109 protein-coding genes and 7 pseudogenes (2 of these 116 only partly in view) are annotated in these 112,691 nt (G+C 63.0%); 73 read left to right on the top strand and 43 right to left on the bottom strand.

The annotated features are described in order from the left end of the window. Positions 1-10 precede the first annotated feature (10 nt). On the bottom strand, positions 11-649 hold the full coding sequence (locus V5F68_RS25730; protein WP_394016350.1) for a Ros/MucR family transcriptional regulator: 639 nt from the start codon (positions 647-649) through the stop codon (positions 11-13). Between the two features lie 174 nt (positions 650-823). Between V5F68_RS25730 and V5F68_RS25725 the strand changes: the two genes are divergently transcribed. After that, positions 824-1,687, top strand: a complete 864-nt coding sequence (locus tag V5F68_RS25725) for a hypothetical protein (protein WP_394016351.1) — start codon at positions 824-826, stop codon at positions 1,685-1,687. A 76-nt stretch (positions 1,688-1,763) separates the two neighbouring features. Here the strand turns inward: V5F68_RS25725 and V5F68_RS25720 are convergent, their stop codons facing one another. Together V5F68_RS25720 and V5F68_RS25715 are read right to left on the bottom strand one after the other, a co-directional pair. Next, the gene (locus V5F68_RS25720) at positions 1,764-2,465 is read right to left on the bottom strand and encodes an RES family NAD+ phosphorylase (protein ID WP_394016352.1); all 702 of its coding nucleotides are present in this window, start codon (positions 2,463-2,465) and stop codon (positions 1,764-1,766) included. Then, the gene (locus V5F68_RS25715; protein WP_394016353.1) at positions 2,458-3,171 is read right to left on the bottom strand and encodes a hypothetical protein; all 714 of its coding nucleotides are present in this window, start codon (positions 3,169-3,171) and stop codon (positions 2,458-2,460) included. The genes V5F68_RS25720 and V5F68_RS25715 overlap by 8 nt, the downstream gene beginning before the upstream one ends. A gap of 139 nt (positions 3,172-3,310) precedes the next feature. Between V5F68_RS25715 and V5F68_RS25710 the strand changes: the two genes are divergently transcribed. The 6 genes from V5F68_RS25710 to V5F68_RS25685 all read left to right on the top strand — a co-directional run bounded on the left by V5F68_RS25710 (position 3,311) and on the right by V5F68_RS25685 (position 7,953). Continuing rightward, positions 3,311-3,682: an ArsR/SmtB family transcription factor gene (locus V5F68_RS25710; protein WP_394016354.1), complete on the top strand. Its 372-nt coding sequence runs from the start codon at positions 3,311-3,313 to the stop codon at positions 3,680-3,682. Continuing rightward, entirely contained in the window at positions 3,675-4,202 is a 528-nt protein-coding gene (locus V5F68_RS25705) for an arsenate reductase ArsC (protein ID WP_213369873.1), read from the top strand. Before V5F68_RS25710 ends, V5F68_RS25705 begins: the two co-directional genes overlap by 8 nt. 8 nt (positions 4,203-4,210) lie before the next feature. Beyond that, complete coding sequence (arsC, locus tag V5F68_RS25700) at positions 4,211-4,636, top strand: arsenate reductase (glutaredoxin) (RefSeq protein ID WP_213369871.1); 426 nt, start codon at positions 4,211-4,213, stop codon at positions 4,634-4,636. A gap of 9 nt (positions 4,637-4,645) precedes the next feature. After that, a complete protein-coding gene (gene arsB, locus V5F68_RS25695; protein ID WP_394016355.1) occupies positions 4,646-5,701 on the top strand; it encodes an ACR3 family arsenite efflux transporter in 1,056 nt (351 codons plus the stop codon). Further along, entirely contained in the window at positions 5,701-6,393 is a 693-nt protein-coding gene (arsH, locus tag V5F68_RS25690) for an arsenical resistance protein ArsH (RefSeq protein WP_394016356.1), read from the top strand. Before arsB ends, arsH begins: the two co-directional genes overlap by 1 nt. Before the next feature lie 1,239 nt (positions 6,394-7,632). Next, positions 7,633-7,953, top strand: a complete 321-nt coding sequence (locus tag V5F68_RS25685) for a DUF736 domain-containing protein (protein WP_394016449.1) — start codon at positions 7,633-7,635, stop codon at positions 7,951-7,953. A gap of 75 nt (positions 7,954-8,028) precedes the next feature. On the opposite strand, the gene V5F68_RS25680 is transcribed toward V5F68_RS25685, so the two are convergent. Together V5F68_RS25680 and V5F68_RS25675 are read right to left on the bottom strand one after the other, a co-directional pair. Then, positions 8,029-8,463: an XRE family transcriptional regulator gene (locus V5F68_RS25680; protein WP_394015542.1), complete on the bottom strand. Its 435-nt coding sequence runs from the start codon at positions 8,461-8,463 to the stop codon at positions 8,029-8,031. Between the two features lie 30 nt (positions 8,464-8,493). After that, on the bottom strand, positions 8,494-8,817 hold the full coding sequence (locus tag V5F68_RS25675; protein WP_394015543.1) for a helix-turn-helix domain-containing protein: 324 nt from the start codon (positions 8,815-8,817) through the stop codon (positions 8,494-8,496). Between the two features lie 327 nt (positions 8,818-9,144). Here V5F68_RS25675 and repC point away from each other — a divergent pair, with 327 nt between their 5' ends. From repC to V5F68_RS25650, 5 genes and pseudogenes are all read left to right on the top strand, one after another. Further along, positions 9,145-10,344, top strand: a complete 1,200-nt coding sequence (gene repC / locus V5F68_RS25670; RefSeq protein WP_394015649.1) for a plasmid replication protein RepC — start codon at positions 9,145-9,147, stop codon at positions 10,342-10,344. Between the two features lie 430 nt (positions 10,345-10,774). Then, positions 10,775-10,954 (top strand): annotated as a pseudogene (locus V5F68_RS25665) (hypothetical protein); the annotation flags it as partial. A gap of 59 nt (positions 10,955-11,013) precedes the next feature. Next, positions 11,014-11,319 carry a type II toxin-antitoxin system RelB/DinJ family antitoxin gene (locus V5F68_RS25660; protein WP_394015544.1) on the top strand — a complete coding sequence of 102 codons (306 nt, stop codon included), beginning with the start codon at positions 11,014-11,016 and terminating at the stop codon, positions 11,317-11,319. Further along, positions 11,319-11,612: a type II toxin-antitoxin system RelE/ParE family toxin gene (locus V5F68_RS25655; RefSeq protein ID WP_298310031.1), complete on the top strand. Its 294-nt coding sequence runs from the start codon at positions 11,319-11,321 to the stop codon at positions 11,610-11,612. The genes V5F68_RS25660 and V5F68_RS25655 overlap by 1 nt, the downstream gene beginning before the upstream one ends. Before the next feature lie 267 nt (positions 11,613-11,879). Then, on the top strand, positions 11,880-12,038 hold the full coding sequence (locus V5F68_RS25650) for a hypothetical protein (protein ID WP_298310033.1): 159 nt from the start codon (positions 11,880-11,882) through the stop codon (positions 12,036-12,038). Positions 12,039-12,143: 105 nt separating this feature from the next. Here the strand turns inward: V5F68_RS25650 and V5F68_RS25645 are convergent, their stop codons facing one another. Continuing rightward, positions 12,144-12,578 carry a hypothetical protein gene (locus tag V5F68_RS25645; protein ID WP_298310035.1) on the bottom strand — a complete coding sequence of 145 codons (435 nt, stop codon included), beginning with the start codon at positions 12,576-12,578 and terminating at the stop codon, positions 12,144-12,146. Continuing rightward, positions 12,575-13,276 carry a ParA family protein gene (locus V5F68_RS25640; RefSeq protein WP_126280900.1) on the bottom strand — a complete coding sequence of 234 codons (702 nt, stop codon included), beginning with the start codon at positions 13,274-13,276 and terminating at the stop codon, positions 12,575-12,577. The genes V5F68_RS25645 and V5F68_RS25640 overlap by 4 nt, the downstream gene beginning before the upstream one ends. Before the next feature lie 586 nt (positions 13,277-13,862). On the opposite strand from V5F68_RS25640, the gene V5F68_RS25635 reads away from it, so the two are divergent. Then, positions 13,863-14,279: a hypothetical protein gene (locus V5F68_RS25635; protein ID WP_394015545.1), complete on the top strand. Its 417-nt coding sequence runs from the start codon at positions 13,863-13,865 to the stop codon at positions 14,277-14,279. Beyond that, positions 14,276-16,612, top strand: a complete 2,337-nt coding sequence (locus V5F68_RS25630; protein ID WP_394015546.1) for a relaxase/mobilization nuclease domain-containing protein — start codon at positions 14,276-14,278, stop codon at positions 16,610-16,612. The genes V5F68_RS25635 and V5F68_RS25630 overlap by 4 nt, the downstream gene beginning before the upstream one ends. A gap of 22 nt (positions 16,613-16,634) precedes the next feature. On the opposite strand, the gene V5F68_RS25625 is transcribed toward V5F68_RS25630, so the two are convergent. From V5F68_RS25625 to V5F68_RS25585, 9 genes are all read right to left on the bottom strand, one after another. Further along, entirely contained in the window at positions 16,635-17,363 is a 729-nt protein-coding gene (locus V5F68_RS25625) for a helix-turn-helix transcriptional regulator (protein ID WP_394015547.1), read from the bottom strand. Between the two features lie 639 nt (positions 17,364-18,002). Next, complete coding sequence (locus V5F68_RS25620; protein WP_394015548.1) at positions 18,003-18,611, bottom strand: acetone carboxylase subunit gamma; 609 nt, start codon at positions 18,609-18,611, stop codon at positions 18,003-18,005. Positions 18,612-18,700: 89 nt separating this feature from the next. Further along, positions 18,701-19,171, bottom strand: a complete 471-nt coding sequence (locus V5F68_RS25615) for a hypothetical protein (RefSeq protein WP_298310047.1) — start codon at positions 19,169-19,171, stop codon at positions 18,701-18,703. 87 nt (positions 19,172-19,258) lie between these two features. After that, entirely contained in the window at positions 19,259-19,666 is a 408-nt protein-coding gene (locus V5F68_RS25610; protein ID WP_298310049.1) for a hypothetical protein, read from the bottom strand. 14 nt (positions 19,667-19,680) lie between these two features. Beyond that, a complete protein-coding gene (locus tag V5F68_RS25605) occupies positions 19,681-21,174 on the bottom strand; it encodes a multicopper oxidase family protein (protein ID WP_394015549.1) in 1,494 nt (497 codons plus the stop codon). Between the two features lie 633 nt (positions 21,175-21,807). Further along, positions 21,808-24,981 carry an efflux RND transporter permease subunit gene (locus V5F68_RS25600; RefSeq protein WP_394015550.1) on the bottom strand — a complete coding sequence of 1,058 codons (3,174 nt, stop codon included), beginning with the start codon at positions 24,979-24,981 and terminating at the stop codon, positions 21,808-21,810. Continuing rightward, positions 24,978-26,390, bottom strand: a complete 1,413-nt coding sequence (locus V5F68_RS25595) for an efflux RND transporter periplasmic adaptor subunit (RefSeq protein WP_298317529.1) — start codon at positions 26,388-26,390, stop codon at positions 24,978-24,980. The genes V5F68_RS25600 and V5F68_RS25595 overlap by 4 nt, the downstream gene beginning before the upstream one ends. Further along, complete coding sequence (locus V5F68_RS25590) at positions 26,387-26,791, bottom strand: FixH family protein (RefSeq protein ID WP_298317531.1); 405 nt, start codon at positions 26,789-26,791, stop codon at positions 26,387-26,389. Before V5F68_RS25590 ends, V5F68_RS25595 begins: the two co-directional genes overlap by 4 nt. 140 nt (positions 26,792-26,931) lie before the next feature. Continuing rightward, complete coding sequence (locus V5F68_RS25585; RefSeq protein ID WP_298317534.1) at positions 26,932-27,327, bottom strand: hypothetical protein; 396 nt, start codon at positions 27,325-27,327, stop codon at positions 26,932-26,934. A gap of 226 nt (positions 27,328-27,553) precedes the next feature. Between V5F68_RS25585 and V5F68_RS25580 the strand changes: the two genes are divergently transcribed. From V5F68_RS25580 to V5F68_RS25535, 10 genes are all read left to right on the top strand, one after another. Beyond that, positions 27,554-28,024 (top strand): hypothetical protein, encoded by a 471-nt coding sequence (locus V5F68_RS25580; protein ID WP_394015551.1) that lies wholly within the window; start codon positions 27,554-27,556, stop codon positions 28,022-28,024. A gap of 178 nt (positions 28,025-28,202) precedes the next feature. Next, a complete protein-coding gene (locus tag V5F68_RS25575) occupies positions 28,203-28,421 on the top strand; it encodes a hypothetical protein (RefSeq protein ID WP_213375423.1) in 219 nt (72 codons plus the stop codon). Then, entirely contained in the window at positions 28,421-29,887 is a 1,467-nt protein-coding gene (locus V5F68_RS25570) for a TolC family protein (protein ID WP_213375421.1), read from the top strand. Before V5F68_RS25575 ends, V5F68_RS25570 begins: the two co-directional genes overlap by 1 nt. Positions 29,888-29,906: 19 nt before the next feature. After that, on the top strand, positions 29,907-31,304 hold the full coding sequence (locus tag V5F68_RS25565; protein WP_394015552.1) for a multicopper oxidase family protein: 1,398 nt from the start codon (positions 29,907-29,909) through the stop codon (positions 31,302-31,304). After that, a complete protein-coding gene (locus V5F68_RS25560; RefSeq protein ID WP_394015553.1) occupies positions 31,291-31,788 on the top strand; it encodes a cupredoxin domain-containing protein in 498 nt (165 codons plus the stop codon). Before V5F68_RS25565 ends, V5F68_RS25560 begins: the two co-directional genes overlap by 14 nt. Positions 31,789-31,813: 25 nt before the next feature. After that, positions 31,814-32,098, top strand: coding sequence for a copper-binding protein (locus V5F68_RS25555; protein WP_213375418.1), 285 nt, complete (start codon positions 31,814-31,816; stop codon positions 32,096-32,098). A gap of 56 nt (positions 32,099-32,154) precedes the next feature. Then, the gene (locus tag V5F68_RS25550) at positions 32,155-32,628 is read left to right on the top strand and encodes a DUF411 domain-containing protein (RefSeq protein WP_394015554.1); all 474 of its coding nucleotides are present in this window, start codon (positions 32,155-32,157) and stop codon (positions 32,626-32,628) included. 10 nt (positions 32,629-32,638) lie between these two features. Beyond that, positions 32,639-33,202: a cytochrome b gene (locus tag V5F68_RS25545; RefSeq protein ID WP_394015555.1), complete on the top strand. Its 564-nt coding sequence runs from the start codon at positions 32,639-32,641 to the stop codon at positions 33,200-33,202. An 85-nt stretch (positions 33,203-33,287) separates the two neighbouring features. After that, on the top strand, positions 33,288-33,785 hold the full coding sequence (locus tag V5F68_RS25540) for a hypothetical protein (protein WP_394015556.1): 498 nt from the start codon (positions 33,288-33,290) through the stop codon (positions 33,783-33,785). A gap of 107 nt (positions 33,786-33,892) precedes the next feature. Continuing rightward, on the top strand, positions 33,893-34,141 hold the full coding sequence (locus V5F68_RS25535) for a hypothetical protein (protein ID WP_394015557.1): 249 nt from the start codon (positions 33,893-33,895) through the stop codon (positions 34,139-34,141). Positions 34,142-34,209: 68 nt separating this feature from the next. Here the strand turns inward: V5F68_RS25535 and V5F68_RS25530 are convergent, their stop codons facing one another. Beyond that, the gene (locus tag V5F68_RS25530; RefSeq protein WP_298314269.1) at positions 34,210-34,887 is read right to left on the bottom strand and encodes a Crp/Fnr family transcriptional regulator; all 678 of its coding nucleotides are present in this window, start codon (positions 34,885-34,887) and stop codon (positions 34,210-34,212) included. Positions 34,888-35,999: 1,112 nt separating this feature from the next. Between V5F68_RS25530 and V5F68_RS25525 the strand changes: the two genes are divergently transcribed. Then, complete coding sequence (locus V5F68_RS25525; protein WP_298314267.1) at positions 36,000-36,245, top strand: hypothetical protein; 246 nt, start codon at positions 36,000-36,002, stop codon at positions 36,243-36,245. A gap of 141 nt (positions 36,246-36,386) precedes the next feature. On the opposite strand, the gene V5F68_RS25520 is transcribed toward V5F68_RS25525, so the two are convergent. Next, positions 36,387-38,027 (bottom strand): Na+/H+ antiporter, encoded by a 1,641-nt coding sequence (locus V5F68_RS25520; RefSeq protein WP_298314265.1) that lies wholly within the window; start codon positions 38,025-38,027, stop codon positions 36,387-36,389. Positions 38,028-38,652: 625 nt separating this feature from the next. Between V5F68_RS25520 and V5F68_RS25515 the strand changes: the two genes are divergently transcribed. The 6 genes and pseudogenes from V5F68_RS25515 to V5F68_RS25490 all read left to right on the top strand — a co-directional run bounded on the left by V5F68_RS25515 (position 38,653) and on the right by V5F68_RS25490 (position 48,499). Then, positions 38,653-40,752 carry a heavy metal translocating P-type ATPase gene (locus V5F68_RS25515; RefSeq protein ID WP_298314263.1) on the top strand — a complete coding sequence of 700 codons (2,100 nt, stop codon included), beginning with the start codon at positions 38,653-38,655 and terminating at the stop codon, positions 40,750-40,752. Positions 40,753-40,764: 12 nt separating this feature from the next. Next, positions 40,765-41,811, top strand: a complete 1,047-nt coding sequence (locus tag V5F68_RS25510; RefSeq protein WP_298314261.1) for a ribose-phosphate pyrophosphokinase — start codon at positions 40,765-40,767, stop codon at positions 41,809-41,811. After that, complete coding sequence (locus V5F68_RS25505) at positions 41,808-44,177, top strand: phosphoketolase family protein (RefSeq protein ID WP_298314259.1); 2,370 nt, start codon at positions 41,808-41,810, stop codon at positions 44,175-44,177. The genes V5F68_RS25510 and V5F68_RS25505 overlap by 4 nt, the downstream gene beginning before the upstream one ends. An 8-nt stretch (positions 44,178-44,185) precedes the next feature. Then, positions 44,186-45,543: pseudogene (locus tag V5F68_RS25500) on the top strand (MBL fold metallo-hydrolase RNA specificity domain-containing protein). Continuing rightward, complete coding sequence (locus tag V5F68_RS25495; RefSeq protein ID WP_298314256.1) at positions 45,540-47,072, top strand: thymidine phosphorylase family protein; 1,533 nt, start codon at positions 45,540-45,542, stop codon at positions 47,070-47,072. The pseudogene V5F68_RS25500 and the gene V5F68_RS25495 overlap by 4 nt, the downstream one beginning before the upstream one ends. 140 nt (positions 47,073-47,212) lie before the next feature. After that, positions 47,213-48,499 (top strand): MgtC/SapB family protein, encoded by a 1,287-nt coding sequence (locus V5F68_RS25490; RefSeq protein ID WP_213375403.1) that lies wholly within the window; start codon positions 47,213-47,215, stop codon positions 48,497-48,499. On the opposite strand, the gene V5F68_RS25485 is transcribed toward V5F68_RS25490, so the two are convergent. Further along, entirely contained in the window at positions 48,479-48,685 is a 207-nt protein-coding gene (locus tag V5F68_RS25485; RefSeq protein WP_213375401.1) for a hypothetical protein, read from the bottom strand. The genes V5F68_RS25490 and V5F68_RS25485 overlap by 21 nt on opposite strands. Before the next feature lie 120 nt (positions 48,686-48,805). After that, positions 48,806-49,009 carry a heavy-metal-associated domain-containing protein gene (locus V5F68_RS25480; RefSeq protein WP_213375400.1) on the bottom strand — a complete coding sequence of 68 codons (204 nt, stop codon included), beginning with the start codon at positions 49,007-49,009 and terminating at the stop codon, positions 48,806-48,808. A 162-nt stretch (positions 49,010-49,171) separates the two neighbouring features. Between V5F68_RS25480 and V5F68_RS25475 the strand changes: the two genes are divergently transcribed. Both V5F68_RS25475 and cueR read left to right on the top strand, forming a co-directional pair. Further along, a complete protein-coding gene (locus tag V5F68_RS25475) occupies positions 49,172-51,709 on the top strand; it encodes a heavy metal translocating P-type ATPase (RefSeq protein WP_394015558.1) in 2,538 nt (845 codons plus the stop codon). 33 nt (positions 51,710-51,742) lie between these two features. After that, on the top strand, positions 51,743-52,234 hold the full coding sequence (gene cueR, locus V5F68_RS25470) for a Cu(I)-responsive transcriptional regulator (RefSeq protein WP_298314249.1): 492 nt from the start codon (positions 51,743-51,745) through the stop codon (positions 52,232-52,234). Positions 52,235-52,411: 177 nt separating this feature from the next. On the opposite strand, the gene V5F68_RS25465 is transcribed toward cueR, so the two are convergent. The 8 genes and pseudogenes from V5F68_RS25465 to V5F68_RS25430 all read right to left on the bottom strand — a co-directional run bounded on the left by V5F68_RS25465 (position 52,412) and on the right by V5F68_RS25430 (position 59,268). Beyond that, positions 52,412-53,023: an IS5 family transposase gene (locus V5F68_RS25465; protein ID WP_394015559.1), complete on the bottom strand. Its 612-nt coding sequence runs from the start codon at positions 53,021-53,023 to the stop codon at positions 52,412-52,414. Continuing rightward, a pseudogene (locus V5F68_RS25460) lies at positions 53,023-53,181 on the bottom strand (transposase); the annotation flags it as partial. The gene V5F68_RS25465 and the pseudogene V5F68_RS25460, both read right to left, overlap by 1 nt. Positions 53,182-53,331: 150 nt before the next feature. Further along, positions 53,332-54,009 (bottom strand): DUF6629 family protein, encoded by a 678-nt coding sequence (locus V5F68_RS25455; protein WP_298314247.1) that lies wholly within the window; start codon positions 54,007-54,009, stop codon positions 53,332-53,334. Between the two features lie 6 nt (positions 54,010-54,015). Further along, positions 54,016-54,690 (bottom strand): CBS domain-containing protein, encoded by a 675-nt coding sequence (locus tag V5F68_RS25450; RefSeq protein WP_394015560.1) that lies wholly within the window; start codon positions 54,688-54,690, stop codon positions 54,016-54,018. Positions 54,691-54,830: 140 nt separating this feature from the next. Beyond that, positions 54,831-56,522, bottom strand: coding sequence for an alpha-glucan family phosphorylase (gene glgP / locus V5F68_RS25445; protein ID WP_394015561.1), 1,692 nt, complete (start codon positions 56,520-56,522; stop codon positions 54,831-54,833). A 175-nt stretch (positions 56,523-56,697) separates the two neighbouring features. Further along, positions 56,698-56,901 (bottom strand): DUF2934 domain-containing protein, encoded by a 204-nt coding sequence (locus tag V5F68_RS25440; RefSeq protein ID WP_298307270.1) that lies wholly within the window; start codon positions 56,899-56,901, stop codon positions 56,698-56,700. Positions 56,902-57,200: 299 nt separating this feature from the next. Continuing rightward, a pseudogene (locus tag V5F68_RS25435) lies at positions 57,201-57,407 on the bottom strand (chromate transporter); the annotation flags it as partial. Next, positions 57,394-59,268 (bottom strand): heavy metal translocating P-type ATPase, encoded by a 1,875-nt coding sequence (locus V5F68_RS25430; protein WP_394015562.1) that lies wholly within the window; start codon positions 59,266-59,268, stop codon positions 57,394-57,396. The gene V5F68_RS25430 and the pseudogene V5F68_RS25435, both read right to left, overlap by 14 nt. A 287-nt stretch (positions 59,269-59,555) precedes the next feature. Between V5F68_RS25430 and V5F68_RS25425 the strand changes: the two genes are divergently transcribed. From V5F68_RS25425 to V5F68_RS25410, 4 genes are all read left to right on the top strand, one after another. Beyond that, a complete protein-coding gene (locus V5F68_RS25425; RefSeq protein ID WP_509210865.1) occupies positions 59,556-61,118 on the top strand; it encodes a DASS family sodium-coupled anion symporter in 1,563 nt (520 codons plus the stop codon). 84 nt (positions 61,119-61,202) lie between these two features. After that, on the top strand, positions 61,203-62,993 hold the full coding sequence (locus V5F68_RS25420; RefSeq protein WP_298307267.1) for an FAD-dependent oxidoreductase: 1,791 nt from the start codon (positions 61,203-61,205) through the stop codon (positions 62,991-62,993). Continuing rightward, positions 62,972-64,816, top strand: a complete 1,845-nt coding sequence (locus V5F68_RS25415; protein ID WP_298307265.1) for a 2-oxoacid:acceptor oxidoreductase subunit alpha — start codon at positions 62,972-62,974, stop codon at positions 64,814-64,816. The genes V5F68_RS25420 and V5F68_RS25415 overlap by 22 nt, the downstream gene beginning before the upstream one ends. Further along, positions 64,813-65,868, top strand: coding sequence for a 2-oxoacid:ferredoxin oxidoreductase subunit beta (locus tag V5F68_RS25410; RefSeq protein ID WP_298307262.1), 1,056 nt, complete (start codon positions 64,813-64,815; stop codon positions 65,866-65,868). Before V5F68_RS25415 ends, V5F68_RS25410 begins: the two co-directional genes overlap by 4 nt. Positions 65,869-66,047: 179 nt before the next feature. Here the strand turns inward: V5F68_RS25410 and V5F68_RS25405 are convergent, their stop codons facing one another. The 3 genes from V5F68_RS25405 to V5F68_RS25395 are packed head-to-tail and all read right to left on the bottom strand — an operon-like array spanning position 66,048 to position 70,952. Beyond that, positions 66,048-67,175 carry an ABC transporter permease gene (locus V5F68_RS25405; protein ID WP_213375327.1) on the bottom strand — a complete coding sequence of 376 codons (1,128 nt, stop codon included), beginning with the start codon at positions 67,173-67,175 and terminating at the stop codon, positions 66,048-66,050. A gap of 2 nt (positions 67,176-67,177) precedes the next feature. Next, entirely contained in the window at positions 67,178-69,964 is a 2,787-nt protein-coding gene (gene rbbA, locus V5F68_RS25400; protein ID WP_394015563.1) for a ribosome-associated ATPase/putative transporter RbbA, read from the bottom strand. Further along, positions 69,954-70,952, bottom strand: a complete 999-nt coding sequence (locus V5F68_RS25395) for an HlyD family secretion protein (protein ID WP_394015564.1) — start codon at positions 70,950-70,952, stop codon at positions 69,954-69,956. The genes rbbA and V5F68_RS25395 overlap by 11 nt, the downstream gene beginning before the upstream one ends. Before the next feature lie 335 nt (positions 70,953-71,287). Between V5F68_RS25395 and V5F68_RS25390 the strand changes: the two genes are divergently transcribed. The 5 genes from V5F68_RS25390 to V5F68_RS25370 all read left to right on the top strand — a co-directional run bounded on the left by V5F68_RS25390 (position 71,288) and on the right by V5F68_RS25370 (position 76,671). After that, positions 71,288-71,530, top strand: coding sequence for a hypothetical protein (locus V5F68_RS25390; RefSeq protein WP_394015565.1), 243 nt, complete (start codon positions 71,288-71,290; stop codon positions 71,528-71,530). Between the two features lie 72 nt (positions 71,531-71,602). After that, positions 71,603-74,011: a heavy metal translocating P-type ATPase gene (locus tag V5F68_RS25385; protein WP_394015566.1), complete on the top strand. Its 2,409-nt coding sequence runs from the start codon at positions 71,603-71,605 to the stop codon at positions 74,009-74,011. Beyond that, positions 74,008-75,270 carry an MFS transporter gene (locus V5F68_RS25380; RefSeq protein WP_394015567.1) on the top strand — a complete coding sequence of 421 codons (1,263 nt, stop codon included), beginning with the start codon at positions 74,008-74,010 and terminating at the stop codon, positions 75,268-75,270. Before V5F68_RS25385 ends, V5F68_RS25380 begins: the two co-directional genes overlap by 4 nt. Before the next feature lie 195 nt (positions 75,271-75,465). Beyond that, positions 75,466-76,236, top strand: coding sequence for a polyphosphate kinase 2 (gene ppk2, locus V5F68_RS25375; protein WP_394015568.1), 771 nt, complete (start codon positions 75,466-75,468; stop codon positions 76,234-76,236). Between the two features lie 210 nt (positions 76,237-76,446). Then, positions 76,447-76,671, top strand: a complete 225-nt coding sequence (locus V5F68_RS25370; RefSeq protein ID WP_213375315.1) for a hypothetical protein — start codon at positions 76,447-76,449, stop codon at positions 76,669-76,671. Positions 76,672-77,161: 490 nt separating this feature from the next. Here the strand turns inward: V5F68_RS25370 and V5F68_RS25365 are convergent, their stop codons facing one another. Further along, a complete protein-coding gene (locus V5F68_RS25365) occupies positions 77,162-78,235 on the bottom strand; it encodes an NAD(P)-dependent alcohol dehydrogenase (protein ID WP_394015569.1) in 1,074 nt (357 codons plus the stop codon). 272 nt (positions 78,236-78,507) lie between these two features. Between V5F68_RS25365 and V5F68_RS25360 the strand changes: the two genes are divergently transcribed. Then, positions 78,508-79,131 (top strand): DUF7884 domain-containing protein, encoded by a 624-nt coding sequence (locus V5F68_RS25360; RefSeq protein WP_394015657.1) that lies wholly within the window; start codon positions 78,508-78,510, stop codon positions 79,129-79,131. Here the strand turns inward: V5F68_RS25360 and V5F68_RS25355 are convergent. The 4 genes from V5F68_RS25355 to V5F68_RS25340 form a co-directional block, all read right to left on the bottom strand. Next, positions 79,071-79,295 (bottom strand): helix-turn-helix domain-containing protein, encoded by a 225-nt coding sequence (locus V5F68_RS25355; protein WP_394015570.1) that lies wholly within the window; start codon positions 79,293-79,295, stop codon positions 79,071-79,073. The two genes, V5F68_RS25360 and V5F68_RS25355, sit on opposite strands and share 61 nt — an antisense overlap. A gap of 334 nt (positions 79,296-79,629) precedes the next feature. Then, positions 79,630-80,595: an arsenic resistance protein gene (locus V5F68_RS25350; RefSeq protein WP_394015571.1), complete on the bottom strand. Its 966-nt coding sequence runs from the start codon at positions 80,593-80,595 to the stop codon at positions 79,630-79,632. Between the two features lie 175 nt (positions 80,596-80,770). Continuing rightward, positions 80,771-82,051, bottom strand: a complete 1,281-nt coding sequence (locus tag V5F68_RS25345) for an MFS transporter (protein WP_394015572.1) — start codon at positions 82,049-82,051, stop codon at positions 80,771-80,773. Positions 82,052-82,054: 3 nt separating this feature from the next. Next, positions 82,055-82,795, bottom strand: coding sequence for an MBL fold metallo-hydrolase (locus V5F68_RS25340; protein WP_394015573.1), 741 nt, complete (start codon positions 82,793-82,795; stop codon positions 82,055-82,057). A gap of 70 nt (positions 82,796-82,865) precedes the next feature. Here V5F68_RS25340 and V5F68_RS25335 point away from each other — a divergent pair, with 70 nt between their 5' ends. The 14 genes and pseudogenes from V5F68_RS25335 to V5F68_RS25270 all read left to right on the top strand — a co-directional run bounded on the left by V5F68_RS25335 (position 82,866) and on the right by V5F68_RS25270 (position 92,916). Next, on the top strand, positions 82,866-83,534 hold the full coding sequence (locus V5F68_RS25335) for an ArsR/SmtB family transcription factor (RefSeq protein WP_394015574.1): 669 nt from the start codon (positions 82,866-82,868) through the stop codon (positions 83,532-83,534). 230 nt (positions 83,535-83,764) lie between these two features. Further along, positions 83,765-85,060, top strand: a complete 1,296-nt coding sequence (gene blh / locus V5F68_RS25330; protein ID WP_394015575.1) for a bifunctional sulfur transferase/dioxygenase Blh — start codon at positions 83,765-83,767, stop codon at positions 85,058-85,060. A gap of 4 nt (positions 85,061-85,064) precedes the next feature. Then, positions 85,065-85,409, top strand: a complete 345-nt coding sequence (bigR, locus tag V5F68_RS25325; RefSeq protein WP_394015576.1) for a sulfite-sensing transcriptional repressor BigR — start codon at positions 85,065-85,067, stop codon at positions 85,407-85,409. Continuing rightward, on the top strand, positions 85,406-85,819 hold the full coding sequence (locus V5F68_RS25320; protein WP_394015577.1) for a YeeE/YedE family protein: 414 nt from the start codon (positions 85,406-85,408) through the stop codon (positions 85,817-85,819). Before bigR ends, V5F68_RS25320 begins: the two co-directional genes overlap by 4 nt. Next, entirely contained in the window at positions 85,816-86,232 is a 417-nt protein-coding gene (locus V5F68_RS25315; protein ID WP_394015578.1) for a YeeE/YedE family protein, read from the top strand. The genes V5F68_RS25320 and V5F68_RS25315 overlap by 4 nt, the downstream gene beginning before the upstream one ends. Continuing rightward, complete coding sequence (locus V5F68_RS25310) at positions 86,229-87,005, top strand: sulfite exporter TauE/SafE family protein (protein WP_394015579.1); 777 nt, start codon at positions 86,229-86,231, stop codon at positions 87,003-87,005. Before V5F68_RS25315 ends, V5F68_RS25310 begins: the two co-directional genes overlap by 4 nt. A gap of 232 nt (positions 87,006-87,237) precedes the next feature. After that, entirely contained in the window at positions 87,238-87,597 is a 360-nt protein-coding gene (locus V5F68_RS25305; RefSeq protein ID WP_394015580.1) for a hypothetical protein, read from the top strand. A 270-nt stretch (positions 87,598-87,867) separates the two neighbouring features. Beyond that, entirely contained in the window at positions 87,868-89,181 is a 1,314-nt protein-coding gene (locus V5F68_RS25300; protein WP_394015651.1) for a multicopper oxidase family protein, read from the top strand. 28 nt (positions 89,182-89,209) lie between these two features. Then, on the top strand, positions 89,210-89,653 hold the full coding sequence (locus V5F68_RS25295; protein ID WP_394015581.1) for a DUF411 domain-containing protein: 444 nt from the start codon (positions 89,210-89,212) through the stop codon (positions 89,651-89,653). 16 nt (positions 89,654-89,669) lie between these two features. Then, entirely contained in the window at positions 89,670-90,287 is a 618-nt protein-coding gene (locus tag V5F68_RS25290) for a DsbE family thiol:disulfide interchange protein (RefSeq protein ID WP_394015582.1), read from the top strand. After that, positions 90,284-90,847, top strand: coding sequence for a TlpA family protein disulfide reductase (locus tag V5F68_RS25285; protein ID WP_394015583.1), 564 nt, complete (start codon positions 90,284-90,286; stop codon positions 90,845-90,847). The genes V5F68_RS25290 and V5F68_RS25285 overlap by 4 nt, the downstream gene beginning before the upstream one ends. A 341-nt stretch (positions 90,848-91,188) precedes the next feature. Then, positions 91,189-91,878 carry an SCO family protein gene (locus V5F68_RS25280; protein WP_394015584.1) on the top strand — a complete coding sequence of 230 codons (690 nt, stop codon included), beginning with the start codon at positions 91,189-91,191 and terminating at the stop codon, positions 91,876-91,878. Between the two features lie 95 nt (positions 91,879-91,973). Continuing rightward, positions 91,974-92,138, top strand: a pseudogene (locus V5F68_RS25275) (SAM-dependent methyltransferase); the annotation flags it as partial. Between the two features lie 97 nt (positions 92,139-92,235). Then, positions 92,236-92,916: a class I SAM-dependent methyltransferase gene (locus V5F68_RS25270; RefSeq protein WP_394015585.1), complete on the top strand. Its 681-nt coding sequence runs from the start codon at positions 92,236-92,238 to the stop codon at positions 92,914-92,916. A gap of 396 nt (positions 92,917-93,312) precedes the next feature. Here V5F68_RS25270 and V5F68_RS25265 read toward each other — a convergent pair whose 3' ends face one another. Further along, entirely contained in the window at positions 93,313-93,741 is a 429-nt protein-coding gene (locus tag V5F68_RS25265; RefSeq protein WP_394015586.1) for a MerR family transcriptional regulator, read from the bottom strand. A gap of 75 nt (positions 93,742-93,816) precedes the next feature. Here V5F68_RS25265 and V5F68_RS25260 point away from each other — a divergent pair, with 75 nt between their 5' ends. Next, positions 93,817-95,190, top strand: coding sequence for a phenylacetate--CoA ligase family protein (locus tag V5F68_RS25260; RefSeq protein WP_394015587.1), 1,374 nt, complete (start codon positions 93,817-93,819; stop codon positions 95,188-95,190). 85 nt (positions 95,191-95,275) lie between these two features. On the opposite strand, the pseudogene V5F68_RS25255 reads toward V5F68_RS25260, so the two are convergent. Then, a pseudogene (locus V5F68_RS25255) lies at positions 95,276-95,566 on the bottom strand (hypothetical protein); the annotation flags it as partial. A gap of 144 nt (positions 95,567-95,710) precedes the next feature. Here V5F68_RS25255 and V5F68_RS25250 point away from each other — a divergent pair. From V5F68_RS25250 to V5F68_RS25185, 14 genes are all read left to right on the top strand, one after another. After that, entirely contained in the window at positions 95,711-96,604 is an 894-nt protein-coding gene (locus V5F68_RS25250; RefSeq protein WP_394015652.1) for an MBL fold metallo-hydrolase, read from the top strand. 11 nt (positions 96,605-96,615) lie between these two features. Then, positions 96,616-97,005: a rhodanese-like domain-containing protein gene (locus tag V5F68_RS25245; RefSeq protein ID WP_394015588.1), complete on the top strand. Its 390-nt coding sequence runs from the start codon at positions 96,616-96,618 to the stop codon at positions 97,003-97,005. Then, positions 97,002-97,124, top strand: a complete 123-nt coding sequence (locus V5F68_RS25240) for a hypothetical protein (RefSeq protein ID WP_394015589.1) — start codon at positions 97,002-97,004, stop codon at positions 97,122-97,124. Before V5F68_RS25245 ends, V5F68_RS25240 begins: the two co-directional genes overlap by 4 nt. A gap of 216 nt (positions 97,125-97,340) precedes the next feature. Next, on the top strand, positions 97,341-100,406 hold the full coding sequence (locus V5F68_RS25235) for a heavy metal translocating P-type ATPase (RefSeq protein WP_394015590.1): 3,066 nt from the start codon (positions 97,341-97,343) through the stop codon (positions 100,404-100,406). An 86-nt stretch (positions 100,407-100,492) separates the two neighbouring features. Continuing rightward, positions 100,493-101,017, top strand: coding sequence for a signal peptidase II (lspA, locus tag V5F68_RS25230; protein ID WP_394015653.1), 525 nt, complete (start codon positions 100,493-100,495; stop codon positions 101,015-101,017). Between the two features lies 1 nt (position 101,018). Then, positions 101,019-101,756 (top strand): cytochrome c biogenesis CcdA family protein, encoded by a 738-nt coding sequence (locus tag V5F68_RS25225; RefSeq protein WP_394015591.1) that lies wholly within the window; start codon positions 101,019-101,021, stop codon positions 101,754-101,756. A 36-nt stretch (positions 101,757-101,792) separates the two neighbouring features. After that, entirely contained in the window at positions 101,793-102,815 is a 1,023-nt protein-coding gene (locus V5F68_RS25220; protein WP_394015592.1) for a lipid kinase, read from the top strand. Positions 102,816-102,825: 10 nt separating this feature from the next. Next, positions 102,826-103,698, top strand: a complete 873-nt coding sequence (uppP, locus tag V5F68_RS25215) for an undecaprenyl-diphosphatase UppP (protein ID WP_394015654.1) — start codon at positions 102,826-102,828, stop codon at positions 103,696-103,698. Between the two features lie 22 nt (positions 103,699-103,720). After that, a complete protein-coding gene (locus V5F68_RS25210) occupies positions 103,721-104,359 on the top strand; it encodes a cation efflux transmembrane domain-containing protein (protein ID WP_394015593.1) in 639 nt (212 codons plus the stop codon). 345 nt (positions 104,360-104,704) lie between these two features. Then, positions 104,705-105,517: a LysR family transcriptional regulator gene (locus V5F68_RS25205; RefSeq protein ID WP_394092415.1), complete on the top strand. Its 813-nt coding sequence runs from the start codon at positions 104,705-104,707 to the stop codon at positions 105,515-105,517. Next, positions 105,514-106,515: a tyrosine-type recombinase/integrase gene (locus V5F68_RS25200; RefSeq protein ID WP_394015594.1), complete on the top strand. Its 1,002-nt coding sequence runs from the start codon at positions 105,514-105,516 to the stop codon at positions 106,513-106,515. The genes V5F68_RS25205 and V5F68_RS25200 overlap by 4 nt, the downstream gene beginning before the upstream one ends. Beyond that, positions 106,509-107,429, top strand: a complete 921-nt coding sequence (locus V5F68_RS25195; RefSeq protein WP_164714608.1) for a tyrosine-type recombinase/integrase — start codon at positions 106,509-106,511, stop codon at positions 107,427-107,429. The genes V5F68_RS25200 and V5F68_RS25195 overlap by 7 nt, the downstream gene beginning before the upstream one ends. Then, positions 107,426-108,433, top strand: coding sequence for a tyrosine-type recombinase/integrase (locus V5F68_RS25190; protein ID WP_126281369.1), 1,008 nt, complete (start codon positions 107,426-107,428; stop codon positions 108,431-108,433). Before V5F68_RS25195 ends, V5F68_RS25190 begins: the two co-directional genes overlap by 4 nt. Positions 108,434-108,770: 337 nt before the next feature. Next, positions 108,771-109,073: a DUF736 domain-containing protein gene (locus V5F68_RS25185; protein ID WP_394015595.1), complete on the top strand. Its 303-nt coding sequence runs from the start codon at positions 108,771-108,773 to the stop codon at positions 109,071-109,073. A gap of 136 nt (positions 109,074-109,209) precedes the next feature. On the opposite strand, the pseudogene V5F68_RS25180 reads toward V5F68_RS25185, so the two are convergent. From V5F68_RS25180 to V5F68_RS25170, 3 genes and pseudogenes are all read right to left on the bottom strand, one after another. Beyond that, positions 109,210-109,368 (bottom strand): annotated as a pseudogene (locus tag V5F68_RS25180) (DUF736 family protein); the annotation flags it as partial. Between the two features lie 589 nt (positions 109,369-109,957). Next, a complete protein-coding gene (locus tag V5F68_RS25175) occupies positions 109,958-110,398 on the bottom strand; it encodes a hypothetical protein (RefSeq protein WP_394015596.1) in 441 nt (146 codons plus the stop codon). 141 nt (positions 110,399-110,539) lie between these two features. Next, a complete protein-coding gene (locus V5F68_RS25170) occupies positions 110,540-110,704 on the bottom strand; it encodes a hypothetical protein (protein WP_394015597.1) in 165 nt (54 codons plus the stop codon). A gap of 302 nt (positions 110,705-111,006) precedes the next feature. Between V5F68_RS25170 and V5F68_RS25165 the strand changes: the two genes are divergently transcribed. After that, the gene (locus V5F68_RS25165; RefSeq protein WP_394015598.1) at positions 111,007-111,762 is read left to right on the top strand and encodes a hypothetical protein; all 756 of its coding nucleotides are present in this window, start codon (positions 111,007-111,009) and stop codon (positions 111,760-111,762) included. 6 nt (positions 111,763-111,768) lie between these two features. Here V5F68_RS25165 and V5F68_RS25160 read toward each other — a convergent pair whose 3' ends face one another. After that, positions 111,769-112,691: the 3' portion of a DUF2493 domain-containing protein gene (locus V5F68_RS25160; protein ID WP_394015599.1), read on the bottom strand. It continues 13 nt past the right edge of the window; 923 of the gene's 936 nt are visible here — the last part of the coding sequence; its start codon lies beyond the right edge, outside the window — the gene reads right to left on this strand; its stop codon occupies positions 111,769-111,771. After that, positions 112,604-112,691 carry the end of a histidine kinase dimerization/phospho-acceptor domain-containing protein gene (locus V5F68_RS25155; RefSeq protein ID WP_394015600.1) on the bottom strand. It continues 977 nt past the right edge of the window, so 88 of the gene's 1,065 nt are visible here — the last part of the coding sequence; the start codon falls outside the window, past its right edge; its stop codon occupies positions 112,604-112,606. Before V5F68_RS25155 ends, V5F68_RS25160 begins: the two co-directional genes overlap by 101 nt.

Here is a 112,691-nt window from a genome sequence, read left to right as displayed (position 1 = left end):
CCGCGTGTCGTCATGAGTCGGTGGTTGCGGCTGCCTTGCGCGTCCTCTTGGGTCTTGCGGCCGGTTCCACCACCGGCTCGGCAACGGCTTTCGCCTTGCGTGGCGCGCGCTTCGACGGGGCGGTCTCCGGAGCAGCCACAACCGCGATGGGTGCGCTTGCCTTTATCCGCGAGGCATGTTTCGGCTTCTCCGCGACCGCAGGTGCGGCCTCGACAATTGGGTCAGGCGCAGGCGCGGCGGCCTTGCGCAATTGGCCAAGGCCGGACACCTTCGCCAGCGCCGAGCGGGATTCCGCATAGCTCGGCGCAACCATCGGGTAATCGGCCGGAAGGTTCCATTTCTGGCGGTACTCGGCAGGCGTCAGGCCATACTGCGTCCGGATATGGCGCTTCAGCGATTTGAACTTCTTGCCGTCTTCGAGGCAAATGATGAAATCCGCCGTAACCGACTTGCGCACCGGTACGGCGGGTTCAGGCTTCTTCACCGCCTCTATCGGCACTGCTGCGCCCAGCGACCTGAGGGCGGCGTGAATGTCGTCGATCAATTTCGGCAGCTCGGCCGTCGGTACGGAATTGTTGGAAACGTAGGCTGCGACGAGCGCGGCGGAAACCGCCACCAAGTCGGGGGTATCGGACGGCTCCGGATGCATCCTTGAGTGCCCTTTGTGTTCAATGAGCGCCGCGCTGGACTTGGAATTGCGCGACAGTCACTATTTCAACCATTCGTCGCCTACATCAACTCCGATCGGGGGAGGCGGGGGGCCTTCTGTGCGGGGCCTCGGATCCATGGCACGCGTAAACCGAACTCCCTAGGGTAATTGACGATGAGGAAGGCGCCGGATTTCGGGCAACGGCAGGCGAAGCTCATCTGCCAGATGCCCTATGACGAGTTGCTCCGATTTATCGCGGAAGGACTGCCCATTCTCCTGGAGAGTGCCCGAGGATTTTGGTCAGCCTCTTGCCATCTGTCAGAGCAGCCGCGCGAGGCTGAGGTGTTGGCAGGCTTCGCGCAGGAGGAAGCGGCAAAGATTCTGATTTTGATGGATGCCGTGCGCTGCCCAAGGCACCTCATCGCCGCGAGATTGAACCAGATCGTCAGTCGGTTCTACGGCCATCTCGAGCGATTGATTTACGCCGAGGTTTGCGACGGATGGAGCCAAGACATTGCGGACCTTCGAAAGCGCGTCGAGCCTCTTCGCAAATCTCACTACATAGAAGGGGATGTCGGGGAGTATATCGTTCCGAACGCAAATCTTTATCGGCGCGAAAGTAAACTCTATGCGGACATCGAAGCCTATGAGGACCGCGTTCCAATCTGGAATGCGCCGAAGACCTATCCTGGTTTCTTCGAGCCCCGGATGCCATCCGTTCTTGCTGTCGCCGAAGCGATGGCCGCGCTAGGGATGTTTTCATTGTCTGGCCTGAACGCAACAGCGCAGGTGTGGGGAGCACTGGATTTTGCCGAGCATGAATCGCTGCGAGATGCAGAACGGCTCACGGATCAACTTGTCGAGCGGCTCGTTACGGAGGCGTTGCCCGCCGACATCGCAACACAAGACCATGTCTTTGTACTCGGTCGACACTGGCCGTTACCAATGTATAACGTCGAGCTCAAAATGGTCGACGTGCCGCTGGAGGACTTGAAGCAGGAGCAGGACCGGATTTTGTGGGCAGAAGCCGGTTATTAGTCACGAACTGCTTGTTGATTATCGGTTTTCACGCAGTCTTTTCGGTCCACCCGTTGCCTTGCGGTCTAATACCGCGTCAGGATTTCCCAGAGACCACCTTCACCCCGATGCGGTCCGCGAGGGAGATCAGGTCCGCATAGACGCCGGGTGTGCTGACAACCTCGACCGACGGGGCGATCGTGACCAGCGCGCCGGCCGGAAGCCGGTTGCCGAACAGGATGATCGCGAGCGCACGATCATCCTGCCTCGAAACCCAGCATAGTCCGTGAATATCGGGGCGGGCGGCGTAGAATGCCTCGGCCCAAGGGCGGGTTTGCGGGTAGCGGTCTTTCTCGGTGTCGATGAGCTCGGTGCGCCGGACGCCCAATCTGCGAAGCGCCGTGGCGCTGAGGTCGGCAAGGACGAGATCTTGTCGTGGCTCCAGCCGCGAATAGGTCTGACCCGTGAGTTTGCCCTTGTCGTAGGTCTTGAGACCCGATGAGAAAGGGACATCGTGAAAAACGGTCTCCATGGCAGCGCAATCGAAGGTCGTGCCGCCGTAGAGCGTCGGGATCGCAACTCCGGGCCCGTCGACGATCGGGCTGAAGCGCGCATTGCCCCTGAGGCCCGGGTTGAACTGATCGCCGAGGTAGGCATCCGAATGCATTCGATGAATGATCCGGCCCTTGGGCCAGATCATCGTCGACGTTTTTACACCCAGATCCGCCGGAGGTGGGGGCGTAGCGTGATCGGCGGCCTTGGCCTTTGCGTGCTTCGGCGCGGCCGGCGGCTCAGCCATGCGCCACGCCCTGCCGCTCATCTTCGGCCGCCGCGATCACGCGCTCAGGCTGCTCAGCCAGGAGATCCTGCGGACGCTTGCCGCCGAGGAAGCTGTTGTCCGAGGCGAACCAGTAGGCGAGGCCCCAATCGTCCTTGCTTCCGCCAAAGACCTTGAGCACGGCGGCAAGAGCCTTGAGCGGGCGATAGCCCGTCTTCGGATCCAGGGCGTAGCCAGGAAAGTAATCGAGCCCCCGGTGCCGAACCGCGAAGATAATGCCATCCTTCTTCCACTTGTTCGGCTGGGCGCTGGGATTGTTGGTACTGAAGCCGGCCATCTCGGCGATCTGGACCGCCGTCAGCCAATCACCGCTCTCCAGCACGGCCTTGCGCGCCTCAGCCGTCATCCGTGCCTCGAGCAGCATATGCTGGGGGGGAGGGACGTGAGGCACCAACAGTTCAAGGATCGACTGCATGGCCTCAGTCTCGCGGCGTGCGAGAATGGCGCCGACAAGCGGTGCGATGCTCTCGAACGTCTCGGCGAGCGCGCGCACGGCCGGCTCACTGCCGTGTTCGAGGGTCAAAGCGATGACCTGCTTCGGCTTCCCGCCGAGATGGTCGAGACGTTGGCGGACCTGCTCCGGCGTGCCAGTCATCGTGGCGAAGCCGGCGAGCGCGCCAGTCACATGGGGGGCAGGCATGGCCGCGTTCCCTTCGTTGGTTATCATGGTTATCCATATAAATAGATAACCAGAATAATCAAGATGGATTCGCCGCAGCCGCCGCGCGCAGCTGCCGTCTCAGGCAGGTGACCTTCACTACCATGCTTGGCTGGACATGATTCCATATATCGAGTAATATCGAATTATGGAATCAGAACGAGCCATTCTCGCCTTCGCGGCGCTCGCCCAATCGACCCGCCTCGAGGTGTTCCGGCTGCTGATCGCACATGAACCGGAAGGGCTACCGGCCGGTGACATCGCCCGGCATATGAGCGTACCGCAGAACACCATGTCGACCCATCTGGCGATCCTGACACGCGCTGGGCTCATCGAAGCCGAGCGGCAGAGCCGGTCGATCATCTACCGAGCCAAGCTTGATGCGGTGCGCGAGCTTGCCTTCTACCTCGTCAAGGATTGCTGCGGCGGGCGCCCGGAGATCTGCGCCCCGTTGATCGCCGACCTGTCTCCCTGCTGCACACCCAAAAATGAAGCCACCCAGGAGGCTGTTCATGAGTGACCGTATCTACAATGTCCTCTTCCTTTGCACGGGCAATTCGGCGCGGTCGATCCTCGCCGAGAGCATTCTCAACAAGGATGGCGGCGGCCGCTTCTGTGCCTTCTCTGCCGGCAGCCAACCGAAAGGGACTGTCAATCCGTTCGCGCTGAAGGTGCTGGAGAGCTTCGACTATCCGACCGAGGGCTTCCGCTCGAAGAGCTGGGAGGAGTTCGCGATGCCGGATGCCCCTGTCATGGATTTCGTCTTCACCGTCTGCGACAACGCCGCCGGTGAAGCGTGCCCGGTGTGGCCCGGCCAGCCAATGACGGCCCATTGGGGGATCGAGGATCCCGCTGCGGTCGAAGGCACGGATATCCAGAAGCAAGCCGCCTTTGTCTCCGCCTTCCGCTATCTCAGGAACCGGATTTCGGTCTTCGTGGCCTTGCCGGTCGCGAGCCTCGACAAGGCGTCGCTCAAGGCGAAGCTCGTTGAGATCGGCCAGTCCGAAGGGACAACCTCGCGCCGCCACAGTGCGGCGTGAGGCGAGCCATGGATGTCGTCCTCTATCACAATCCTGACTGCGGCACCTCGCGCAACACGCTGGCGCTGATCCGCAATGCCGGCGTCGAGCCGCATGTCATCGAATATCTGAAGACACCACCGTCGCGCGCGATGCTGCTCCAGCTCATCGCGCGGATGGGGATTTCCACGCGCGGGCTGCTGCGCGAGAAGGGAACGCCCTATGTCGAACTCGGTCTCGGCGATCCCGGCCTGACGGATGACGAGCTTCTCGACGCCATGCTGGCGCATCCGATCCTGATCAACCGGCCGATCGTCGTTTCGCCGGAAGGCGTGAAGCTCTGCCGCCCTTCCGAAGAGGTTCTCGATCTGCTGCCGCCGCAACGGGGCGCGTTCACCAAGGAAGACGGCGAGCGCGTCGTCGACGAGCACGGCCGCCGCGTCGCGACGGCGTAAGGAAAAGCCATGTCCACGTTTGAACGCTATCTCACGCTGTGGGTCGCGCTGTGCATCGTCGCCGGCATCGCGCTCGGACACATCATGCCCGGTGCGTTTCAGATGATCGGGGCTGCTGAGATCGCCAAGGTCAATCTGCCGGTCGCGGTACTGATTTGGCTGATGGTTATCCCGATGCTGCTGAAGATCGATTTCGCGGCACTCGGCGAGGTCGGCCGCCACTGGCGCGGCATCGGCGTCACCCTGTTCATCAATTGGGCGGTGAAACCGTTCTCGATGGCGCTGCTCGGCTGGCTGTTTATCGGCTGGCTGTTCCGACCGCATCTGCCGGCCGATCAGATCGACAGTTATATCGCCGGCCTCATCATCCTCGCCGCCGCGCCCTGTACCGCGATGGTGTTCGTCTGGTCGAACCTGACCAAGGGCGAGCCGCATTTCACGCTGAGCCAGGTAGCGCTCAACGACGCCATCATGGTGGTGGCCTTCGCGCCGATCGTCGGCCTGCTGCTCGGCCTCTCCGCTATCACCGTGCCATGGGGCACGCTGGTTCTTTCGGTCGTGCTCTACATCGTCATTCCGGTGATCATCGCGCAGCTTCTTCGACGCCGACTGTTGGCGACAGGTGGGCGAGCCGCGCTCGATCGGCTGCTGACCAAGCTCGGCCCGGTCTCACTCGTCGCGCTGCTGGCAACGCTGGTGCTGCTGTTCGGCTTCCAGGGCGAACAGATCATCGCACAGCCGCTGGTGATCGCGCTGCTCGCCGTGCCGATCCTGATCCAGGTGTATTTCAATGCCGGGCTGGCCTATATCCTCAACCGAGTTGCGGGCGAGCAGCATTGCGTCGCCGGCCCCTCGGCACTGATCGGCGCGTCCAATTTCTTCGAGCTGGCGGTCGCCGCCGCCATCAGTCTATTCGGATTCCATTCCGGAGCTGCGCTCGCCACCGTCGTCGGCGTGCTGATCGAGGTGCCGGTCATGCTCACCGTCGTCTGGATCGTGAACAGGTCCAAGGGCTGGTACGAGCGCGGCGACAAGGTCGCGGCGATTGCCGAGGCCCACCGTTGATGCAGAACGATCTTCCCAATGTCGTTGTCGACAACCTCGACGTGCCGACCATCGACCGGCTGTGCGCGACGCCCTCGACGCATCCGCCGCGTATTCTGTTACTCTATGGATCGCTGCGCGAACGCTCCTACAGCCGGTTCCTGACGCTGGAGGCCGAACGTCTGCTGAAGCACTTCGGTGCGGAGACGCGTATCTTCGATCCGCACGGCCTGCCGCTACCCGACGGCGCGGAGATCGACCATCCGAAGGTGCGAGAACTGCGCGATCTATCGGCATGGTCCGAGGGTCAGGTCTGGACCAGCCCGGAGCGGCACGGCGCCATGAGCGCGGTGATGAAGGCGCAGATCGACTGGATACCGCTATCGGTTGGCGTGATACGGCCGACGCAGGGCCGGACGTTGGCCCTCATGCAGGTGTCCGGCGGTTCGCAGAGCTTCAACGCGGTCAACCAGCTTCGTGTGCTCGGCCGTTGGATGCGGATGGTGACCATCCCCAACCAGTCTTCCGTCGCCAAGGCTTACGAGGAATTCGACGAGGCGGGCCGCATGAAGCCATCCTCCTATTACGACCGGGTGGTCGACGTGATGGAGGAATTGGTTAAGTTCACGCTGCTGACACGCGATCTCTCCCCCTATCTCACCAACCGCTACAGCGAGCGCAAAGAAGCGGCAGAGAAGCTAGCTACCGCATGAACTTCGGCAATCGCCGTTTCCAACGCTGCCCACGCGGCAAACAATCTTGCCCCTCCAGCAGTCTTCGGCGCCGGCGGACTGCCGGGAGTGAAGCGGTGCGCGGCTCGGAAGTCCCAGCCCTCGCTCCATCATCCCCTGCCGGCGCCATCTGCGGGCCTGCACCGACATCGGCAGGCGCGGAAACCGCAACTTGCTTCCGCGCCTTTGTCCTGCGAGGTGACGCTCTCGCTTCGATTGCCGGTGATGACGGGTCATGCAGCCAAAGGGGATCGTCCTGGGTCTGCTCGGTTACAGGCGTGCGGTCGCCTTCAACCGTAAGGACCGGCAAGATACGCGGCTCCGTCGGCACCGAATTGGAGGTGGGACTCGACTGACTTGTGATCTCGAACAGTGCGGAGGCTGCTGCCTGCGGAGATTTCGGGATCGAATCAGCTGCGGGTGTCGGAAGGCTCGCAGCCATATCCCTTGCCGAGATCGTCGACGGTCCGAAGGCTTTTCGCGCGCTGCGCTTGTATTCGACAACAAAAGGCTTCGTCGGGCGTTTCATGGAACCGATTCAAGTTGGGAGATCTTTCTCCATTAGCACGGGTCAATGAGGGCATGAATCCTTAACTTCTCAACCGAGTTCCCGTGAGATCTCGAGTTCGGCGGGCTGCGCGATCGGCTCGGCACGGAGATGCTGGCCTGGCGGGAGCGCCGACCCCGCTGTTAGGTGACGTCGAGCTTCGGGTGTATCGGGCCGATGCTGGCCAGGGCGTGATGGCCCGGCGCTAAGCCTGGGTGTTTGCAAAGAGCTTGGACCGTGGCTGGGGATCGACGTGAGGGTTCCTGCCGTTGGTGGCGGTCCGTGGTTCCGGCGGGCGCCGGCGCGGCGCCGTCGGCGTGATCGACCTGCGTATGCCGGATGTCCGCGAGCGGGCGTGAACGTCGGTGTCCCGACTGGCGGTGGCCGGGACGGGGAGCGAGTGCGGCGGTGCGTGTCCTGCCTGGCGCGGGCGTGGCGTGGCCTGGTGGCAGGGGCTCCTGTGGTCGGTGGCTTCGAAGCCCATCCCCTCCTCTTTGCCGCCTGTGTCCGGGTCTCGGCCGCCTAGTGCCGTCAACCCCGCTGGCCACCCCACGATGCGGGCATCGCGGGGACCCCGACCGGGGGTTCCCCTGCGCTGCGGTGACGACGGCGTCCGGCCCCTTCCTTTGGGCGTCATCGGGGATGGTCCCCGAGCAACCTCAAGGAGACTTCACATGGCCACGATCGCAACCCTCACCCAGAAGGCGGACGGCAACCTCGAAGGCACGCTCGCCACCCTCAACGTCACCGCCCCGATCGCGCTGGTGCCGAACACCCGCAAGGCGAAGGACAACGAGCCTGACTACCGCGTGATCTCGCGCAAGAACGGCTTCGAGCTGGGCGCCGGCTGGAACCGGATCTCGAAGACCACCGGCGAGGAGTACATCTCGGTCTCGCTCTCGGCCCCCGAGTTCGGCACCATCTACGGCAACGTGGCGCCGGCGCCGGGCGAGGATCCCGCCAAGAAGGTCATCATCTGGAACCCCGCCAGCTGACCCGAAGCCGCCGGCCCCGCCCAACAGCGGGGTCGGCGACCTTCTGTTCCCGCGAGCGCCGCCCGGCCAACGCGGTTATCCCGGCAGCTTGCTCGAGCGCGATTGCCGGGCGAGGCGTCGATCGGCCTGATTCTTCTTATCGATGGCAGAGACGACCTCGTCATAATCGACGCCGTTCTTCCTGAGAGCACGCCGCGCATCGTCGATCTCGAAGCCGAGCAACTCGAGGACGCTCATATTGAGGCTCGAGGCGATGCGCTCCATTGTCTTCAACGTCGGATTCCCGATCCCCCGAAGGATCGTGTAATAGGTCCCGCGCGCCAATCCTGTCTTCGGCAGGAACGCCTCCATTCCGCCATTCTCGCTCTCGAGCTGCTGGAGCCGGATCGCCAGCATCTCGTTGAGGATGGAGTGATCGACGGGCAGCGGCTTGCGGGCGGGGGGCATGGGAGGGCAGGGGCTCCAAGGCTCAAGATTGAGCCGAGCGGCATGATACAGCAACTCCATCATCTGGTATATTGAATGTTATCGAAATCCTGCCTAACCCCTTGAATCGAGTCGTCTTAAGAGACCTGGCGTCTGCTCCGATTCGAGCTCTGCCGTCGCCGCCGGTCGCGCCAGCAGCCCCGCTGGTTCGACGCCGGCGCGTTCGGCGATCAGTTCGATGTAATCCAGGCTCGGATTCGCATTCGGCGTCATCAGGTGGAAGTAACTTGAGCTCGCCAGACCGAGCTGCGCGGCAAAGGCCTTGCGGCTGAGGCCGCTCGCGCATCGGATCGCCTCGATCGACGCCTGAAAGGTCCGAAGCAGCGTACGACCCTCGGCCGCGTGCGCGGCCTTCCGGCGACAGTCATTGGTTCTCATCGGCGCGTCCTCGAACATAGAATCCCAAGACGGGCTGCGACCCTCCGCGCAGCCCGACAAGGCGCACGCCAGCACGTTGGACTGACGTTCGACATTCAATATAATGTACGGATTCGGTTTCAACGGAAGAGGTGCGCTCGGACAAAGAAAAACCCGGCAGAGCCGGGTCTCTCAGACGATGGACGGGCCGACGATTGCCGTCGTCAGCGGTGCCCGAAAACACACAAGCATGTTAGCCCTCGCCATCCGACAGTTCAAGAGGCCTGCGTTTTCACGCCACGGTCTTTGTTTGCCCCGCGCTCTCGCAAAGAGAGGACGCGAATGCAGATGCTTGGCCAAATCCCAACGACACCCTTCGGGCGGCGGGCGCTGTCGCGCGCCGTCGTCAATACGCAGCGCCTCGTGAAGGAGTGCCCCAACGGCAAACCCGTCCACAAGTGGCAGGTGTTTCGGCTCGTCTGCGAGGCGAAGGCGGCGCTCGACATTTCCGATCGCGCGCTGGCGGTGTTGAACGCATTGCTGACGTTCCATCCGGAAACGGTGCTGGTCTCGGGTGCCGGCGACCTCGTCGTTTTTCCGTCAAACAGGGCACTGATGTTGCGGGCTCACGGCATCGCGCCCTCGACGCTGCGCCGCCATCTCGCCGTGCTGATCGAGTGCGGACTGATCCTGCGGCGCGACAGCCCGAACGGCAAGCGTTTCGCGCGCAAGGGCGCCGCCGGCGACGTCGAACAGGCGTTCGGCTTCGATCTCGGCCCGCTCATCGCCAGGGCCGACGAGTTCGCCGCCCTGGCCGAGACCATTCGGGCCGAGCGACGGGCGCTCGCTCTCGCGCGCCAGGCCGTCGCGCTCTGCCGACGCGACATCGCAAAGATGATCGCGACGGGGATCGAGGAGCGCGTGCCGGCCGATTGGCCCGGTCTGCATCGCAGCTTCATCGATATTCTCAGCTCTATCCCGCGCCGTGTGGATCTCGAGGCGCTGGAGCCAATCGCGGAAACACTCGCCGAATTGGCCGCAATCATCCTCACAGCGTTGGAACAACACGTAAAACCAGCGGAATCAGGCGCCACAGAGTCCCGTTCTGAGCACCACATACAGAGTTCAAACACCGAAATCTCGATTGAACCTGAACCTGGCTTTCGAGAAAGCCGGGCGGCGAGGTCGGAGCCAGACCCCAAACCGATGAGGTCGGGGGAAATGGCGTTTCCGCTGGGCATGGTGCTGGAGGCCTGTCCGGACCTCGCCGACTATGCCCGACACGGGATTTCGCACTGGCGCGACTTCATCGCGACCGCCGCTGTGATCCGGCCGATGCTTGGGATCAGCCCGAGTGCTTGGGCCGATGCCCGTGCGGTGCTGGGCGAGGTGCAGGCCTGCATCGTTGTCGCTGCCATATTGCAGCGCGCGTCCGCGATCAAAAGCCCGGGCGGCTATCTGCGAGCCCTGACGCGACGGGCGCAGGCCGGATCGTTCTCGCTGGGGCCGATGCTGATGGCGCTCATGTCTGCCCGAAATCGAGACTGAAATGTTCCGCGCATCAGATGACCTTGGCCTTGGGGACCAGGCCCTTGCGAGGTCCCGCCGGAATTCCGTCGAGCAGGCTCGGAGGCCGCGCGCATGTTGGTTGGTTCCGTGCCTCAACTTTGCGGCCGTTGCGCTTTCCCCGCAGACATCGGGAATTCTGATGTCACGTGGTGAGTGAAGCTGGCGGATCCGGGACGGCGTGTCGTTCGCCGCTTCGACGATGTCGAAAACGACCGTCTTGTCCTTGAGTCGAGGTTGTTAACGGCGGCTGTCCAGTCGCGGAACGCGACCGGAGCGTAGCGGAGCAGGCCCGTAGCCGGACCGCGCTTTCATAGAGCGCCGTAGGTACGGCGAAGGGCCTGTGGTCAGGCGCCGCGCGGGGGTGGCAGGCGTCCAATCCGTGTTAGGTAGTGGTGAAGAATGCGATCGATCATGGGCGAATCCAGTTGAGGTCGATCGCACGATCCGGTGCGGACTGCGTGGAATCCGGGGCGAGGTCTTTCTCCATCGCTCCGCCGTGCCTCTGGATGAGGCCGATCTCTCGATGGACACTGATCACGTGCAACGCGATCGGTGGCCCAACGAATGCAAGGGGATGTGCGGTCTGTAGCGGCACTGGCAATCGTCATTCAATTGCATTACATTGCGGCAGGAGGAAGGGAGATCGACATGGCCACCAATGCCCTGGTTCAGACCCGCATCGACGCAGACGTGAGGGACCGGGCCTCCGCTGTGCTCGAAAGCATGGGCCTGACCGTATCCGACGCGGTACGCATTCTGCTGACCCGGACCGCCAATGAAGGCGCGCTGCCGCTCGAGCTGGTCAGCAACAGCGAGGCGCATGACGCATGGTTCCGCGCAAAGGTGCTCGAAGCACTGGCGGATAGCCGACCCGACGTTTCCGACGACGAGGTCGAGGATCATTTCGCGGCACGGCGGGCGGCAGCCCGGCGCAAGGCCGCCTCGGCCGATTGATGAGGCTTGTCTGGTCCGCCTTCGCGCTCTCCGACCGCGACGGCATCTTCACGCATATCGAGGCAGACAGCCCGAGGGCCGCCATCGCCGTCGACGAGAGGATCGCCGCTGCAGCGCGCCGGCTCGTCGAGTTCCCGGAAAGCGGAAGGCCCGGCCGCGTCGCGGGCACGCGCGAACTCGTGATCTCCGGCACGCCCTATATCGCGGCCTACGCGGTGACCGAGAGCACGATCCGCATCCTGCGTGTCCTTCACGGCGCGCAAATCTGGCCAGAGGATTTCACCGGGAGCTGATACCGGATCCCCGTCTTTGCAGCGCCGGCGCGCCGTGAAGGGAGCCCGGCCGCAGCGTCGAGCCAGGCCGTCTTTCTCTCAATGACCGCCCATCATACCGGCAGTCGGGCCGCGTCAAGGACGCGCGGTGCCCCCAATTTTGACGCCGCTGCGCGACGACAAAATCGGCTCCCCCACGCGCCGGCGCTGCCGGTCGCTGCGCGATCCCTGACCCGTCCCTCCAACGCCCGGCCGGCTGCCTCCGTCATCAAGACAAAGGAGGTTCACATGACACAGCTTCTCGACATTCACGCCGAAATCACCGAGCTGCGCGCCGAGCTTGCGCACTGCATCCTCACCCGCAAGGAGCGGCGGGACGGGCTCCGGCGCCTCGAAGAACTGCTCGCGGAAGCCGAGCGTCGGGGTCGCGAAGCGGAGGGGGCGTAAGCCCCTTTTTTTGTCAGCGACGGCGTCCCCGGCTGCTTATCCTCGCATGGCGTCCGGGAGAAGGCGCTGGAAGCGGTCTTCGCAAATACGGCGAAGGGCCTGTGGTCAGGCGCCGCGCGGGGGTGGCAGGCGCCCGATCCGTTTCAGGTGATCGTGAAGAATGCGATCGATCACGCGCAGCGGATGGGTCCGCTCTTCAGCTGCGATCTGCCGGACGACGAGGTCGATGGCGTCGGGAAGACGCAGCGCATAAGGGCGTGACGACGAGCGCTCGCCATAGGCATCGAAGGGGTTGCGCGAGATCTCCGGCTTCACCTTTGCCCTGGGCAACGGCCTCGATGCAGCGACGGTCGCCGGCTCTCCCTGGCTGGCGCCGGCTGTCGAGGCCGGCGCGTGCACGTGGTCTTCGTATTCCGGCGTCACGATAACCGGCTTGGAGGCCGGCTCGGCGGTTCCCACGGGGACGAGGCGCTGCGCGCGAAACGCGTCGCGAGGGAGGGCAGGGCGATCAGGGTGCGGGTCTTTTACCGGATCGCTCATGCCGCACTGTCGTCCTGCGTGACGCCCTGGCTAGCGGCGAGCAATTCGCGCACGACCTGATCGGCATTGTAGCGCGCCTTGCGGATCGACTCGTCCTTGTCGCTCATCTGGTAGAGCGTGCCATGTCCGCTCGTCATGGTGCGATAGGTGATGCGGCGGTAGAGCGCGTTGGCGCAGACGGGGACGTTCTCGGCATTGAGATAGGCGAGGACCTCGCGCAGCGGGCGGGTGTTGCGGTCGAGGCTGTCATACTCGTTGAAGAGGACGCGGTGCTGGCTCATCGGCAGCTTCGCCTCGTCGGCGTGCTGCTGGAGATTGCGGATGGTCCGAACGACCTGCGAAGCATCGAAGGTGTGGACCTTGCAGGGCAGAACGACGAGGTCGGCGCGGAGCGCTGATTGAACCAGTACGCTGCCGTAGTAGCCGGGGGTGTCCACGACGACGACGTCATAGCTGTCGAGACGCTCGATCGCCTGCGTCAATGCCTTCTCGTCGGGCGCACGCACCAGATCGACCCCTTCCGGGCTCAGACCGCGCGCGACCGACGAGGCGTGCCATTGATAGGAGGACCCCTGCGGGTCGGCGTCGACGATGGCGGTGGAGTAGCCATGCCTGGCGAATTCGCCGGCGAGGATGATGGCGACGGTGGTCTTGCCGCTGCCGCCTTTGGGGTTGGCGATGGCGAAGATGCTGGGCATGCGTCCCTCGGGTCGATGCGGCAGTGCCGCAATGGCTCACTCCGTTAATGACAACATACAATAAAATAGACAAACGACAACGCTGCAATGATGTCTTGTCGCTCTGTTGGATTCCGTCATTCTGGTGATGCGGCAATAACCGGAGACAGCAATGCGGCCTTGCTGAGGCGGGGCAATGCGGGATTACCGCATTCCATCACCCAGACAATAACGTATTCGCGAAATGCGGCATTGTCTCAAATAGATAGAACGGCAATGGGTGAATGCGTTATGCCCTGGCCTGCCCTGCAGAGCGCTTTGCGGCGTCGAGTGATCCACAAGGGGGGCGCTTCGCGCCATGCGGCCGGTGGATTCATACGGACTGCTCCTGCGGGCGTTGCCGCCCTTTATGCGCAGACTTCTAACATTCAGTGTATTAGATATTGATTGACAAGATACCGGTTTGTGGGCCAAACCCGGGGAGGCTGCTGAACGCAGCCATTGCGCTGACGCGCGCATGCTGCCGATCCTGGTCGGATCGGCAGGAGTTCGGCTCTCGGGTTGCACCCGTGAGCCGGTTCGCCGTGAAGGGAAGGGGAGGCTGGCCTTGGCCCATTCCGCCGCAATGCCCAGACGCAAGCCCCGGCTGCGGACCGAGCTTTCCGATGCGGATGAGGCGCGCCTCGTCGAGGCGGTGGCGCTGTTCGGGCTGCCGAAGGCCGAGGTGGTGCGGCGGCTGATTCGGGCTTCGGTGCAGGCGGGACCGGCGCTCTCGGCCGAGAACACGAAGGCGGTCGTCGCGCTCGCCAGCCAGGTCCGCATGGTCGGCCGCAACCTGTCGCAGGTTCTGAAGGCGATCCATCGCGGCCAGGCCGTGCGCATCGAGGACACCGAGCCAGTCTGGCGCGGGCTTCACGAGGCGATCGCGGCGATCAACGATGAGCTCACCGAGATGACGGTGGCCTATGGCTCAAAGCTCCGGCGCGAGGCCAAGCTCGCACTGTCGGAGGAGATCGAGCCATGAACCGCGCGGCCCAGATCGAGTGGTGGCTGGAGCAGGTGGAAGCCGCCCGCCGCTCCGTCGGCGCCGCACGTGAGGAGCGGCGCCGGCCGCGTCGGTCGGGCGCACTCGACGAGGAGCTCCGGTCGAGGGCTGCGCGGGCAGCGCCCGCGCCGGGCGCGACGCCGGCGCATGTGATCATTCGCGGCGCGACGCTATCGGGCGGACTGGACGAGGAGCGGCGTCGCAGGCTGCCGGCGTCGTCCGGCGGCGGCGCAGGACGACAGGCGGCTTTCCCGAGGCCCGGCCCGGCCGCTACACTGATCGAGGGCGGTCTTTCCGGCGGGGGTGGCGGGCAGGGCGGCGGGGGATCGCTCGCCCGCGCCCGGCAGCTCGCGTCGGGCTATCAGCCCGCCGTGGTCAAGGTGCTATCCTACGCGACCGGCGTCACGCGGGCGACGAAGACCGCCCAGTACGCCCAGCGCGAGGATGTCCCGGTCGAAACCCATGACGGCCGGATCCTGTCGGATCACGAATCGGTTGCCGATGAGATCAAGGACTGGTCGAAGGATTTCGAGAAGCGCAAGCCCAGCCATGACGTTGTCACCGTCCGTCTCAAGCTTCATGGCGTGGCTGACACGGTCGAGGGGCGTGAGACCTACGCGAAGGCTATCGCCGGCGGATTTGAAGGTCATCGTCATGCCTCCCGCCTCGATCGCCTCCCGTCCGGGGAGATTGAGGCCCATATCGTCACGGCCGCGGCGGGAGGACCGAAGGAGCGTTTCCGTGTTCGCGTTGAGCGGATCGGCACGGCGGAGAACGGCTTCGACCAGAAGCGGTTCGACTACCGGTCCGAGGCGGTGATGAAGGCGCGCATCCATGGCGCCACTGGTATTCCGGAGCATGCCATCGCGCTCGATCCGGGAAAGCCACAGCATGGACGCGAAGGCGTGACCTGGCAGTTGAACAGGTTGGTCGAGGGTCGGGGGCCGCTGGTCGACGATCGCGGCAGGGCCATCGGCGACGTCGCCGCCGCCCGCAACGCCGCGAAGGAGTGGGGCCGCTCGCTGCGCTCGCAGTCGCCCCGCGACACGATGCACCTGATGTTGTCGTCGAAAGCTGGCCCCGACCCGGAGGCTTTGCGCCGCGCCGCACGCGATTTCCTGCACGACCGATTCGCCGATCACCGCTTCCTGTTCGGCGTACATGTCGATCGGGAGAGCGACGGGCACATCCATATCCATGCCGTCATCACGGTGAAGAACGAATCCGGGCAGAAGATCCACCCGGGGCCGAGCGAGTTCCGGGGCTGGCGCGAGAGTTACGCGCAGCATGCGCAGGCGGAGGGCCTCAAGATCGTCGCGACCTCGGCGATGGAGCGGGCGTCGGCGCAAAGCTACGGCGCGCGCGACAAGGCGATCGTCGACGTCGCCGAGCGTCCGCGTCCGGCACGCGAGGCGCGGGATCGTGCCTATGCAGCTGAGCCGGCCAACCAGCGTCTCATCAACAATGCCCGGCAGCGGATCGCCGCGGCGCGGACCAATCCGATCAGGCTGCCGGCATCCGAGCCCGAGCGGCGTGTGGTCAATGAGAGCGTCGATGCCTGGAGCACGGTGGCGCGCGAACAGCCCGACAATACTGCGGCGAAGGACATGCTCGAAAGGCTGATGATGGCGCAGACGGTCGGCGCCATTTTGTACACCATCGGAAAGCGGGTGGATCATCTCACCAAGGAGGACCAGCACATGGCGATCACGTCGGAGCAGATGGCGAAGGATCTTCGCCTCATGAACGAGGCGGTGTCGCGCACCAGCGACCTCCTCGATGGCGAGACGAAGCAGCAGTTCCGGGAAACGTCGGCGCGCTATCTCGAGACGCTGGCCAATCGCGTCGACCTGCAGCGCGCACAGGAAAGTGGTGCGCAGCAGCTCTCGCGATCCGAAGTCGAGGCAATCGCCGGGCCCAATGCGGATCGGCTGATCGCGCACGCCCAGCAGGTTCGCGTGAAGGAAGATCGAGAAGCGGCGTCGGCCGAAAGGCTGGCCGATCGCGCGATCGAAGCCGAGCGGCGCCAGGAAGGCCGGGGCGGGCTCGACCCGCAGTCGCAGCGCGAGCTGACGGCCGAGAGGGCAATCGTCCGAGGCTCACAACAAGCCGCAGCCCGCGAGGCGCGCGAGGCCGCCGCTGCCGTTGAAGCCGCGCGTGTTCTCGCCGAGCATCCCGCGCAGCCTTTGCCGCAGACGCTGATCCAGACGGACGCGCTGGCGCAGCTACGGGCCGAGCAAGAGAAGATCGTGCGGGAGATCGAGGCGGAGCGTGCCGAGGCCCAATCCATCAAAGGGCAGCGGACTACCTGAACATCACACACTCTGCTTTTGATTAGCGGAGTAATTTGATGCGAAGCGCCATCGCAATTGCGTGAGGCTTATTGACCGCGCCGAGCTTCTCGCGGGCGGAGACAATGTGCTTGGTCACGGTTGACCGCGAAATCCCGAGGATGACGGAAATCTCCCAGTCGGTCTTGCCCTCGGATGCCCACAGGAGGCAGTCGAACTCTCTTGGCGTAACCTTGCCAATGAGACGCTTTCGGCTCTCCTTGTAGTGCAGGAGATTGCCGACAGCGTAGTTTGCGACGAAGCTCAAGGCGGCGCGGCCTTCTGCACCAATGTCGGCATGGCACCCGCCGAATGAAACGGCAGCGACGCGCCCGTCAAGCATCGTCACGGGGACGACATATCCGACCCGGAGGCCAAATTCAGATGCCTCCCCTTGGATCAGCGCGACATCCTTTGGAAAATCGCAGGAGGTGTATGCCTCTTGCCAATCAAAAGGGTTTCGATCGTGCTGCAGCCGATGAACGATGGGATCGCGAAAGACGTAGCCTCGGTCGTTGTAGCGTCCAGCCCATTCCAAGGGAAACCGCTGGAACAGGATCCGCGACTTGATCTCCTCTGGTGACACGCGGGCAGAGGGTACTACCCCACCGAATAGCGTGCTGAACCCATAGTCGGACGCAATCTCCATCAAGTACTGCTCGACTTGGCCCGCTTCGGTCGAGCGTTCGACACGTTCAATGAACTGCCAGGTCTGGTCGCGTGCCTCGTTCAATTGCCATTGCCCTCTGCAGATAGAACTGAAATCTGCGTTGGTGGTGTTCGATCGATGCCATCTCGGCCCAACGCGCCGCGCCGCTGTCTGGTCATGGCGTCTGTCCGCTTGGACGGTGTCCCGAGACTTGCAGGTGTCGATCAGTTCTCGTTGTCCAGACGAGCAGCATCCTTCGCGGTAAGAGGCTGGAACGTGGGACGGTGCCGTTTGAAGCGTGACCGCACGGGTGAGCCGTGCATGACTAAGAACCGACTATCCCGACTCAGACTTTGACCCGTGTTAAAGAACGCCGTCCAAGAAGCGCCCGGCAACAAGGTCTGTGGCTTGGGGGCGCGCCACGCGCCGCGCACTGCCAGCGGTTCGCCGCCATATTGTCTGACGAGATGGCGCGCTTCGCGCTTCCGGCCTCTCGATAGTTGAAGCGCACTGGAACGCCCCCGATCCTGACGGGCCGAAGATCGCCTGTCGATCTGCGCAAGCGGGATCGGGCATGGCGCGTGTAGAACGCCATGCCCGATCGTCGTCCCATTGATGTCCGAAAAGCCCGGACGGAAATCGGTGTTCAGCGTCTTCTGGCTATTCCCGTGCCAGACTGATGCGGCCATCAAGCTCGTATCGAGCAGGCGGGAGCTTGCGGCCTCAGGCCGCCTCAGCCCTCTCTGGCACGGCCAGGCCGAGCCAGTCCTTGTAGAAGGTGTCGATGTCGGGCTCGAAGTCGCGGATCACCGGATACCAGGGCGTCGGCGCCTCGACGTCATGGAGCGTGCCGCATTCCGGGCAATAATATTCGCGCAGCACCTGCCAGGTCGAGGTCTGCGCCATCAGGCGCGGATAGATTTCCTCGAGCTTCTGCTGCGTATCGCGAACATGGACCTTCGCGAAGAGCTTCCAGTTCTGGCGCCAGTCGCAGAAATCATGCCCGCATTCGCAGCGGATTTTCCATTGCTTGTTGTCCTTGCGCTGCACGATGAAGAGCTTTGGTCCGAGCGGCAGCACGATCCTGTCGTCCCACGGCACGCGATCCTGCAGGATCTCCATGTAGGTGACGAAGCGCTCGGGATCCTTGAGGAACCAGGGTGAAGTCGTGGCGCGTCTCGACGATCGCGAGTTTGCCGCAACGTCGGCGTTGGAGCGTGGGTCGAAACGTCGCCGCCCAGGCCGAGCGAGGATGTTTGCCGGTTGCTTAGTGGGATCAGACTCCCGAATGGAGAATTGTGCAGATATCACGACACCCGCCAGAGCAATCACGTATGGCAGGAGCGCAGTTCCAGCGTGCGCCTCAAACCTTATCCGCCAATTGATGGAGTGGCTCAGCAGCGTTGCGTTGATCAGAACCGCTACCCAAGGTCATCGACGTCGCTAAATGACCGCTCGGCGCTGGAACAAGTCCCCTTGATGCAGACGACTGTGATTATCATGTGTGAGCTTGAGAAGCAGTTCGCACGATAGACAACAGTACCGTTGCTGTCCGACAGCGTTTCGACCTTCGCGGTCGGACAGCCGGCCTTAAGCAAGACAGACTGGAAGTCGCCATCTTTCGCGATCCCGTCGGTCGGGATTCCAATAGACACCGTAATGGCGAGGATAATAGCTCCAACGAATTGTCCCAGGGGCCGCCGGAAGTTCAGTACCTCAATCATCTCAGGAACGATTGGTTTCGAATTTCCGTGATCCTGAATCGGCCATCGATGCGCGTGACGATGCTCCCGAGCGGTTCGCAGGTTCTGATCGTCTTGTTCATCGCCCGATTTGCCACCTTTGAGACAGTGGCCACCTGATAAACTTGTGCTGCCGGTGAAGTAATCCATGATCTGCCCTTAATCCAGAGAGGTGCGGCGCGGCCGGAGTGCGTTGGCCATGACGCTGACAGATGACAGCGCCATGGCCATGGCCGGTCAGCTTCGTGATGCGAATGATTGCCTGCCGCACGCCCGGACCGCCGGGGGAGCCGCCACCTTGATCCGAACGGCGATGGCGAGAGGTCCGTCCGCTTTTCCGTCGATCGCTACGAAGATCGCCGTCGCACCCTGCACCCGTAGCCGCTCGACTTCGACGGCCAAGGCCGACAGCTCGACTTCCGCTTCCGCCATGATGCGATGACTGCCAGGGGCGAGCTTCCTGCCTTCGACCGACCCGCCGACGCCCTTGCCGACCGAACTGCCGAAATCCCGCGCTTCGCCGAACCGGTTGCCGCGTTCCTTTGGCGCATCCACGATCGCGGAGGCAAGTCGATGGTTTGTCGCCGAGGTCGGTTGTTCTCGGATACCCGTCGTGGAGGGCAGATGATTGGCATGTTGCTGCATGACACTCTCCCCATTCACGCGTCGTAACTGACGAACGACATCATGCCGGTCGCCATGTGGTAGAGATGGTGGCAGTGGAGCGGCCAGCGGCCGGGGTTGTCCGCGTCGAATGCCACGGTCACGCGCGCCATCGGCGGCAGCAGGACGGTGTCGCGCAGCGCGCCGCCAACCGTCTTGCCGTTGATGCCGACCACCTGGAATGCGTGCCCGTGCAGGTGCATCGGGTGGGCCATCATGGACATGTTCGCCAATGCGACCTCAACGCGCTCTCCCCGCTTGATCTGCAGCGCGTCGCCCCCTCCGATACCCCAGCTATAGTCCGCCATGTTGCCGGTGAGGGTGAGCGCGAAGCGGCGGTCGGCGGCGCGATGCGCCAGCGGTTCGATTGCGCGCAGCCTCTGCTCGAGGTCGAGCCCGAGCACCGGTCCCTTGGCCTGTCCGAGCACGGGAATCTTGGCGATGGCTGCGCCGGCGGATGCGAGGATGATCCCCGCTCGTTCTGCGCTGCCCTCGCGAAGGGCGAGGATTGGGTACGAACCGCCCGCCATCGGCAGGGCCAGCCGGATATCCAGTCGCTGGCCCATGGAAATCGGGAAGGACCGGCCGGCGATCGGCTGGACCGCTTGACCGTCGACTGCGATCAGTTCCCCATCCAGCCTTCCAGTATCGATGGTGAAGGCGGTCGCCGTTGCGCCGTTGATGATGCGCAGGCGCACCCGGCCGCCCTTGTCGACCGTCACGACCTCAGGGTCACCCAGCGTGCGGTCATTGGCGAGATAGGCGTCATAGTCGATGTCGTTGAGGTCCATCGCCATGCCCGGCATGCCTTGCATCTGGCCCGTCGCGCCGGAGGCCGTCATGCCGGCCATGCCCTTCATCGCATCGCTCCGGCCCATCGCGCCGTGATCCATCGACATGCCGCCGGCGGCAGGGCTTCCTTTGAGCTTCGCGAGCAGTTCTTCCGCAGGCGTGAACGAAAAGTCGTGCAGCAGGATCACCACCTCCTGCTCGTCCCGCTGCCGGTCGGCGGCGGTCCGGACGATCAGCGGCGCCGCCAGCAGGTTCTGCTCCTGCAGCGTATGGGCGTGCATCCAGTGTGTGCCTCCGGCGCCGGCCGGGAACGTGTAGCGGCGAGTTTCGGAGGGTCCCAGGAGCGCGGCGGGATTGTCCGGCACGCCGTCCATCGGCCAAGGCGGTGTCAGGCCGTGCCAATGGATCAGCGTCGGCTCGCCGATCCGGTTGGAGAGGGCGACGTCGAAGCTGCTCCCGGCATCCAGCGTCAGGCCCGGCGTGCCATCGGGTTGGGCAAGCCCGAACACGCGCGCGGCCTTGCCATTGACCTCGATGGTCCGACTGACCACGCCAAGCGGGCGCGGCGTAGCGTTTGACGCGGGCGGCGGAGCATCGGGCACGGCCTGCGCCCAGGCGTTGATTGGATGGAAGGCGGCTGATGTGCCGAATGCGGCCGCTCCGGCCATCATCCGGTTCAGAAAGTGACGACGATTCATGGTGTGGGTCCTTGTTCCCTTGCCGGTAGCAGGCCGGCTGACTGATCATGCGAATGCGCATAGAGCGACCCGATGCCAGTGCAGCATCGGGTCAGGTCTGATCAGGCACGGGTTCGAGGAGGACCGAGGGTGGGTGGAAAAGCTAGGCCGCGGACGATCTCATCACGCTGTGCGTAACGCGCAGTGAGCACGATGCGCTGCGGGACTGTCGTACCCGGTGCAGCGAGCGCTACGACACAGGATGCGCAGGCACTGCTGCAACAGAGCGTATGGTCGACAGCGTGAGAATGACCTTGGAGCCCATCGCCGCTGATGGCAGCCTGAAACTCGCCGCTTACCATCATGGTTGCTTGCTCGTGGCGGACAAGGTCGTGACACGGCATAGCCTGCGCGCTGACGACAGGCGCAACCAGCAGCGCGATCGCGACCAGAAAGGCCAGCAACGCTCTCATCTGTCCTATCGTTTGCAACCTGACGCTCATGCCCGACCCCTGCCTCCTCAAGAAGGCACCCTCCGCACAATTCCACCTTGACCCACATCAATGGCCTCTCTGAGGCGTTCTCTCGTCACGAGAACTTGTCCCTTTGCGAGGCCCTTGGGCCGGGACAGCCGATCCGGCCTTGGCTCACGTCTCATTCGGCGGCGAGCCGGCCGGCGACGGACTTCGAGCTCGCGGAGTCGGACGCCGCAGCAGTCGACGACAGCCCCCACCCCTTGACCAGGCCATAGATGGCCGGGATCACGATCAGTGTCAGCAGGGTCGAGGAGACCATGCCGCCAATCATCGGGACGGCGATCCGCTGCATGATTTCCGAACCCGCTCCCGTGCTCCAAAGGATCGGGATCAGTCCGGCCATGATGGCGACCACGGTCATCATCTTGGGCCGCACGCGCTCGACGGCCCCTTCCATGATGGCATGCTGGAGATCGGCCCGCGTCAGACTTCGGCGCGCCGCCTCAGCGACCGCACGCTGTTCGCTCCAAGCGTGGTCGAGGTAGATCAGCATGATCACACCCGTTTCCGCGGCCACGCCGGCGAGCGCGATGAAGCCGACAGCGACCGCAACCGACATGTTGAAGCCGAGCCACCACATCAGCCAGAGGCCGCCGACCAGCGCGAACGGCAGCGACAGCATCACGATCAGCGTCTCGGTAATCCGGCGGAAGTTCAGATAGAGCAGCAGGAAGATGATCAGCAGCGTGACCGGGACGACGATCTTCAGCCGGGCCTCCGCGCGCTCCAGATATTCGAACTGACCGCTCCACGAGACATAGGTCCCGGCCGGGAACGCGATCTGCGTCGCGACGGCGCGCTGCGCTTCGGCGACATATCCGCCGAGATCGCGGCCGGCGATGTCGACATAGATGTAGATGGCGAGCTGGCCGTTCTCCGTGCGGATCGAGGTCGCCCCGCGGGTGAGCTGCACCTTGGCGACCTCGCCGAGCGGCACGGTCCCGCCGTTCGGCAACGGCACCAGCACATTGCCGGCGATCGAGGACGGGTCGCTGCGGAAGTCGCGCGGATAGCGGATGTTGACGCTGTAGCGCTCGCGCCCCTCTACCGCTGTAGTGACCGCATCGCCGCCGAGCGCCGTTGCGATCACATCCTGCACGTCGCCGATCATGAGCCCGTAGCGCGCGAGTGAACTCCGATCCGGGATGATATCGAGATAATAGCCGCCGATCACCCGCTCGGCATAAGCGCTCGACGTGCCGGGAACCTTCTTGACCACGGTCTCGATCTGCCGCGCCGCGGTCTCCATCTGCGTCAGGTCCGTGCCGAATACCTTGATGCCGACGGGCGTGCGGATCCCTGTCGAGAGCATGTCGATACGGGCCCGGATCGGCATGGTCCAGGCATTGGAGACACCGGGGAACTGGAGCGCGGCGTCCATCTCGGCCTTCAGGCTGTCGATGGTGACGCCCGGCCGCCATTGATCCTTCGGCTTCAGGTTGATGATGGTCTCGAACATCTCGGTCGGCGCCGGATCGGTCGCCGTCAGTGCGCGTCCCGCCTTGCCGTAGACCGTTTCGACCTCGGGGAAGGACTTGATGATGCGGTCCTGGGTCTGGAGAAGCTCCGCGGCCTTGGTGACCGAGATGCCCGGCAATGTCGTGGGCATGTACATTAGCGTGCCCTCGTTCAGATTCGGCATGAACTCGGAGCCGAGCTGCGTGGCGGGCCACCAGGAGGCGCCGAGTGCCGCGAGCGCGACGAGGATCGTCAGCATCTTGGCCTTGAGCACGCCGCGAATGACCGGCCGGTAGATAAAGATCAGGAAGCGGTTGATCGGATTCTTGTGCTCCGGGACGATCCGCCCCCGGACGAAGATCACCATCAGCGCCGGCACCAGCGTCAACGAGAGCAGCGCGGCCGCCGCCATCGAGAAGGTCTTGGTGAAGGCGAGCGGCCCGAACAGGCGGCCCTCCTGCGATTCCAGCGTGAAGATCGGCAGGAACGAGACGGTGATGATCAAAAGGCTGAAAAACAGCGCCGGGCCGACTTCCCTGGCCGCTTCTATCAGAACCTCGACGCGGGGCTTGTCGGGCGGCGCCCGCTCAAGATGCTTGTGAGCGTTTTCGATCATCACGATGGCGGCGTCGATCATGGCGCCGACGGCGATGGCGATGCCGCCAAGGCTCATGATGTTGGAACCGAGGCCGAGCAGTTTCATCGCCACGAAGGCCATCAGCACGCCGACCGGCAACATCAGAATGGCAACCAGCGCGCTTCGGACATGCAGGAGGAACACGATCGACACCAGCGCGACGATGACGCTCTCCTCAATGAGCGTTCCCTTCAGTGTTTCGATGGCCGCGTCGATGAGTTGCGAGCGGTCATAGACCGGGACGATCTCCGTGCCCTTGGGCAGGCTCGGCATGATCTCCGCAAGGCGCGTCTTGACGTTGTCGATGACGTCGAGCGCGTTCGCCCCGAAGCGCTGCAGGACGATGCCGCTCGCGACCTCGCCTTCGCCGTTGAGCTCGGTGATGCCGCGCCGCTCGTCGGGGCCGAGCTCGACATAAGCGACGTCGCGCAGGAGGACAGGCGTGCCGCCGTCATTCTTGAGGACGATCTGCTCGAGATCGCCGACGCCCCTGAGGTAGCCGCGGCCGCGGACCATGAACTCGAACTCGGACAATTCGACGGATCTGCCGCCGGTGTCCATATTGCTCGCCCGGACGGCCTCGCGGATCTTCTGGAGCGGGATGCCGAAGGCGCGCAGGCGCTGCGGGTCGACCACGATATTGTACTGCTTGACGAAGCCGCCGACGCTGGCGACCTCGGCGACGCCTTCCGCCTTGGCGACCCCGTAGCGGATGGTCCAGTCCTGAAGCGAGCGCAGTTCGGCCAGCGTGCGCTCCTTGGCGATGACGGCATATTGGTAGACCCAGCCGACGCCCGTCGCATCCGGGCCGAGGCTGGGCGTCACGCCCTGCGGCAGGCGTTGCGCCGCGGCATTCAAGAATTCCAGGACACGACTGCGCGCCCAATAGGGATCGGTGCCGTCCTGGAAGATCACATAGACGAAGGAGACGCCGAAGAAGGAGAAGCCGCGCACGACTTTCGACTTCGGGACCGTCAGCATCGCCGTCGTCAGCGGATAGGTGACCTGGTCCTCGACGACCTGCGGCCCCTGGCCAGGATATTCGGTATAGACGATGACCTGCACGTCGGAGAGGTCGGGAATGGCGTCGAGCGGCGAGGTCCGAATGGCGTAGACGCCGGCCGAGACGGCGAAGACCGTACCGATCAGGACAAGCATCACATTGCGCGCCGACCAGGCGATGAGGCGACCGATCATTTGGGAACCCCGCCGTTGAGGCCACTCAGTGCCGCCTTGAGGTTGCTTTCGGCATCGATGAGGAAGTTCGCCGCGACGACGACCTTGTCGCCCGCCGTGACGCCGTCCCGGATCTCGACGTAGTCCGCGTCCCGGCGGCCGAGCTTGACCGGGCGAGGCTCGAAGCGGCCCTCGCCCTTGTCGATGATCACGACTTGGCGCATGCCGCTGTCGATCACGGCGCTCGCTGGCACGGTGACGACCGAGGCTGCGGCGCCGGTGGCGATGTCGGCATCGACATACATGTCGGGGCGCAGGATCCCGTCGGGATTGGCGAGTTCGACGCGCACGCGGGTGGTGCGCGTCTCCTTGTTGACCTGCGGATAGATCATCGCGACCTTGCCCGCGAACACCCGGTCGACGAAGCCGCGAGCGCGCACCGAGACGGGCTGCCCGAGCGCGATCATCGGCAGATCGCGCTCGGCGACATCGACCAGCGCCCAGACGATGGATACATCCGCAAGCCGGAACAGGACGTCTCCGGGAGCGGCCTTCATGCCCTCGACGGCATTGCGCTCAAGCACGACACCGTCGCGCGGAGCAGTCCAGGTGACCAAGCGGGGAACCTTGCGCTGGCGTTCTATCTCGGCGATCGCGTCCGCCGGAACACCGAGGTTCTCAAGGCGCAGGCGCGCGCCGCCGGCGAGGGCGTCGCGCCCGGCGCCGTTGAGATCGGTCAGATAGAGCGCACCGGCGGCGGTGACCTCCGGCGAATAGAGGCGCAGGAGGGCCTGGCCTTTTTTCACCCGGTCGCCCGTCGTCACTTCGGACACGTTCTCCACGAAGGCGTCGGAGCGCACAGCGACGACGACGATCCGCCGTTCATCGAGCTGGATCGTTCCGGAGCCGCGGATGGGGACCGAAAGGACGCGCTGCTGCGCGGGCTCGGAGCGCACACCGGTGCGTTGCAGACGACCTGGACTGACCCTGACGGTGCTCCCGTCATCGTCCTCGCCCGCATAGACCGGGATGTAGTCCATCCCCATGGAATCTTTCTTCGGCACCGGCGAGGTGTCGGGCAGGCCCATCGGGTTGCGGTAATAGAGGACGCGCTTGGTTCCTGCCGCTCCCGAGACTGCGGACACGTCTTCCAGCGCATCCTCGAAGCTGACATCCTCGCTGGCATGGACCGGCCGAAAGGCACGCCCATCCGCCGTCTTGCGGGGCTCGGCGGCGTAGAACGGTCTGCCATCGGGGTCGCGATAATAGATCACTGGTCCCGACACCACCTGCGCGGCTCGGGCGGATGGAAGCGGAAACGCCCCGAGTTCCGGCAATCGGAGCTCATGGCGGCCGGCGTAGTATCCCCCGGCCCCCGCCGCCGTCAGGGCGGCGAGGGTGAGGACCACCGAAGCGATCCGGGGTCTCATGGGATGGCCTTGAGAACCAGCTTGCTCTCGACCGTATCGGCCTCGCCCTGCACCTTGGCGCCGAGCGAAAGCTGCCATCCGCCGGCCATGCTGAGATTGGCCTTGAACTGGTAGGTCCCCGGCTCCGCGCCGGGCATCGGCGTCACCTTGGTCGCCATCTCCTGCATGCCCTCGGGGGCCATATCGAGCCGAGTGGCAAAGATGACGGCGTCCGGCACGGGCTTGCCGATCTTCTTGTTGATCAGGCGGACCGCAATGAGGGCGTCGCCCTTCTTGATATCCGTCTGGACGAGCTGGAATTCGTAGTCGCTCGCGGCAGCGAAGGCGGACGTCAGAGGCATGGCCAATGACAGGCCGAGAAGCGCCGCGCCAAGGGCGCGCGCGGAATTGAACGTGGTCATGTGTCGTTCCTGGAGTCTCAGAATGTCAGATCCACCGGAAAGGCGGAGTGGCGCGCGGCAGCACATGGCTGCGCGCAAGACCGCCGGCAGCACCCAGGCTGCCCGACGATCCGCCGGCCCCAAAAAGCCGGCGCTGAGACCTAGATTCGCGGAGGTCGCATCAGCGGCGGAGGCGCCAGGCTGGCGAGCCGGGTGTCGGCCTTCAGGCCGAACAGTTTGCCCGCGTGCATCGGCAACGACCGCACGACGGCTGCCAGTGGTCCGCTTGAGAAGCACTTGGCAAAGCAGAGCGCCATCGACGGGCAGGTCGCCTTGCCGCAATCGGGTGTCTGTTGCTGCTGTTGGGAGGGGCAGCACGGCATGTCGTCGGACATCGCCGCATCCGACATGTCCATGTCCGACATCGCCATATCCGACGGCTCGACCATCGACACAGCCGCCATCATGCCGGCACCCGCAGGTGCAACGACGGGAGCAGCGACCATACCCACGATCGCCAGGATCGAGAGAAGTCGAAAGAGCCGGGACCGGATCATCGCATCCTAAATCTCACAATGGCTTGAGCGGCGAAAGAGCATTGCGTTCACGTTCTCGGCAGATACCGCAGCAATGACGGCCATCGTCAGGTCAAAGTCGCGTGGATAATTGTTTCGTCATCCTGAGCCGTCTAACACGTCGTACTCACGGCTTGGCGTTCAACAGCGGAAGCCTTGCAAGGAATTTTCGTGTGACTGCCGAGCACCAGCGTCGGAGCTTTTTCACATGACGCCAAAATGGTCCTTGCCATGTCACGGCGTCACCCGTATTTTGCGATGCGATATGATGCACTCGCTTCGCTCATTCGTGATTCTTCTGACCGTGCTCGCCTTTTCGGTGACAAGCACGGGTTGGGGCATTGCGAGCAGCTTGATGGTATCGAGCGGCGGGAAAGGGCACCACGCGCCGATCGAAGCCAGCCATTCCAGCGGATCGCATGAGCACGGCGACAGCGACTTGGCCCAGAATTCCGCTTGTCTGGAAGCAGACGGCTCGGCCTGCGCTGCCAAGCATCAGCACGGCGATGAATCCAACTCCTGCTGTGCCATGGCCTGCCACACTGCAATTCCCGCCAGCGGATGCGCTATGGCGATCATCGCTTTTGTGCGGACCATCGATCATCCGTCGCTTGAGGCGGGTGTAAAGGGATCGTCCGCGACGCGCCTCGAGCGCCCGCCGAGATTCGCCGACGTCTGATCGTCGGCCGACTCCCTTCACGACCTCTGATCGCTGACGGACAAGATCCGTCTCCGTTTCCGTCTTCGGGTTTCTGCCGACGGCCTTCGCCGCTGCGTCTCCGCAGCCGCTGAAGATCGCTGTTCGATGCCGCGCGGCCATGCCGCTCAGGCCGACTGGGCCGATTCCGAGGATCTCCATGAAACCTGTCTTGATGACGGCCTTCGCCGTCGTTCTGTCCGCATGTTCCGGACCGCCCGCGATCGAGGTGGGGCCGAGCCCATCCGATGCGAGTTCGAGCGTGAAGCCCTTGCGCTACGCGCCCGTCACCGCGGGAACGGTTGATTACCGTCCGGTCGATCCGAAACCCTGGATCGAGCGCAATGAGCGCGTCGCTCCCAAGACGGGGGGCGAATGATGGCGCTCACAATCGATAGCCAGGCGAAGCCTCTTCCTGCGCCGCCTTGGAAGCGGCTTGTCGCGATCGGCGCCGTCGCCACGACACTGGGTGGCTGCGTAACCTTCACGCCGGACGGCGGCATGAGCCCGGTGTCGGCGGAGGTCTCGGCCGCGATCGGCAAGGACACCGTGAAGATCGCGTCCTCCGCCGAGGCGTCCGCGGTCCAGAGCCGCGTCAAGGCGCTCCTGGCCAAACCCCTGACCGCAGACGGCGCTGTCCAGCTTGCGCTCATCAACAATCGCGGTCTTCAGGCCGAGTACAATGCGCTCGGCATTTCCGAGGCCGCCTTCGTCGAGGCCAGCCTGCCGCCAAATCCGGTCATCGGGGTCGAGCGGCTTTCCACCGGTGCTTCGCTGGATATCGAACGTCGCGTGGTCGCCAACATCCTGGCGCTCTTGACACTTCCGGCCCGCAGCGACATCGCCAGGACGCAGTTCGAAGCCGCCCGGCAGAAGGCAATCGAGGCAACCTTCCGCACTGCGGCGGAGACCCGCCGCGCCTACTACCGCGCTGTGGCGTCGCGGCAGACCGCGTCCTTCCTCGAGCAGGCACGGGTCTCGGCTGATGCAGCCGCCGACCTCACGCGCAAGCTCGGAGAGACAGGCGCCGCGAAGAAGCTCGACCAGGCGCGAGCGAGTTCCTTCTACGCAGAGGTGTCCAACGAGCTTGCCCAGGCTCGATTGAAGGTCGGGACGGACCGCGAGGCCCTGACCCGCATCCTGGGCCTGTGGGGGCCCGACGTCGACTACAGATTGCCGGGTCAGCTCCCGGGCATGCCCCGCATCCAGACCGCACAGCAGGTCGAAGTCGATGCCATTCGAAAGCGCGTCGATCTCATCGCGGCGCGCCTCGAGCTCGATGCCATGGCCAAGACCCTCGGGCTGACCGAGGCGACGCGGTTCATCTCCATGCTCGATGGTGGCTGGCGCGGCAACTACGAGCGATCGACCGTGGACGGCGTACGGGAGAGCTCGTCGCCGCGCGGCTTCGAGCTCGAAATCCAGATCCCGATCTTCGACGGCGGCGAAGTCAACGTGCGCCGATCGCGGGAGACTTACATGCAGGCGGTCAACCGCCTGATGGAAAAAGCCGTGAACGTGCGCTCGGAAGCGCGCGCGGCCTATCTCACCTATCGCGGCAGCTACGACATCGCCCGCCAGTATCAGAACAGCATTCTGCCGCTACGCCGGACGATCAACGAGCAGGCCCTGCTCGAATACAACGGCATGCTGATCGACGTCTTCGAGCTTCTGACGACGGCGCGGGAAAGCATCGCCACCAACGTCGCGGCGATCTCCGCCAAGCGCGACTTCTTCATCGCCACCGTGGACTTCGAGACCGCGATCATCGGCGGAGGCAGTTCAGCCGGCTCGGCTGGCGAAGGCTCCGTCATGGCAGCGGCCGCCGAAGGCGGCGTGAACTGACCCGAGAAAGGAGACCATCATGACGATCTCACGTCGAAATTTCCTCGGCGCCTCCGGTGGCATGGCACTGATCAGCGCAAGCGCCGTCTCAGGCCGCGCCCAGGCGGCCGCGATCCCCGAAGCCGCCACCATGAAAGAGGCGGTCATGCAGCCACCGCTCGTTCCGACGAGCGGTCCGGACTACCAGCCCGTCGTCACGCTCAATGGCTGGACCCTGCCCTGGCGGATGAACGGCGACTGGAAGGAATTCCATCTCGTCGCCGAACCGGTCGTGCGCGAGTTCTCGCCGGGCATGGTCGGCCATCTGTGGGGCTATAACGGCCAGTCGCCCGGACCGACGATCGAGGCGGTCGAGGGCGACAAGGTCCGCATCTTCGTCACCAACAAGCTGCCGGAACACACCACCATCCACTGGCATGGCCAGTTACTGCCGAGCGGCATGGATGGGGTCGGTGGGCTGACCCAACCGCATATCAAGCCGGGCAAGACCTTCGTCTACGAGTTTCAGCTCCAGAAGAGCGGGACCTTCATGTACCACCCTCATGCCGACGAGATGGTCCAGATGGCCATGGGCATGATGGGCTTCTTCGTGGTGCATCCGAAGGATCCCGCATTTCGCCGCGTTGACCGGGACTTCGTGTTCCTGATGGCGGCCTACGACATCGATCCCGGCACCTATGTGCCGAAGGTCGCCGAGATGACCAACTTCAATATGTGGACCTGGAACAGCCGGGTCTTCCCCGGCATCGACCACATCGTTGCCGGCAAGGGCGATAAGGTCCGCATCCGGTTCGGCAATCTCACCATGACGAACCACCCCATCCACATGCACGGCTACGACTTCAAGGTGTCGTGCACTGATGGCGGCTGGGTTCCCGAGGGCGCTGCTTGGCCCGAGGTCACCATCGACTGCGCGGTCGGGCAGATGCGGGCCTTCGATTTCGTCGCCGACAAGCCCGGCGATTGGGCGATCCACTGCCACAAGTCGCATCACACCATGAACGCCATGGGCCACGACGTGCGCAACTTCATCGGCGTCGACAAGAAGGAGTTCGCCAAGAAGGTCCGCAAGCTCGTCCCCGACTACATGCCGATGGGCACGGCCGGCATGGCGGACATGGGCGAGATGGAGATGCCGCTGCCCGACAACACCCTGCCGATGATGACGGGCTTCGCCCAGTTCGGGGCGGTCGAGATGGGCGGCATGTTCTCGGTCGTCAAGGTGCGCGAGGGGCTCGCATCCGGCGATTACAAAGATCCGGGATGGTTCAAGCACCCGGAAGGTACGGTCGCCTTTGAGTGGAAGGGCGAACCGAAAAGAGCCGAACGCGAGCCTCCTGCCGCGTTCGACAAGTCGAGGACCGCCGAGTTCAACGTCGTGAAACCCGGCAAAAAATCCCCCCATGGCAATCATTGAGAAGGATTCCTACGTGCAACCACGATTCCTGATCGCCGCGCTTGCGGCCCTTACCCTGTCGACCGCAGCGCTGGCCGACGCTGGCCATTCCCATGGGGATGACCGCGCGTATGGCGAGCCTGGAGATCCCAAGAAAGCGGCGCGCACCATCCAGATCACCATGCGTGAATCGGACGGGAAGATGGTGTTCATCCCGAACAAGATCGACATCCGCAAGGGAGAGCAGGTCAAGTTCGCCATCCGTAACAATGGTGAGCTCGATCACGAGATCGTCGTCGGCACGCTCGACGAAAACCTCAAGCACATGGCCGAGATGATGAAGAACCCGGACATGGAGCATGACGATCCCAACGCCAAGCGCCTAGCACCGAAGAAGACCGGCGAAATTGTCTGGAAGTTCACCAAGGCCGGGGAGTTCGACTTCTCCTGCCTCATCCCCGGTCACCGGGAATCCGGCATGACCGGCACCATCATCGTCAAGTAGTTGCACTCAACAAAGGAGCATAATTATGCGTAAGCTTATAATGGCAGCGGCGATCTCCGCGTTTTCGACCGCTGCCTTGGCGCAGGCGGCTCCGGTCGATGGACAGATCACCAAGATCGACCAGGCCCAGGGCAAGGTCACGCTCAAGCATGGGCCGATCAAGAACCTCGACATGGACGGCATGACGATGGTGTTCGCCGTCGCCGACCCGGCCATGCTGAAAGCGGTCAAGGTCGGCGACAAGGTGAAGTTCGAGGCGGATCGGGTGAGCGGCCGTCTGACGGTCACCAAGATCGCCAAGGCGAACTAACATCTCGCTATCCCGGGGAGCGCTGCGGCGCTCCCCGTCCACTGGAGGACCACCCGATGAACATGGACCGCAGACGCGTGCTCCTGCTCGCAGGCGCGACGCTGCTCGCGCCAGCGGCTGCCAGTGCCGCCAGCCAACCTTTGGTCACGGTCTACAAGGACCCGTCCTGCAATTGCTGCGGCGCCTGGGCCGAGCACATTGCGAAGGCCGGCTTTTCCACGAAGATCGTCGAGGAGCCAAGGATTAACGCAATCAAAGTTCGCTTTGGGATTCCCTCGGCGCTCTGGTCCTGCCACACGGCCGAGGTCGAAAACTACCTTCTCGAAGGCCATGTTCCAGCCACGGCTTTGATCCGGCTCCTGGCTGCGCGTCCGTCCGTACGCGGCATCGCCGTTGCCGGCATGCCGGTGGGATCGCCAGGCATGGACGTCGCGGGGATGGAACCGGAGACCTACGACGTGATGGCTTTCGGTTCCGAAACGCCAAACCTGTTCATGCGCTTCCGTGGCGCCAGCCCGATTCCGAGCTGAGAGCACAACCATGGACGAACGATCGGTGAGCATTCGGAAGGCAAGCCGGCTAACCAGAACGCTCCTGGTCGCACGCCCTGCAGCAGGCTATTCCGTGGTCCAGCGGCTCTTGCATTGGGGCGTGGTCCTGCTGTGCCTGACCCAGATTCCCACGTCATGGGCCATTGCCCGCACCCACATGACGCATGCCTTCATGCAGCCGGCTCCATTCGACCTCTTCCTGCACCGCGTCCACGCCTGGGGCGGCTGGCTTATTCTGGCCTTCGCAGTAGTCCGTATCGGCCTCAGATATCTTCATGGTGTCCCGCCGCTGCCAGCGGCCTCCTCGCAGATCACGCGTTGGGGGACAGCGGTTAGTCACGCGCTACTGTACGGCCTGCTCTTCGCGCTGCCCATTACCGGCACCGGCGCCATGTATGTGAACAGCGCTGCCTTTGCCCCAATCCATCGGGTTCTCACATGGTCGCTGCTCGCCGTCGCGGTCGTTCACGCCGCCGCGGCACTCTGGCACCATCTCATCCGACGCGACGAGGTTCTTCGTCGAATGATCACCGGGGTTCGAACCGCGAAATGACCACGAATGGGTCAGACGCGGTCCTGACTGGCGTCTTCTAAATCAGGACCGCTCAATACACAGGCCAGCCCCCATGGAGTCGACAATGACACGCGAGTGGAAAATCGGAACAGGCGCAATTCTACTTTCCGCTTGTTTGACACCAGCGTTCGCCGCCGATGATGACAGTCTCGTGCGAATTCTTGCGAAAGCGGATATTGCTCACAATTTTGTGGTGTATTGCGCTCAATATGATCCATCGATCATTGAAAGGACAAGAGGCAGTGTCGGCGATGCGCAACAGCTCATGCTGCACGTTCGAAGTGACGTGATCTCTGGCTTGCCTCAAGCTGAGGCGTTGGAAGTTGTGGTCCGTTCGGCGAATGCAGCGCGCATCGGTGTGTTGCTCGCTATCAGAGAGCGCTACGGACCGACGCAAAGCGAAGAAAGCGCGCGACTTGCTAACTGGTGTGAAAGATCAGCAGCGCCTTCGGTAAAAGAAATCGTCAGTAGTCACGACGATCATCATGATGCGTTTGATGCGGAAATTGCGAGGGCAAAGGAGGACCTGCAGCTCCCTAACAAACATCCTTCCTTCAAGTGAGCCAAATGAATGTAGCCGAAACGCCAGACGTGAAATTTCTCACATCGGCGGCCGCGACTCCTCACTAACGTTTAGCTTTCTGGGTGAGTGCCTCAAAGGAGATCATCGTGAGAATCTACAAACTCTTCGCCTTTGGCGCTTTCGCAATCGTTGCCACAACACCTGTCATGGCGGATTCCTATTCGCCGACGTTGGCAGGAAGGGAACGCGCGCGCCACGAGTTCCGGGATGTCCAGCGTGGGGCTTATCCGAGGGGTCCTGCGCCACAGCTGACCGCACCGGCCCAGCGAAACGTCGTGCCGGCGCCGCTGAAGAGGTTGCTCAGTTCACCGGCCGAAGGCAAGTCCAATATGTGAAAGGCCGATCTCCCTTAGAACGATGTTAAGCCGCACCCATTTCCAGGGCGCGGCTTAACTGCTCCCGATCAATCGCCGGAAAGCTGATCGCCTCTAATTACGAGGCCACGGCCACTTCGGACAATGAAGCCAGACCGCATGAGCTTGGTGAGTTCTTTTGTGACTGCCTCGCGCTGAGAGGAAATACGCAAAGCCAGTTCCTCATGCGTTGGCAGGCAGTCTATCATCAAGGTGCCGTCCGCTCCCGATTTCGCCAACCGCACCAACTCAATCTTCAAGCGGCTGTGCATCGGCAGCGTGACGGTATCGGCGAGGCGCCGGTTCACACGGCACAGCCGCCGGCACATGACGCGCATAACCGCCGTTGAAAAAGCCCCGTGCTCCACAATTGCCCGAAAAAAGCTCGCCCGATCGATGACGAACGTGTTCGAGGTCTCGGATGCCTCGACAACAAGGGGCACAATATTATCCGCAAAAGCGGCTGATTCTCCGATCAGTTCACCGCGCTCAACGTCAGTCACAAAGACGTCGATACCCTGCAGCGTTGGTATCGAAACCCGCAAGCGTCCATCCGCGACGACGTATATCACTGACGCGGTATTGGCCGAGATCTCGAAGCGTTGTGCCTTCGGAATGGTCCGCCTGTGCGCACCGAGCTGAAGGCGGGCGTCGTCCAGAAAGTCGAGGAGGGTGGTGTGACCCGGTGATTCCGAACAAGTGGGGGCTGCAAGAGAAAAGACATTCATGACACTGGCCTTGCAGGCGCGCGCGTCGACAGCGTTTCGCTCCATGCAAGCGAATGCCAGGAGGCGCGGACGCGTTCGCCCAGAGAGTTCGACAGGAGGAGATTTGGAGCGGCCAGTGCTTGTCGCACGGACCGCGTCCGTCGCACCGAAAGACGAATCGACGCTGCGGATGCATCCGCCACGCCAACGGCCCTCAGTGCCGGCTATCAGGTCAGCCGAGGCGGCCGATCCAGCGGGCTAAGCTGGGAACCGTGAACAGAGCTGTGCCCGAGACGGAACGTCAGCCGACGCACGTTCCGCACTGCGGAGATCAGATCCCTGCTAGGCCACAGCACAGCACAGCTCGTGGCGGAACAATCCGAAGGCATCAGCCCAGGATTCATCGCGGAGCCGCACGCTCCATTCTCATCTGGGCACGACAGCGCGTATTCGCGGGACAGTTCCTGTGTGGGGCTCGCGAAAACGCCGGCTCCAACGCCACTATCAAAGGCGCCATGAAACATCCCCGCAGACATTACAAGGACGGCGGTAAGCAACAAAGCAAGGTATCGACGCACTGGTAACGACATCATCAAGGCCGCCCAAGGCAGAAAAAGCCGATCGATTCGACGAAAGGCATAGAAGCCGCTAATCGAGGCGACCGTGTGTCTCTTGTCTGGCAGACCAATCGAGCGTGAACGTGGCAACGACTCGAAGCGGCCGAACCGCCGCTACTTGTCCAGGTTTCTCCTTCCGCGTCGGAATCCCTGGACCAAACAGGTCGGAACTATCAACGCGGATGGACCGCATCGCGCGAGACGACGCGGGTGCCCCCCTCCTCCCGAAGATGAACCCAGATCGATAGAATCTGCCGGCGCGTCCCGCAGAGTGACAAACGCATTTCTCGGGAAGTAAGTATACGTATGTGCATAGGGCGCGAGTATATTTACTGATGATCTCGTATGCTTGCATGTTCCGCGAACATATTCTACAATATACGAAGATTTAACCATCAATTATATTTTCACTTACACCATTTTGTGAAGCCGAATGTGAAATCCTTCACATCGCATCTGCGTCTCTTCCCGCAGTTTCCGGGCATCGCGACAGTGCTTTGAAAAAAGGAAGTTGATATGGCCCTGAGGAAGATCCTGTTCGGTGGCATGGTGGCGCTACTGTCTGCAGCACCTGCTTTCGCTGACTATTATCCGTCTACGCTTTCCCAAAAGGAGCGTGAACGTCACGAGTTTCTCGACGTCCAGAAGGAGGATTTCCCGAGCGGACAGGCGCCCGCGTATATGTCATCCATGCCGCCCGGCGATCCGCAAATGCCGACGATGACGGGTGAGGCCACGATCCCCTCCAAGCCGAGGCTCTAGCAGGCCCCGCATCGCACCACTCGGAAATCGAGCCGCGCCCTTTGTTGGCGCGGCTCAGCACTCCCGCAAAACCTATGAGTGTCGTCCTGGAGCGACGCCGCGGTCGTGTTGCGGCACCTTCGTGCGCTTATCAAAGGATCCTCACGTCACTCTGAATCTTGCTTCCAGCAGATCGACTTCCCTGACCAGCTTGCGCGCCGCCTCGTCTGTGAGGCGCCGGCTGCGAACAATGCGATAGATCTCGTCGCGTTCGGCACGCAAGCCCGCCAGGCGCAGCCTGCGTTCGATCTCGTCGATCTTCCGGGCGAGTTCGCGCTCCTCGCCAGTCTTGGAACGGCCATCGATGCGCTGGCGGTAAAGCTCCATGATCCGCGCTCCGGCATCCACGTAAAGATCGGCGTCGCTGCGTCCCTCGCCCATATCATGCTGGACCCGCTCGACGGCCCGGATCGCCGCCTCCGACGCGGCGATCCGGGCGCGGTCTTCGTCTTCCTGATGCGAAGGCTCCGGCGGCAGTTCCAGCCCCTTGAGAAGATGCGGTAGGCCGATGCTGGCGGCGACGAGCGACAGGATGATCACGCCGGCGGCCAGGAAGATGGCGAGGTCACGCGCCGGAAACGCTGTCCCGTCGGCCATCACCAGCGGCAAGGTCAGAACGCCGGCGAGCGTGATCGTTCCGCGCACGCCTGCAAGCGACATGGCGGCGATCAGACGCCAACTCGGCGTGACAAGGGCTTCACCCCGGCGCGCAGCCCGGAACAAGGTGAAACGCAGCGAGGTCCAAACCCAAAGAAGCCGCAATGCCGCAAGCGCCAGGTTGATGGAGACGACGTAGACGAGGAGCCAGGCCGGCTCGTGATGCCCGGTCTCGTGCACGACCTGCGCCGCCCCGGCCAGGATCTGAGGGAGCTGCTCGCCCAGCAGAACGAAAATGATTCCGTTGGCGGTGAACTGGACCGTGTCCCAGACGGCGCTGCGACGGACACGGGTGACGGCGAGCGCTTGTCCGGTCTGCTCCACATAACTCATGGTGATGCCGGCCGCGACCGCGGCGAGAATCCCCGAACAATGAAGACGCTCGGCCAGAAGATAGGCGGCGAAGGGGATCAGCAGACTGATCAGGATCTGCGAGCCGGTTTCTTCCCCGAATTTGCGCGAGATCCAGTTCTTCGCCTTGGTCGCCGACCAGGTCACTCCCGTGCCGATCGCGATGCCGCCGATCGCAACCCAGAGGAATGTGCCGGCGGCCTCGGCGAGGGAGAATGTACCGGTCAGGGTCGCGGCAACCGCGAAGCGCATGCAGACCAGGCCCGACGCATCGTTGAGCAGCGACTCGCCTTCGAGGATGTGCATCAGCCGCTTGGGAATGGGCACTCTGGCAGCAATGGCCGACACCGCGATCGGATCGGTGGGCGAGACGATGGCCGCCAGCGCGAAAGCAACCGCCAGCGGCATGGCCGGGATCATCCAGTTCACCAGGAAGCCGACGCCGACCACGGTGAACACGACCAGGCCGAAGGCAAGCTCCAGGATCGTGCCCTTGTCCCGGAACACACCCTCCTTGGGGATGCGCCAGCCGTCCAGGAACAGGAGCGGCGGCAGGAACAGCAGGAAGAAAATCTCCGGTTCCAGTTCGACGCCGAGATTGGCCACCGACGCGATGACCACGCCGAGCGCGATCTGAAAAAGGGGAAGCGGTAGGGCGATCGGCGACATGCGCGCGAGCGCACCGCTGATCACAACGGCTAGCAGAAGGATCAAGGCAACTGAGATCGTCTCCACGTCTGCTCCAGTCCCGGTTGCATGGGCGCGGCCTGTCGATAGCCGGCTTCATCCCGCGCTCGGGACCGGACCCATCTCGCCTCCCACGTCGATCGGCCGCGTATGCAGGAGCCCTATGGTGAAGGTTCATGGCGGCCGTAGTGCGGATTCCGGTCGAGCGAACTCAGCCAGGGGAGGATGAAGCGCAGGTTTGTCGCACAAATGATGGTAGCGTGTCGGCGACATTTTTTCCGGCACTGGAGTTTTGGAACGGCGGCAAATGCAAGCGGTTCTGAGGTCCGGCATGCTCAAGCTGGCGCACGCCGGGTAGCTCGGCGACTCTCCGTCCGTGGGTCGGGGTTACCGTCTCGACAATCGTCTGCCGCCCGAGCCTCGCACGATCCGACACGGCAGGCCGCTACCGCTCGACCGTCGGAGTACGGCACCGAGATTGAGCTTCACCTATGACCTTTTGGCCCATCGGCGAACTTAACCTCGATCAAAGACGTGCCGTGGGGAACCGGCGACCAAGCAGGCTCGGCACGAAATGGCGCTCACGTCGCTGGCGCGCGGGCCGAACCTCGTCGAGCATTCCATAAGCACCATGGTCTCCCAAAGGCCGTAGCAAACAGCAGGATCTCGTAGAATGACCTCTGACCGGCCACATGCCCACGATCACAATGGTCATGCCGATCACGCTGGCGGCAGGCGCCAAGACGATCGTCACACCGATCCCAAGATCGTGGCAGCGGCCGGTTCCAGTCATTCCGAGCATGCCGGGCACGATCATGGTGCGATGGTCGCCGACTTCCGCCGAAGGTTCTGGGTCACACTCCTTCTCACGCCGCCGGTCCTGCTTCTGTCGCCGATGATCCAGCACTGGCTTGGCGTTGCCGAGACGCTGGCCTTTGCGGGAGATGGACTGGTTCTCTTCGCTCTTTCAACGATCGTCTATGTTTATGGGGGTTGGCCGTTTCTCACCGGCTTCCTGTCCGAGCTGCGCAAGGGGCAGCCCGGAATGATGACTCTGATCGCGCTGGCGATCTCGGCCGCCTACTTCTTCTCGGCCGCCACCACCTTTGGCTTTCCGGGAGAGCCATTCTATTGGGAGCTCGTGACTTTGGTCGCGATCATGCTTCTCGGCCACTGGGTCGAGATGCGCTCCGTGATGGGTGCATCGCGCGCGCTCGAGGAACTGGTCCGGCTGCTGCCTGACAGCGCTACGAAGATCGGCGCCGACGGCTCGATGCAAGAGGTCCCCATCTCCGCATTGCAGCCGGGCGATCGGGTTCTCGTCCGCCCGGGCGCCAAGGTGCCCGTCGACGGGAAGATCATCGAGGGGTCGTCCGGCTTCAACGAGGCGATGCTGACCGGCGAATCCCGCCCGGTTTCCAAGACCGTCGGTGCCACCGCCATCGGCGGCGCGATCAACGGCGCCAACGCCGTGACCATCGAGGTGACCGCCACGGGCGATGCCACCTATCTCGCACAGGTCATCGATCTCGTGAAGAAGGCGCAGGCGACGCGCTCCAGGACGCAGGACATCGCCAACCGTGCTGCCTCGTGGCTCACTTACATCGCCCTTACCGTAGGCTTCGGGACGCTCTTCGTCTGGTGGCTCGTTCTCGGCGCGTCGCTTGAATTCGCGCTCGAGCGCATGGTGACGGTGATGGTCGTCGCCTGCCCGCATGCGCTCGGGCTTGCCGTTCCGCTCGTCGTCGCCGTCAGCACCTCGCTCAGCGCCGGAAACGGACTTCTGATCCGTGACCGCGCGGCCTTTGAACGCGCGCGCAATCTAAATGCGGTGGTCTTTGACAAGACCGGAACGCTGACCGAGGGCCGGTTTGGCGTGAGCGACATCGTGCTGCTCGCCGGCGGTGACGAGAACGAAGAACTCGCCTTGGCGGCAGCGGCCGAGAGCCAGTCCGAGCATCCGATCGCCCACGGCATCGTCGCCGAGGCCAGGGATCGCAACTTGACCGTCCCGAAGGCAAGCGAGGTCAGCAACATCACCGGAGAGGGCATCGTCGCAAAGGTTGACGGCGCCGACATCCGTATCGTCAGCCCCGGCCACCTCGCAAGGCAGGGCAAGGCGATCGGCCACGAGCGGCTCAAGCAATTGGAGGCCCAGGGCAAGACAGTGGTCGTGCTCGTCCGCGACGGCGAGCCGCGCGCGCTGTTCGCGCTGGCCGATATCGTCCGGCAGGAATCGAAGGAGGCCATCGCCGAACTGAAGGCGCTCGGGATCAACTCCGTGATGCTCACTGGCGATGCCAAGGGGGTCGCGCAAGCGGTGTCGGACGAACTGGGCATAGCTGAATATTTCGCCGAGGTGCTGCCGGATCAGAAGTCCGAGAAGATCAAGGAATTGCAGGCGCGCGGACTGCAGGTTGCCATGGTTGGCGACGGCGTGAATGACGCGCCGGCGCTGGTCGTGGCCGATCTCGGGATCGCCATCGGCGCTGGCACTGACGTTGCCGTGGAATCGGCCGACGTCGTCCTGGTCAGAAGCGATCCGCGCGATGTGGCCGCGATCCTCGGCCTGTCACGCGCCACCTACCGCAAGATGGTACAGAACCTGATCTGGGCGACCGGATACAACGCAATTGCCATCCCGATGGCGGCCGGCATCACCTTCGGAACGGGTTTCCTGATGACCCCAGCCGTCGCCGCCGTTTTCATGTCGGCCAGCACCGTCATCGTCGCCATCAACGCGCAGTTTCTGCGGTTCTACCGGAAGAAATGAGGAACATGATCCATGCGCCTGATCCTTCCCTTGCCCGGAAACGAAATCTTCGCCCGACATCTTGCCGAGTCCGGGGGATGGGAACTGGGTGCGATCGAGACGCGCCGCTTTCCCGACGGCGAGACCTACGTTCGGATTCTCTCCAATATTGCGAACCGTCCCGTCGATCTCGTCTGCACCCTGGCGCCGCCGGATGACGGGTTCCTGCGTCTCGTTTTCGCGGCCGATGCGGCCCGGTCGCTCGGTGCGCGCGAGGTCACGCTCGTTGCGCCCTATCTCGCCTATATGCGGCAAGACCGTCGCTTTCTGCCCGGCGAAGCGGTGACCTCGAAGACCTTTGCCCGCCTCGTGTCCTCGACCTTCGACCGGTTGGTGACCGTCGACCCGCACCTTCATCGCTATGCCGCTCTTTCCGCACTCTACACGATCCCGACAGAGACGCTTCATGCCGCGCCGCTTCTCGCCGACTGGATCGCGGCTGAGGTGCAGAAGCCTCTCATCATCGGGCCGGACGAGGAAAGCGAGCAGTGGGTCTCGGCCATTGCCGCGCGCATCGGCGCACCCCATGCCGTTCTAAGCAAAACCAGGCACGGCGACCGCAGCGTCGACGTCGAGCTCCCCGACCTCTCGCAATGGAGCGGCCTCCGGCCGGTCCTCGTCGACGACATCGCGTCGTCCGGCGACACGCTCTTTGAAGCCGCATGCAAGCTTCCGCTCCAGGGGTTCGCGCGGCCCGTCTGCGCCGTCATCCATGGCCTCTTCGCCGAGGATTCCTACCAGCGCTTATTGGCCGTCGCCGACAGAATCGTTTCGAGCGATTCTGTCCTGCATGCGAGCAACGCCATCCGTCTCGCACCCCTGATAGCCGCCGCCATCTCGGCCGCCCGGAATGTCCCGCGGGATATTGTCCGCCACAGGCGGCCGGCCGAACCGCTCGATGAAGTCGAACGCGCCGGCATCGACTCCTTTCCGGCCAGCGATCCTCCGCCATGGACAAGCGGCGTCAGTCGAACGCGGACGCCGGTCCCACGACAAGGAAAAGGTGATAGCGCAACATGAGTGAAATGACATCGGACGCATTCGCGATCTGGCATAAGGGCTACGGGCCCATCGAGCACAGCGCCGAGACGGTCGAGCGTGTTGCAGCACTCGCAGCCTCGGGACACATGGCGCCCGACAGGCTCTACCGGCTGCTCGCCGCTGCCGACCGTCTGGCCTGCGCGGCGATGTGGACCGTCGTCCACATGACCTATGCCAGCCGGGTCAATCTCTCCGGCGCGCCGCTGCCGGCCGATGCGTTCAAGCCGACGCCTGAAGGCCATACCGGTGGCTCGCTCAACATGGTTCCTGCTTTTGTCGGCTATCTCACCGCCAACACGATCACCGCCAAGACCCGCTCATGGCTGATGGGGCAAGGCCATTGCGTCGCAGCGATCGAGGCCGTCAATGCGCTGACTGGCGACGTCTCGCCGACGCAGAAAGGCCGCTACGACCGGACCGAGAAGGGGCTCTCTCAGCTCGCGGCCGACTTCTATTCCTATGCGATCGATGCGGAGGGTCGCGCCGCGGTCCCGCTGGGCAGCCATGCTGGTCCCAACACCGCCGGGGCGATCTCGGAGGGAGGCTATCTTGGTTTCGCGGAGGTGCAATATGTGCACATGCCGCTTCCCGGAGAGAGTCTCATCGCCTTCCTGAGTGACGGTGCCTTCGAGGAGCAGCGCGGCTCCGACTGGACACCCCGCTGGTGGCGCGCCGAGGATTCCGGCCTCGCGATCCCCATCATGATCCTCAACGGACGCCGCATCGAGGAGCGCGCTCAGATTGACCAGCAGGGCGGGGCCGACTGGCTCGCGGCCCATCTTCGCCATAACGGCTTCGATCCCTTCGCGATCGACGGCCGCGACCCGGCCGCGTTCGCCTGGGCGATCCTCACGGCCGAGGAGCGGCTCGGACGTTTCGCCGCCGATGCCGATCACGTCTATCCCGCGCCCATCCCCTATGTGATCGCCAAGACGATCAAGGGGTTCGGCTTTCCGGGCGCCGGCACCAATGCGGCGCACAACCTTCCGATCGACGGCAACCCGTCGCGCGATGACGCGGCACGAAACGCCTTCAACGAAGCTGCAGCAGCGCTCTTCGTTCCGCTGCAAGAGATTGACCGCGCGGTCGGCGCGCTTGCCATCCACGACCCGCAGAACCGGCCGCTCGAAAGCCGCCATCCCCTCGCACTGCGAAGCCCGCCGTCACCCCAGCTCCCCGAACCCGAATGGATCCGCGTGGGCGATGCTCCGGACTGCGCCATGCATGCGCTAGACCGCTGGTTCGTGCGCGCCGTCGATGCCAATCCGGATTTACGGCCGCGGCTCGGCAATCCCGACGAGTTGCGCTCCAACCATATGGGCGCCGCGCTCGATCGTCTGCGGCATCGCGTCAACGTCGCCGAGCCCGGGGTAGCCGAAGCCGTTGATGGCGCCGTCATCACCGCGCTCAACGAGGAAGCAGTTGCAGGTGCGGCGCTCGCCAACAAAGGCGGGCTCAACCTGATCGTCAGCTATGAGGCCTTCGCCATGAAGATGCTGGGCGGCCTCCGTCAGGAGATCGTCTTCGCCCGGCGTCGTCGCGAGGTCGGTCAGGAGTCCGGCTGGATCTCGGTGCCCCTCGTCGTCACCTCCCACACCTGGGAGAACTCCAAGAATGAGCAATCGCACCAGGACCCGACGATTGGCGAGGCACTGCTCGGCGAGATGTCGGACACAGCCCGGGTGCTCTTTCCAGTCGACGCGAACAGCGCAATGGCCGCGCTGCGATCGGTCTATGACGGACGCGGCCAGGTAGCCTGCCTGATCGTATCGAAGCGCGACATGCCGCACCGGCTCGACGGCGAGGCGGCTGGCCGGTTCGTGTCCGAGGGCGCGGCCCATATCGATGGCAATCCCGGCGAAGCCGACCTGCAACTGGTGGCGATCGGGGCCTATCAGCTCGAGGAGGCGCTCAAGGCGTCACGACGCCTCTCGGCCCGTGGCCTCAAAGCCGTCGTGACGGCATTGGCGGAACCGGGTCGCTTCCGTGCGCCGCGCGACCCGATCGAGGCCGCCTTCACCGCGAGCGACGAGGATCTCGCCGCACTATTTCCCCCGCAGCTTCCCCGCGTCATCGTCACTCATACGCGGCCCGAGCCGATGCTTGGTCTGTTGAGGCGGCTGGACGGGGGACCGCTGAGAACCGCCGCGCGCGGCTATATCAGCCGGGGCGGCACGCTCGATGTCGACGGCATGCTGTTCGCCAATCGCTGCTCCTGGGCTCACCTGATCGATGCGGCGACCCCGCTTGCCGGTTGGTCACGCGACGATTTGCTCACGCCCGCCGAACGCGCCGCCGTCGACAGTAGGGGTAACCCCGCCGATCTTTTCCAACCCGCGATCTGAAGGCCGCCATGCTTACGCTGACCTCGCTGGGCGGTGCCGGCACCGTCACTGGCTCGAAACATCTCCTGACTCATGATGGAAAGCGCATCCTGATCGACTGTGGCTTGTTCCAGGGCCTCAAGAACTTGCGCGAGCTGAATTGGGAGCCCTTGCCGGTCGAGCCCTCCAGCATCGACGCCGTCGTGTTGACCCATGCCCATCTCGACCATTCCGGCTATCTGCCGAAGCTGGTGCGCGACGGCTTTCGCGGCCGCATCTTCGCAACCGAGGCCACGCGCGATGTGGCCGAGCTGATCCTTAAAGACAGCGGCTATCTGCAGGAGAAGGATGCCGAATACGCCAACCGCAAGGGATTCTCGAAGCACAAGCCCGCCTTGCCGCTCTACGGCATTCGCGATGCGGAACGTGCGCTTGAGTTCTTCTCGCCCGTCCCCTTCGGTGAGACCGTTCAGCTTCCGGGCGACGCGACGCTGACATTCCGTCATGCGGGGCACATCCTGGGCGCCGCAACCGCGGACATCGGCTGGGCCGGCCGTCGCGTTGCCTTCTCCGGCGATCTCGGACGCTACGGGATCCGGTCATGCCGGATCCCGAGCCAGTCTCGGAAGCCGACTTCATTGTCATCGAATCCACCTACGGCGATCGCATTCATAAACCGGGCGACATCACCGAGGTTCTCGGCGCGGTGATCGAGCGCACAGTCCAACGCGGCGGCACCGTCGTGATCCCGGCCTTCGCGGTCGGCCGCGCACAGTCGCTGCTCTATCATCTGTGGAAGCTGAAGACCGCCAGCAGGCTGTCGAACATTCCGATCTATCTTGACAGCCCTATGGCGATCGACGCGACCGATTTGCTTCATGCGCACCGTGCTGATCATCGCCTCACACCGGAGGTCTGCGGCGCGATCTGCGGAATTGCGACGTATACGAGAGATGTCGAAGGGTCCAAGGCGATCACGGCGAGCCCCTATCCCAAGGTGGTGATCTCGGCGAGCGGCATGGCGACCGGCGGTCGCGTGCTCCATCATCTGAAGGCTTTCGCGCCCGAACAGAAGAACACCATCCTGTTCTCCGGCTTCCAGGCCGCCGGAACGCGCGGACGTGCCATGTTGCAGGGTGCAAGCGAGATCAAGATCCACGGCCAATGGATTCCCGTTCGCGCAGAGGTCGACGATCTGACGATGCTCTCGGCTCACGCCGACGCCAACGACCTGATGCACTGGCTCTCGGGTTTCCGTCACAGCCCCTCGCGTGTCTTCATCGTGCATGGCGAGCCCGAAGCCGCTGAGGCGCTGCGCGTACGCATCGACAGGGATCTCGGATGGAGCGCGAGCGTTCCCCGTCAGGATCAGGTGTTCGATCTATGACCGCAGCCCTCGAACGGACCGACGCCCTTGCACAGCCGATGCTCCGCGCCAAGCGTCTTGGCCTGCACACCCAGCATCAGGCCGTGGTCATCATGCGCACAGACTGCCATGTCTGCCGTTCGGAGGGCCTTGCCGCACGCTCGCAGGTTCTTGTTTCGACAGGCAATCGGGAGGTGCAGGCAACGCTCTTTCAGATAGAGGGCGGCGAATTGATCGCGCTCGACGAGGTCGCTCTTTCTGAGACCGCCTGGACGATCCTCGGCATTGCGGACGGCGAAGCCGTTAAAGTCACACATGCGCCGGCGATCGAATCGTTGGCAAGCGTGCGCCGGCGCATCTACGGCAACCGCCTCGACGCATCCGCCTTCGCGGCGATTGTCAAAGACATTGTCGCCGGACGATACACCGACGTGCATCTTGCCGCATTCCTGACGGCGGGCGCCGCCTTGCCTCTGGACGAGCAGGAGACCGCCGATCTGACCGGCGCGATGGTCGAGGTTGGCGAGCGTATGCGCTGGGATGCCCCGATCGTCGTCGACAAGCACTGCATCGGCGGCCTGCCGGGCAATCGCACCACGCCGATCATTGTCGCGATCGTCGCAGCGCAGGGCCTCATCATGCCCAAAACCTCTTCACGCGCGATAACCTCGCCGGCAGGCACGGCCGATACGATGGAGACGCTCGCTCCAGTCGACCTCGACATTGCGACGCTCCGGCGCGTGGTGGAGGCTGAAGGCGGCTGCATCGCCTGGGGTGGCGCGGTGCATCTCAGTCCCGCCGACGACATCTTCGTGCGCGTCGAGCGTGAGCTCGATGTCGATACCGAAGGCCAGCTCATCGCGTCCGTGCTGTCGAAGAAAATTTCCGCGGGCTCGACCCATGTGGTGATCGATATTCCTGTCGGCCCGACCGCCAAGGTCCGCAGCGAGGAACTCGCCGGTCACCTCGCCGAACGCATGGGGGCGGTCGCCGCGCGTTTCGGCCTGACCGCGATATGTCTCCAGACCGATGGTTCACAGCCGGTCGGCCGGGGGATCGGGCCGGCGCTCGAGGCTCTCGATGTCCTGGCTGTCCTTCAAAATGCCGGCGATGCGCCGGACGATCTCAGGAGGCGCGCCGCGACGCTTGCGGGTGCAGCGCTCGAAATCGGCGGAAAAGTGGCAACGGGTGAAGGGACTCGGCTGGCGCTCGAAACGCTCTCCGACGGGCGCGCCTGGGCGAAGTTCGAAGCCATCTGTGAGGCGCAGGGCGGGATGCGGACACCTCCGACTGCGTCCAACGTCCATCCGCTTGTGGCCCCGCATGCAGGACGCATCGTCCATATCGACAATCGAAAGCTCGCCCGGCTTGCAAAACTCGCTGGAGCGCCCGAGGCCAAGGCCGCCGGCGTTCGCATGGACGTGCGGCTGGGCAACGAGATCGACAAGGGCCAGCCAATGCTTCATGTCCATGCCGAGACGCGTGCCGAACTCGCCTATGCCCTGGAATACGCCGCCCGGTCCGGCGATATCGTCAAGGTCGAGGCATGAGGCGGCAATTGGTTCTCGCCGGCGTCGTGGCAGCGCTTTGGGATCAATTCTATCGGTGCGACAAGGTGCTGCTCAGACGAACAGGCGACCGTCATGATCAGCTGCGCTGATGACGTGACTTATCCATCACGGGCCACGCCATGGACTTCTTGATCCTGCAGCTCGGTCTGGCACTTGCCATTGGCTTGCTCGTCGGCCTGGAGCGTGGGTGGCGCGAGCGCGACACGCCGGATGGCGGCCGCGCGGCGGGCATCCGAACATACGGCATCTCCGGACTGCTCGGCGGCGTGGTGGCGGCTCTCAGCGCCAGCCTTGATGCTCCCTCCATTCTGATCGCCGGCTTCCTCGCCTTCACCGCGGTCTTCGCCTGGTACAAGGCACGCGAGTCCCTCCACGATGAGGATTACAGCGTGACCGGCATCATCGCCGCGCTGGGCGTGTTCGCCTTGGGGGCGCTTGCCGTCGTCGGGGATCAGCGCGCCGCCGCCGCCGGTGGGGCCGCGCTCGCCGCGGTTCTCGCCAGTCGCGAGCTTCTGCACGGGCTTCTCAGGCGAATTTCCTGGATCGAGCTTCGTTCGGCTCTGGTGCTCGCGGTGATGACGGCGATCATCCTGCCGCTGCTGCCCGATCGAGCCGTCGATCCCTGGGGCGGCTTCAATCCCCGGCAGGTGTGGCTCTTCACCGTGCTGACGGCGGCGATCTCCTTCCTCGGCTACATCGCGGTCCGGGCTCTCGGCACGACCCGGGGTATTCTGGTCAGCGGTCTTGCCGGAGCCGTCATCTCGTCCACCGCCGTAACTCTGTCGCTGGCGCGGATCGCCAAGACCGGAACGAATCCCTGGCCGCTGGCAGGTGCCGCGATCCTCGCGGCGGGCGTATCCGTGATACGGGTCACGGCAATCGTCGCCATCGTCGCGCCGTCGGTGCTGGGCGTCGCGGGTCTGGCCATCCTGGCCGCAATCGGCGGCTTTGCGACCTGCGGCATTCTCCTCCTGCTGTCGCGCCACACCATTTCGGGCGAAGGTACGCAACCGCCGCGCAACCCCTTCGAGGTGGGGCCGCTGATGTTGTTCGCGGCGCTCTTCGCGGTCGTCTCCACCGTGAGCGCCGCTCTTTCGGTCGGAAGCAGCAGCGGGATGGTGGCGACCTCCGCCATCTCGGGAATATTCGATGTCGACGTGGCAGTGCTCAGCGCGTTGCGGCTGCTCGGACAGCCGGCAACCATGGAGGCGGTCGGACACGCCGTGCTTCTGGCGCTCGCTACGAATGCCATTGGCCGCCTGGCCGTCGCCGCCGTTGCGGGACCGGTTCGCTTCTGGCTCCCGCTGGCGGCCGCTACGGTGGTGGCCATTGCGCTCGGCTACGCTGCCTTTGCGACGCTGCCGCATTTCGAGTGGCCGGGACCGTCAGCCGTGATCGGCTCTTGAATGGACGAGGCGCGGGCATATACCGTCGTCCCGCACCCGGACCGCAGATTTGCCGAGGACGGAGCTCCGTGCCTGAAGTCGCGTCAGAACTCCCACCGTCTGCTCGATCTCATGTTGTTCGGACGGCATGATCTGAGAGCACAGTTCGGTGATCTCGGCGTCGTTGATCTCGGCTTCACGGCGCATCGGGATGGCTCCGGAATGGTGGACGGCTCCCAGCGTTTCCGCACCGAACAACGCACTACAGCGCCGGTCCGCTCCAGGCCAGCGGACCAGCGCCTGTCCTTGCCCCGAGAGAAAGGCGCGTCAGCCGGGCTGAACCTCTGCGGGATAGCCTGCCGACTTGAGCACCGCGCTGATTTGTTCGACGTCTGCCTTGCTCTCCAGCTTTACGGTCTTCAGCGCCGTGTCGACGTCAATCCTGGCGTCGACGTCGATGCTCTTGAGAGCTTTGGTGACGGTCGCAGCACAACCGCCGCAGTTCATGTTGGGGATTTTCAGATAGACCATGGCTTTTTTCCTCAATTTGGCACTCCGTGAGTGAAGGTGGTGCTTCCAACAATGGGAAGGTCAATAGGTCTGCCCGCCGAAAAAATGCACCAGTCGGCGTTGACCTTCCCATTGTTGGAAGCACCATGTTCGCGGTCAGCTGTGATTCAAGGAGCTGACGACATGCCGACCTCAACCGCATTCGCCTCTCCATCCGCAACGTTGCGGCTACGCATCGAAGGCATGACCTGCGCTTCGTGCGTGGGGAGGGTCGAGAAGGCCTTGAAGGCACTGCCAGGGGTGACGCGCGTGTCGGTCAATCTCGCGACGGAGCGCGCCGAGGTCGATTTTTCCGCACAACCCGACCCGGTTGCCGTGGTCGGCGCGGTCGAGACCGCCGGCTACGAGGTCGGTAGCGAGACGGCGGAACTCGTCGTCGAAGGAATGAGCTGTGCGTCCTGTGTCGGACGCGTTGAGAAGGTCTTGAAGGCGCTTCCCGGCGTTCTTGATGCATCGGTCAACCTCGCCACGGAGAAGGCGCGGATCCGGTATCTCGACAATTCTGTTTCCGCCTCGGATATGATTGCTGCGGTAGTAAGCGCCGGCTACGGCTCGCGTCTGGTGACGAATGGGGCGGTTGCCGAGGATCGGGAGGCCGCTCGGCGCGAGCGGGACATGCGGTCGCTGCGCAATGCGCTGATGCTCGCGGCGGTCCTTACCGTGCCGGTCGTGGTTCTCGAAATGGGCAGCCACTTGGTTCCGGCAATCCATATTTGGGTGATGGAGACCATCGGGCAGCAGGGGAACTGGTATCTGCAGTTCGCTCTGACGACGCTGGTGTTGTTCGTCCCCGGTCTGCGTTTCTTCATCAAGGGCGTCCCGGCGCTGCTGCGCGGCCGCCCTGACATGAACACGCTGGTCAGCCTCGGCACCGGAGCGGCCTGGGCCTATTCCGTGGTCGCGACCTTCGCGCCTCACCTGCTGCCGGAAGGCACCCACAACGTCTATTACGAAGCGGCGGCTGTGATCGTCGCGCTGATCCTGCTCGGCCGTTGGCTCGAGGCGCGCGCAAAAGGGCGCACGAGCGAAGCGATCAGACAGCTGATGGACCTGCAGGCAAAGACGGCGCAGGTCCTTCGCGACGGGAAAGCGGTACAGGTTGCCCTGTCCGAGGTCGTTGCCGGCGACATTGTGCAGGTGCGTCCCGGCGAGCGGGTGCCGGTCGATGGCGACGTGCTCGATGGTTCTTCCTTCGTGGACGAGTCCATGATCACGGGCGAGCCGATCCCGGTTCAGAAGGGCGCGGGCGCGGCAGTCGTCGGCGGCACGATCAACAAGACGGGCAGCATCACCTTCCGCGCCACCAAGGTCGGCGGCGACACCGTGCTGGCGCAGATCATCCGCATGGTCGAAGCCGCGCAGGGCTCCAAGCTACCTATCCAGGCGCTGGTCGACCGCGTGACCGGCGTCTTCGTGCCAATCGTCATAGGAATCGCGGCACTGACCTTCGCAATCTGGCTGGTGTTCGGTCCCGATCCGGCGCTCGCCTTCGCGCTGGTCAACGGCGTCGCTGTCCTGATCATCGCCTGCCCCTGCGCCATGGGTCTCGCTACGCCGACGTCGATCATGGTTGGCACGGGACGCGCCGCGAGGATGGGCATCCTGTTCCGCAAGGGCGAAGCGCTCCAGACGCTGAGGAGCGCGAAGGCCATCGCGCTCGACAAGACGGGCACGCTGACGAAGGGGCGGCCGGAGCTGACCGACCTTTCGCTGATCAACGGGTTCGGGGAGTCCGACGTCCTGTCTCTCGTCGCCGCCGTCGAGGAACGCTCCGAGCATCCGATTGCCGAGGCCATCGTCGCCGCCGCGAAGCTGCGCGCTCTCACCTTTGGGACCGTCCAGAACTTCGAGGCGGTTCCGGGCTTCGGCGTCGCTGCGACCGTCGATGGCCGTCAAGTCGAGATTGGCGCGGATCGCTACATGAAGAAGCTCGGTTACGACCTCGCGGAGGTCGAGCCGGTCGGCCAGAGTCTGGCGAGCCAGGGCAAGAGCCCGCTCTATGCCGCGATCGACGGCCGGCTCGCGGCAGCGATTGCCGTCGCCGATCCGATCAAGCCGACGACACGCGATTCCATCGCAGCGCTGCATCGGCTGGGGATCAAGGTAGCGATGATCACCGGCGACAACGCCAGAACCGCCACCGCCATCGCCAGGCAACTCGGTATCGACGAGGTGATGGCGGAGGTTCTGCCGGACGGCAAGGTCAAGGCGATCAAGGCGCTGCGCCAGCGCTTCGGAACCGTGGCCTTTGTCGGCGACGGCATCAACGACGCTCCGGCGCTCGCCGAGGCCGATGTGGGCGTCGCGATCGGGACCGGCACGGATGTGGCGATCGAAGCGGCCGATGTTGTGCTGATGTCAGGCGATCTGCGCGGCGTGGTCAACGCCATCGCGCTCAGCAAGGCGACGATCCGCAACATCAAGCAGAACCTGTTCTGGGCATTCGCCTACAACGCCAGCCTGATCCCGGTGGCGGCCGGCATCCTCTATCCGTTTAACGGAACGCTGCTCTCGCCGATCTTCGCGGCAGGCGCCATGGCGGCATCGAGCGTCTTCGTGCTCGGCAATGCGCTCCGTCTGAAGCGCTTCCGACCGCCGATGACCGTGGACTCCACTCCCGCGAGGCGGGCGCATCGGCCGGCGCTTGTTCCGGCCGAGTGACCCCAGCCGAGCCGCAGTAGGAGAGTTTGGAACATGAACATCGGTGAGGCAGCGAAGCGTTCGGGCGTCAACTCCAAGATGATCCGATACTATGAATCCATCGGACTTACGGAAACGGCAACCCGACAGGAATCGGGGTATCGTGACTATTCGGACAATGACGTTCATGCGCTCCGCTTTATCCGTCGGGCTCGGGACCTCGGCTTCTCTGTCAAACAGATCGGCGATCTTCTCGCGCTTTGGCGCGACCGGGATCGCAGCAGCGCCGATGTGAAGGCAATCTCCCTCCAGCACGTGCGGGACCTGCAGGACAAAAGGCAGGCCATAGAGGACATGATCGCGACGCTCAGCAACCTCGCTCAGCATTGCCATGGCGACGGACGACCAGACTGCCCGATCATCGCCAATCTCGCCGATGCGGACGTCGAACTGCGTGAGCCACAGGCCGAGAGCCGTCCGAGCAAAGCTCCCATCGCTCCCCTCGAAAGGGGCCACCTCGGACGGACGTCCACTCGTAAGGCCTGACCTTGGAAAAGCGAAGAACAAGCTTCCCGTCCTGCAGTGTCATCATCGATGGAAATAGATCGAATTGCGCCTGTGGGCGATGCCGGTCTCTTCGCCAGCTCCTTCCAGCTCGCTGCTTCATCAGCATTTCCGCAGCCGCCCTGCGCCTCGTGGAGTCTTCCCAATCGAGCGATGGCGCTAGGTGGTGTGGACGGATTTGACCAAGGTGAATCCGGCTGCGATAGCGACGATGGATGCGAAGTTTCGCTTGGTCTTCTCGCAGCGTAGAGCGACGCGTTTGAAGCGCTTAAGCTTGCCGACGGCCTGTTCGATGCGGGCCCGTCCTCGGTAGAGGGCCTTTGCGAAGAAGCGAGGTTTATCCTTCTCGTTGGCCTTGTGCGGAATGACCGGGATGATGCCGCGAGCACGGGCGGCTTGCCGGTTGGCCTTGCTGGCGTAACCCTTGTCGCCGACAACTGCTCGCGGATCGACGTCGGGACCGAGGCCAAGCAGGATCGGGAAATGCGGTGCGTCGCCTTTTTCGCCTCCGGTCAGGTCGAAGGCGATGGGATGGCCGTCGAAATCGGTCTTCAGATGGATCTTGGTGGAGAAGCCGCCGCGCGAGCGGCCGAGCGCCTGACCCTTCTGCCCCCTTTGGCGCCTGCCGCCGAGACATGAGCGCGCACGATCGTCGAGTCGAACATCTGCACGAGGTGCGCCGAGGACGACAGTGAGGCGAGATGATCGAAGAAGGTCTCGAACACGCCCGCCTTGCTCAACCGGTCGAAGCGCTTCCAGACGCTGTTCCACTTGCCGAACCGCTCCGGCAGCGTCCGCCAGGTGATGTTGTGAACCGAGAAGTAGTGCAACGCTTCGAGGAAGAGCCGGTCGTCCCGACCTTTGTCGCCCCGGCGCGGCAGCGAGGCACGCAACACCTCCAGCGCCACCGACCAGTCTGCATCCGTCATCTTCGTGGACATCGCCGACCTCCAAATCAGTCGGCTCTCCATGAATCAGACAATACGCTTCAGAGGAATCCTCGCCATACGACATGCGGCAATCCGTCCACACCGCCTAGGTCTCCGCAAGCGACTTGGCAGTGCCGGTCTGGGGGCTTGTCAGACAGTCCCCATAGCCGAACCGGTTCGCGGCTTACGCAATGTCATCGCGACAAGATAAAGCGACATGAGCGCTCCGCCGAAGCAGAAGACGGAGATATAGGCATAGGCAAAGAATGTGTATGTCACCACAAGAACACCCAGGACCAGCAAGCCAAAGACCTTTACGGCACGGTCACGCGACAACAGGAATGGAACGGTGACGAGCGCAGCGTAGATGCCATAGGTTGTTTCGCGCGTCACCACGAAGTCGAGAAGATTGACATCCTGATAGCGGACTGCCCTTTCGAGGAACGTTGTCGTCAGCCAGCCTTCATGCGCGAAATACGGCACATATTGCAGTGCGCCTAGCATGCCCCCGGCGATAGCGAAGAACAAATAGAGGCTCCGGCGCCGCCCGTGCTCGATGAAGTAGGTCGAGACCGGCGCGCCGACCGGCCAGGCGAGCCAAGTGAAGAACATGTAGGCCAGCGAATAGCGCGTCACGAGGTCCTGATCGCCCCACTGTCCGGCAGTCCATACGAGCCCTTCCGTCGCTTGCTGGAGACCGAACAGGAATGGCAGGGCAGCGATCGCGAGGTATCGCCGATCGGTCTGCCAGGCGCGATAGGTGCTCAATACTCCGGCAGGCATCAGAATCGCGGCGGCCGTGAAGCTCGCTTCTGCGGACAGGCACATCTCAGATCATAGCCTTACAGGACCTTTTTTCGAGATACTGAGATCATCCTTGAACCCTGGTCCGGCAACACCTTCAACGATCATGCGAATCGCATCATGCTCGTCTTGGGACCGAATATCACCTGCGACATGCACGATCCCGCCCTCGACGGCGACGACCGGCTGGGCTGATAGAACCGAAGCGGCTTCGGCGAGGCGTGCGACAATGGCGCGCCGCACAGCCTCGTCGCCTCGGATCTCGGCATCCGGCTTGCCGGTCGCAATGACCTTCAAGAGATCAGCCCGGCTGACGATGCCAACCAGTCGCTCCTTGCGCATGACCGGCAGGCGCTTGATGTCATGCTGGTCGATCAGCTTGGCGATCTCGTGCACAGCGGCGTTCTCGTCGATCGTGATGACATTCTTCGTCATGACATCGCCGACCTTCCAGCTCCGACTCTTCACATAGGCCCTCGCAACCGCATCGGCGTCTTGCAAGGGATTGGGGAACGCCTCTGCGGTTCCGAGCTCCGTGCGCCGCAGGAGGTCGCCCTCGGTCACAATGCCGGCAAGCAGGCCATCATCGGCAAGTACGGGGACCCCGCTCACATGTTCAGACAGCATGATCTGAGTCGCGTGCCATACACTGTGCTCTGGACTCACGGTCGTCGGCACCTCTGTCATCAGATCCTTTGCGTTCATCGTTCAGCCCACGTCCCTCTGCATTGCAGAACCCTGCGTTGATCGATCTCGGCACCTGGCCCCGCGTTCTCTACCCGGAATCGGTACAAGCAATCGGGGCCTTTTCACCGCTCGAGTCGAACCAGCGTCGGCCGCTGTGGTCAGCGCATATAGGCTTCCGTCGCATAGCGGCGCATCATGCGCTGGCTGTTGAAGGTCGCGCCGATCTTGCTGATCGACTGCTTCATCATCCAGATCCAGCGCGCCCTGTCATTGTAATAGAGCGGAAGAACGACGGACTGCAGCTTGTCGAAAAGCGCCGAGGCGTCTCCTGCTCCCGGCGGATGTCCTTCGATCGCCCATCCGGTAACTCCCTCGACCCAACCCTCGATCCACCAGCCGTCAAGGACGCTGAAGTTCAACACGCCGTTCAACGCCGCCTTCATGCCGCTGGTGCCAGAAGCCTCCAGAGGTGGAAGTGGCGTATTCAGCCATATGTCGCTGCCCGAAACCATCGCAGCGCCAAGTTTCATGTCGTAGCCGGGCAGGAATACCACGGGCACGACACCGGCAAGCCGCTCGATGTGCCGGTGAAAGCTCTCGATCAACCGGTGCCCGGGTTCATCGCGCGGGTGAGCAAGACCGGCCAGGACGACCTGGAACGGCTGGTCCTGGGCAATTGTCATCAATCGCTCGAGGTCGCTGAAAAGCAAATCCGGTCGCTTATAGGCCGTCATCCGCCGCGCAAGCCCGATAAGCGGAACATCCGCATGCATCAGCGTGCCAGTTGCATTCCTGACGTGTTCGACAAGTTCCGATTTTGCCACCTGGTGGGCGTTCCACACATCCTCATCAGCCAATTGGTCCGCAAAGGCCAGGATCTCGGGCTCGTGAGCCCAGTGCGGGAACCGCGCCACATGGAGTTCCGCCAGTGCCCGATGCGTCCACGTGTGGGCATGAACACCATTGGTGATCGAGCGTATTTGATAGCCCGGAAACATCTTCCGGGTGGTCTCTGCATGCCGCCGCGCCACGCCGTTGACATAGCCGCTCAGATTCAGGGCGAGTTGCGTCATATTGAGCCGATCCTGGCCGGCCAGCTGTTTCAACTCGTCGACTTCCAGGTAGTCGCCCAGTACGCGGTCGATGAGAGCGTAGTCGAACTTGTCAAACCCTGCCTCGACCGGAGTATGGGTCGTAAATACGCATTTTTCTCGCACCACGCCGCGATCATAGAGACTTCCGCCAGGAGCGAGATCGTCGGTCGGTCGGCGTGTTTCCCGAAGCAACTGCAGCGCAAGAAGCGCCGCATGTCCCTCGTTCAAATGGTAGGTGCGGATCGAGAAGCCGAGCGCGCGCAACGCGAGCAGGCCTCCGATCCCGAGCACGATGTCCTGCTTCAGCCGATAGGCATCGTCGCCGCCGTAGAGGCGGTCGGTTATTTTCCTGTCCTCAGCAGCGTTCTGGTCGAGGTCGGTGTCCAGCAGCAACACCGGAACGGCGTGCCCGATCGGGCATGCCAGGCGGTAGAGCCTCGGCTGGATCCAGACGCTCCGCCCCTCGATGGAAATGGCCACCATGGCGGGAAGCGGATGTGTCGAGTCCGTCGGCGTCCATGGATTCGGCTTATCGATCTGCGCGCCACCGGCGCTCAGCTCCTGGCGAACATAGCCTTCTCGACTGAGTAAGGTTACGAAGACCATCGGGAGATTCAGATCAGCCGCTGAGCGGGCCGTGTCGCCCGCCAGGACGCCAAGCCCGCCGCTATAGGTGTGAATGTCTGGACGGAGCGCGATCTCCATCGAAAAGTACGCGACAGTCGTGTGATAGAGGAAGGGTTCGAGGGCTTTCATGAAGGTCCCCTATTCCCATTCCAGCCAGACTGGCCGGATATCGCGGCAGCCCGGCATCGCACAAAGGCTCGATCGCGTCCAAACCTCCCGCCTACCATCGCCGGCCAAAGCCAGAGCACACCAAGATCACTTTTCAGTACGCACTGCCATGGACGCCCGAAGCAGCCGATGAACACTATGAGGCCTTCTTCGCAGCTGCGGCGCTTTTCAAAGCGAGTTTGCTCTCGGGTTCTGCCGATGTGACCTCGGCTTCGGCTCGCAGCCAATGCTCCAGATCGCAGCCATTCGGACTGCCTTCGCCCACCCAGATTTCATATGCGCGGTGCTCGATCTTCAGCTTGAGAGGGCTGTCGGCCGGACTTTCCTGCTCTGTGCTCATCGTCTCGTCTCTCCTTTTCCGCGCGACATCACGCCCGCCCAATACAGGTCTCCTGCGTTCCGCCGCATGTCATTGATGCAGGTTAAAGATGGCCTCGGGCTCAGCCAGCCCGATGGCCTGCCAAGCCCGACGCCGGATGCGAGGTACAGCTTCGATGCCACCCACGCCGGCGCGATCGGTGAGCCGATGCTGACGCCATGGGCTGCGTTCGAGGAACGTCGCCGGATCGGCGAACAGCGATTTCTGTACGCGTTAAATTACTCAATGCCGCCGTCGGATCCCGGCACATAGCAGCTTGCCAAGAACTGGCAGAGCGCGACGAGATCGGCGTAGCCGGCCGCATCGATCCACTTCCGGCGCACCACGAGTTCGTCGCGGAAATAGCCGAGATCGGCGATCGGCCCGGCGAAGGAGGTGAGGCCCAGCTTGAGGAAAGCGTGGAACACTTCGGGCGGCGTGCCCCAGTCCCGCCTGTCCGCCTGCGGACGATCATCAGGAATGCTCATCGGTGCCTCCGGCCGGGATTGGCCGCAGCGCCCTGAGCGCGTTTAGGATGACGGCGACGTCGATCAGTTCCTGCGTCAGCGCGCCCTGCACCGGCGGAAGGAACCCGAGGGAGGCAACAGCCATCGCCATGACCGACAGACCGATCCCGGCGATGACGCTCTGCAGCGCGATCCGCTTCGTGCGATGAGCCAGGAAAAGCGCGTCGGCCAGCCGGTCGAGCCGGTCGACAAGGAGAACGATGTCGGCCGCTTCCGAGGACGCTGCCGAACCCCGGGCGCCCATCGCGACGCCGACATCAGCCGCGGCGAGCGCAGGCGCGTCATTGACCCCGTCGCCGACCATCATCACCGCGGCGGCGGCTCGTTCGCGCAGGACGACCTCCACCTTGGCGGCCGGGTCCAGCTCACCCTGCGCGGCGTCCAGTTGCAGCCGGTGTCCGACATCCGCCACGACATCGTCGCGATCGCCGGAGGCAAGGACGATGCGGCGGATGCCGGCCTTGCGGAACGCGGCGAGCACGCCTGCGGCATCGGGGCGGATGGGGTCGGCGAGCGTGATGATGCCCGCCACGGTGCCATCCACGGCCACGGCGACCACCACGGTTCCCTGAGCGAGCCCGGTCCCCAATGCACGCGGATTGCCCGCGGCACTGCGGGAGCGGACGAAGTCGCTGCCGCCGACCACGACACGCCGGCCCTCGACGATGCCTTCGATGCCGGTGCCTGCCGTCTCCTGAGCCTCGGAAGGGCTCGACAGAACAAGCCCGCGCTCATGCGCCGCCGTCACCAGCGCCTCTGCCGTGACATGGGCCGAGGCCTGATCGAGCGAGGCAGCGAGCCGCAGGATCTCGTCCTGGTCCCAGCCTTCCACGGTCCGGATTCCGGTGACGGCGGCCCGGCCGAAAGTCAGCGTTCCGGTCTTGTCGAGAATGACCGTGCGTATCCTGGCCAGCGCTTCGAGCGCCCCGCCGTTCTTGACGAGGACGCCGCGCGCGGCCGCGCGCGACATGCCCGATATGATCGCCACGGGCACGGCCAGGATGAGCGGACAGGGGGTGGCAACGACCAGAACCGCCAAGGCGCGCAGGCGATCGCCGCTCAGCCCCCATGCCGCGCCAGCGAGAACGACCGTGAACAGCAGGAACCAGATCGCATAGCGGTCCGCCATGCGTACCATCGGCGCCTTGCTCTTCTGCGCCGTCTCGACCAGACGGACGATGTTGGCGTAGGTGCTTTCCGCCGCCTCGCGGGCCACGACGAGATCGAACGCGTCACCCACGCAGGTGGAACCACTCAGGATCTCCTCGTCGGCGAGCCTGCGTTCTGGCAACGCCTCCCCAGTGAGCGCCGCCTCGTTGAGCAGCGCTTCACCCGCCGCGACCTTCCCGTCAGCCGGGATCACCTCGCCACGGCGCACCAGAATGCGATCGCCGGGGCGAAGGCTTTCGATCGTCACCTCCTCGAGTAGATTGCCGGCATAGCGCATGGCGGTCCGCGAGACGCGCCCGAGCAGCGCCGTCATTTCTCGCCGCGCCCGGCCCTCGGCGAAACTCTCCAGTTGTTGGCCGCCAGCATACATCAACGCCACGACGTTGCCGGCGAGCGGTTCGCCGAAGGCGAGCGCCGTCGACATGGACAAGCCGGCAACGATGTCGAGCCCGATCTGGCCGCGTCGGAGGGCAGAGAAGATCTCGATGATGAGCGCCGCCAGAACGGGGAGCGTCCCTGCAGACCAGAGGCGTTCAGCCCAAGCGCCATTGTCCGTCAGAAAGGCGATCCCGCCGCCCGCCAGCCCCAATAATGCGATGACGACCAGCAACAGTCTGGCGCGGGCCGTGGCCAGGCCGGTGAACAGACCCACGTCGAACCTCTGGATGGCTGGTCGCCGACTGCCACGGCGGGCGAATGCCCTTCCTTATAATCATTCTAATTAATACGCCATTCAAAAGTCGCGAACAACAGAGCCAGCAATACCGTTGATCAACAGGCTCACGATTCCCCTTTTTCATCTTCAAAACAGCCCGCCCCGAGAAAGTGTTTCAGTCCGCTGTTCGTACAACGTCCAAACGGTCGAATGCCGCGATCAGTAGATTCTTTGATATCGATTAAGGTTTCCGGTGTTCCCCCCGGCCAGTGTTTGCGCTGGCAATGCAAGGGGATTTCGACATCGTGTCCGGAACGACAGATCGCAATATCGCCGCCCCTTCAGAGCAAGGTTCGAGGTCCCAGTCTGGCCGCGCGCCTCAGGAGCCATCTTGGCTCCGCTCGCATTGGGGCCTGCTTACGGGTCTTGCGGCGCTTATCATCGTCATCATGCTCCCGACCCCGGAGGGGCTGCCCGTCGCGGGCCAGCGCATGCTGGCGGTGCTGGCCTTCGCCGTGATCGTGTGGATGACGGAAGCGGTCGATTACGCCGTCTCGGCCCTGATCATCGCTGCCCTGATGGCGTTCCTGCTGGGGCTGTCCCCCTCTCAGACGAATCCTGACGTGCTGATGGGCACCAGCAGAGGGCTCGGCCTGGCCTTTGGCGGCTTCGCCAATACTGCGCTCGTTCTGGTCGCGGCGGCGCTGTTCCTCGCCGCCGCGATGACGATCACCGGGCTCGACAAGCGCATTGCCCTCGTCATCCTCTCGCGCACCGGCACCCGGAGCCGCGACGTCGTCATCGGCGCGATCATCGTGGGCATCGTCATGGCTTTTCTCGTGCCATCCACCACGGCCCGCGTGGCCAGCATCGTTCCCATCATGCTCGGCATCATCGCGGCGTTCGGCGTGAACAAGAACGGCGCCTTCGCCGGCATGCTGATGATCACCACGGTGAACACCGCCAGCATTTGGAATATCGGCATCAAAACGGCAGCCGCCCAAAACATGGTGGCCGTCGGCTTCATCGAGCGAACCCTGAACTACACCGTTACCTGGCTGGAATGGTTCGTCGCCGCTGCGCCCTTCGCCGTTATCATGACGGTGGTGCTTTATTTCGTCATGACGCGGATGATGAAGCCAGAGGTCGATGAAGTCCCGGGCGGACGGGCGGCGATCCGCAAATCGCTCGCCGAGCTCGGCCCCATGAAGACGGCAGAAAAGAAGCTGCTCACCCTGTCGCTCACCCTGCTCGCCTTCTGGTCGACGGAAGGGGTCCTGCATCCGTTCGACACCTCGTCGACGACGGTCGCCGCGGTAGCGCTGATGTTTGTGCCCGGCATCGGCATCATGACGTGGAAAGAGGCGCAGCCGCGGATCCCGTGGGGCACGGTCATCCTGTTCGGTATCGGCATCAGCCTCGGCACCGCGCTTCTCCAGACGGGCGGCGCGGTCTGGCTCGCCGGCATCGTGGTGGAGCGGTTCGGGCTCGCCGGCGGAACCTCTCTCTTCATCCTCGCCGTGCTCAGCCTGTTCCTCATCGTGATCCATCTCGGCTTCGCCAGCGCGACGGCACTCGCCTCTGCGATGATCCCCATCGTCATCGCCGTGCTGCAGAGCGTATCGACCCCCGGCATCAACATCATCGGCATGACCATACTGCTGCAGTTCGTCGTCAGCTTCGGCTTCATCCTCGTGGTGAACGCGCCGCAGAACATGGTGGCATACGGAACCGAGACCTTCGAGGCGAAGGACTTCGTGCGCACCGGCCTCGTGCTCACAGTGATCGCCTTCGCGCTCGTCATGCTGCTTGGCGCAACTTACTGGAAATGGATCGGATATGTCTAAGATCCGGCAGCACCCTGCTCCCAGTCTTGGCGGCAGACCTTTGACGTCGCGCGTGAAGGCACCCCGGATGCAGGAGATGATGAGATGAAACTGACGGACATTTCCGCACCTGACTATTTTCACAAAGTCGTGGACTGTCAGTGGGCCTGCCCGGCGCATACGCCGGTTCCCGAATACATCCGTCTGATCGCGCAGGGCCGCTATACCGACGCATACATGATCAACTGGAGATCGAACGTCTTTCCGGGAATCCTCGGGCGCACCTGCGACCGGCCCTGCGAGCCGGCCTGCCGGCGCGGCCGGGTCGAGGAGGCGCCGGTGGCGATCTGCCGGCTCAAGCGGGTCGCGGCCGATTTCAAGGACGACATCCGCGACCGCCTCCCCAGGCCGACTGCCCACACGAACGGCAAGCGCGTCGCGCTGGTGGGCGCAGGTCCCGCCTCGCTGACGGTCGCGCGCGATCTTGCGCCGCTCGGATATGACTGCACCGTGTTCGACGGCAACCCCAAGGCCGGCGGCATGATACGCAGCCAGATCCCGAAATTCCGGCTGCCTGATTCCGTGATCGACGAGGAATGCGGCTATATCCTCGATCTCGGCGTCACCTTTCATTCCGGCAAGCGCATCGACAGCCTTAAGGCGCTGCTTTCGGAGGGTTATGATGCCGTGTTCATCGGCTCCGGCGCCCCCCGCGCCCGAGACCTTGACATCCCCGGCCGGAAAGAAGCGGCAGGCAGTGTCCACATCGGACTCGACTGGCTGGCGTCAGTGTCGTTCGGGCATGTGACAAGCACAGGCCGGCGTGTCGTCGTGATCGGCGGCGGCAACACCGCCATGGATTGCGGCCGCTCTGCCCGGCGCCTCGGCGGCGAGGAGGTCAGCGTCATCGTCCGCGAGGGCTTCGACGACATGCCGGCGGCAAGCTGGGAGAAGGAAGCGCTCCTCCACGAGGGGATCACCATCTCGGCCGATCTCGCGCCCAAAGCCTTCATCGTCGAGGGCGGTCGCCTGACGGGCCTGCTGGTCGAACCAGTCACGACCGTCACCGAAAACGGCCGCTCCACGTTCGTACCGACGGGCGAGCCGCCGCGGCAGATCGACTGCGACGAGGTCGTAATCGCAATCGGTCAGCAGAACGCCTTTCCATGGATCGAACGCGATATCGGAATCGACTTCGACAAATGGGACATGCCGGTCGTGGCGGAAACGACCTTCGCCTCGACCCACCCCAAGGTGTTCTTCGGGGGCGACGCGGCGCGGGGCCCGAAAAACATCATCAGCGCCGTCGCCCACGGCCACGACGCAGCGCTGTCGATCCACCGCCTGCTGTCAGGCGAGGACATCGGCGAACGCCTGTTACCCCATGTGCAGATCGAGAGCGAAAAGCTGGGCATCCACGAGTGGGCCTATGACAGCGAGGTCACGCTCGACCACCGCTTCCCGGTGCCCTCGCGCGATAACAAGACCGCGCTGAAGGACATCCGCACGGAGGTGGAACTCGGCTATGACCCGGCCCTGGCGCTCGCCGAGGCAGATCGCTGCCTCAACTGCGATGTCGAAACGGTGTTCAGCGGGCCGTCCTGCATCGAATGCGATTCCTGCGTCGACATCTGCCCGATGGACTGCATCACCTTCACCGAGAACGGCGAGGAGCAGGAGCTGCGCCTGCGGCTACGGGTGCCCGCGCTGAACCCGCTCCAGGATCTCTATGTCGCGGACGGGTTGAAGACCGGACGCGTCATGGTGAAGGACGAGGACCTTTGCCTGCATTGCGGATTGTGCGCCGAGCGCTGCCCGACCGGCGCCTGGAGCATGCAGAAATACTTCATCGACATGACCCATGCAGGTGACACATGCCCGACACGCTCGCGATAAGCCGCGTCAACGACTTCGTCGTCCGCTTTGCCAACACCAATGGATCGGGGTCCGCAAGCGCCAACGAGCTGTTCGCGCGGGCGGTGCTGCGAATGGGCGTGCCGGTCGCGGCGCGCAACATATTCCCATCGAACATCCAGGGCCTTCCGACCTGGTACGAGGTCCGCGTCTGCGAGGCCGGCTATCTGGGCGCACGCGGCGGAACCGATCTCGTGGTGGCGATGAACCCCCAGACCTTCGCCAAGGACCAGGCCGGGCTCGAACCGGGTGGATACCTGATCTACGATTCGACGCGTCCCGTTCAGAAATCCCAGTTCCGCGAGGATATCACCGTCCTCGGCGCTCCGCTGGGCGCAATCTGCAACAAGGAATACAACGACCCGCGGGAACGGCAGCTCTTCAAGAACATCATGTATATTGGTGTTCTCGCCGCGGTGCTCGAGATGGACACCGGTGAGATCGACACGCTTATCGGCCGACAATTCGCGGGCAAGGAGCGCCTCATCGAGGCCAACGTCCGGGCCTTCCATCTCGGCCGTGACTGGGCGATCGAAAATCTCCCCTGTCCGATCGGCCTGCGCGTTCGGCGCGCGGACGCCGTCGGCGGGCGCATCTTCATCGACGGCAATTCCGCGACGGCGCTCGGCGCGGTGTTCGGCGGCGCTACGGTCTGCGCGTGGTATCCGATCACGCCCTCGACCTCGATCGCCGACGCCTTCTCCGCCTATTGCGCGCGCTTCCGGATCGATCCCGAGACCGGAAAGAAGCGCTACGCCATCATCCAGACAGAGGACGAGCTCGCTTCCAGTGGCATGGTGATCGGCGCCGCCTGGAACGGCGCGCGGGCCTTCGCGCCGACCTCCGGACCCGGCATCTCGCTGATGCAGGAGTTTCTCGGGCTAGCCTATTTCGCCGAGATCCCGGCCGTGATCATGGATGTGCAGCGCGGCGGCCCCTCGACGGGCATGCCGACGCGCACGCAGCAGTCCGACATCCTGCTCGCGGCTTATGCCTCGCACGGCGACACCAAGCATGTCCTGCTCTTCCCGGAGGGGCCGGCAGAGGCTTTCGAGTTCAGCGCCCTCTCCTTCGATCTCGCCGACCGGCTGCAGACGCCGGTCCTGCTCATGCTCGATCTCGACATCGGCATGAACCATCGGCTCTGTGCGCCGCTGCGCTGGGACGACGACCGGGTCTACGACCGCGGCAAGGTGATGACCGCAGCCGATCTCGACGCCGGCAAGGACTTCGGCCGTTATCTCGACGTCGACGGCGACGGCATTCCCTATCGTACCTACCCTGGCACCCATCCGCGCAAGGGCTCCTTCTTTACCCGCGGCACGACCCGGGACCGCTATGCACGCTATACTGAAGAGGGCGGCCCCTATGTCGACAACATGGAACGGCTGCTAAAGAAGTTCGAGACAGCAAAGGATCTCGTTCCCGGCCCCGTCATCACCCTGGCCAGCACCCCTTCGCGCTACGGGGTGATCTATTTCGGCTCGACATCTCCTGCCATGGACGAGGCAGTCGATCTGTTGGTGGCTGATGGCCATGCTCTCGACCGGATGCGGGTCAGGGCGTTTCCCTTCAACCGCGATGTCGACGCTTTCCTGCGCACACATGAGGCGGTGTTCGTGGTCGAGCAGAACCGCGACGCCCAGCTTCGCACGCTGATCATCACGGAATGCGGCGTCAATCCTGCGAAGCTGACGCCGGTGCTGCATTTCGACGGAACGCCGATCACCGCCCGATTCATCGCGGCCGCCATCGCCGCCCGTCTCGGCGAAGCCGCGAAGCAGAGCGAAAGGGCAGTCGCATGAGTTATCTCGCCAAGCCAAAATTCCATCACCCCGCACTGCCGGAAAACACGCTCGGCTATACGCGACGCGACTATGAGGGGGCGATTTCCACGCTGTGCGCGGGATGCGGCCACGATTCCATCACTGCTGCGATCGTCGAGGCATGCTTCGAGCTATCGATCGCACCGCACCGAGTGGCCAAGATCTCGGGCATCGGCTGCTCCTCGAAGACGCCGACCTATTTTCTGGGAAATTCCCACGGCTTCAACTCCGTGCACGGGCGCATGCCGTCGGTCCTGACCGGGGCCAGCCTTGCCAATCGCGACCTGATCTATCTCGGCGTGTCAGGCGATGGAGACAGCGCCTCGATCGGCCTTGGCCAGTTCGCGCATGCGCTGCGCCGCGGCGTCAACATGGTCTATATCGTCGAGAACAACGGCGTCTATGGCCTGACCAAGGGCCAGTTCTCCGCAACCGCCGATGATGGATCGACGTCCAAGCAGGGTGTCGTCAACATCGACAAGCCCATCGATCTTACCGCCCTGGCACTCCAGCTCGGCGCAAGCTACGTCGCCCGCTCGTTCTCCGGCGACAAGGCGCAGCTCGTCTCGCTCATCAAGGGCGCGATCGAGCACGAAGGCGCGGCCTTTGTCGACGTCATCTCGCCCTGCGTCGCCTTCAACAACCACGAGGGCTCCACCAAGAGTTATGACTATGTCCGCGAGCACAACATTGCGGTCAATCGGATAGACGTGATCGTCGGGCGCACGCCGATCACGGTCGACTACGAGCCCGGCAAGCTCGAATTGGTTCAACAGCACGACGGGTCCTGGCTCCGGCTGAGAAAGCTGAACGCCGAATACAGCGTGCACGATCGCCGCGCCGCAATAGACTTTCTGCTCGAACACGAGGCCAAGTCCGAGATCGTGACGGGCCTGCTCTATGTTGCAAGCGACAAGGATGAATTGCACGCCGATCTCAACACGACAGATACGCCCCTCAATGCGCTGTCGCAAAAGGAACTGTGCCCAGGCATGGCACGATTGGAGGAAATCAATGCAAGCCTTGGCTGAATGTCGCCTCTCGACGATGTTTCTGAGTTTATCGTAACTGAAACGGCGCCATGGCACTGGCGATGGGCGGGCGAGGAAGTATCAATGGACGACCGCGAGCGCCACGCTCCGCGGATTGCGCGAACAGTTGCCGGCTATTCGGTGGAAGAGGCAGGTCTCGACCACTCACGAACAGCACCTTACGACTGTCGTACGAGCATCGACCTGAATCGTGAGAGAGCGGCGGCAAGGAACACCGCCCCCAATGCGGTCATGACCATCAAATCCTTCCAGACGACATCGAGTCCCGCACCTCGATACAAGATCGACTGCGCAAATCTCACAAAGTGCGTCGAGGGCACCGCATACATGATGTCCTGCAGGATCGGAGGCATGCTCTCAAACGGCGTGAACGTGCCTGACAGCAGGAACATGACGACGAACACCGGGATCGCCAGCAGCGCGAACTGCGGCATCGAGTTCGCGATCGTCGCGAGCAAAATACCGAGCGACGTCACCGCGAAGAGATAGATGGCGGTTCCAGCCAGGAAAAGCTCGACAGAGCCGATGATCGGTATCTGCAGCACGAACTCTATGACAACGTGCAAAGAAAAGCCGGCTGCCAGGAGAATGATCAGACCGTTCGCCCAGATCTTCGCTGCGGCAATCTCACTCGGCCGGACCGGCATCACCAGCAAATGTTCAATGGTGCCGTGTTCTCGTTCGCGCATGACGGCTGCCCCGACGAGAATGATCCCGAGCATCGTTACGTTCATGATGATGTCCATGCTCGCATTGAAGCGGATCGCCTCAAGGTTCTGGTTGAACAAGGCGCGGATGACCGGCTCGATGGGAACGACTTCGCTCGTGCCGTGCTGATGCAGAAAGTTTGCCGCCTCGCGGGCGATGATTTCCTGGATATAGGCCGTTCCCACAGCGGCTTGGCTCACGGCCGTCGCGTCGACGTTGATTTGAATCGAGGGGCCACGATTTGCGAGGAGGTCCGCTTCGAGGCGGGGGGGTATCTCCAGGACAAACGTATATGACCCTTTGTCCAACAGCTCGTCGACTTCGGAACGGTCGATGTCGCGCGCTGGGCTGAAGTAAGGCGGCTGCAGCGCATCCTTGATGCGAGACGACAGTGTCGAACGGTCGGCGTCGACGACAGCGACGCTGGCATTGTTCACTTCGGTCTTGAGACCAGTGGCCATAGAATAAACGGCAACTGTAAAAACGTAGATGATCAGCCCGACCATCGCCACGTCACGCAGGACGCTCGCGATCTCTTTGAAACCCAGATAAAGTACGTTGAGGATCCATTGGCGCATCGCTACGAACCTTGCTTGCGGACGGCGAGGCGCGCCAGCAGGAGAAAGACGACCCCGAAGCCGAACAGCACGGCGATTTCGCGCACGAACGCATCGGCATCGAGCCCTTTCGCGAAGACGCCCAGGCTCACGGTCTGAAACCAGAATGCCGGAAAGCCGACCCCCATCGCGCGCGCCAAGCCTTCCAACGTCGAGGCCGGATAGAGGAACCCCGAATAGTGCGCCGTGGGGATTACGGTTAGAACGGCCGTCGCGAAGATCGCCGCGACTTGCGTCGAGACGAACGCGGATATCAGTAGTCCAAAGGCCGTTGCCGCGAACACGTACATGAGCGCTGCGAGAGAAAGGCCGATGAGAGACCCTTTGGCCACAACTCCAAAGAGCGCGCCGGCCAAGAGCACGAGACTGGCGAAGCTGACAAACCCAATCGCAATATAGGGCAATTGCTTGCCGATAAGATATTCGCCCACGGTCGCGGGCGAGGCATACACATTGGTGATGGACCCCATCTCCTTTTCACGCACGACACCAACGGCTGTCAGCATCGCGGGGATGAGGATCAGGAGAAGCATGATCGCGCCGGGCGTGATCGCGAAAACGCTGCGGAAATCCTGATTGTAGCGAAACCGGGGTTCCACATTGATCGGGAGGACCTGTGGAGCGCGGCCGTGCAGCTGGCGGTAGCGATCCGCGGCATAGGTTAGAACAGCGCCCTGGATATAGGCCCGTGCCGTCTCTGCAGGGAACGTCGCGCCACCGTCGAGCCAGAAGCTCACTTGCGGCTGGCGATCCTGCAGAAGGTCGCGACCGAAGCCGGGCGGAATATCGACGGCAAACCGCAGCTCGCCGGATCGGAGACGCCGATCAATCTCAAATTCGTCGTCCAGCCGCGTTTGTTCGACAAAATAACGGGATTGCGAAAACTGCTCCAGGAATAGCCGGCTCTCGTAGGACTGATCGCGATCAAGAACCGCATAACGGAGATTCTCGATGTCGAACGAAATGCCGTAGCCGAACCCGACCATAAGTACGAGCGGGCCGAGGAGCGCAAAGGCGAGCCGAATGCGATCCCGGAGGACTTCCACAGCCTCTCGCCGGGCAAAGGCCCAGACTCGGCGCAAAGAAGCCGACGACGACCTATGCGATGATTGGGATACCGACGATGTTCCCTTTTGGACATTATCCGGGGCACCGATCGGCTTTGGGGCAGCCGCCAATGAAGGCGCTTCCTTCATCACTTTGGACGCAGGCGGCGCTGACGCCTCCTCCAGATAGGCAACGAAAGCGCCCTCGAGAGTCGTGGTGCCACGAGCGACGCGAAGCTCCTCCGGGCTGCCGACGGATAAGACACGGCCCGCATGCATCAAGGATACGCGGTCGCACCGCTCGGCCTCGTTCATGAAGTGGGTCGATATGAAGATCGTTACACCGTCGCGGCGCGACATCTCGACGAGGAGGCGCCAGAACCTGTCGCGCGCTGCCGGATCGACGCCGGATGTGGGCTCGTCAAGGATCAATATTTCAGGCCGATGCAAACAGGCGGCGGCAAGCTGGAGCCGCTGACGCATCCCGAGCGGGAGCGACGCCGGCGAGGCGTCGGCAACGGCGTCGAGGTCGAAACGGGTAAGCGCCGCGGCGACGCGCAGCCTGAGTTCGCCCGAGGGAATGCGGAAGAGACGTCCGTGCAGCTCCAGATTCGCGCGGACGGAGATCTCTTCATAGAGCGAGAACGCTTGCGACATGTAGCCGATGCGCATTCTTGTTGCGATATCACGGGCGTCGATCGGTTTCCCCAGCAGCTCAGCTCGCCCTTCGCTCGCCGGCAGCAGTCCAGTGAGCATCTTCATCGTCGTCGTCTTGCCGCAGCCGTTCGACCCGAGAAACCCAAAAATCTCGCCGCGCCGGATGCGGAAACTGACATGATCGACGGCGGTGAAATCGCCGAAGCGCATGGTCAGGGCCTCTGCGACGATCGCCGGAGGCCCGCCGCTCTCCAGCAGCGGCGGGATTGCCAATGCCGCCTGATCGCCGCGCCGTTCGGGGCGCTGTAGCGCGACATAGGCCTCCTCCAGCGTACGCGTCGCGGTCCGATCAAGTAGCCCCGCCATGTCGCCGGCGGCGATGACCTTGCCCTCGTCGATCGCTATGATGTGGTCGAAACGCGCGGCCTCCTCCATATAGGCGGTCGCCACCAGAAGTGTCATGCCGGGGCGCTCAGCACGGATCCGTTCGATCAACTCCCAGAACTGACGCCGTGACAGGGGATCGACGCCGGTCGTCGGCTCGTCGAGGATCAAGAGGTCCGGATCGTGGATCAGCGCGCAGCACAGGCCGAGCTTCTGCTTCATCCCGCCCGAGAGCTTGCCGGCGAGGCGGTCCGGGAATGGGTCGAGCCCCGTGGCGGTCAGCAGGCCCGCGATGCGTGAGCGACGTTCGTTCTCGCTCTGGCCATAGAGGCGCCCGAAGAAATCGATGTTCTCGACCACCGAGAGCGTCGGATAGAGGTTGCGGCCGAGGCCTTGCGGCATATAGGCGATGCGCGGCGCGACGATGTCACGGTGAGAGCTCGATGCCATGTTGCCGGAGAGGGCCGTCACGGTTCCGGACTGGATGCGCTTGACGCCGGCGATCAGGCCAAGGAGAGTCGACTTTCCGACGCCATCGGGGCCGATGAAGGCCGCCGTCGATCCGGAGGCGATCGATAGGCTGACGCCGTCAATCGCAACGGTGTCACCGTAGCGGTGATGGACCGAATCGACTCGAACGGCCGGCTCGGCATCAGCGGACATCCGGAAGCCTCGGCGTCAGATTCGTCGGCCACGCCGCTCCGGGCTGGACCTTGACGTAGGCGTTGCCGGTCATGCCGGCTTTGACGTAAGCGCGATAGGTCTCGATGAGCTTCGGATCGATGTGCAGCTTGACGCGGTACATCAGCTTCTCGCGCTCGTTCGCGGTCTCGACATATTTCGGCGTGAACTGCGCTTCCGAGGCAACGAAGGCGACTGTTGCGGGAACGACGTAGCCGGGCGTACCATCCAGCATGATACGGGCATCCGACCCGAGTTCGACGCTGCCGACCTGGCTCGTCGGCAGGAAGATCGTCATGTGGACGTCGGAAAGGTCGAGAAGGGTGAGTACCCGCCCGCCGACAGCTACGACCTCCCCGGCCTGTGCAAGACGATACTCGACGCGACCCGATACCGGCGCTTTCAGCGTCATGTCCGCAATTGCGGCTTCGATCTGGCTGACCTGGGCCTCAGCCGCCTCGACGGCCGCCTTGGCGTCCTCGATGGCGACTTTCGCGCTATCCAGCGAGGCCTTTGAAATATCCCTTTGCGCCGTGCGGCGATCAAGTTCCGCTTGCGTCGCCGTATTCGTGCGCATCAGTTCGACGATGCGCCGGAGCTCGACTTCGGCAAGCTTCAACTCTGCCGAGCGGAGAGCCACATTGGACTCGGCGATGGCCACACCCTGGTGGCTGCGGTGCACGGCAGCTCTGGCTGCCGCGAGTTGCGCAAGAATTTCGGTCGTGTCGATGCGGGCGAGGATGCCATCCTTCTGAACATCGGCGCCCTCGTTGACGCGCACTTCGGCGAGGCGGCCCGCGTACTTGGTAGCGATGTCGACGCGTTCGACTTCGATCCGGCCATTTGCCCGGGCCAGTCCCGCGGGGACGCGGGTCGCCTGTTGCCTCCACCAATAGGCATAGCCGGCAGCCCCGGCGGCCGCGAGGATGACGACGGCAATGATCGGAGCAATACGCACATTCTCATCCATGTTAGGCGAGTAGTCGGCGCCATCGTGGAAACGACTTCAGCCAACCCTGGGGAGAGCGATTTCTGGATGCGCGATTGACCCCCTTCGGCGTATCGCAGCGATGCAATTCGAAATGCCGCCAAATGAGACAAGCGGAACACTGAGTCTGAAGGGGTCGTCAGCTCCGGGAGCGATGCGCGACCCAAGGATGCCGATCCTTAATCGAGATTAAAGATGGCTGACCGGGCCATCGCCTAAGTTTGAAAATCAGGAAATGAGAGTGCGGGTGCGGCATGGGGCGACAGCGCCCGCAATGGCGCTATCTATCGTCGTGCCCGCAAGCAGGAGTCACCGGAATGAGCACCACGTCTGCCGACCAGACCAAGACGACCTCCGAGCATTCGGTCCCAAATGCCTCTTCCTGCTGCGATGGCCATGCCGGCGCAGAGGCCGCGGAGAAAGCGAATGCTCTTGGCTCCTGCGGCAATTACGAAAATGCTGCGGCGCCCGACACGGTCGCGCCCGCTGGCGAACTGGACAAGTCAGTCTCCAGTGCTGGTCATCACCCGAAGAAGACCGGCTGCTGCGGCGGCAGTTGACAGCGCGATCCGTGAAAAAGGCGGGTGGTTCGTGGTGGGCATCCGCTCCGATTTCGACAGGAGACGCCGGTTGTGACGACCACAACAATTGACGTGGAGCAATTCTTCGATGTGCTCGATCCGCTCGTGGTCGAGAAGCGCCTGCGTCGATTGCCCGGTGTCACCTCCGCCGCCGTCAACTTCGCGTCCGGCACGGCTACGGTCGGCTTCGACGAGACACGTACCAGCCTGGAGACCATCCAGGCCGAGGTGATCGCCTGCGGCTTCCATTGCCGCGGCGAGGTGGTTCCGAGGCACCAATGCGTGCCAAACGAGACGACCGTGCCGCCGGCGCATCCGGCGGCGCCGCATCGTCATGGCGCCGGTCACGCGGGCCACGGGGCGCATCCTGCCTCTGGGACGCCGGGTAAGGCGATGCCGATCTCGCACGATGCCATGGCCCATGAGATGGGTCATGGCGCGGGAATGGACATGCAGGGCATGGTCCGGGACATGCGCAACCGGTTCTGGGTCGCGTTGATTTTCTCCGTGCCGATATTTCTGCTGCAGCCGATGGGCATGGATTTCCTGCGCATCGATCCGCCATTCGGCCTCGATCGCGAGATCCTCCTTTTCGTTCTCGCGAGCGCCGCGATCCTCTATCCGAGTTGGCCCTTCGTCGTCGCGGCGATCCGCGCGCTGCGCAACGGCGTGCTCAACATGGCGGTATTGGTGCTGCTCAGTGTCGGCACGGGCTACCTGTTCAGCGTCGGCTCGACCTTTTTCTTCAAAGGCCAGCAGTTCTACGAGGCTGTTGCCGTTCTGTTGGTGTTCATTCTGCTCGGACACTGGCTTGAGATGCGGGCACGAGCTGGCGCGTCGGAGGCAATCCGTCAGCTCATGGACCTCGCGCCGCCCAAGGCCACGGTGCTCAGGAGCGGTGCCGAGATCGAGATCCCGACCGCCGAGGTCCTACTGGGCGATACGGTCATTCTGCGTCCCGGCAACAAAATCCCTGTGGACGGCGAGGTTTTCGAAGGTCGCTCCGACGTCGATGAATCGATGTTGACGGGCGAGTCGATGCCGGTCTCGAAGAAGCCGGGCGACATGGTCATCGGAGCCACCATCAACAAGAGTGGCAGCTTGCGCTACAAGGCGACGAAGGTGGGTGCCGACACGGCCCTCGCCCAAATCGTCAAGCTCGTCCAGGAAGCGCAGAATTCCAAGGCGCCGGCGCAGCTTCTCGCCGATCGGGCCTCGCAATGGCTTGTGCTCGCGGCGATCCTGATCGGTCTCGTCACCTTCGCGGTCTGGTATTTCTGGATCGGTCAGACCCTCCTCTTCGCGCTGACGCTGACCATCACCGTCTTTGTCATCGCCTGTCCCGATGCGCTCGGGCTCGCCACGCCGATGGCGGTGATGGTGGGAACCGGGCTCGGCGCGATGAACGGCATCCTGTTCAAGAACGCGTCCGCGCTGGAGGATGCGACCAAGCTCGACGTCATCGTTTTCGACAAGACCGGCACGCTGACCATGGGTCAGCCGCGCGTGGTCGACGTGATCGCGGCAGGCCAGGCGTCGCCCGATGAGGTGCTGCGCATCGCGGCCGCGGTCGAGCACGGTTCGGATCATCCGCTCGCGCTGGCGATCATCGAGCGCGCTGAAGGGCTCACTGTGCCGGACGCGCAGTCCTTCCTCAATCTCGAGGGGAAAGGCGCCCGCGCCGAGATCGAGGGTCAGACGACGTTTCTCGGCAACCGTCGGCTCATGGACGAGGAAAAGATCGGCCTTGACGAACTCGCCGATGCGGCGGAGCAGTTGAAGGGCGCCGGCCGAACCGTGGTTCATGTCGCCCGTGGCGGCCGCCTTCTCGGCATCGTCGCGATCGCCGACGCACCGCGCCCGACCGCCCAGGCGACCGTAGCCAAGCTGCGCGAGCGTGGCGTCCAGGTCGCCATGCTGACCGGCGACAACGCCGGCACGGCGAAGCGAATCGCCGCAACTCTCGGCATTGATATGGTGCTGGCCGATGTACTGCCGGGCCAGAAGGCGGCGAAGATTCAGGAGCTGCAGGCACAAGGCCACAAGGTCGGGATGGTCGGCGACGGCGTCAACGACGCTCCGGCACTCACCCAGGCCGATGTGGGGTTCGCCATCGGTGCGGGGACGGACGTCGCCATCGAGAGCGCCGACGTCGTGCTGATGAAGAGCGATCCGTACGACATCGTCGGCGCCATCGAGCTCTCCCGCGCAACCCTGCGCAAGATGCACCAGAACCTGTGGTGGGCCGTGGCCTACAATGTCATCGCCTTCCCGCTCGCAGCGGGCGTGCTCTACCCAATGCTGCTGAGCCCCGAAATCGCCGCTCTCGCCATGTCGGGCAGCTCGGCTCTGGTGGCGATCAACGCCCTGATGCTCAAGCGCACACGGCTGGCCGGCATCACGCGCGACAGCAGAGTCCAAAGTGGTTCAACGGAAGACGCAGTCGAGGCGGCGGCGTGATCGCGGCAAGTTCCTTCCAGCCATTGCGATGGTGGATGATGATCTCATTGCTTCTAGCAATGTTCACGATTACCGTGGGTTACGGGTTCCTTCTGCCGATACTTCCGCTTGCGATTCAACGGATAGCAGGAACGACGGATCCTACTGTCCTATCGCGGCATACCGGCATACTGACCGGAACCTACACCCTCGCGCTGTTTTTGTTCGCACCACTATGGGGCCGCCTTGCGGATCGGCATGGTAGCCGCCCCGTGCTGCTCGCGGGACTGATGGGGTTCTCCTTGACCCTGGCACTGTTTGCGCTCGCCGATGGCCTCCCTCTGCTCTATCTCGGCCGCTTCCTGAACGGGTTGTTCGCGGCTTCCATTGTGCCCGCAGCCTATGCCCTTGTCGGCGACTATGCTCGGACCAAGGAATGGCGCGCGCGCCGCTTTGCTCTGCTCAACATTGCCGGTGCCATCGGCTTCCTGGTCGGGCCGATGCTGGGAAGCTTCACCGTGGTTGTCGCCCGCGAACTCCTTCCAGGCTCGGGCGAGGCTGCAATTTCCCTTTCACCCTATTTAACGACATCGGGCTTTTCGCTTCTGGTGGCGCTGGCAGTATGGTTCTTTGTGCCTGACGCCATGGAGCGCGGCGTAAATCAGGAGGGAGTTGCAAGTGGGCCTGAGGGCCGTGCCGCCCTTCCACGCCTCCTTGTCATTTCGTTCGTAACCGCCGCGGCTGTGGGTGCCTTCGAAGTCGGCCTGTCGCTTCGCGGAATGCAAGTTCTCGACATGAGTACCTACCAGATCGGGCTCATGTTCAGTGTGTGCAGCCTCGTCATGTTGGTCGCTCAAACGATCATCTTCTCGCCGCTCGTCAAGCCGCAGACCACACGCTGGTTCCTCACGCCCGCCCTTGTTGTCTTGGCAGTGAGCGTCGCCGCCGTGCCATTCGCCGCAGCGACCGTGCCTACGGCCATCGTCGTAGCCGCGATCGCGGCCAGCGCTGGTATCCTCTCCCCCATCGCGACGTACTGGATTTCGCTCAGTGCGGGGGAAAGGCAAGGAGCGGAATTGGGTCGGCAGACTGCGGCCGCAAGTCTCGGCCAAGCGGCAGGATCGGCCGCTGGCGGTCTGCTGTTTGGGGTTTCCTTCGTGCCAAACGCGCCCTTCACGCTAACGGCCCTCGTGGTGCTGGGAGGCGTCGTCGGAAGTCTTGGTATCCCGGGCCTCCTGGCACGGGTTAACTCTCCCGCCGCTCTTGAAACGGCGCACTGATGGATTTCGGCGCCTTTAGATCGCGATTCAGCGAGAGAATGGGAGTTACGAATTGGCAAGCCGAAGATATCCGACTGAGTAGGATCGGCCCCCGGTGAACGCCTGTCTAGGTTGGCAGGCGGCTGCGCTTTCGTACCGTTGAATTGCAACCGACGATACTTCGGAATGCAACAAACTTCATGACAGGAATTCCAGATGGGCAAGAAAGAAAAACACGAAGCCACCAGACAAGCACTTCACGAACTCCAGGTGGAGCTGGCGGGCCTTCAGAAGCACCTCATCAAATCCAGCAAGAAGGTTCTCGTGATCTTCGAAGGACGGGACGCCTCCGGCAAGGATGGAACGATCAAGCGAATCGTTGAGCATCTCAGCCCGCGCGAGACGCGGGTGGTCGCACTGGGCAAACCGTCCGACCGAGACCAGAAGTCTTGGTATTTCCAACGTTGGGTGCCGCATCTGCCGGCAGGCGGGGAGATCGTGCTGTTCAACCGCAGTTGGTACAATCGCGCCGGGGTCGAGCGGGTAATGGGCTTCTGCAGCAACGAGGAATATGACGAGTTCCTCATGACGGCCCCGCTGTTCGAGCAGCTGCTCGCCCATTGTGGCGTCACCATCCTCAAATACTATTTGGATATCTCGCGAACCGAACAGAAGCGCCGGCTGAAGGATCGCCGCGACGATCCGCTCAAGCAGTGGAAGCTGAGCCCGATCGACGATACAGCGACAAAGCACTGGGACGATTATAGTGTAGCCCGGAACGAGATGCTGGCCCGTACGCACACGCCATTTGCGCCCTGGACCGTCGTGCGCGCGGACGACAAGTCAGAGGCACGGCTTAATGTCATCCGAGATTTCCTGACGCGCTTCGACTTCGACGGTAAGGACCGCGCTCGCGACCTCCCCGACCCCAATCTCGTATTCTTGTACGACAAGGCGGCGGTTACGAACGGCCTTATCTCGGAGTAATTAGTCCAGCATAGAACTTGCCATCTTACGATGAAATCGTCGCACGTTAGGTCGGCATGGCTGCTGAGACATGTCAATTGGTGGTGTTGACACGAGAAGTATCTGGCTTTGCGTGTTGCCGCGACGAGCCTGGACGGAGGGCTCGCCCCTTCGCAGATTCTTGTATCTCAGGTTGTGAATTCACGCAGCAAAAGTGCTAAGGACATTCTAATGATGGACCAACCCTATATGATGATTGGCTATTGGTCGGCTTGGCACTGGATCGCTTTCGTCTTGTTTGTCACGCTGCTGCTTTACCCCGTCGGACGCATTCTCGCTCGAATTGGATTCTCGCCACTTTGGTCGATCGTTGCGCTCGTGCCTCTGGCCAACTTGGTGGGTCTCTGGATTGTTGCGTTGCAGGAATGGCCGCGGGATAGGTCTGGATCGCGCTGACGCGCGACCCCTGTCGCTCAAAAGGCCTTGGGGGCCCGAATGCCGCTTGGCGGGAAGTCGAGTTCGGCACTCCGGCGTTTGCCAGGCAGTCCGGTCCTTCGAGTGACGATGTATTGGTTGAGGTAAGTGTGCCGCTGCGACGGAATTGACTGAGATCAAACGCCAGTCACATCGGTGTCGTAGCATGCAAGCCCTGCCGAGAGATTGGAGAGGACGGATGAAACAGTCGGTTCGGCCCTTCGTGGTTGAGATCAAGCGGAACCGGAAATTCTCCGCGAAAATTGAAGCTGGGCTCCACAACTCTTCGAACGGTAAGGGTGACCACCGATATCAGGGCGAAGATGGTGTCGTGTCACCCCGGGGATCGAAGGGTGAAGAACTGCTTTCCTCCCGAGACATCTTGAGGCTTCCGAATGTTTTAGAAAAGCGCTTGGTTAAGGACCAGTAGTTCGTCGCAGCAGTGTATCGGCAACGAGTGGCGCTTCAGGCGCTACGGAGTAATGGCAACCTTCAACACCCCGTCACGCTGATGGGAGAAGAGGTCATAGGCATTCTCGATGTCGTCGAGCTTGTAGCGGTGGGTGATCAGCGGCGTCAGATCGACCCTTCCGGAAGCGATCACGTCCATGAGCCGCCGCATCCGCTCCTTGCCACCCGGACACAGCGCCGTGACGATCTTGTGATCACCTAGCCCAGCAACGAAGGCCCCAAGCGGGATCCGAAGGTCGGTCGAGTAGACGCCAAGGCTCGACAGCGTGCCGCCCGGCCGCAGCACGCGCAGCGCAGCCTCGAAGGTTGCCTGCGTCCCGAGGGCCTCGATCGCAACATCAACCCCGCGCCCGTCCGTGATCCTCATGATCTCCTCGACAGGGTCAGCTTTCTTGAAATCGATGATGAAGTCCGCGCCGAGCATGCGCGACACGGCCATTCGTTCGGCGATCGCATCGACGGCGATGATCATCGTGGCGCCTCTCAATTTGGCGCCGGCGGTGGCACAAAGGCCGATCGGCCCTTGAGCGAAAACCACGACGCTATCGCCGATGCGAATGTCTCCGTTCTCCGCGCCGACGAAGCCTGTAGACATGATGTCCGGGCACATCAGAACCTGTTCGTCGGTCAAGCCTTCGGGTACGAGACTCAAATTGACCATGGCATCAGGAACGCACACGAACTCGGCCTGACAGCCATCGATCGTGTTGCCGAATTTCCAACCGCCCGCCGGCTTCCACCCGTGCTTGGTGCCTGCCCCGTCCTGCGAGTGATAGCCGCAAAGACAAGCATTGCTATGACCGCTCGGCGTGATTGCGCCGGCGATGACGCGCTGCCCCTCGTGAAAACCGGAAACGGCGGAGCCGAGCTTCTCGATCACCCCGACCGGCTCGTGACCGATGGTCAGGCCTTTGGCCACCGGATACTCACCTTTGAGAATATGCACGTCGGTTCCACAAATCGTCGTGGTCGTAATCCGGATGAGCGCGTCAAGCGGACCAATGTCTGGAATCGGCTTTTCATCAAGGACGATGCGGCCAGGTTCGACAAAAACGGCTGCTCGCATCAATGCCATTGAAGATCTCCTTGTGTCGATCACGTATCGATAGTCTCTCGGCTCGACCGAAGCGAAACATTGCTCGGGGTTAAAGAGCAGTCGAGCGTTGTGAATGTCGCCTTCCGCTTTTGCTGGAACCCACGGTGCACCCGAGCCGTCGTCGCGGCCGCTCTCATCGGCGATCGATTGAAGCCATCATCGAATACCGATGTTTAACCCCAATCAAAGAATGCGCCCGCTCCGCGGGGTTCATTGGCATTCAACAGCCGTCGTCTGCGTGGGGCCCAAGGATGAGCATCCAATCCGATCCTTCGTCTGCTTCCACCGTTTCTGAGAGGCCCCAACCGATTGATAGCGAAGTGAGTCGATCAAGCCTAATTCGGTCGCTCAAAAACATGAGCACGAATGCGACAATGCTCCTGTTTCGGAGGCTGCTTGGGCAGATCATCCACGACGGCAGATTGACTGTGATCGCGCCGAACGGAGGCGTCCATCACATCGGTAACGGAACACCGTCAATTACGATTCGTATCGTGGATCCAGCTGTGATTCCGCGCCTGCTCCTCAATCCAGATCTTGCCCTCGGCGAGGCCTACATGGATGGCGCATTATTGGTGGACGACGGGGATATCTACGGCTTTCTTGATCTCTGCTTTTCAAACATCGGCTGGAGCACTGGCCAAGGGGTGAGGCGCGCACGTGCAGCCCTGAGTCGCCTCGTCCGACGCTTTGTTCAGCATGACCCTCTCATTCCCGCTATCTATCTGAAAAACAAAAGATATTCTCATGCCGACAGGCTGCAAGGGGGCGGTGTTTGGGAGCGGTTTTGTGTGCTCCTGCGTGATGATCACGCTCACTCACTAGCGTCAATCGTGAGTCGTTTTGACACACGACACGTCACCATATTCTTTTGATCCCACGCCTCAAGCACTTCGACCGGATATAGAACTGCTTTTCCGATCTTGATGTAGGCCGGTCCAATCCTCATGGCGCGCCAATTTCTCAGTGTCCCAACCGAGATGCTCCCGCGATAGCGGTCCGAGACTTCCTCAGCCGTTAGATACTTCCTGTCATCCATCGATGCCTCCATTCGCTCGCCGGGCGGCAGCGCTGCTGAGGCATCGCAAACCGTTGCCTGCGGGCAGGCTCGAGAACGCTCCCGAACCGTTGATCACGCAGTTGCACGGCTATGAGTGGCGTCTGTTCCCGAGAAACGGAAGATGAGTAGGAAGGGCGTAGCAACAACGGATACAGCGGGATAGAAATCGGATTATGTCTCAGTCATGCTGATCTAGTCCTTCAACGAAGCGATGCGGGGGCTCTGTGTTCGTAGTTTTATCCGAGTTGGCTCCCGAGTCGTTGGTATTGTGTGTCAAGCGTCCGTCTGGGGAGCGGGTATCGGCGGTGGCCGATCAAATCGCTGGTCTCCCAGATAGGCGAGGAATCCAGCGCACATAGAGAAGCTCGCTAACGAGTTCGATGATCGTCTGCGTGACGATGACCGCCGGAATCAGCGGCACTCCCCCCGGAACCGCGAAGGCGAGCGGCAGAACGACGAGCGAATTGCGAGTCGCTGCACTGAACGACACGGCTCGGGCGGCGGTTGGTTCGAGGCGCAGACTTCGCGCTGTGAGCCAGCCTATCACTGGCGCTAGAACGGCGTAGGCCACGTAGATTGGTACTGCCGTCAACGCGGCGGTTCCCGCTTCAGCGATCCGCGGCATGACGGAAGCCAAGACGAGGAAGAGGACAAGCGCGGTCGCCGGCACCGGAAGAAGCCCGAGAGCAGTTGCCACTCGATCCCCGCTCGTCGTTTGCGCGGCCCATAGCTGAACCGCTCCAGCTAACACGAGGGGAACGGCGATCAGCCAGATAAACGCATGGATGAAGGGGCCAAGCTGGACGAGGTCAGAGGCATCGCTTCCCAAGAGCAATCTCAGGAAGATCGGCAAGAGCACGATCTGAAATAGCAAGAGCGCCGGGGTCGCTGCTAGTAGCAGCCGAGCGTCGCCGCGACCGAGATGCGTGAAGGTCACGACGTAATCGATGCACGGCGTCAGGAGCACGAACAGCACCGCCAGCCGCAGCATCGGATCGTCCGGCAGGAATTGCACCAACACGGCGGTGACTGTCGGCATGATGACGAAGTTCGTCACGAGCAACACGCCGAGGAAGCGGGTATTGCGTAGGGCCGCTCCGAGTTCTGCCAGCGGAACCTGGAGGAAGGTCACAAACAGCATCACCGCCAGAGCAGGATTGATGACGACCTCGAGTGCCCCTGCCTTCGAGACGGTGAGACCGGCGAACGCCCCGGACGTGATCGCGACGAAGTAGATCGCAACCTGGCGAACCTCCAAGACCGCTCGAACCTGTGCCACTCAATATGCTCCTTTTCAAGCCAGCTGCCGGGCGTTCGACACCAACTCTGTTGCGACTCTAGTCTTTCGTTTTTTTCGGGCCGCGCTCTCGGGACGCTGGCAATGACAAAGACGTAAGTTTTGCGCCGATGCTCTGAGCTGGGCTTTCAGATGTGAGGCCACCATTGGCGCACCTTCAATTTCGCTGAGCGGGTGGCCTCGGATGTCTGGCAGTCTCTCGCATTACGATGGCCACGACGGCGCCTGAGAGACACGTCAGCGCGGCAACGGATGTGATCGCCCATGAGAGCCCGAAGCGATCGGCGATGAGACCTGCGGAGAGCGCGCCGATCGCGTAGCCGAGATCGCGCCAGAACCGATAGACGCTGAGCGAGCGGGCGCGCCAGGTTGGATGTGAGGCGTCGGAAACGGCTGCGATCAGGCTTGGATAGACCATTGCCGTTCCAAGGCCGAGAAGAAGACTGCCGACAAGCCACCATTCGAACCGGCTCGTGGCCGCGGTGAGAAACAGGCCGCCGGCCTGGATCCACATTCCGGCGACGATCAGGCCCTTGCGACCCCAGCGATCGCTCAAGGGACCGGTGACGATCTGCAGGATTCCCCATGTCGCGGGATAGATCGCCTTCAGGATGCCGATGCGCTCGATGCCAAGTCCGAAGGACGCGAAGAACAAAGGGAAAATACCCCAGCTCATGCCGTCGTTGAGGTTGTTAACGAGGCCGGCTTGCGATGCCGCGAACAGATTGCGATCCCTAAACGAGGTCAGCGCAAAAACCTCCCGGAAGCTGATCGGCGCGGATTGCTGTGCGTGAGCGGATGCCTCCAGCCGGAGGTGGTCGCGCGTGTCGCGGATGAGCAGTACCGACAACACCGCGCCGATGACCGCGTAGCCGATGCCGAGATAGATGGGCACGGGACGCAGACCGTATCGCGAGGCAAGATAGCCGGTGAGGAACGCCGTAACACCGACGGCGAGATAGCCGGCAAATTCATTGAGGCCGACGGCGAGGCCGCGCGATTTCGGGCCGACGAGATCGACCTTCATGATCACCGTCATCGACCAGGCGAGCCCCTGGTTGATGCCGAGCAGTGCATTGGCCGCAATCACCCATCCCCAGCTCGGAGCCCAGATGATCATGAACGGGACCGGCAAGCCGAAGAGCCAGCCGAGGACGAGAACACGCTTGCGCCCCCAGGTGTCGGCGAGCTGGCCCGAGACCAGATTGGCAAGCGCCTTGACCACGCCGAAGCTGACGATGAAGGAGACGACGAGCGTCGTTGAGGTGATGCCAAACTCTTCCGACCCGATGAGCGGCACGACCGTTCGTTCGACCCCGACCATGCCGCCGACAAAGGCATTCACCAGCATCAGGAGAGCAAACTGCCGCCAGTTTTCCTTGAGCCCAAGCCTGACAGTCGAGCCTGCTGATCGCGAAACCGATGCCGTGTCGATCATCGGTCAGGCCGCGGCGGCGGCCAGGCCGGCATTGGCGGCGCGGTTGCGCGCCGCATCCGGCGGCGGGGGCGGTATGTCTGCGATCATCGTGGCGACGAAAGTGTCCTCGTCATCGATGCGGAACGCCTTGTTGAAGCGCTTCTCGAAGCCAATCGTCGATGTCGGCTTGCCGCTGAGCGAGCGCCCGCAGACCGAGCCGGAGTAGGCACCGGGCAGTACTTCGACGTGATCCGGCAACTGCTTGAGACGCCGCGCGCTGGAAAACAGCGTGCGTGCGCCGGCCTCGGTGCTGGTTGCAAGTTCGGTTCGCCCGAGATCGCCAACCATGAGGATGTGGCCTGTCAGCACGAACCATGGCTCGGCCGCGCGTGTTCTGTCGGTCACCAGGAGCGAGATGTGCTCCGGCGTGTGTCCGGGCGTGTGCATGACGGTCATGATCACGTTGCCGAGCTCGAGCACGTCGCCGTCCTTGGCGCGCCGAAACGGGAACCCGGCTTCCGCACCTTCGACGAGCACGTATTGGGCGCCGGAAGCCGCGGCGAGCGCCCGCCCGGTGGAAATGTGGTCGGCGTGGATGTGCGTGTCGACCACGTGGAGGATGCGCAGGCCGGTTGCCTCGGCAACCCTAAGATAAGGCGCGATGTCGCCGACCGGATCGACGACGGCGGCGGCCGACTTGCCGCCACAGCCGAACAGATAAGAAGCGGCGACGGGGTCGGAATGGAGGAATTGACGGAGGATCATGGCTTGCGCTCCCTACCTCGTCTGAGATAACATTCAATTATTCTGCTGAATGTTTCATTGGGAAGATCGCATGTCAAGCATCGGGCCAAAACAGGCCATTTTCGCCAGCCTTGCCGAAGTGGCTCAAGCTCTCGGGCATGCGCACCGGCTCGAATTGCTGGAACAGCTCGCCCAGGGTGAACGCAGCGTCGAGGGACTTGCGGCACGGGCCGGCCTCAACTTCGCCAACGCCTCGCGCCACCTTCAAATCCTTCGACGCGCGCGACTTGTCGAGACGCAGCGGCACGGCAAGCATGTGCTTTATCGTCTTGCCGGAGATGCCCAGGTGGTCGAATTGATGAAGGCGCTGGGGCGCGTCGGCGAACGGAACGTCGCCGAGGTGGACCGCGTCATGACCGACTACTTCCACGCGCGCGACGCGCTGGAAGCTGTGTCGCGCGAAGACCTGGTCTCACGGCTGCATGATGGCCTTGTCACGGTTCTCGACGTCCGGCCGGAGGACGAATTTGCGCTCGGACATCTTCCGGGGGCGCTCAACATCCCGCTCGCTGAACTTGAACGCCGGCTGACGGAGCTTCCCGCGAACCGGGAGGTCATCGCCTATTGCCGTGGTCCTTATTGCGTTTTGTCCTTCGAGGCTGTCGCGGCATTGCGAACGCGCGGGTACGTCGTTCACCGCCTCGAGGACGGCTATCCCGAATGGAAGGCCGCAGGCCTTCCGGTTGAGGCGGCAGCCTGAACTAAGACCGGATTCAGCAGACCCCGAGGAAGGGTCCTGAGCAGCTTCACGCCAGAGGCGAAGGCGCTACTAGACTTGGGCTAGCGGCCGGATGACTGGCGCTCGTCCGGGTCGTCCGGCCCTCCGATCGTCAACCACGGTAACATCAGCCACCGATATGACGAAGGGGGTTGCACATTCAATATATAGTCTTATATTATGTATATCTTGATATTGAGAAGGAGCCCAGAATGACCCCGGTTCGGATTTCAGACAAGCTTGCAGTCGCCGGGCAACCTGCCCCCGAGGCGTTCCGGCAGCTCAAGACTGACGGCTTCACGGCTGTCATCAACAACCGCCCCAAGGGCGAAGACGCGCACCAGCCCGGCTCGGCGGCGGAGAAGAGCGCAGCGGAGGATGCCGGCCTTGGCTACAGCTTCATTCCCGTTGCTGGCCCGCAAATCACCGAAGCCGACGTGCGCGCCTTTCAGGAGTCGGTCGACGCCGCGCCTGGGCCGGTGTTCGCCCATTGTCAGAGCGGCACGCGCTCTCTGACGCTCTACGCAATCGGCGAAGTGCTGGACGGGCGGATGGAGCCCGAGGACGTTGGCCCGTTCGGTCAAAGGTTCGGCTTCGACTTGACGATGGCCGAACGATGGCTCGCGCGGCGCGGGCAGCAACGGCCGCTGGTCAAGGGCTTTTTCGACGCCCGAACGTCCAGCGTTCAATACGTCGTCTCCGATCCCGCTACGTCGAAATGCGCGATTATCGATCCCGTGCTCGATTTCGATGAGAAGTCGGGCAGTACCGCGACGTGGAACGCCGATGCGATCCTGGCTTATGTCGCCGATCAGGGTTTGACGGTCCAATGGATCCTCGACACCCATCCCCACGCCGACCATTTCTCGGCGGCGCCCTATCTCCAGAGCAAGACCGGCGCGCCGACGGCGATTGGCGAGTATGTGCGCGACGTGCAGCAGCTTTGGGCGACGACCTATAACTGGCCGACGCTGTCGAGCGAGGGATCGTTCTGGGATCATCTGTTCATCAATGGCGAGCGTTTCGAAATCGGCGCACTTGAGGCGCAGGTCCTGTTCTCGCCGGGCCATACGCTCGCTTCGATCACCTATCTGATCGGCGATGCTGTTTTCGTGCATGACACGCTGTTCATGCCGGACAGCGGCACGGCCCGCGCCGACTTTCCGGGCGGGAATGCAAAGCAGCTCTGGCAGAGCATTCAGACCATACTTGAGTTACCGGACGAGACGCGCGTGTTCACCGGCCACGACTACCAGCCGGGCGGCCGTCATGCGCGTTGGGAAAGCACGGTGGCCGAGCAGAAGCGAATGAATACACATATCGCGGAAAAGACCGAGGACAGCTTCGTCAACCTGCGCGAGGCGCGCGACCGCACCTTACCGATGCCGAAGCTCATTCTACCTGCTCTGCAAGTCAATATTCGCGGCGGGCGGCTACCAGCGCCGGAAGACAATGGCCGGAGCTATCTGAAGATCCCGCTCGATGCTTTTCCCGGAACTGTGTGGTGACGCGATGACCGGACAGAACGCCAAGGCTGGCAAGGCGGGCATGACTCTCGCCGATATGGAAGCGCGGTCCGTTGAGGTGGCGGCGATCCTGAAAACCCTCGCGCATCCGATGCGATTGATGCTCGCCTGCTCGTTGGTGGAGGCGGAATACTCGGTTGGCGAGCTCGAAGAAAAGCTCGGGATTCATCAGCCGAATCTCTCGCAGCAGCTCCATGTCCTGCGAGAATCCGGGATCGTCGAGACACGGCGCGACGGCAAACAAATCTTTTACCGGCTGACGCAGGAGAAGGCCGCGCGCCTCATCGAGGCGCTCTTCTCGATCTACTGCGCGCCGGAGCGCGCGCCATGACCTTCCCCTATTGGCCCCCACTTCTCGGCGGCATGCTGATCGGACTCTCGGCCGCCATGCTTCTCTTGCTGAACGGCCGTATCGCCGGTGTCAGCGGCATTGCCGGGCGTCTCGTGCAGGGCGCGCAGCTTTCGGCCAATGCAGCCTTCGTGATCGGGCTCGTGATGGGGCCGCCAATCTATATGGTCCTGTTCGGCCGTTGGCCTGCCGTCACGATAACCGCCTCGATGCCGACCATCGTGATCGCTGGGCTGCTTGTCGGCTTCGGTACGCGTATGGGATCCGGCTGCACCAGCGGCCACGGCGTCCTTGGCCTTGCAGGCTTCTCACGCCGATCAATGGCAGCGGTCGCCGCCTTCCTTTTGGCCGGGATCCTTACGGTCACATCGATGCGGATGGCGGGGCTATGACGAATCGCATTTCGCAAGGCGCGGTTGCGCTCGGCACCGGGGCAGTCTTTGGCATTGGCCTCTCATTATCGGGGATGCTCGATCCAGCTCGCGTGCAGGGCTTCCTAGATGTGTTCGGAGCCTGGGATCCCAGCCTTGCCTTCGTACTTGGTGGCGCGATCGCCGTCGCCATGATCGGGATGACGATCAAGCGCCGCATGGCGCGTCCGATGCTGGATACGGTCTTTCATCTTCCGATCGCGACGAAGATCGACGCGCGCCTGGTCATTGGCTCCGCGATCTTCGGGGTCGGCTGGGGCCTGGCGGGTCTTTGCCCCGGCCCGGCGCTGTCAGCCCTGTCACTCGGCCTCATGCCGGTCGTAGCCTTCGTCGTTGCCATGGTGATCGGCATGGTCGTTCATGAATCGGCGTGAGCGAGGCCGTGTTTCTTGCCCTTGGTACGGGCGCGCTGATCGGCTTCACCCTTGGCTTGATTGGCGGGGGTGGTTCGATCCTGGCAACACCGTTGCTGCTATATGTCGTCGGTGTCTCCAATCCACATGTGGCAATCGGGACGGGCGCGCTCGCCGTCTCAGTGAACGCCTATATCAATCTGATCGTCCACGCCCGAAATGGGCATATCTGGTGGCGCTGCGCGATCCTGTTCGCTTTGGTCGGGACGATCGGCGCCCTTGCCGGATCGACGCTCGGAAAGGCGATCGACGGCCAGCATTTGCTGTTCCTGTTCGGCCTACTGATGATGGTGGTCGGCGCTCTGATGCTTCGTCCGCGCAAGAACGAAGGTGGTAGTCCGCGTCGCGTCGATTGGCGCATGTGCACGGTGACGGGCATAGTTGCTCTGATTGCTGGCGGCGTCTCCGTTTTCTTCGGCATCGGCGGGGGCTTCCTGATCGTCCCTGGACTGATCCTTGCCACCGGAATGCCGACGATCTCGGCAATTGGTTCCTCTCTGTTGGCGGTTGGCACCTTCGGCTTGGCGACGGCGATCAACTATGCAGCGACCGGCTTGGTGGATTGGACGATTGCGACCGAGTTCATCGTGGGCGGAATTGCCGGCGGTGCGATTGGAACGTTTGCCTCGACGTATCTTGCGTCTCGCAAGGATCTGCTCAATCGGATTTTCGCCGGGCTGATCTTCGTCGTTGCTGCCTATGTGATATACCGCAGTTCGGGGTCCGTGGGATGATACAGGGAGCACCGAACGAATTCCTTGGCGAAAGCTCGGATGATGATGGGTGGAGGGATGATGTGGGGCATGAGCCTCATTGGAATCATCGGCATCGCCGTGTTGGTGCTCGCTAGATACTGTTCTTACGGTGTCCACTGCACCAGGGGCCGCAACCCGTCCGGCGTCCCATCGTCGCATTCTATGAGTCTGGCTTGTTTTCGGCACAGTTTGGGGCGATGCTAAGACTGCCATGAAACTTTGGTCGGCCCGACAGCTCGTTGCCCTATTCCTCGCGGTCTTTGTCACCGTGGGGACGAGCCTGTCCGCCGCCCAGGCCAGCGACATGACCGTGAAGATGGCAATGGCATTCGACATGGGCGGTTCCGGGCACGACCCCTGTCAGGGCTGCCCAGCGGGCGGCGGCGACGATGGCATGAAGGCCATCTCCTGCGCGGCCATCTGCGTAGCACCCATGCTGGCGGTGCTCCCGCTAGCCGAGCCGGTGATGCTGGTCCACAAGACCGTGTCATTCATGGCGCGATACCCGCTGCTTAACGGCAAGGCATCGCCGCCCGAACCATACCCTCCGAGACCCATCGAGATCGGTTGACGCTGCGGCTCTCGCGTTCAGGCGATGAGCCGAGTGAACGAGCGCGTCCGCGCGTCTTCTGCCGCGCGCATTGAGCCCATCGGATGTCATCAGCAATCGAAGGCCGACGCGTTCCGTCATCGACGATGAACGGAGGGGTCGAACGTGAGTATCGAATTCAGTTATCCCGTGTCGCGTCGAAGCTTGCTCGGGGCCGGCGCCGGTCTTCTATTGACCACAGCGTTACGGTCGTTGCCGGCGAGGGCCGCAGTGCCTGTCGATCATCGCATCATGGCGGCGCCAACCCGCGCGCGTCTTGCCGGCGAAGGCCACCCGGAAACCGATGTCTGGGCCTATAACAACACCGTGCCGGGTCCGATTGTGCGCCTGCGGCAGGGAGAGCCGGCGCGGATCATCGTCGAGAACCATCTCGACCAGGACACCACTGTCCACTGGCACGGCATAAGGCTGCCGAATGCCATGGATGGCGTGCCCGGTCTGACGCAGCCGCCGATCAAACCTGGCGAGAGCTTTACATACGAGTTCACGCCACCCGATGCGGGGACTTTCTGGTATCACCCGCACGCTAACAGCTTGGAGCAGCTCGGCCGTGGGCTCGCCGGGGCAATCATCGTCGAAGAGCGCGAGACCGTCCCGGTCGACCGCGATCTTCTCTGGCTCCTGGCCGACTGGCGGCTGACCTCGGGGGGTGAGATCGCCTCAGGATTTGGCAACCGGATGGAAGCGGCTATGTCCGGCCGGGTCGGCAATACGGTCACACTGAGTGGTCAGGTTTCGGAGGAGGAGCCGATCCGGGCCGGCGAGCGCATTCGCCTCCGCCTCGTCAATGGTTCGCTCGCTCGCGTCATGGCCCTGCGCTTCGAGGGGCACCGGCCAGTGATCGTGGCGATCGACGGTCAGCCCTGCGACCCGCACGAGCCCGAGGGCGGCCGGATCTTGCTCGGCCCTGCCATGCGTATCGACGTCGCGCTCGACATGCAGGGCGAGCCGGGGCGCCGCTACCGCGTCATCGACGATTTCTACGACGGCTTGTCCTACTGGGTGACGCAGCTCGCCTACGGAGAGAAGCCGCCCATTCGCGAGCATCCCCCTGACGCGCCGCTCAGCCTTCTACGCAATCCCCTAGCGGAGCCCGATCTCGCCAATGCGGATCGCCACGAGCTGACGCTCCAGGGCGGCATGATGGGGGGCGGCGCCATGACCGGCATGGGCGGGATGATGGGTGGGATGATGGGCATGGGCGGCGGTGCCGCCTGGGCCATCAACGGCATGTCGATGACCGGCGACGGCCATGCCGGCATGGAGCCCGCCCTCACATTCCAGCGCGGGCACAGCGTCGTGCTGGTTCTGCGCAACGAAACCGCTTGGTGGCACCCGATGCACTTTCACGGCCACAGCTTTCGGGTGCTCAGCCGGAACGGCGTTCGGGTGCCGCACCGGCAATGGCAGGACACGGTCCTGATGGCGCCGAGGGATGCCGTCGAGGTCGCCTTTGTCGCCGACAATCCGGGCGACTGGATGCTGCATTGCCACGTCATCGACCACCAGATGGCCGGCATGATGACCGTGCTGCGCGTGGCCTGAATTCGAACCAGACGAAGGGAACCCACCCATGCAACGACGAACTTTTCTGCTCGGAAGCGCCGCCATTCTACTGCTGCCGATGCCGTCGATCGCGGACACCGGCATTCGGGCAACTCTCTACAAGAACCCCCAATGTAGCTGTTGCGAGGGATACGCGGACTATCTGCGCCAGAACGGTTTTCAGGTGGACGTGAAGCCGACCAATGACCTCGCGGAGATCAGCCGCAAGGCCGGGGTGCCGACGGAGCTCGAAGGCTGCCATACGATGTTCGTCGACGGCTACGTGATCGACGGCCATGTTCCGGTGAACATTGTTCGCAGGCTGCTCACCCAGAAGCCGGCGATCGACGGCATCACGCTGCCGGGAATGCCGATGGGCTCGCCGGGGATGGTGGGCACAAAGACCGAGAAGTTCGTGATCTATGCCGTGACTAAGGACGGCAAGGCTCCGACCGTCTACGCGACGGAATGACTGGGAGGTCGCTTCGATGACTGGCAGCACTACCACGGAGCATGCAACCACAGCCGTGGAGCAGCCGGCCGCAGCTATCACGCGGCGTCGGCTGCTCTATTTTGCGCCGGTCGTCGGTTTCGGCGGCCTCGCCGCCGTGGTCGCCTCGCGGCTCGGCAGCGATCCCAGCCAGCTTCCGTCGGCCCTGATCGGCAAACCCGTGCCGGCCTTCAGCCTCCCGCCCGTCCAAGGCCGCACGATCGGCCTGTCGACCGGTGATCTCCGAGGCCAGGTCTCGCTCGTCAATGTCTTCGCGTCTTGGTGCGTCGCCTGCCGGGCTGAGCACCCGCTCTTCCTGCGCCTTGCGCAGGACCGGACGGTGCCGATCCACGGGCTCAACTTCAAGGACCGCCCCGAAGATGCGGCCGAGTGGCTGGATAGGTTTGGCGACCCCTACATCCGCACCGGTGCCGACCGGGACGGTCGCGTCGCGATCGACTGGGGTGTCTACGGCGTGCCGGAGACCTTCGTGGTCGGCGCCGACGGACGTATCGCCCACAAGCAGATTGGTCCGGTCACTGAGCAGGCTTTGACTGAGACGATCCTTCCGCTCGTCGATCGTCTGCGCCAGCAGGCGAAGGGGGGCACGTCATGAGACGGCCCGTCCTCGCCATTGTCGCGATTTTCGCAATGGCGGGGCCGGTGCTCGCCGGTCCGCCCCAGAATTTCGTGTTGCGCGATGTGCCGGCCCCCGTGCCGGAGCTCCGGTTCACGGACGGCGAAGGCAACCCTCAGACGCTCGCCGACTTCCGCGGCAAAGTGGTGCTCCTTAATCTCTGGGCGACCTGGTGTTCGCCCTGCCGGAAGGAGATGCCGACGCTCGACCGGCTGCAGGCGACACTCGGCGGGCCAGATTTCGAGGTGCTCGCCTTGTCGATCGACCGCGGCGGGATCGAGGTTGTGAAGAAATTTTACGCCGACATCGGCATCCAGCACCTTGCCATCCACATCGATCCTTCTAGCAAGGCTGGCTTCGCCCTTGCGACGGCTGGCCTACCGACGACGCTGCTTATCGACGCGCAAGGCCAGGAACTCGGGCGGCTGATCGGTCCAGCCGAATGGGACGCGCCGGACATGGCCGCATTCTTCAAATCGATCATCGACCGCCAAGAAAAGCATCCGTCTGCCCCACAACGAAGTGATCAACCGTTATGACCAGTATTGATGCCACTGACATGCCGACCGATCCCGAGTCTCAGTCGCGTCTAGGCGGGTTAAAACGTTTGCTGCGGGGCCGGCATGGACTCATTCTGCTCGGTGTCCTGGTGCTCGGTATCGGCGGGGCGTTCAATTGGAGCGGGCTCGTCGCAATCGGTGCCGCTCCGCTGCTGCTGAGCGCGCTTCCTTGCGTCGCGATGTGCGCGCTCGGTCTTTGTACGAGCCGGGTGAATGGTTCGTCTAAGGGGACCGGAGGAGCGCAAACGCCCGATGGCCAGGGCAAGGCTAGCAGTTCCTGCGGTGCGCACGCCACGGGCGTCCCTCCAAGGTGAATCGCCATGCGTCTCCTGCATTTCTCAGTGCTCATAATCGCCTTGTTGATGGCGAGCGTTGCGCCGGTCCTGGCCCACTCCCTTGAAGAGGTCGATCAGGATCTGCGCGACAAAGACAAATACTTCCAGTCGGTCGACAGCGAGGCGCCAGGATTCATCTTGCAGGATGCCGATGGTCGCGTCGTCAGCCTCGCCAGCCTGCGCCGCAAGGTCGTAGTGTTGAATTTCATTTACGCGAATTGCCCGGACGTGTGCCCGCTCCACGCCGAGCGGATGGCCGAGCTCCAGACGATGATCAACCAGACGCCGATGAAGGCAATGGTCGAGTTTGTTACCATCACGACGGATCCGAAGCGTGACACCGGCGAGGTCCTGCGCGGTTACGGCAATGCCCACGGCCTCGATCCTATTAATTGGATGTTCCTGACGGCCGCCCCCGATCAGCCCGAGGACAGTACGCGCAAGATCGCCGAGGCCTACGGTCTCAAGTTCACGCAAGGCGATGACGGCATGCAGATGCACGGCATCGTCACTCATGTCATCGACCAGGATGGTCGGCTTCGTGCCCGCTTCCATGGCCTGAAGTTCGAGCCGGTCAATCTGGTGATCTTTGTCAACGCGCTCACAAACCGGGCGCAAAAACCTCACGGACATCCGAGTTCAGGCTTCTGGGATAAGCTGAAAGGACTGTTTTGATGCCCACGAGCGCAAGTTTTGCAACGAAAAGCGACGGGCGGAATCACTGATGCGGCGGAGGCTGCGAGCATCAGCACGGCTTAGGAAGCGGCGTGATGAGCCTTTACAACGACGTCATACTGCAGAGGCTTTGTGATCTCGCGATGCGTAACCAGCGGCTGCGACCTTATCGCGAGCGGGTGATCGGCGCGGCGGAAGGCAGGGTGCTCGAGGTTGGTGTCGGCTCGGGGCTTAACCTGCCTTTCTATCTTCCGGCCGTGTGAAATCCTGGCGCTCAAGGGCCGATGCCCCGCAACCAAATCGCTTGATCCTGTAGCGACTACAGGAAGTAGCATCCTTACGCTGAGGAGAGATGCGATGACGTCGAGCCGTTCTGAAAGCGAAGTTGCACCATTTACGCCTGCGGCGGGCTTCCATTGGCTGACGCCATTCTATGATTTCGGCGTCGCGGTCTTGACCCGAGAGAGCCACTGGCGGAACCGCTTGGTGGCGCAGGTGGGACCGTCGCCGGACGACGTGATCGCCGATCTTGGATGTGGCACAGGATCGCTGCTCGTGAAGCTGGGGACGGCTGCCCGAGGGGTGAAGCTGGTCGGCATCGATCCGGATCCGACCGTGTTGGATCGGGCGCGTGCGAAGACCGGGCGTGCGGGAGTTGCGGTGGATCTGGTTCAAGGATTCGCACGCGACGCCAGTTCATTGCTGCGCGGTCGGGCGGTGACGAAGATCGTGTCCAGCCTTGTATTCCACCAAGTCGCATTGTCGGAAAAGTCGGCGGCGCTCGGCGCTGCGTATGAGGCTCTGTCTCCAGGCGGCGAGCTCCATATCGCCGATTATGGCCTTCAACGCACAAAGCTGATGCGGAGGCTTTTCCGCGCCACCGTACAAAATCTCGACGGGACCGAGAATACCGAGCCACAGGCACGGGGCGTGTTGCCGGAGCTGATCCGTTCGGCCGGTTTTTCCGAGGTGGTCGAGCTCGAGGTTGTCTTTGCCTCGACCGGATCGATTTCCCTGATCCGAGCTTTGCGTCTGTAATTTCGCGCGCGTCAGGCCGGCCGGGTTGGCGGCCGCCTTGCTGGCCCTGGCCTTGATCAGATGACAAAGTTCTTGGCGGTCGCCACGCTATCGAACGGCGATCGGGTCACTTGTTGCGCTGTTTTTGATCGGAGTTTGGGCGTCAACGAGGGCGTGTCGTTCGGATTGTTCGCCAACGGTTCATCGGCATCGTCGTGCTGTCAGCGGTCTGGTCTGACGTGCCGGCAACGTCTGGGAGTCCGTAACCCTGGGAGCATCATCGGCGGCGCCGTAAGCAATATCGCGGATCGCTCCGACTTGGAGCCGTCGTTGACTATCTCGACCTCCACGCCTGGGCTATCACTGGCAGCGTTCAATTTTGCCAATGCTGCACTGTGGTAGGCGCGATCCTGCTCGTCATGAGGAGTTTTGGCCGGGACGCGCGGCCAGCGAAACGTGATCGGCCATCACTTCGATGATCCGGCAGTCGGCGACCTTTCCGTTCGCGCAGGATCTGATCATGCGCGTTAGCTCGTCCTTCAAGCCCAGCAGCCGCGCGATGCGATCGTCGACCGCCGCGAGTTGATCTTGGGCGATCCGGCTGACTTCTTCACAGGAGGCATCGGGCATCTCCCGCAGCCCGAGCATCGTGCGAATTGTCGCGATCTCGAATCCAAGTTCGCGCGCGTGACGGATGAAGGCGAGCTGCTGGACGTCCGGTGTGCCGTATCGACGCCGCCCACTCTCCGTTCTGCCAGGCTTCGGCATCAGCCCGATCCGCTCGTAGTAGCGGATCGTCTCGATATTGACGCCTGTGCGTCGGGATAAGGCTCCGATCGCGATCATCGGGGGTTGCTCCTGTAGTGGCTACAGGTTGTACGTGTAGCAAGCGGCTGAAGGTGTGTGAACCTGGGAACGATCATGACCGAGCATGTGATAGGCCTGATCTGGGACGCCTGGCGCACACGAAGGAAGGGCTTCAGCGCAATCGCGCAACGCCAGCGCGCCCGTCTCGCCGACATGGTCACCCACGCCCGCGCCAACTCACCGTACTACCGTGAGCTGTACCGTGATCTGCCGGATCGGGTCGAACGCGCCGAGCAGCTTCCTGTTACCGACAAGAAGACGTTGATGGCTCGCTTCGATGACTGGTGTGTCGATCGACAGATAACCCTGGAACGGGCGCAAGCGTTCGCAGAAGATTCGACGCTTATCGGCGAGCGCTTCCTTGGCAAATACACCCTGCTGACGACATCGGGCACGACGGGAACGCGTGGCGTCTTCGTGGTCGATGACCGGAGCATGGCCGTCACTAGCGCGATGGCCTTTCGCATGCTGACGGCCTGGCTCGGTGCGGGGGATTTCATTCGGATCGTCGCGGGCGGAGGGAGCATGGCGATGGTCATGGCGACGGGCGGCCACCTCGCCTCCGCAGTGGCTGCGGCACGCCTAAAGACGAGCCGAGGCCGACGCCTCGAAGTGCTGTCGGTGCACATGCCTTTGCAAGAGCTCGTGACCCGGCTCAACCAGTTCCGACCGGTGCTCCTCGCGCCTTACGCGAGCATGGGTGCGCTACTTGCAAGCGAACAGGAAGGCGGCCGTCTGCACATCAATCCGGTGTTACTGGCGCTCTCCGCCGAAGGGCTGCCGGAAGGGGAGTACGATCGAATTGCCCGAGCATTTAAGGCAAAGGTCGGCAACAGCTACGCCGCTACCGAGTGCCCGTTCTTCAGCTACAGCTGCGAACATGGATGGTTGCACGTCAACAGCGACTGGGTGGTGTTTGAGCCGGTTGACGCGGGCCATCTGCCGGTGCCGCCAGGTGAGCCTTCCCATACGGTGCTCATCAGCAATCTCGCCAATCGAGTGCAGCCGATTTTGCGCTACGATCTGGGCGACAGTGTCTTGCAGCAGGCCGGACCTTGCCGGTGCGGCAATCCGCTGCCAGCCATCCGTGTGCAAGGGCGATCCTCGGAGGTCCTGACCTTCCGCACCGATGGCGGCGACCGAGTGACCATCGCACCCCTGGCCTTTTCCACGGTGGCGGATCGTACCCCTGGGCTTCAGATGTTTCAGATCGTGCAGACAGGCCCCACGAGCCTTCGCGTGCGCCTGCAAACACGTGGCGCTGATTCGGATCGTGTGTGGGAAACGGTGCAGGCCGGGATCAAACGCCTGCTTGCCGAACATGGCCTTGATCACGTCGCCGTGGAGCGCGCCGAGGAATCGCCGGAACAGTCCAAGGGCGGGAAGTTTAGGCAAGTTCTTCCGCTCGTGGACAGCGCCCGCTCGTAGGTCGCCTGTGGCAAGGAGGACGTGCGAGACAGTAGATGAAGAAGGACAGATCGGTGCCCCGAATTCCACGTGACAAGGGCACCCCGTCGTCGAGACCCTGTACGCCACCTTCCCCGAGCAACGTCTTCTGGATCGCCTTAGGCGTGGCACTGCGGCGCACGAACCGACGCGGATCGTAAAACAGCCGCACCGCTTCCGGGCCCGTCATGCAGATAGTCTTCCGCAGCAGAAGCCGCGTTTCCAACAGGTCCGATCGGTAGCGCCGACACCGGTTCGAGATGAACCTGTATGGATCTCCGGCAAGGGCGAGCGTCGAATCCAGGCCATCCGCTGGTCGTTGACTACGGTCGGCTGCCCTCGCCGTACCGAGTTTCAAACTGAGACACCCACTTAAATTGGGGCTTGATCCTGTAGTCGCTACAGGAAGTAGATTGGCTCAGAATTTATAAGGAGCTTAACGATGAGGGCCGCGGTCGCTGGTGAACCCGAGACTGACTTCCCCCGGTCAGCTCAACGGTCATTGCCCATCCGGAAAGGTCCGATTGTGACGGGCTTTTTCGAGAAACGGACGTTCAGCGTCCAGTATGTCGTCGCGGACCCGGAAACAAAACGCTGCGCCATTATTGATCCGGTCCTGGACTTCGATCCGAAGTCGGGCGCCACCGCCACACCGTCTGCGGATGCCCTTCTCAAATACATCGACCGTGAGGGTTACACGCTTGAGTGGATCCTCGATACGCACCCCCACGCAGACCATTTCTCTGCCGCCGGATACCTGAATGACAGAACCGGAGTTCCGACTGCAATCGGCGCTAAAGTGGTCGACGTCCAGAAGCTATGGAAAGAAATTTACAACCTACCCCCAAGTTTTCCGACCGACGGTTCGCAATGGCACCGGCTTTTTTCCGACGGCGAACGCTTCAAGATCGGCAATATGGATGTCGAGGTGCTGTTCACACCGGGGCATACTCTGGCCTCGATTGCTTACGTCACAGGCGACGCGGCCTTCATCCACGACACGCTTTTCATGCCAGATGGCGGTACGGCGCGTGCGGATTTTCCCGGCGGTAGCGCGAGTGCGCTGTGGACGAGCATCCAGCGCATTTTGGCGCTGCCGGACGAGACGCGCCTGTTCACCGGGCATGATTATTGTCCGGGCGACAGGAAGCCCTTGTGGGAAAGCACGGTCGCCCAGCAGAAGGCCGAAAACATCCACGTGATCAAGGCGATAACGGAGGAGGAGTTCGTTGCTCTGCGGGAAAAGCGCGACCGAGAGCTGCCCATGCCGAAGCTCATTCTGCAGTCGTTGCAGGTGAACATACGCGGAGGGCGGCTGCCCGAGCCCGAGAGCAGCGGTAAGCGCTATTTGAAGATCCCCCTCGATGCGCTGGAGGGCGCACCCTGGGACGAGTAAAGGTGTTAAAAATGGCCAAGAGCGCAAAGGAACTGGTCGCTGAAGCTACCAGAGACATACGGAGCCTCTCGGGCGCAGACGCCGTAGAGCTCATGGGCGACCCGAACGTCGTCTTTGTCGACGTGCGCGAGGGGGAAGAGCTGCAAAAAACTGGCAAGCTCCGGGGCGCTGTGCATGTACCCCGCGGATTCCTCGAATTTTATGCTGATCCCACAAGCCCGACCCACAAGCGGGAGCTCGGGGCTGGGAAGAAGCTGGTGCTCTATTGCGGCTCAGGAAGCCGCTCTGCCCTCGGGGCCAAGGCGCTCTTGGAAATGGGCGTCACCGATGTCGCGCACGTTGCCGGCGGCTTCCCGGCGCTTCAGCAAGCCGGCGGCCCTCGAGAGGAGGCGGACCGATGATGCACGACATGATGGCGGGCGGGATGATGTGGGGCATGGGCGTTTTCGGTCTCCTCGTCATCGTCGTTCTGGTGCTCGGGGCGATAGCCCTCGCCAAATACGTCTTTTCGCGGAAGTGAGCAGGCCCATGCGTTGCGCGGGTCTTCGTAACTGCGCATCCAGCTGGTGCCCAACAAGGGCCCGAGCCTGGAATCTGGCAAGGCAAAATTAAAAGATCAGAAAGAGCCGCCTGCGGCAGCGCCCCCCTTGATTCTGTAGTGACTACAGAATGTATGGTTACCAAGAGAGTGAGAGAGCTTGGAGCCGAGCGCAATGACAACAGTAAGGGGACTGTGATGACTGCTGATGCCGCGATGATGAGCCATTCAAGCAAGCTGCGCTTTAAAGTCGACGGCTTAGATTGCCAGAACGAGGTTCGTGCCCTTCGCGCTGCGGTGGCGCCGCTTGTCGGCGGCGACGACAAGCTGTCCTTTAATACTCAAGCCGGAGTCATGGAGGTGATATCCGAGAACGCTTCGACGATCGACGCTATTCAACGGGCGGTCGCGACGACCGGCATGCAAGCGCATGTCCTTAGGGAGCCAGCGCAGCAATCTGCACCGGCACTGCTGTTTCGGGTCGAAGGGCTCGACTGCAAGAATGAAGTTGCGGCGCTCAAGCGTGAGATTGGTCCGCTGGTTGGGGGCGAGGCTTGGCTGACGTTCGACACCGCGAAGGGGCTGATGACGGTCGCGCCGCAGCGACAGGCGGCCATCGACGACATCATCGGCCGCGTTGCCCCGACGGGCATGCGTGCTTCCCTTGTTGAGGATGGCACGGCCGAGACGTTGCTCTTTCGCGTCCACGGCCTCGATTGCACGAACGAGGTGGCGGCCCTCGCGCGGGAACTTGGTCCGCTTGTCGGCGAGGACAAGCTCGCCTTCGACACCGCGCGAGGCATGATGACCGTGGCCCCCCAGAATCGGGCAGCGCCCGACGCGATCGGGGAAGCCGTGGCGCGAACGGGCATGCGCGCCGAGCCCTGGTCGCCGCCGGCAGTCTCGCTCAGTGCGGCCGACCGCGCCGGAGTGCCTGAAGGTGCGGCGTGCGGCTGTGCCGCAGAGGTGCAGGAGGCACTCAGTCCGCCGATCCCGACACGCTTGCCCGGCCAAGTCGTGTTTCGCATTCACGGCATGGACTGTGCCGACGAGATCGCGGCGTTGAAGCGCGAGGTTGGGCCGCTGGTCGGGGAAGACAAGCTCGCCTTCGATCTCCTCAACGGCCGCATGTCGATCGACGTGACGCCGGAGGCGGCGCTCGAAGCCCGCATCGAGAAGGCGGTGGCTCGTGCAGGTCTACGCTCCGAGCGCTGGATTGAAGGCGACACTAGCGAAGCCGCGCAGGCTGAAGGGCGGCGCAAGCGGGTGCAGTCGTGGCTGACAACCGCAAGCGGCGTGCTCACGGCGTTGGGCTTCGCGGTCCACGCTTGGCTCGGGGGCGGCGTTATCGCAGCCTTCGAGGCAGGTGAACACGCCTTGGCCTCGACCCCAGTGCCGAGCATGGTGCTTTACACGATCGCGGTGCTCTGCGCGGCGCGCTACGTCGCGCCCAAGGCGTGGCTCGCGGCCAAACGGCTTCGTCCCGACATGAATCTGCTGATGATGGTCGCGGTCGCGGGCGCCATCGGTATTGGTGCTTGGTTTGAAGCCGCTACAGTCTCGTTCTTTTTTGCACTGGCGCTGGCGCTCGAGGCTTGGAGCCTCGGTCGCGCGCGCCGGGCGGTTGCCGCCCTCATGGAACTCGCGCCGCCGACAGCGCGCGTCAAGCTCGAAGACGGCTCCGAGCGCGACGTTCCGGCGGCTGAGGTTCGGGTCGGCGCGCACATCATCGTCCGGCCAGGGGACAAGGTGCCGCTCGACGGCCGAGTTGCCGCTGGCGAGAGCGAGGTCAATCAAGCGCCGATCACCGGGGAAAGCGTCCCCGTATTCAAGGCGGAAGGCGACGAGATCTTTGCCGGCACCATCAACGGAGAGGGTGCTCTTGATGTCGTGACCACCAAAGCGGCGAATGACACGACGCTCGCCCAGATCATCCGCATGGTCGGTTCGGCGCAGAGCCGACGCGCGCCCAGTGAGCAATGGGTGGAGAAGTTTGCGCGTGTCTACACGCCCGTGGTGATGGTACTCGCCATTGCGATCTTTCTCGCTCCGCCCTTGCTCTTGGGCGGTGCCTGGGACGTCTGGTTCTATCGGGCTCTCGTGCTCCTCGTGATCGCTTGCCCCTGCGCCCTCGTGATTTCGACGCCGGTGACGATCGTGGCGGCACTTGCCGGCGCGGCGAAGCAGGGCGTCCTCGTGAAGGGCGGCACACATCTCGAAACGCCTGCGCGCCTCAAAGCCATTGCCATGGACAAGACCGGAACACTCACCGAAGGGCGGCCGCAGGTGGTCGAGATCGTGCCGTTTGGAGGCCGTAGCGAAATGGAACTCCTCGGCTTAGCCGCGGCCCTGGAGGCGCGCAGCGCACATCCAATCGCTCACGCCATCCTCGCGAAAGCCGCCGAACTCAAGATCGCCGCCGAGCCTGCCGAGGCCGTCCAAGCCATCGTTGGCCGAGGCGTCACCGGCCGCGTGGCCGGCAGAGAGGTCTGGCTCGGCTCGCGCCGCTACCTTGAGGAGCGGGGCATCAACTCAGATGTAGTTCTGCAGCGGGCCGATGAACTTTCAAGCGCCGGTCGCACCATCGTCGCGGTCGGCGATGGTCAGGAGGTCTGGGGCCTCGTCGCCGTTGCAGATGCCGTCCGCCCGGAGGCGAAAGGCATTGTTACGGCGCTTCACCTCGCCGGCATCAAACACGTCGTGATGCTCACGGGGGATAACCGGGCGACGGCAGAGGCGATTGCGAAGCAAACCGGCATCGACGAGGTCCGGGCTGAACTGCTACCTGGCGACAAGGTGGCGGCCGTGGAAGATCTGGTGCGGCGCTTTGGGTCGGTTGCCATGGTCGGCGACGGTGTCAACGATGCTCCTGCAATGGGACGTGCCAATCTCGGCATCGCCATGGGCGCCATGGGTAGCGACGCCGCCATTGAGACGGCCGATGTCGCACTCATGTCGGATGATCTTTCGAAGCTTCCGTGGCTGGTGCGCCATTCGCGCGCGACGCTCGCCGTCATCCGGCAGAACGTTGCGTTCTCCATTGCTGTGAAGCTTGTGTTCACAGCGCTTACGGTGATTGGCCTCGCATCGCTATGGGGTGCCATCGCGGCCGACGTCGGTGCGTCGCTGCTGGTCGTTCTTAACGGCCTGCGCCTGCTCAACCGCGGTCAGACCAGCACTCAACAGGGTGGCCCCTCCGGCGGCCTCGGCGTTTCGGCGCACCGGCGTCAGACTCCCGCGATCACCGAGACGGCCCCGGCGTAGCTAGCTCAAGCCGCACCGGTACGATTTCGACCCAGCACAAATGCACTGGCCGGGGAGAACGGCTGAACAATGAGGACTGATTGATCGTGGCGTATCCGAAGTTGATTCGACGAACTGCATTGGCCGGTGGTGCCCTAGCTCTCGCGCTTGCGGTCGATTTCGTCACGAAATGGCTGATCGTTAACATTGTGATGGTGCCGCCGCGCACGATCGAGATCGCGCCATTTTTCAATCTGACGCTCGGTTTCAACACGGGCGTCAGCTTCGGGATGTTCCGCGAGCTTTTTCTTGATCGCCCATTGTTGCTCGCCGGAATCAAGATGGTGATCGTGGCCGGACTTCTCGTCTGGGCCATGAGAACCGAAAAGCCATCCGAGACGATTAGTCTCGGCCTGATTGCCGGCGGTGCTACAGGCAATGTGTTGGACCGGATACGTCAAGGTGCCGTAACTGATTTCCTCGATTTCCATGTCGGCGGCTGGCACTGGCCGGCCTTCAACATGGCGGACACGATGATAACGATTGGCGTCGTCCTACTGATCGCAGCCTCCTTTTGGCCGGCGAGGGCGATGATCCCCGTTCAGAAGCGGCCGCGCCGCGCGGGGTACTGACGTGGCGCTCATAGACGTGTCTTTGCTTGGGCTAGCCACGGCTGTGATGGCCGGAGCCATTTCCTTCCTCTCGCCATGTGTGCTGCCGCTCGTTCCGGGCTATCTGTCCTACGTCGCGGGCGGAGCTGACGGGACAGTTGGCGACGGGAGGACCCGACAGCTTCGTATTCTCGGACCGGCACTCCTCTTTGTTCTCGGCTTTACTACCGTCTTTGTTTCGCTGGGGCTGAGTGCCATGGCGCTCGGCGGATTTCTGCAACGCTATCAGATGGAAGCGAACCTGATCGGTGGCGCGCTGGTCGTAGTCTTCGGTATCGCTATGACGGGGCTCCTGCGCCTGCCGATCTCGCTAATGATAGATCGGCGTTGGCGGGGGCCAGAGCAGATTGGAGGCCCCTTCGGAGCCTTCCTCCTCGGCATTGCCTTTGGCTTCGGGTGGACGCCCTGCATCGGCCCGGTTCTCGGTTCGATCCTCACCGTCACAGCGACTTCGGCCGGTAATGGCGCCGTGCTCCTCGGCGCTTATAGTCTTGGGCTCGGCGTCCCCTTTCTCCTCGTGGCGCTGTTCCTCGGTAGCGCGGCGGTAGTCTTGAAACGCATGCGGCGCACTGGCGCGGCGCTCAACGTGGGCGCGGGGGCGGTGATGATCGGCATCGGCATTCTGATGATGACGGGTCGCATGCAGGAGATTGCCATTTGGATGCTGACGACATTTCCAGCGCTTGGCAGCATCGGTTGAGGTGCGCGGCCGCATACGATCGCTCGGTCGGGGCAGATGGGCCGCGAACTCGTCCTCGGGGCATTCGATCCGCCGCTCGATGGCTCCGTCCTGCACGGCAACATTGTGATTTGGCCTTCAAGGAAAACCATGGTGGACCATCAACCAACTAAAAGGCGCGCGCTGCTCTTCTTGAACCCGCGGAGCCGCAGCGGTGGTAATCGCGCAGCTGATGGCGCTGTCAAGCAGCTTGAGGCTGGCGGATTTATCTTGACGTACGGGCTGTGCGCTCGGTCGGCAGATATGACTCGCGAGGTCAGTCGGCATGCTCATCAGGTGGATCTCGTGATCGTCGGCGGCGGCGACGGGACTGTCAACGCCGTGCTCGAGGGCGTTCTAGAGGCTGGCTTGCCGCTCGGCATCCTACCGTTCGGCACGGCGAATGACCTTGCCCGGACACTTGGTATTCCGAGTGAACCTGCAGCGGCGGTCGCGGTCATCGTCGCGGGCTGCACAAGGCGGATCGACGTCGGCCAAGTCAACGACCAGTACTTCGTCAATGTTGCGAGCATGGGCCTGAGCGTTGAACTCGTGCGTCGTATGACTGGCAACCTGAAGCGGCATTTGGGGCGGCTTAGCTACCCGCTGGCTGCGCTAAAAACAGTGTTTTACACGAGGCCGTTCACTGCCGAGGTGGCGACCGCCGATCGCACGATCCGGCTCCACAGTCTTCAGATCGCAGTCGGAAACGGTGTGTTTTACGGCGGCGGTATGGCCGTCTACGAGGCCGCAGCAATCGACGACCAATGCTTGGACTTCTACAGCGTCGAGCCGCGACGATTTTGGCAATGGCCGCTGTTCCTGACGGCATTCCGGCGCGGTCGTAACCGAAATCTTGTCGGCATGCGCGCCTTCTGCAGCCCTGGCCCCCTTGAGATCCGAACTGACCCGCCGCTACCTGTCAACACTGATGGGGAAATCACGACAATGACGCCCGCCCGCTTCAATCTCTTGCCGCGTGCGTTGTCAGTTTTCGTGCCAGCAGGTGACCAACGCCTTCGAGCAGCGCTCGCAAATTAAAGGAGCCTGCATGACGGAAGCTTGTACTCAGGGCGTCGATACTGGATTCGTTACGTTGGGCTATATCAAGGTCGCCGTGCTGGGCGTTGTCCAGGGGATCACCGAACTGCTGCCGATCTCGTCGACGGCGCACATGCGGATCGTACCTGCGTTGCTCGGTTGGCAGGATCCCGGCTCCGCCTTCTCCGCCGCCATGCAGCTCGCAGCACTGGCTGCCGTCGTCAGCTATTTTTGGGACGACGTGAGCCAGTTGGCCACGAACTCGCTCCGCGCCGTTGTGCATCGGGACTTCCGGGACCGACACTTCCGCTTCTCTGTTTGGATTGGTCTCGCGACGATCCCGATCGGCGTGGCTGGCTTGTCTTTGTCGGGAGTGCTGAACGCCTGCAGTTCTCCTTTGCGCAGTCTCACTGTGATCGGTTGGGCCTGCATCGTCATGGCTGTCCTCCTGGCGTTGGCGGAGATTCATGCCCGCCACAGACGAACACTTGAGAATGTGTCCCTCATCGATGCAATGATTGTCGGCATCGCGCAAATCGGCGCTTTGATCCCGGGAGTGTCGCGCTCAGGCTCCACCTTGACCGCCGCGCTTGCGCTCGGCCTGAAACGGGAAGAGGCGGCGCGATTCTCCTTCCTCCTTGGCCTGCCGGCAATTTCCCTGGCCGGCTTCAAAGAAATTTGGGAACTCTACAAAGCTCAGTTGTCTCTCGACGCCTGGTCCATCCTCCTCGTTGGGCTCGCGGTGGCTTCTATTTCAGCTTTCTTCGCGATCTGGGGACTGATGCGCGTGCTCGAGCGCTTTTCGGCTTGGCCCTTCGTGGTTTATCGAGGCGCGCTCGGCATTTTTCTCATCACCGCCATTGCATTGGGCCGACTCACCTGATTTGCGAACGTTGGAAATCTGCATGAGTGCGAAAGACAACAAAGAAGAATCCGAAATCCAGCTTGACGCGAGTAATGCCGCCGAACGCAAGACCCTGTTGTGGGTGCTCGGCATCAATTTCCTACAAGTGATTGTCGCCGGGTTCGTTGGAGTTATTGCAGACTCCACCGGTCTGCTGGGTGCCGCCTTGGACAATTTAGCCGACGCCGGCGTCTACGCGGTGAGCATCTATGCCGTCGGGCGAACGGTCGCAGCCAAGGCGCGTGTCGCACGCCTGTCGGGCGTCCTTCTGATCGTTTTGGGCCTGGCGCTGCTCGTGGAGGTCCTTCGACGTTTCTTCGTGGGCGCTGAACCGATCGGTTTAGCCATGATTGTTACGGCCATCGCAAACGCCGCGACTAATCTGCTTTGCCTGCGGTTGCTGCGCTCGCATCGAGACCAGGGCGTGCACTTGAAGGCGTCCTGGATCTTTACGACTAACGACATGCTGGCCAACGCTGGCATCGTTGTTTCCGGCGCTGCAGTCATGTTCTTCAGGTCACCGCTTCCCGATTTGATCATAGGGCTGGTGGTTGTTGGGATCGTTCTCAAGGGCGGCTGGGATATTCTGAAGGAGGCGCGCGAGGCGCAACGGGAGGGATTGTCGGTTCGCGAAAAATGATTAGCGAGCGGTTCCTCCGCCTTGCTTGGACCGTACTCGCGGCTTGAGGCAACCAGCCTGACTTAGCTGCGACGAATGGCTACCGCAGCACTTCTTCCTCGGCTCCATAAAAATTGGTTCCGCTGCGAGTGCGTGGCGACGAAGACGAATCTGATGCGCTCGTGAGGCTGCGGATCGTTTCGCTGTTCAAGCCTAGAGAACAAACCTCCGATCTTGATCATATTTCTCTTGATCCTGTAGCGGCTACAGCATGTAGCTTGCCGCACGGTCTTGCACGGCTCGATGGCCAAGGAAGCGGGTACGCCGCGATCGTAGCAGCCTCCTGGAAGCAAGAGTGGCCGCGTAATTCAGGCCACGGGAGGTAGCACCCTGACGATCGAACTGCGCCATCTTCGCTACGTTATTGCAGCCGCCGAGCGCGGAAGCTTTCGACGCGCGGCAAAGGCGCTGAAAGTTCAGGAGTCTGCCATCAGCCGACGTATCCGGGATCTCGAAGACGAGATCGGAGCCGCGCTTTTCGTTCGTCACCATGGCGGCGTTCACCTCACCCAGGCGGGCCAGAGATTCGTTATCCGCGCGCGCCGGGCTCTGAGCCAGATTGGCCACGCGGCCATCGATGCGGGTTCGTTCGGTCGTGGTGAGACAGGCGTGGTCCGCATTGGGATATTTTCTTCGCTCGCTTCTGGCTTTCTGTCCGATCTGCTCCGCGCCTATGTCGGAGCGAACCCCGAGGTCCGCCCCGACCTCATCGAAGGGGCCCCGACCGATCACATCGCCTCGGTTCAAAGGCATCGGCTGGATATCGCCTTCCTGACAGGTCAGCCAATCGCGGATGGCTGCGATCTGGCCCATCTCTGGAATGAGCGGGTCTATGTGGCATTGCCCAGCGATCATGAACTAGCGCGAAAGCGAGAGATCGTGTGGGGGAATCTGCGAGACAGACATTTCATTGTGAGTGAGACCGATCCCGGACCTGAGATCCACGACTATCTGGTGAAGCATCTGGCCGATCTTGGGCACCATCCAAGCGTCGAACGCCACGGCGTGGGCAGGGACAACTTGATGCATCTTGTAGCGATCAGACAAGGTCTTACCCTTACAAGTGAAGCGACGACGGCCGCGCGCTTTCCCGGCGTGGTTTACCGCCCGCTAGCTTGATCGAAGCGGGGCATTGCCCGCGCTTCCGCGGCGACGTCAACAAGGACGCGGTCGAGACGGCCAAGCTGTTTATCGCCTATCTCGAGGATCGAGGCGTGTTGGCGTGCTTGCCGGCCAAACCGGTTGCGCCACTCGTGGCCGAGTTTGCGTCTTGGGCGCGTGAGCAACTCGGTCTGGCCGAAACGACGCTGGCCACGTATCTCGGGACGATCACTCCCATCGTCGATGCGCTGGGGGAGACGCCCAGCGCCTACGACGCCATGACGATCCGCGCGTACATGACCGCACGCGCGAAAGCCGTATCAGTCGAGCGGATGAAGGGCATATCAGTCGGCATCCGCGCGTTCTTGCGCTTCCTGATCGCGACAGGACGATGCCGGCAGGGACTCGATCATGCCATGCCGAATATTGCTGGGTGGCGACTGGCATCGATCCCGCGCTTCCTGCCTGACGCCGATATTACGAGGATCATCAGCGCGTGTGAGGGAGAGCGTCGCCTGCGCGACCGAGCCATCATCCTGCTGCTGGTCCGGCTTGGACTTCGAGCGAGCGAGGTGGCGCGGATCAGCTTCGACGACATCGACTGGCGTCAGGGCAGTATACGGCTGTTCGGCAAAGGCCGGCGCGAGGAACTGCTGCCGCTCACCCAGGAGATCGGCGACGCGCTGCTTGCCTATATCGAACGTGGCCGGCCGGCGCTGGCCGGACCATCACTGTTCATCACCGAATATGCGCCGCTGCGCCCGATCGACCGCATCACTGTCAAGTGCCTGGTCAAGCGCGCGCTCCAGCGCGGGGGTGTCGAGAGCCACTATAAAGGCGCGCATGTCCTGCGGCACTCTGCCGCCACGGCGATGCTCCGCCACGGCGTCAGCCTGACCAATGTGGGTACAGTGCTGCGCCACCGGTCGACGGCGATGACGGCGCATTACGCCAAGGTCGATATCGCGCTTCTATCGGCCATCGCGCAGCCCTGGCCGGGGAGGACGCCATGCTGATCGATGATGCCGATCGCTATATTGAGCTGCGCCGCTCACTCGGCTTTAAGCTCGCAAAGACGGCCCGGCACCTCACCGCGTTCGCGCGCTATGCGATCGACCTGGGCGATACCCATGTTCGCCGCGAGACCGCGATCGCCTGGGTGTCATCCGTCTCGTCGACCCCACGCAGCCACCAGCGGCGGCTTCGGGAGATCGCGCTCTTCGCGCGTTTCCTGTTCGCGGAGGACGGGGCACATGAAGTGCCGCACCATCATCCCAACCACCGTCCTGCATCACGTCCCGCGCCTTATATCTACACACAAGAGGAACTGGCGCGCATGCTTGACGCCGCAGGCAATCTGAGGCGTCAAAAGCCCAGCCCACTCAGGTGCCACGTCTATGTGATGCTGATCGGGCTGCTCGCATCCACGGGCCTTCGGATCTCCGAGGCTTTGAACCTGAGGCTGGGCGATGTGCTGCCGGACGGCGTGCTGCATATCCGCCAGACCAAGTTCAACAAGAACCGGCTCGTGCCGATGCATGCCAGCGTGGTCGAGGCGCTCCACGCCTATCTCAAGATCCGCCGGCGGTTTGCCGGCATAGACGATCATGTGTTCCTCTCGGTGGATGCCAAACCGATGGGCCTTCGGACTGTCGAGAGCAACTTCCATGTGATCTTGCGCAAGGCGGGGGTCGGTCAGCATCGGTCACGCCGCCCTCGTATCCATGATCTGCGTCACACCTTCGCGACGCGGGTGCTGGAGCAATGCGCGATGAGGCGTGACGATGTTGCGCGCGACTTTGTCGCTCTCTCCACCTACCTCGGTCATGCGCACATCGCGAACACTTACTGGTATCTGGAATCGACGCCGAACCTCATGGCCGATATTGCCTGTGCGGCGGAGGCTCTGGTCGCCGGGGAGGTTCCATGACGCCGATCGCCCCACTCATCACCAGCTTCATGCGCGAGCACATGCCGCAGCAGCGCGGCTACAGTCCGCACTCTTGCGAGACTTATGCGTACAGCTTCCGGCTGTTGTTCGCCTTCGCTGCCCGGCGCTTGCACACGCGCCCCTCTCTGCTCCAGCTCGAGCAGATTGACGCGGAGATGGTGCTCGCGTTCCTGAACCACATCGAGCATGACCGCGGCAACGGTCCGGCGACCCGCAACCTGCGGCTCGCCGCGATCAAGTCCTTCATGCGTTACGTCGAGTTCCGGCACCCCGGCGCCCTGGAGCAGATCGCCCGGATCGACGCTATCCCGGGCAAGCGCCACGACCAGAAGCTCATCCGCCATCTGACCATGGATGAGGTCCGCGCCGTGCTCGATACGCCCGACGTGACGACACGCCTGGGGCTCCGGGACCGGGCGATGCTGCACCTCTGCTTCGCTGGTGGCCTGCGCGTCTCCGAGTTGGTCGGGCTCACCCTGGAGAACGTCACGCTGCAACCCGGTCCGAGCATCCTGGTGTTCGGCAAGGGCCGGCGCGAACGCCGCCTTCCGCTCTGGAAGGAGACCGCTCGCGATCTGCGCGCCTGGCTGGCGGTGCGCGGAAGGCCACCGGCGACGGAGCTGTTCGTCAACGCGCAGGGGGCCGCGATGACCCGTGCCGGCTTCGAATACATCCTCGAAAAGCACGCGAAGACTGCCGCCGCTCGATGCCCGACATTGATCGGCCGCACGCTATCGCCACATCTTCTGCGCCACAGTTGTGCGGTCTTGATGCTGCAGGCCACACGCGACATCCGCAAGGTCGCGCTCTGGCTTGGTCACGCCGATATCCGCACGACCGAGGTGTACCTGCGGATGGATCCGTCCGAAAAACTCGAGGCCGTCGAGGCGGTGCTGCCGCCGGCGCTTCGACGCGGTCGGTTCAAGGCGCCCGATGCGTTGATCGCCTCGTTGATGGCGGATGCGCGCACCGTACCGATATGACGCCCTGATGGAAGCCAGGGTGATCATCATGCAGCGCGCGTCTGACCTCTGCTGGATGGATGGGTTCTGCGGGTGCGGTGATGCCCTGCGACCGACGGGCCTTGTAGTGGGCGGATCTGCCCCGGGATGCGGTCTGCGACCCGGCCTCATCCCCGCAACAGCGCGACGGCGATCTTCTTCCCCGCGGCTGCGCCGCTCCTCGCGCAAACAACAAGATCGCCGCGCGCCGTCCTTCGCATCCGCTGCGGCCTGACGGTGCGGGTCGGCCGTCCCGGGGCTCGCGATCGCCACAAGGCCGCGATGGTCGCGGGCTTGAGCACAGCACAGGAGATCCACCATGTCCCAGATCGGTTCGTTCACCCGCGGCAACGACGGCACCTACACCGGCACCATCAAGACGCTCGCGATCGACGCCAAGGCGCGCCTCGTCCCCAGCGATCCCGCCTCCACCAGCGACAAGGCGCCCGACCTTCGGGTGATCGTCTCCGGCGTCGAGATCGGGGCCGCCTGGCGCCGGACCTCGAAGGAGGATCGGACCTACCACTCGGTCAAGCTCGACGATCCGTCCTTCACCGCGCCGATCTACGCCAACCTCTTCGAAGGCGACGAAGGCGAGTTCGCCCTGATCTGGTCGCGCTGATCGACACCGCGGCGTCCCGCTACACGGCGGGGCGCCGCGGGCATCGGCCCGTTATTATGCGGAGCGAAAAAGCGACAAAACCCCGGAAAACCAGCCCTTCCAACGCCCGACTCCGCATAATCCCGCGCTACGCATAATCGACTCGGCCGACGAAGACGCGGTGGCTGGGGGCGTTGTCGCCGGAGCGGTTGGCCTCAGGCACGACGCGGACGTTCTTGGTCTGGAGCGAGAGGGTGACGATTTCGCCGGTGAAGTCGTTGTTGCCGGTCTTCTTGAAGGTGCCGATGGTCGCCATGGTAGTTCTCCTTGAACTCTGTTCCGAGCCCGCACCATTGCGGCCTCGATGGCGATCGAGGGGCCGGAGGCGACCGACGCCGCATCGCTCGCGACCGCAGCGCCAGCGGAGGATGGCGCGAGAGCGACTTTGTTGTTTCGCGAGGAATGGGCGCAGCCCAGGGGAAGAAAGTCGCGTCCGCGCCGTTGCGGCATAGGCGGTCGAGGCGCAGCCGACCTTCGGCCAGATCAGCCCATTGAAGAGGCCGTTTTGGAGCGGTCGACCTGACAGAGACGGATCAACGGAGAACGTGGCGACACCGTCGCAACCGCCGCGATCCCGGTTACGACGTCCACCGGCAAAGATGGCTCCTCCGCGCAGGCCTTCAAAAACTCGGAAGCTGTTGCTCAAGGCCTCGCTCAAGACGCGGGCACCGACCGCCCAGCGTCAGGTCGGGATGTGCGTCATTCGACCTCATCCATCGCTCCAATGAGACACGTCTGATCGACTGGGTTGCTTGTCCGTGCCAATGCTGCGTCTGCCAATGTCGCGACGATGCTGGTGGCCGGGCACGTCCAACGTCTGGTCCGCCCCGGTCATCTCGGTGCGTTCAGCCCCGCGCCAGGCCCTGTCCGGTCGAACCGGGCGTCGCCATCGCCGCCATCCGGATCAGCGCCGTCACGCCGACGGCGACCGCGCCAACAACGGAAAAGGTAAGCTGCCAGCCCTCCGACGGCATGGTGTGTTTTACGATGCCATGCGTGGCATGGTAGCCGGCGATTGCGGCCGGGGCGACGAAGGCGAGCGCGATGGCGACGCGTGCCCAGAGCGGTCGGACGAATACGAGCAGGAACTGGCCAACGCCAAAGGTGAGCCCGGCCGCGAGCGCGCCGACGAGGATCGCGCCAAGCCAGCCGGCGCCGGTGTCATAGGCCCACATTCCAGCGGTGACGCCCGCGAAGAAGGGCAGTGCGAAGACGGCGAGCGTGAACAGCAGCCAGCAGAGGAAGCCGATGGCCGCGATGCTGAAGAGAATGCCGATGAAGATCATGGTGGTGGTCTCCGTGAGATAAAGGTCTGACGGTCGCGCCTTCCACCACCACCACGGCGCGGGTTTAAGTATAGCCGAAGACGAGCGGGGACGGGAGCGGAAATCCGGCAAGGATCTCCGCTTCGCCAGAGCGACGCACCGTCAGGAGGCGAAGGGATCGATCTCCGCCACGACCTCGGCGTCGCCGTCGAACTCGGTGATGGGCGTGACCGAATGCGTGCCGTCGCCAGCCTTGAAGATGACGATTGCGACCATGAGAGTGGTGGCGAGGCTGAAGGCGAAGGCGTGTGCATCGTTGAGGGACATCGTTCCGACTCCTGTCTTGGAGGCGGGGGACCATCCCCCGCGTGACAGGCGCCCGATGTGTCCGGCCGAGGGCTGCAATCACCGCGTAGGCAAAGCCGCAGCGGCGGCATGCGCGCATAGCCGACCCTTTACGGGTTGATGGCGTCAGGCCCTCGGCCGGACCAAGGATTAGCGCGATGGAAGCGGGGGATGGTGTCTCGCTTCGACCGGGTGCTAAGATCGTCTCTCAACAGTTTCACTGCGTTGGATTCGAGCCGTGTCCTGGTCGTCCGCGTCGGAGGGCAGGAGGACGCGAGCGAGCGATGGCAGCAGCCGGATTTTACATACCCGACGGTAACGAGGCGCTCCGGGACGATATCCCTGCCGTGGTCGAACTGATCGAACGAACAGCCCGCTGGGTCCATCCCGAGACGTTCCGCCGCCTGCCGGTATGGGCGCCGCATACGGCTCGCGGTCGTCCGCTCTATGACTCTGCCTGGGCGCGCCGGTACACGAATACCAAAAAGGCAACGAAGATCACCGCTGAGAAATTCGAGGGCAATGTCGCCGCGCTCAACGCGCTTGTGGCCGCGCTCGGCGTCGCGGCTCCAAAACCGAAGAATTGGACGGTCTGCCACATATGGGGATACGACGATCCGTCGTTCGCGCAGCAAAGCAGCGTGGTACAAGACCCGCGCTACTTCTCCTGCGTCGCGAATATGGTGTGGCTGCCGACGCCGCTCAAAGGCTTCACGGACGCGCTGCCTGAGATCAAGGCCATGCTGCGGGTTTGCGCCTTTCACCTCTATGGCTGGGCTTGCGAGCATCCATCGGTCGCCGAGCAAGCCGAGAAGGTCAAGAACGGCTGGATCCCCGAAGGCTATCCAAAAACCTGGCCAAGCCCGGAGCGTCTGGGGATTCTACCGCCGGGAACAGCGCCGTTCGGCGAGCGGATCGAACGTGAGATTGCCAAGCGCAAAGGCAGGCTGAAGACCGACCTCGCGAATGCTGCCTTTCTCCACTACCCCAAAGAGGAAGTGCTTTCCGTCCTGAAGTTCTGGGGCGTCGAATTGGACTGACGGCGCTCACGCGCCGCCTCCCTTCGGGCGGAAATCGAAGACTGGGATGCCGAGCTTTCTGGCCTTGTCGGCGAGATTGTCCTGGATGCCCGTGCCGGGGAAGACGATGACCCCGATCGGCAGCACCTCCAGCATGGCGTCGTTGCGTTTGAACGGGGCGGCCTTGGCGTGCTTCGTCCAGTCGGGGGCGAAGCCGATCTGCGGCACCTTGCGATGGTCGGCCCAGCGGGAGGCGATCTTCTCGGCGCCCTTCGGCGACTTGCCGTGCATCAGCACCATGTCGGGGTGCTTGGCGTGGACCTGATCGAGCTTCGCCCAGATCAGGCGGTGGTCGTTGAAGTCGAGCCCGCCGGAGAAGGCGATCTTCGGGCCGGGTGGCAACAGCACTTCCTGCGCGGCACGCTTCTTCGCGGTGAGAAAATCGCGACTGTCGATCATGGCCGACGTCATCGCCTTGTGGTTGACCATCGATCCACTGCGCGGCTTCCAGCTTGATCTGGTGTGGCGCTCGTAGTGCTCGGCGGCCTGGTCGCGCATCAGCTCGAAGGCGTTACGGCGCTCGATCAGCGTCCGCCCCTCGGCCGTCAGGCGTTCCAGCTCGACGGATTTCACTTCGCTGCCGTCCTGTTCGCGCTGACCGCGACGTTGCGCCTGTTCATTGTCGTCCAACTCGCGCTCGATCCGGTCGGTGGCTCGGTGGAAGACGTTGACGGTCGACCAGAGGAGATCGTCGAGGTCGGGCTCGAGGCGGGTGTCTTCCAGGGTGGCGATCAGGGCGTCAAAGATATCGGCGATGGCGCCGGCGACGTGATCGCCCTCCGGAAGCGGTCGTGGATCGGATTCATCCGTGAAGGGACGGTAGCCGTAAAGCTGGAGTTCGCTGAGGACATGGTCGGTGGGTGAAGAGGTGTGGTGCGGTTCGTAGTCGT

The sequence above is a fragment of the Roseixanthobacter pseudopolyaromaticivorans genome (assembly GCF_043195145.2).
GTDB lineage: Bacteria > Pseudomonadota > Alphaproteobacteria > Rhizobiales > Xanthobacteraceae > NCEH01.
The sequence above is the reverse complement of the archived record's forward strand: the minus strand, read 5'-3'. Positions and strand labels throughout refer to the sequence as shown.

Bases quoted from the DNA above. Each gene is read 5' to 3' on its own strand.
- V5F68_RS25730 (WP_394016350.1), bottom strand. From the start codon at position 649: ATGCATCCGGAGCCGTCCGATACCCCCGACTTGGTGGCGGTTTCCGCC.
- V5F68_RS25725 (WP_394016351.1), top strand. From the start codon at position 824: ATGAGGAAGGCGCCGGATTTCGGGCAACGGCAGGCGAAGCTCATCTGC.
- V5F68_RS25720 (WP_394016352.1), bottom strand. From the start codon at position 2,465: ATGGCTGAGCCGCCGGCCGCGCCGAAGCACGCAAAGGCCAAGGCCGCC.
- V5F68_RS25715 (WP_394016353.1), bottom strand. From the start codon at position 3,171: ATGATAACCAACGAAGGGAACGCGGCCATGCCTGCCCCCCATGTGACT.
- V5F68_RS25710 (WP_394016354.1), top strand. From the start codon at position 3,311: ATGGAATCAGAACGAGCCATTCTCGCCTTCGCGGCGCTCGCCCAATCG.
- V5F68_RS25705 (WP_213369873.1), top strand. From the start codon at position 3,675: ATGAGTGACCGTATCTACAATGTCCTCTTCCTTTGCACGGGCAATTCG.
- arsC (WP_213369871.1), top strand. From the start codon at position 4,211: ATGGATGTCGTCCTCTATCACAATCCTGACTGCGGCACCTCGCGCAAC.
- arsB (WP_394016355.1), top strand. From the start codon at position 4,646: ATGTCCACGTTTGAACGCTATCTCACGCTGTGGGTCGCGCTGTGCATC.
- arsH (WP_394016356.1), top strand. From the start codon at position 5,701: ATGCAGAACGATCTTCCCAATGTCGTTGTCGACAACCTCGACGTGCCG.
- V5F68_RS25685 (WP_394016449.1), top strand. From the start codon at position 7,633: ATGGCCACGATCGCAACCCTCACCCAGAAGGCGGACGGCAACCTCGAA.
- V5F68_RS25680 (WP_394015542.1), bottom strand. From the start codon at position 8,463: ATGATGGAGTTGCTGTATCATGCCGCTCGGCTCAATCTTGAGCCTTGG.
- V5F68_RS25675 (WP_394015543.1), bottom strand. From the start codon at position 8,817: ATGAGAACCAATGACTGTCGCCGGAAGGCCGCGCACGCGGCCGAGGGT.
- repC (WP_394015649.1), top strand. From the start codon at position 9,145: ATGCTTGGCCAAATCCCAACGACACCCTTCGGGCGGCGGGCGCTGTCG.
- V5F68_RS25660 (WP_394015544.1), top strand. From the start codon at position 11,014: ATGGCCACCAATGCCCTGGTTCAGACCCGCATCGACGCAGACGTGAGG.
- V5F68_RS25655 (WP_298310031.1), top strand. From the start codon at position 11,319: ATGAGGCTTGTCTGGTCCGCCTTCGCGCTCTCCGACCGCGACGGCATC.
- V5F68_RS25650 (WP_298310033.1), top strand. From the start codon at position 11,880: ATGACACAGCTTCTCGACATTCACGCCGAAATCACCGAGCTGCGCGCC.
- V5F68_RS25645 (WP_298310035.1), bottom strand. From the start codon at position 12,578: ATGAGCGATCCGGTAAAAGACCCGCACCCTGATCGCCCTGCCCTCCCT.
- V5F68_RS25640 (WP_126280900.1), bottom strand. From the start codon at position 13,276: ATGCCCAGCATCTTCGCCATCGCCAACCCCAAAGGCGGCAGCGGCAAG.
- V5F68_RS25630 (WP_394015546.1), top strand. From the start codon at position 14,276: ATGAACCGCGCGGCCCAGATCGAGTGGTGGCTGGAGCAGGTGGAAGCC.
- V5F68_RS25615 (WP_298310047.1), bottom strand. From the start codon at position 19,171: ATGGATTACTTCACCGGCAGCACAAGTTTATCAGGTGGCCACTGTCTC.
- V5F68_RS25610 (WP_298310049.1), bottom strand. From the start codon at position 19,666: ATGCAGCAACATGCCAATCATCTGCCCTCCACGACGGGTATCCGAGAA.
- V5F68_RS25605 (WP_394015549.1), bottom strand. From the start codon at position 21,174: ATGAATCGTCGTCACTTTCTGAACCGGATGATGGCCGGAGCGGCCGCA.
- V5F68_RS25600 (WP_394015550.1), bottom strand. From the start codon at position 24,981: ATGATCGGTCGCCTCATCGCCTGGTCGGCGCGCAATGTGATGCTTGTC.
- V5F68_RS25595 (WP_298317529.1), bottom strand. From the start codon at position 26,390: ATGAGACCCCGGATCGCTTCGGTGGTCCTCACCCTCGCCGCCCTGACG.
- V5F68_RS25590 (WP_298317531.1), bottom strand. From the start codon at position 26,791: ATGACCACGTTCAATTCCGCGCGCGCCCTTGGCGCGGCGCTTCTCGGC.
- V5F68_RS25585 (WP_298317534.1), bottom strand. From the start codon at position 27,327: ATGATCCGGTCCCGGCTCTTTCGACTTCTCTCGATCCTGGCGATCGTG.
- V5F68_RS25580 (WP_394015551.1), top strand. From the start codon at position 27,554: ATGACGCCAAAATGGTCCTTGCCATGTCACGGCGTCACCCGTATTTTG.
- V5F68_RS25575 (WP_213375423.1), top strand. From the start codon at position 28,203: ATGAAACCTGTCTTGATGACGGCCTTCGCCGTCGTTCTGTCCGCATGT.
- V5F68_RS25570 (WP_213375421.1), top strand. From the start codon at position 28,421: ATGGCGCTCACAATCGATAGCCAGGCGAAGCCTCTTCCTGCGCCGCCT.
- V5F68_RS25565 (WP_394015552.1), top strand. From the start codon at position 29,907: ATGACGATCTCACGTCGAAATTTCCTCGGCGCCTCCGGTGGCATGGCA.
- V5F68_RS25560 (WP_394015553.1), top strand. From the start codon at position 31,291: ATGGCAATCATTGAGAAGGATTCCTACGTGCAACCACGATTCCTGATC.
- V5F68_RS25555 (WP_213375418.1), top strand. From the start codon at position 31,814: ATGCGTAAGCTTATAATGGCAGCGGCGATCTCCGCGTTTTCGACCGCT.
- V5F68_RS25550 (WP_394015554.1), top strand. From the start codon at position 32,155: ATGAACATGGACCGCAGACGCGTGCTCCTGCTCGCAGGCGCGACGCTG.
- V5F68_RS25545 (WP_394015555.1), top strand. From the start codon at position 32,639: ATGGACGAACGATCGGTGAGCATTCGGAAGGCAAGCCGGCTAACCAGA.
- V5F68_RS25540 (WP_394015556.1), top strand. From the start codon at position 33,288: ATGACACGCGAGTGGAAAATCGGAACAGGCGCAATTCTACTTTCCGCT.
- V5F68_RS25530 (WP_298314269.1), bottom strand. From the start codon at position 34,887: ATGAATGTCTTTTCTCTTGCAGCCCCCACTTGTTCGGAATCACCGGGT.
- V5F68_RS25525 (WP_298314267.1), top strand. From the start codon at position 36,000: ATGGCCCTGAGGAAGATCCTGTTCGGTGGCATGGTGGCGCTACTGTCT.
- V5F68_RS25515 (WP_298314263.1), top strand. From the start codon at position 38,653: ATGACCTCTGACCGGCCACATGCCCACGATCACAATGGTCATGCCGAT.
- V5F68_RS25510 (WP_298314261.1), top strand. From the start codon at position 40,765: ATGCGCCTGATCCTTCCCTTGCCCGGAAACGAAATCTTCGCCCGACAT.
- V5F68_RS25505 (WP_298314259.1), top strand. From the start codon at position 41,808: ATGAGTGAAATGACATCGGACGCATTCGCGATCTGGCATAAGGGCTAC.
- V5F68_RS25495 (WP_298314256.1), top strand. From the start codon at position 45,540: ATGACCGCAGCCCTCGAACGGACCGACGCCCTTGCACAGCCGATGCTC.
- V5F68_RS25490 (WP_213375403.1), top strand. From the start codon at position 47,213: ATGGACTTCTTGATCCTGCAGCTCGGTCTGGCACTTGCCATTGGCTTG.
- V5F68_RS25485 (WP_213375401.1), bottom strand. From the start codon at position 48,685: ATGCGCCGTGAAGCCGAGATCAACGACGCCGAGATCACCGAACTGTGC.
- V5F68_RS25480 (WP_213375400.1), bottom strand. From the start codon at position 49,009: ATGGTCTATCTGAAAATCCCCAACATGAACTGCGGCGGTTGTGCTGCG.
- V5F68_RS25475 (WP_394015558.1), top strand. From the start codon at position 49,172: ATGCCGACCTCAACCGCATTCGCCTCTCCATCCGCAACGTTGCGGCTA.
- cueR (WP_298314249.1), top strand. From the start codon at position 51,743: ATGAACATCGGTGAGGCAGCGAAGCGTTCGGGCGTCAACTCCAAGATG.
- V5F68_RS25455 (WP_298314247.1), bottom strand. From the start codon at position 54,009: ATGTGCCTGTCCGCAGAAGCGAGCTTCACGGCCGCCGCGATTCTGATG.
- V5F68_RS25450 (WP_394015560.1), bottom strand. From the start codon at position 54,690: ATGAACGCAAAGGATCTGATGACAGAGGTGCCGACGACCGTGAGTCCA.
- glgP (WP_394015561.1), bottom strand. From the start codon at position 56,522: ATGAAAGCCCTCGAACCCTTCCTCTATCACACGACTGTCGCGTACTTT.
- V5F68_RS25440 (WP_298307270.1), bottom strand. From the start codon at position 56,901: ATGAGCACAGAGCAGGAAAGTCCGGCCGACAGCCCTCTCAAGCTGAAG.
- V5F68_RS25425 (WP_509210865.1), top strand. From the start codon at position 59,556: ATGCAAGGGGATTTCGACATCGTGTCCGGAACGACAGATCGCAATATC.
- V5F68_RS25420 (WP_298307267.1), top strand. From the start codon at position 61,203: ATGAAACTGACGGACATTTCCGCACCTGACTATTTTCACAAAGTCGTG.
- V5F68_RS25415 (WP_298307265.1), top strand. From the start codon at position 62,972: ATGCCCGACACGCTCGCGATAAGCCGCGTCAACGACTTCGTCGTCCGC.
- V5F68_RS25410 (WP_298307262.1), top strand. From the start codon at position 64,813: ATGAGTTATCTCGCCAAGCCAAAATTCCATCACCCCGCACTGCCGGAA.
- V5F68_RS25405 (WP_213375327.1), bottom strand. From the start codon at position 67,175: ATGCGCCAATGGATCCTCAACGTACTTTATCTGGGTTTCAAAGAGATC.
- rbbA (WP_394015563.1), bottom strand. From the start codon at position 69,964: ATGTCCGCTGATGCCGAGCCGGCCGTTCGAGTCGATTCGGTCCATCAC.
- V5F68_RS25395 (WP_394015564.1), bottom strand. From the start codon at position 70,952: ATGGATGAGAATGTGCGTATTGCTCCGATCATTGCCGTCGTCATCCTC.
- V5F68_RS25390 (WP_394015565.1), top strand. From the start codon at position 71,288: ATGAGCACCACGTCTGCCGACCAGACCAAGACGACCTCCGAGCATTCG.
- ppk2 (WP_394015568.1), top strand. From the start codon at position 75,466: ATGGGCAAGAAAGAAAAACACGAAGCCACCAGACAAGCACTTCACGAA.
- V5F68_RS25370 (WP_213375315.1), top strand. From the start codon at position 76,447: ATGATGGACCAACCCTATATGATGATTGGCTATTGGTCGGCTTGGCAC.
- V5F68_RS25365 (WP_394015569.1), bottom strand. From the start codon at position 78,235: ATGGCATTGATGCGAGCAGCCGTTTTTGTCGAACCTGGCCGCATCGTC.
- V5F68_RS25360 (WP_394015657.1), top strand. From the start codon at position 78,508: ATGAGCATCCAATCCGATCCTTCGTCTGCTTCCACCGTTTCTGAGAGG.
- V5F68_RS25355 (WP_394015570.1), bottom strand. From the start codon at position 79,295: ATGGATGACAGGAAGTATCTAACGGCTGAGGAAGTCTCGGACCGCTAT.
- V5F68_RS25345 (WP_394015572.1), bottom strand. From the start codon at position 82,051: ATGATCGACACGGCATCGGTTTCGCGATCAGCAGGCTCGACTGTCAGG.
- V5F68_RS25340 (WP_394015573.1), bottom strand. From the start codon at position 82,795: ATGATCCTCCGTCAATTCCTCCATTCCGACCCCGTCGCCGCTTCTTAT.
- V5F68_RS25335 (WP_394015574.1), top strand. From the start codon at position 82,866: ATGTCAAGCATCGGGCCAAAACAGGCCATTTTCGCCAGCCTTGCCGAA.
- blh (WP_394015575.1), top strand. From the start codon at position 83,765: ATGACCCCGGTTCGGATTTCAGACAAGCTTGCAGTCGCCGGGCAACCT.
- bigR (WP_394015576.1), top strand. From the start codon at position 85,065: ATGACCGGACAGAACGCCAAGGCTGGCAAGGCGGGCATGACTCTCGCC.
- V5F68_RS25320 (WP_394015577.1), top strand. From the start codon at position 85,406: ATGACCTTCCCCTATTGGCCCCCACTTCTCGGCGGCATGCTGATCGGA.
- V5F68_RS25315 (WP_394015578.1), top strand. From the start codon at position 85,816: ATGACGAATCGCATTTCGCAAGGCGCGGTTGCGCTCGGCACCGGGGCA.
- V5F68_RS25305 (WP_394015580.1), top strand. From the start codon at position 87,238: ATGAAACTTTGGTCGGCCCGACAGCTCGTTGCCCTATTCCTCGCGGTC.
- V5F68_RS25300 (WP_394015651.1), top strand. From the start codon at position 87,868: ATGGCGGCGCCAACCCGCGCGCGTCTTGCCGGCGAAGGCCACCCGGAA.
- V5F68_RS25295 (WP_394015581.1), top strand. From the start codon at position 89,210: ATGCAACGACGAACTTTTCTGCTCGGAAGCGCCGCCATTCTACTGCTG.
- V5F68_RS25290 (WP_394015582.1), top strand. From the start codon at position 89,670: ATGACTGGCAGCACTACCACGGAGCATGCAACCACAGCCGTGGAGCAG.
- V5F68_RS25285 (WP_394015583.1), top strand. From the start codon at position 90,284: ATGAGACGGCCCGTCCTCGCCATTGTCGCGATTTTCGCAATGGCGGGG.
- V5F68_RS25280 (WP_394015584.1), top strand. From the start codon at position 91,189: ATGCGTCTCCTGCATTTCTCAGTGCTCATAATCGCCTTGTTGATGGCG.
- V5F68_RS25270 (WP_394015585.1), top strand. From the start codon at position 92,236: ATGACGTCGAGCCGTTCTGAAAGCGAAGTTGCACCATTTACGCCTGCG.
- V5F68_RS25265 (WP_394015586.1), bottom strand. From the start codon at position 93,741: ATGATCGCGATCGGAGCCTTATCCCGACGCACAGGCGTCAATATCGAG.
- V5F68_RS25260 (WP_394015587.1), top strand. From the start codon at position 93,817: ATGACCGAGCATGTGATAGGCCTGATCTGGGACGCCTGGCGCACACGA.
- V5F68_RS25245 (WP_394015588.1), top strand. From the start codon at position 96,616: ATGGCCAAGAGCGCAAAGGAACTGGTCGCTGAAGCTACCAGAGACATA.
- V5F68_RS25240 (WP_394015589.1), top strand. From the start codon at position 97,002: ATGATGCACGACATGATGGCGGGCGGGATGATGTGGGGCATGGGCGTT.
- V5F68_RS25235 (WP_394015590.1), top strand. From the start codon at position 97,341: ATGACTGCTGATGCCGCGATGATGAGCCATTCAAGCAAGCTGCGCTTT.
- V5F68_RS25220 (WP_394015592.1), top strand. From the start codon at position 101,793: ATGGGCCGCGAACTCGTCCTCGGGGCATTCGATCCGCCGCTCGATGGC.
- uppP (WP_394015654.1), top strand. From the start codon at position 102,826: ATGACGGAAGCTTGTACTCAGGGCGTCGATACTGGATTCGTTACGTTG.
- V5F68_RS25210 (WP_394015593.1), top strand. From the start codon at position 103,721: ATGAGTGCGAAAGACAACAAAGAAGAATCCGAAATCCAGCTTGACGCG.
- V5F68_RS25195 (WP_164714608.1), top strand. From the start codon at position 106,509: ATGCTGATCGATGATGCCGATCGCTATATTGAGCTGCGCCGCTCACTC.
- V5F68_RS25190 (WP_126281369.1), top strand. From the start codon at position 107,426: ATGACGCCGATCGCCCCACTCATCACCAGCTTCATGCGCGAGCACATG.
- V5F68_RS25185 (WP_394015595.1), top strand. From the start codon at position 108,771: ATGTCCCAGATCGGTTCGTTCACCCGCGGCAACGACGGCACCTACACC.
- V5F68_RS25175 (WP_394015596.1), bottom strand. From the start codon at position 110,398: ATGATCTTCATCGGCATTCTCTTCAGCATCGCGGCCATCGGCTTCCTC.
- V5F68_RS25170 (WP_394015597.1), bottom strand. From the start codon at position 110,704: ATGTCCCTCAACGATGCACACGCCTTCGCCTTCAGCCTCGCCACCACT.
- V5F68_RS25165 (WP_394015598.1), top strand. From the start codon at position 111,007: ATGGCAGCAGCCGGATTTTACATACCCGACGGTAACGAGGCGCTCCGG.